General features: G+C 58.3%; 104 protein-coding genes and 1 pseudogene (1 of these 105 cut by a window edge). 40 read left to right on the forward strand and 65 right to left on the reverse strand.

Features of this window, described 5'->3' with window-relative positions; translation table 11 throughout:
- Positions 1-293, forward strand: the 3' end of a protein-coding gene (locus ACYZT1_RS00500; protein ID WP_462017173.1) for a dermonecrotic toxin domain-containing protein. The gene continues 4,252 nt to the left of window position 1, outside the view; the window shows 293 of its 4,545 coding nt (coding positions 4,253-4,545); its start codon lies beyond the left edge, outside the window; it ends in the stop codon at positions 291-293.
- A 10-nt stretch (positions 294-303) separates the two neighbouring features.
- Here ACYZT1_RS00500 and pdxR read toward each other — a convergent pair whose 3' ends face one another.
- Complete coding sequence (pdxR, locus tag ACYZT1_RS00505; RefSeq protein ID WP_462017174.1) at positions 304-1,854, reverse strand: MocR-like pyridoxine biosynthesis transcription factor PdxR; 1,551 nt, start codon at positions 1,852-1,854, stop codon at positions 304-306.
- A 90-nt stretch (positions 1,855-1,944) separates the two neighbouring features.
- Here pdxR and ACYZT1_RS00510 point away from each other — a divergent pair, with 90 nt between their 5' ends.
- From ACYZT1_RS00510 to ACYZT1_RS00520, 3 genes are read left to right on the forward strand one after another with little or no spacing between them, the layout of a single operon-like run.
- Complete coding sequence (locus tag ACYZT1_RS00510; RefSeq protein WP_462017175.1) at positions 1,945-2,574, forward strand: FMN-binding negative transcriptional regulator; 630 nt, start codon at positions 1,945-1,947, stop codon at positions 2,572-2,574.
- Between the two features lie 2 nt (positions 2,575-2,576).
- A complete protein-coding gene (locus tag ACYZT1_RS00515) occupies positions 2,577-3,023 on the forward strand; it encodes a GNAT family N-acetyltransferase (RefSeq protein WP_462017176.1) in 447 nt (148 codons plus the stop codon).
- A gap of 17 nt (positions 3,024-3,040) precedes the next feature.
- On the forward strand, positions 3,041-3,712 hold the full coding sequence (locus ACYZT1_RS00520; RefSeq protein ID WP_462017177.1) for a GNAT family N-acetyltransferase: 672 nt from the start codon (positions 3,041-3,043) through the stop codon (positions 3,710-3,712).
- A gap of 58 nt (positions 3,713-3,770) precedes the next feature.
- On the opposite strand, the gene ACYZT1_RS00525 is transcribed toward ACYZT1_RS00520, so the two are convergent.
- Together ACYZT1_RS00525 and ACYZT1_RS00530 are read right to left on the reverse strand one after the other, a co-directional pair.
- On the reverse strand, positions 3,771-4,049 hold the full coding sequence (locus ACYZT1_RS00525; RefSeq protein ID WP_462017178.1) for a helix-turn-helix domain-containing protein: 279 nt from the start codon (positions 4,047-4,049) through the stop codon (positions 3,771-3,773).
- Complete coding sequence (locus tag ACYZT1_RS00530; protein ID WP_462017180.1) at positions 4,046-4,528, reverse strand: hypothetical protein; 483 nt, start codon at positions 4,526-4,528, stop codon at positions 4,046-4,048. Before ACYZT1_RS00530 ends, ACYZT1_RS00525 begins: the two co-directional genes overlap by 4 nt.
- Positions 4,529-4,663: 135 nt before the next feature.
- On the opposite strand from ACYZT1_RS00530, the gene ACYZT1_RS00535 reads away from it, so the two are divergent.
- A complete protein-coding gene (locus tag ACYZT1_RS00535; protein ID WP_462017181.1) occupies positions 4,664-7,618 on the forward strand; it encodes an autotransporter outer membrane beta-barrel domain-containing protein in 2,955 nt (984 codons plus the stop codon).
- A gap of 201 nt (positions 7,619-7,819) precedes the next feature.
- Entirely contained in the window at positions 7,820-10,174 is a 2,355-nt protein-coding gene (locus tag ACYZT1_RS00540; protein ID WP_462017182.1) for an autotransporter outer membrane beta-barrel domain-containing protein, read from the forward strand.
- 84 nt (positions 10,175-10,258) lie between these two features.
- On the opposite strand, the gene oadA is transcribed toward ACYZT1_RS00540, so the two are convergent.
- Both oadA and ACYZT1_RS00550 read right to left on the reverse strand, forming a co-directional pair.
- Positions 10,259-12,067 (reverse strand): sodium-extruding oxaloacetate decarboxylase subunit alpha, encoded by a 1,809-nt coding sequence (oadA, locus tag ACYZT1_RS00545; RefSeq protein WP_462017183.1) that lies wholly within the window; start codon positions 12,065-12,067, stop codon positions 10,259-10,261.
- A 100-nt stretch (positions 12,068-12,167) separates the two neighbouring features.
- Positions 12,168-13,583: an acetyl-CoA carboxylase biotin carboxylase subunit gene (locus tag ACYZT1_RS00550; protein ID WP_462017184.1), complete on the reverse strand. Its 1,416-nt coding sequence runs from the start codon at positions 13,581-13,583 to the stop codon at positions 12,168-12,170.
- A gap of 205 nt (positions 13,584-13,788) precedes the next feature.
- Here ACYZT1_RS00550 and ACYZT1_RS00555 point away from each other — a divergent pair, with 205 nt between their 5' ends.
- Positions 13,789-14,736 (forward strand): LysR family transcriptional regulator, encoded by a 948-nt coding sequence (locus ACYZT1_RS00555; protein WP_462019320.1) that lies wholly within the window; start codon positions 13,789-13,791, stop codon positions 14,734-14,736.
- Here the strand turns inward: ACYZT1_RS00555 and ACYZT1_RS00560 are convergent.
- Both ACYZT1_RS00560 and hexR read right to left on the reverse strand, forming a co-directional pair.
- The gene (locus ACYZT1_RS00560; RefSeq protein ID WP_462017185.1) at positions 14,678-14,890 is read right to left on the reverse strand and encodes a PA3496 family putative envelope integrity protein; all 213 of its coding nucleotides are present in this window, start codon (positions 14,888-14,890) and stop codon (positions 14,678-14,680) included. The two genes, ACYZT1_RS00555 and ACYZT1_RS00560, sit on opposite strands and share 59 nt — an antisense overlap.
- Positions 14,891-15,143: 253 nt before the next feature.
- On the reverse strand, positions 15,144-16,010 hold the full coding sequence (gene hexR, locus ACYZT1_RS00565) for a transcriptional regulator HexR (protein ID WP_028620399.1): 867 nt from the start codon (positions 16,008-16,010) through the stop codon (positions 15,144-15,146).
- 347 nt (positions 16,011-16,357) lie between these two features.
- On the opposite strand from hexR, the gene ACYZT1_RS00570 reads away from it, so the two are divergent.
- Positions 16,358-16,672 (forward strand): hypothetical protein, encoded by a 315-nt coding sequence (locus ACYZT1_RS00570; protein WP_462017186.1) that lies wholly within the window; start codon positions 16,358-16,360, stop codon positions 16,670-16,672.
- 56 nt (positions 16,673-16,728) lie between these two features.
- On the opposite strand, the gene ACYZT1_RS00575 is transcribed toward ACYZT1_RS00570, so the two are convergent.
- Positions 16,729-19,596, reverse strand: coding sequence for an EAL domain-containing protein (locus ACYZT1_RS00575; protein WP_462017187.1), 2,868 nt, complete (start codon positions 19,594-19,596; stop codon positions 16,729-16,731).
- A 258-nt stretch (positions 19,597-19,854) separates the two neighbouring features.
- Here ACYZT1_RS00575 and uvrD point away from each other — a divergent pair, with 258 nt between their 5' ends.
- From uvrD to ACYZT1_RS00590, 3 genes are all read left to right on the forward strand, one after another.
- Positions 19,855-22,038, forward strand: a complete 2,184-nt coding sequence (gene uvrD, locus ACYZT1_RS00580) for a DNA helicase II (RefSeq protein ID WP_462017188.1) — start codon at positions 19,855-19,857, stop codon at positions 22,036-22,038.
- A gap of 221 nt (positions 22,039-22,259) precedes the next feature.
- The gene (locus ACYZT1_RS00585; protein WP_462017189.1) at positions 22,260-23,132 is read left to right on the forward strand and encodes a Tim44 domain-containing protein; all 873 of its coding nucleotides are present in this window, start codon (positions 22,260-22,262) and stop codon (positions 23,130-23,132) included.
- Positions 23,133-23,269: 137 nt separating this feature from the next.
- Positions 23,270-23,677 carry an SMI1/KNR4 family protein gene (locus ACYZT1_RS00590; RefSeq protein WP_003187120.1) on the forward strand — a complete coding sequence of 136 codons (408 nt, stop codon included), beginning with the start codon at positions 23,270-23,272 and terminating at the stop codon, positions 23,675-23,677.
- Between the two features lie 52 nt (positions 23,678-23,729).
- Here ACYZT1_RS00590 and ACYZT1_RS00595 read toward each other — a convergent pair whose 3' ends face one another.
- On the reverse strand, positions 23,730-25,493 hold the full coding sequence (locus ACYZT1_RS00595) for a cation:proton antiporter (RefSeq protein ID WP_462017190.1): 1,764 nt from the start codon (positions 25,491-25,493) through the stop codon (positions 23,730-23,732).
- Between the two features lie 282 nt (positions 25,494-25,775).
- Between ACYZT1_RS00595 and ACYZT1_RS00600 the strand changes: the two genes are divergently transcribed.
- A complete protein-coding gene (locus ACYZT1_RS00600; protein WP_028620392.1) occupies positions 25,776-26,258 on the forward strand; it encodes an acyl-CoA thioesterase in 483 nt (160 codons plus the stop codon).
- A 66-nt stretch (positions 26,259-26,324) separates the two neighbouring features.
- Here ACYZT1_RS00600 and pdxY read toward each other — a convergent pair whose 3' ends face one another.
- Positions 26,325-27,197 carry a pyridoxal kinase PdxY gene (pdxY, locus tag ACYZT1_RS00605; RefSeq protein ID WP_462017191.1) on the reverse strand — a complete coding sequence of 291 codons (873 nt, stop codon included), beginning with the start codon at positions 27,195-27,197 and terminating at the stop codon, positions 26,325-26,327.
- A 116-nt stretch (positions 27,198-27,313) separates the two neighbouring features.
- On the opposite strand from pdxY, the gene ACYZT1_RS00610 reads away from it, so the two are divergent.
- Positions 27,314-27,727, forward strand: coding sequence for a DUF3301 domain-containing protein (locus ACYZT1_RS00610; protein ID WP_462017192.1), 414 nt, complete (start codon positions 27,314-27,316; stop codon positions 27,725-27,727).
- A 6-nt stretch (positions 27,728-27,733) separates the two neighbouring features.
- Here ACYZT1_RS00610 and ACYZT1_RS00615 read toward each other — a convergent pair whose 3' ends face one another.
- On the reverse strand, positions 27,734-28,699 hold the full coding sequence (locus tag ACYZT1_RS00615) for a CobW family GTP-binding protein (protein WP_462017193.1): 966 nt from the start codon (positions 28,697-28,699) through the stop codon (positions 27,734-27,736).
- Between the two features lie 24 nt (positions 28,700-28,723).
- Here ACYZT1_RS00615 and ACYZT1_RS00620 point away from each other — a divergent pair, with 24 nt between their 5' ends.
- The gene (locus ACYZT1_RS00620; RefSeq protein ID WP_462017194.1) at positions 28,724-29,080 is read left to right on the forward strand and encodes an NADH:ubiquinone oxidoreductase; all 357 of its coding nucleotides are present in this window, start codon (positions 28,724-28,726) and stop codon (positions 29,078-29,080) included.
- Positions 29,081-29,094: 14 nt separating this feature from the next.
- On the opposite strand, the gene zigA is transcribed toward ACYZT1_RS00620, so the two are convergent.
- The gene (gene zigA / locus ACYZT1_RS00625; protein ID WP_462017195.1) at positions 29,095-30,303 is read right to left on the reverse strand and encodes a zinc metallochaperone GTPase ZigA; all 1,209 of its coding nucleotides are present in this window, start codon (positions 30,301-30,303) and stop codon (positions 29,095-29,097) included.
- Positions 30,304-30,436: 133 nt separating this feature from the next.
- Between zigA and folE2 the strand changes: the two genes are divergently transcribed.
- Positions 30,437-31,333 carry a GTP cyclohydrolase FolE2 gene (gene folE2 / locus ACYZT1_RS00630; protein ID WP_462017196.1) on the forward strand — a complete coding sequence of 299 codons (897 nt, stop codon included), beginning with the start codon at positions 30,437-30,439 and terminating at the stop codon, positions 31,331-31,333.
- Positions 31,334-31,447: 114 nt separating this feature from the next.
- On the opposite strand, the gene ACYZT1_RS00635 is transcribed toward folE2, so the two are convergent.
- Positions 31,448-31,969: a DUF3617 domain-containing protein gene (locus ACYZT1_RS00635; RefSeq protein ID WP_462017197.1), complete on the reverse strand. Its 522-nt coding sequence runs from the start codon at positions 31,967-31,969 to the stop codon at positions 31,448-31,450.
- 131 nt (positions 31,970-32,100) lie between these two features.
- Between ACYZT1_RS00635 and cls the strand changes: the two genes are divergently transcribed.
- Entirely contained in the window at positions 32,101-33,540 is a 1,440-nt protein-coding gene (gene cls / locus ACYZT1_RS00640) for a cardiolipin synthase (RefSeq protein WP_462017198.1), read from the forward strand.
- On the opposite strand, the gene cfaB is transcribed toward cls, so the two are convergent.
- Both cfaB and ACYZT1_RS00650 read right to left on the reverse strand, forming a co-directional pair.
- On the reverse strand, positions 33,537-34,724 hold the full coding sequence (cfaB, locus tag ACYZT1_RS00645; protein ID WP_462017199.1) for a C17 cyclopropane fatty acid synthase CfaB: 1,188 nt from the start codon (positions 34,722-34,724) through the stop codon (positions 33,537-33,539). The genes cls and cfaB overlap by 4 nt on opposite strands.
- 213 nt (positions 34,725-34,937) lie before the next feature.
- On the reverse strand, positions 34,938-35,408 hold the full coding sequence (locus tag ACYZT1_RS00650) for an Lrp/AsnC family transcriptional regulator (RefSeq protein ID WP_462017200.1): 471 nt from the start codon (positions 35,406-35,408) through the stop codon (positions 34,938-34,940).
- Between the two features lie 126 nt (positions 35,409-35,534).
- On the opposite strand from ACYZT1_RS00650, the gene ACYZT1_RS00655 reads away from it, so the two are divergent.
- Positions 35,535-36,182, forward strand: a complete 648-nt coding sequence (locus tag ACYZT1_RS00655) for a LysE family translocator (protein WP_462017201.1) — start codon at positions 35,535-35,537, stop codon at positions 36,180-36,182.
- On the opposite strand, the gene ACYZT1_RS00660 is transcribed toward ACYZT1_RS00655, so the two are convergent.
- The 34 genes and pseudogenes from ACYZT1_RS00660 to rpmH form a co-directional block, all read right to left on the reverse strand.
- Positions 36,183-38,303 carry a hypothetical protein gene (locus ACYZT1_RS00660; RefSeq protein ID WP_462017202.1) on the reverse strand — a complete coding sequence of 707 codons (2,121 nt, stop codon included), beginning with the start codon at positions 38,301-38,303 and terminating at the stop codon, positions 36,183-36,185.
- A complete protein-coding gene (locus ACYZT1_RS00665) occupies positions 38,290-39,483 on the reverse strand; it encodes a DUF3142 domain-containing protein (protein ID WP_462017203.1) in 1,194 nt (397 codons plus the stop codon). Before ACYZT1_RS00665 ends, ACYZT1_RS00660 begins: the two co-directional genes overlap by 14 nt.
- 42 nt (positions 39,484-39,525) lie before the next feature.
- Positions 39,526-41,556 (reverse strand): pyridoxamine 5'-phosphate oxidase family protein, encoded by a 2,031-nt coding sequence (locus ACYZT1_RS00670; RefSeq protein ID WP_462017204.1) that lies wholly within the window; start codon positions 41,554-41,556, stop codon positions 39,526-39,528.
- Positions 41,557-41,615: 59 nt separating this feature from the next.
- Positions 41,616-42,242, reverse strand: coding sequence for a glutathione S-transferase family protein (locus tag ACYZT1_RS00675; RefSeq protein WP_462017205.1), 627 nt, complete (start codon positions 42,240-42,242; stop codon positions 41,616-41,618).
- A 136-nt stretch (positions 42,243-42,378) separates the two neighbouring features.
- Positions 42,379-43,281 (reverse strand): LysR family transcriptional regulator, encoded by a 903-nt coding sequence (locus ACYZT1_RS00680; RefSeq protein WP_462017206.1) that lies wholly within the window; start codon positions 43,279-43,281, stop codon positions 42,379-42,381.
- Positions 43,282-43,338: 57 nt separating this feature from the next.
- Positions 43,339-43,740 (reverse strand): NUDIX hydrolase, encoded by a 402-nt coding sequence (locus tag ACYZT1_RS00685; RefSeq protein WP_462017207.1) that lies wholly within the window; start codon positions 43,738-43,740, stop codon positions 43,339-43,341.
- A gap of 162 nt (positions 43,741-43,902) precedes the next feature.
- Complete coding sequence (gene arsJ, locus ACYZT1_RS00690) at positions 43,903-45,123, reverse strand: organoarsenical effux MFS transporter ArsJ (protein ID WP_462017208.1); 1,221 nt, start codon at positions 45,121-45,123, stop codon at positions 43,903-43,905.
- 9 nt (positions 45,124-45,132) lie between these two features.
- A complete protein-coding gene (locus ACYZT1_RS00695; protein WP_462017209.1) occupies positions 45,133-46,137 on the reverse strand; it encodes an ArsJ-associated glyceraldehyde-3-phosphate dehydrogenase in 1,005 nt (334 codons plus the stop codon).
- Positions 46,138-46,238: 101 nt separating this feature from the next.
- Entirely contained in the window at positions 46,239-46,955 is a 717-nt protein-coding gene (gene arsH, locus ACYZT1_RS00700) for an arsenical resistance protein ArsH (protein ID WP_462017210.1), read from the reverse strand.
- Positions 46,948-48,021 carry an ACR3 family arsenite efflux transporter gene (gene arsB, locus ACYZT1_RS00705; RefSeq protein WP_462017211.1) on the reverse strand — a complete coding sequence of 358 codons (1,074 nt, stop codon included), beginning with the start codon at positions 48,019-48,021 and terminating at the stop codon, positions 46,948-46,950. The genes arsH and arsB overlap by 8 nt, the downstream gene beginning before the upstream one ends.
- A gap of 17 nt (positions 48,022-48,038) precedes the next feature.
- Positions 48,039-48,508, reverse strand: a pseudogene (locus ACYZT1_RS00710) (arsenate reductase ArsC).
- Positions 48,509-48,535: 27 nt separating this feature from the next.
- A complete protein-coding gene (locus ACYZT1_RS00715; protein ID WP_462017212.1) occupies positions 48,536-48,907 on the reverse strand; it encodes a metalloregulator ArsR/SmtB family transcription factor in 372 nt (123 codons plus the stop codon).
- An 8-nt stretch (positions 48,908-48,915) separates the two neighbouring features.
- Positions 48,916-49,329, reverse strand: a complete 414-nt coding sequence (locus ACYZT1_RS00720) for an arsenate reductase ArsC (RefSeq protein WP_462019321.1) — start codon at positions 49,327-49,329, stop codon at positions 48,916-48,918.
- A gap of 440 nt (positions 49,330-49,769) precedes the next feature.
- Positions 49,770-51,602: a glutamine--fructose-6-phosphate transaminase (isomerizing) gene (gene glmS / locus ACYZT1_RS00725; RefSeq protein ID WP_462017213.1), complete on the reverse strand. Its 1,833-nt coding sequence runs from the start codon at positions 51,600-51,602 to the stop codon at positions 49,770-49,772.
- 1 nt (position 51,603) lies between these two features.
- Entirely contained in the window at positions 51,604-52,383 is a 780-nt protein-coding gene (locus ACYZT1_RS00730) for a DeoR/GlpR family DNA-binding transcription regulator (RefSeq protein WP_462019322.1), read from the reverse strand.
- Between the two features lie 172 nt (positions 52,384-52,555).
- Positions 52,556-53,920: a bifunctional UDP-N-acetylglucosamine diphosphorylase/glucosamine-1-phosphate N-acetyltransferase GlmU gene (gene glmU, locus ACYZT1_RS00735; protein WP_462017214.1), complete on the reverse strand. Its 1,365-nt coding sequence runs from the start codon at positions 53,918-53,920 to the stop codon at positions 52,556-52,558.
- Positions 53,921-54,037: 117 nt separating this feature from the next.
- The gene (locus tag ACYZT1_RS00740; RefSeq protein ID WP_028620319.1) at positions 54,038-54,463 is read right to left on the reverse strand and encodes a F0F1 ATP synthase subunit epsilon; all 426 of its coding nucleotides are present in this window, start codon (positions 54,461-54,463) and stop codon (positions 54,038-54,040) included.
- A gap of 45 nt (positions 54,464-54,508) precedes the next feature.
- Entirely contained in the window at positions 54,509-55,888 is a 1,380-nt protein-coding gene (gene atpD / locus ACYZT1_RS00745) for a F0F1 ATP synthase subunit beta (RefSeq protein WP_462017215.1), read from the reverse strand.
- A 27-nt stretch (positions 55,889-55,915) separates the two neighbouring features.
- Entirely contained in the window at positions 55,916-56,776 is an 861-nt protein-coding gene (gene atpG, locus ACYZT1_RS00750) for a F0F1 ATP synthase subunit gamma (RefSeq protein ID WP_462017216.1), read from the reverse strand.
- Between the two features lie 50 nt (positions 56,777-56,826).
- Entirely contained in the window at positions 56,827-58,371 is a 1,545-nt protein-coding gene (gene atpA / locus ACYZT1_RS00755; RefSeq protein WP_008155713.1) for a F0F1 ATP synthase subunit alpha, read from the reverse strand.
- Positions 58,372-58,392: 21 nt separating this feature from the next.
- Positions 58,393-58,929 carry a F0F1 ATP synthase subunit delta gene (locus tag ACYZT1_RS00760; RefSeq protein WP_008155712.1) on the reverse strand — a complete coding sequence of 179 codons (537 nt, stop codon included), beginning with the start codon at positions 58,927-58,929 and terminating at the stop codon, positions 58,393-58,395.
- Positions 58,930-58,941: 12 nt separating this feature from the next.
- Complete coding sequence (locus tag ACYZT1_RS00765) at positions 58,942-59,412, reverse strand: F0F1 ATP synthase subunit B (protein ID WP_462017217.1); 471 nt, start codon at positions 59,410-59,412, stop codon at positions 58,942-58,944.
- Positions 59,413-59,468: 56 nt separating this feature from the next.
- Positions 59,469-59,726: a F0F1 ATP synthase subunit C gene (gene atpE, locus ACYZT1_RS00770; RefSeq protein WP_002555987.1), complete on the reverse strand. Its 258-nt coding sequence runs from the start codon at positions 59,724-59,726 to the stop codon at positions 59,469-59,471.
- Between the two features lie 130 nt (positions 59,727-59,856).
- The gene (atpB, locus tag ACYZT1_RS00775; RefSeq protein ID WP_462017218.1) at positions 59,857-60,726 is read right to left on the reverse strand and encodes a F0F1 ATP synthase subunit A; all 870 of its coding nucleotides are present in this window, start codon (positions 60,724-60,726) and stop codon (positions 59,857-59,859) included.
- Between the two features lie 16 nt (positions 60,727-60,742).
- The gene (locus tag ACYZT1_RS00780) at positions 60,743-61,150 is read right to left on the reverse strand and encodes a F0F1 ATP synthase subunit I (protein WP_462017219.1); all 408 of its coding nucleotides are present in this window, start codon (positions 61,148-61,150) and stop codon (positions 60,743-60,745) included.
- 148 nt (positions 61,151-61,298) lie between these two features.
- The gene (locus ACYZT1_RS00785) at positions 61,299-62,171 is read right to left on the reverse strand and encodes a ParB/RepB/Spo0J family partition protein (RefSeq protein WP_462017220.1); all 873 of its coding nucleotides are present in this window, start codon (positions 62,169-62,171) and stop codon (positions 61,299-61,301) included.
- 9 nt (positions 62,172-62,180) lie between these two features.
- A complete protein-coding gene (locus tag ACYZT1_RS00790) occupies positions 62,181-62,978 on the reverse strand; it encodes a ParA family protein (RefSeq protein ID WP_462017221.1) in 798 nt (265 codons plus the stop codon).
- 18 nt (positions 62,979-62,996) lie between these two features.
- Positions 62,997-63,641 (reverse strand): 16S rRNA (guanine(527)-N(7))-methyltransferase RsmG, encoded by a 645-nt coding sequence (rsmG, locus tag ACYZT1_RS00795; RefSeq protein WP_462017222.1) that lies wholly within the window; start codon positions 63,639-63,641, stop codon positions 62,997-62,999.
- Complete coding sequence (gene mnmG / locus ACYZT1_RS00800; protein ID WP_462017223.1) at positions 63,638-65,536, reverse strand: tRNA uridine-5-carboxymethylaminomethyl(34) synthesis enzyme MnmG; 1,899 nt, start codon at positions 65,534-65,536, stop codon at positions 63,638-63,640. Before mnmG ends, rsmG begins: the two co-directional genes overlap by 4 nt.
- Positions 65,537-66,085: 549 nt before the next feature.
- Complete coding sequence (gene mnmE, locus ACYZT1_RS00805; RefSeq protein WP_462017224.1) at positions 66,086-67,456, reverse strand: tRNA uridine-5-carboxymethylaminomethyl(34) synthesis GTPase MnmE; 1,371 nt, start codon at positions 67,454-67,456, stop codon at positions 66,086-66,088.
- 79 nt (positions 67,457-67,535) lie between these two features.
- Positions 67,536-69,224 carry a membrane protein insertase YidC gene (gene yidC, locus ACYZT1_RS00810; RefSeq protein WP_462017225.1) on the reverse strand — a complete coding sequence of 563 codons (1,689 nt, stop codon included), beginning with the start codon at positions 69,222-69,224 and terminating at the stop codon, positions 67,536-67,538.
- A gap of 2 nt (positions 69,225-69,226) precedes the next feature.
- Positions 69,227-69,472, reverse strand: a complete 246-nt coding sequence (gene yidD / locus ACYZT1_RS00815) for a membrane protein insertion efficiency factor YidD (protein WP_010207715.1) — start codon at positions 69,470-69,472, stop codon at positions 69,227-69,229.
- Positions 69,465-69,866, reverse strand: coding sequence for a ribonuclease P protein component (rnpA, locus tag ACYZT1_RS00820; protein ID WP_462019323.1), 402 nt, complete (start codon positions 69,864-69,866; stop codon positions 69,465-69,467). The genes yidD and rnpA overlap by 8 nt, the downstream gene beginning before the upstream one ends.
- A gap of 16 nt (positions 69,867-69,882) precedes the next feature.
- Positions 69,883-70,017 carry a 50S ribosomal protein L34 gene (gene rpmH, locus ACYZT1_RS00825; protein ID WP_003213577.1) on the reverse strand — a complete coding sequence of 45 codons (135 nt, stop codon included), beginning with the start codon at positions 70,015-70,017 and terminating at the stop codon, positions 69,883-69,885.
- 565 nt (positions 70,018-70,582) lie between these two features.
- Between rpmH and dnaA the strand changes: the two genes are divergently transcribed.
- From dnaA to ACYZT1_RS00850, 5 genes are all read left to right on the forward strand, one after another.
- A complete protein-coding gene (gene dnaA / locus ACYZT1_RS00830) occupies positions 70,583-72,103 on the forward strand; it encodes a chromosomal replication initiator protein DnaA (RefSeq protein WP_462017226.1) in 1,521 nt (506 codons plus the stop codon).
- A 38-nt stretch (positions 72,104-72,141) separates the two neighbouring features.
- Entirely contained in the window at positions 72,142-73,245 is a 1,104-nt protein-coding gene (gene dnaN / locus ACYZT1_RS00835) for a DNA polymerase III subunit beta (RefSeq protein WP_462017227.1), read from the forward strand.
- A 19-nt stretch (positions 73,246-73,264) separates the two neighbouring features.
- Complete coding sequence (recF, locus tag ACYZT1_RS00840; RefSeq protein WP_462017228.1) at positions 73,265-74,368, forward strand: DNA replication/repair protein RecF; 1,104 nt, start codon at positions 73,265-73,267, stop codon at positions 74,366-74,368.
- A 5-nt stretch (positions 74,369-74,373) separates the two neighbouring features.
- The gene (gene gyrB, locus ACYZT1_RS00845; RefSeq protein ID WP_462017229.1) at positions 74,374-76,791 is read left to right on the forward strand and encodes a DNA topoisomerase (ATP-hydrolyzing) subunit B; all 2,418 of its coding nucleotides are present in this window, start codon (positions 74,374-74,376) and stop codon (positions 76,789-76,791) included.
- A 246-nt stretch (positions 76,792-77,037) separates the two neighbouring features.
- A complete protein-coding gene (locus ACYZT1_RS00850) occupies positions 77,038-77,556 on the forward strand; it encodes an Hcp family type VI secretion system effector (RefSeq protein ID WP_462017230.1) in 519 nt (172 codons plus the stop codon).
- A 182-nt stretch (positions 77,557-77,738) separates the two neighbouring features.
- On the opposite strand, the gene ACYZT1_RS00855 is transcribed toward ACYZT1_RS00850, so the two are convergent.
- From ACYZT1_RS00855 to glyQ, 4 genes are all read right to left on the reverse strand, one after another.
- On the reverse strand, positions 77,739-78,518 hold the full coding sequence (locus ACYZT1_RS00855) for a lysophospholipid acyltransferase family protein (RefSeq protein ID WP_462017231.1): 780 nt from the start codon (positions 78,516-78,518) through the stop codon (positions 77,739-77,741).
- An 83-nt stretch (positions 78,519-78,601) separates the two neighbouring features.
- Positions 78,602-79,135, reverse strand: a complete 534-nt coding sequence (gmhB, locus tag ACYZT1_RS00860) for a D-glycero-beta-D-manno-heptose 1,7-bisphosphate 7-phosphatase (RefSeq protein WP_462017232.1) — start codon at positions 79,133-79,135, stop codon at positions 78,602-78,604.
- Positions 79,136-79,141: 6 nt separating this feature from the next.
- Positions 79,142-81,196 (reverse strand): glycine--tRNA ligase subunit beta, encoded by a 2,055-nt coding sequence (gene glyS / locus ACYZT1_RS00865; protein WP_462017233.1) that lies wholly within the window; start codon positions 81,194-81,196, stop codon positions 79,142-79,144.
- A complete protein-coding gene (glyQ, locus tag ACYZT1_RS00870; RefSeq protein WP_008155694.1) occupies positions 81,193-82,146 on the reverse strand; it encodes a glycine--tRNA ligase subunit alpha in 954 nt (317 codons plus the stop codon). Before glyQ ends, glyS begins: the two co-directional genes overlap by 4 nt.
- A gap of 81 nt (positions 82,147-82,227) precedes the next feature.
- Here glyQ and tag point away from each other — a divergent pair, with 81 nt between their 5' ends.
- Positions 82,228-82,785, forward strand: a complete 558-nt coding sequence (gene tag / locus ACYZT1_RS00875; protein ID WP_462017234.1) for a DNA-3-methyladenine glycosylase I — start codon at positions 82,228-82,230, stop codon at positions 82,783-82,785.
- A 38-nt stretch (positions 82,786-82,823) separates the two neighbouring features.
- Positions 82,824-83,711 (forward strand): lysophospholipid acyltransferase, encoded by an 888-nt coding sequence (locus ACYZT1_RS00880; protein WP_462017235.1) that lies wholly within the window; start codon positions 82,824-82,826, stop codon positions 83,709-83,711.
- Between the two features lie 110 nt (positions 83,712-83,821).
- Here the strand turns inward: ACYZT1_RS00880 and ACYZT1_RS00885 are convergent, their stop codons facing one another.
- From ACYZT1_RS00885 to def, 5 genes are all read right to left on the reverse strand, one after another.
- The gene (locus ACYZT1_RS00885; protein WP_462017236.1) at positions 83,822-84,133 is read right to left on the reverse strand and encodes a hypothetical protein; all 312 of its coding nucleotides are present in this window, start codon (positions 84,131-84,133) and stop codon (positions 83,822-83,824) included.
- Complete coding sequence (trkA, locus tag ACYZT1_RS00890; protein ID WP_462017237.1) at positions 84,133-85,506, reverse strand: Trk system potassium transporter TrkA; 1,374 nt, start codon at positions 85,504-85,506, stop codon at positions 84,133-84,135. The genes ACYZT1_RS00885 and trkA overlap by 1 nt, the downstream gene beginning before the upstream one ends.
- Positions 85,507-85,527: 21 nt before the next feature.
- The gene (rsmB, locus tag ACYZT1_RS00895) at positions 85,528-86,838 is read right to left on the reverse strand and encodes a 16S rRNA (cytosine(967)-C(5))-methyltransferase RsmB (protein ID WP_462017238.1); all 1,311 of its coding nucleotides are present in this window, start codon (positions 86,836-86,838) and stop codon (positions 85,528-85,530) included.
- Positions 86,835-87,809 (reverse strand): methionyl-tRNA formyltransferase, encoded by a 975-nt coding sequence (gene fmt / locus ACYZT1_RS00900; protein WP_462017239.1) that lies wholly within the window; start codon positions 87,807-87,809, stop codon positions 86,835-86,837. Before fmt ends, rsmB begins: the two co-directional genes overlap by 4 nt.
- Positions 87,810-87,880: 71 nt before the next feature.
- On the reverse strand, positions 87,881-88,387 hold the full coding sequence (def, locus tag ACYZT1_RS00905; protein ID WP_462017240.1) for a peptide deformylase: 507 nt from the start codon (positions 88,385-88,387) through the stop codon (positions 87,881-87,883).
- Between the two features lie 199 nt (positions 88,388-88,586).
- On the opposite strand from def, the gene ACYZT1_RS00910 reads away from it, so the two are divergent.
- The 3 genes from ACYZT1_RS00910 to ACYZT1_RS00920 all read left to right on the forward strand — a co-directional run bounded on the left by ACYZT1_RS00910 (position 88,587) and on the right by ACYZT1_RS00920 (position 91,404).
- Entirely contained in the window at positions 88,587-89,612 is a 1,026-nt protein-coding gene (locus tag ACYZT1_RS00910; RefSeq protein ID WP_462017241.1) for a LysM peptidoglycan-binding domain-containing protein, read from the forward strand.
- Between the two features lie 79 nt (positions 89,613-89,691).
- Positions 89,692-90,792 carry a DNA-processing protein DprA gene (gene dprA, locus ACYZT1_RS00915; RefSeq protein WP_462017242.1) on the forward strand — a complete coding sequence of 367 codons (1,101 nt, stop codon included), beginning with the start codon at positions 89,692-89,694 and terminating at the stop codon, positions 90,790-90,792.
- A gap of 54 nt (positions 90,793-90,846) precedes the next feature.
- Entirely contained in the window at positions 90,847-91,404 is a 558-nt protein-coding gene (locus ACYZT1_RS00920; protein WP_028620349.1) for an L-threonylcarbamoyladenylate synthase type 1 TsaC, read from the forward strand.
- A 134-nt stretch (positions 91,405-91,538) separates the two neighbouring features.
- Here the strand turns inward: ACYZT1_RS00920 and ACYZT1_RS00925 are convergent, their stop codons facing one another.
- Positions 91,539-92,516 (reverse strand): NADPH:quinone reductase, encoded by a 978-nt coding sequence (locus ACYZT1_RS00925; RefSeq protein ID WP_462017243.1) that lies wholly within the window; start codon positions 92,514-92,516, stop codon positions 91,539-91,541.
- Positions 92,517-92,670: 154 nt separating this feature from the next.
- Here ACYZT1_RS00925 and hemF point away from each other — a divergent pair, with 154 nt between their 5' ends.
- Positions 92,671-93,585, forward strand: coding sequence for an oxygen-dependent coproporphyrinogen oxidase (gene hemF / locus ACYZT1_RS00930; protein ID WP_462017244.1), 915 nt, complete (start codon positions 92,671-92,673; stop codon positions 93,583-93,585).
- A gap of 13 nt (positions 93,586-93,598) precedes the next feature.
- Complete coding sequence (aroE, locus tag ACYZT1_RS00935; RefSeq protein WP_462017245.1) at positions 93,599-94,420, forward strand: shikimate dehydrogenase; 822 nt, start codon at positions 93,599-93,601, stop codon at positions 94,418-94,420.
- A gap of 43 nt (positions 94,421-94,463) precedes the next feature.
- Here aroE and ACYZT1_RS00940 read toward each other — a convergent pair whose 3' ends face one another.
- The 3 genes from ACYZT1_RS00940 to betC all read right to left on the reverse strand — a co-directional run bounded on the left by ACYZT1_RS00940 (position 94,464) and on the right by betC (position 98,574).
- On the reverse strand, positions 94,464-96,032 hold the full coding sequence (locus tag ACYZT1_RS00940) for a SulP family inorganic anion transporter (RefSeq protein ID WP_462017246.1): 1,569 nt from the start codon (positions 96,030-96,032) through the stop codon (positions 94,464-94,466).
- A 90-nt stretch (positions 96,033-96,122) separates the two neighbouring features.
- Positions 96,123-97,043, reverse strand: coding sequence for a choline ABC transporter substrate-binding protein (gene choX, locus ACYZT1_RS00945; protein ID WP_462017247.1), 921 nt, complete (start codon positions 97,041-97,043; stop codon positions 96,123-96,125).
- Between the two features lie 16 nt (positions 97,044-97,059).
- Entirely contained in the window at positions 97,060-98,574 is a 1,515-nt protein-coding gene (gene betC / locus ACYZT1_RS00950; RefSeq protein WP_462017248.1) for a choline-sulfatase, read from the reverse strand.
- A 114-nt stretch (positions 98,575-98,688) separates the two neighbouring features.
- Between betC and ACYZT1_RS00955 the strand changes: the two genes are divergently transcribed.
- Entirely contained in the window at positions 98,689-99,639 is a 951-nt protein-coding gene (locus tag ACYZT1_RS00955; RefSeq protein ID WP_462017249.1) for a choline sulfate utilization transcriptional regulator, read from the forward strand.
- 4 nt (positions 99,640-99,643) lie between these two features.
- Here the strand turns inward: ACYZT1_RS00955 and ACYZT1_RS00960 are convergent, their stop codons facing one another.
- The gene (locus ACYZT1_RS00960; protein ID WP_462017250.1) at positions 99,644-100,303 is read right to left on the reverse strand and encodes an NAD(P)-dependent oxidoreductase; all 660 of its coding nucleotides are present in this window, start codon (positions 100,301-100,303) and stop codon (positions 99,644-99,646) included.
- A gap of 83 nt (positions 100,304-100,386) precedes the next feature.
- Here ACYZT1_RS00960 and ACYZT1_RS00965 point away from each other — a divergent pair, with 83 nt between their 5' ends.
- From ACYZT1_RS00965 to ACYZT1_RS01010, 10 genes are all read left to right on the forward strand, one after another.
- The gene (locus tag ACYZT1_RS00965) at positions 100,387-100,713 is read left to right on the forward strand and encodes a DOPA 4,5-dioxygenase family protein (RefSeq protein WP_462017251.1); all 327 of its coding nucleotides are present in this window, start codon (positions 100,387-100,389) and stop codon (positions 100,711-100,713) included.
- A gap of 301 nt (positions 100,714-101,014) precedes the next feature.
- Positions 101,015-102,322 (forward strand): CitMHS family transporter, encoded by a 1,308-nt coding sequence (locus ACYZT1_RS00970; protein WP_028620358.1) that lies wholly within the window; start codon positions 101,015-101,017, stop codon positions 102,320-102,322.
- Between the two features lie 85 nt (positions 102,323-102,407).
- Positions 102,408-103,175, forward strand: coding sequence for a TerC family protein (locus ACYZT1_RS00975; RefSeq protein ID WP_462017252.1), 768 nt, complete (start codon positions 102,408-102,410; stop codon positions 103,173-103,175).
- Between the two features lie 292 nt (positions 103,176-103,467).
- Positions 103,468-105,126 carry a Na/Pi cotransporter family protein gene (locus tag ACYZT1_RS00980; protein WP_462017253.1) on the forward strand — a complete coding sequence of 553 codons (1,659 nt, stop codon included), beginning with the start codon at positions 103,468-103,470 and terminating at the stop codon, positions 105,124-105,126.
- Positions 105,127-105,297: 171 nt separating this feature from the next.
- Positions 105,298-106,686 carry a M16 family metallopeptidase gene (locus ACYZT1_RS00985; protein ID WP_462017254.1) on the forward strand — a complete coding sequence of 463 codons (1,389 nt, stop codon included), beginning with the start codon at positions 105,298-105,300 and terminating at the stop codon, positions 106,684-106,686.
- A 206-nt stretch (positions 106,687-106,892) separates the two neighbouring features.
- The gene (locus ACYZT1_RS00990) at positions 106,893-107,933 is read left to right on the forward strand and encodes a DUF5924 family protein (RefSeq protein ID WP_462017255.1); all 1,041 of its coding nucleotides are present in this window, start codon (positions 106,893-106,895) and stop codon (positions 107,931-107,933) included.
- Between the two features lie 42 nt (positions 107,934-107,975).
- On the forward strand, positions 107,976-109,124 hold the full coding sequence (locus ACYZT1_RS00995) for an MlaE family ABC transporter permease (protein ID WP_462017256.1): 1,149 nt from the start codon (positions 107,976-107,978) through the stop codon (positions 109,122-109,124).
- A complete protein-coding gene (locus ACYZT1_RS01000) occupies positions 109,121-109,924 on the forward strand; it encodes an ABC transporter ATP-binding protein (RefSeq protein ID WP_462017257.1) in 804 nt (267 codons plus the stop codon). Before ACYZT1_RS00995 ends, ACYZT1_RS01000 begins: the two co-directional genes overlap by 4 nt.
- A 1-nt stretch (position 109,925) precedes the next feature.
- On the forward strand, positions 109,926-110,864 hold the full coding sequence (locus tag ACYZT1_RS01005) for an MlaD family protein (RefSeq protein ID WP_462017258.1): 939 nt from the start codon (positions 109,926-109,928) through the stop codon (positions 110,862-110,864).
- Positions 110,861-111,499: an ABC-type transport auxiliary lipoprotein family protein gene (locus ACYZT1_RS01010; protein WP_462017259.1), complete on the forward strand. Its 639-nt coding sequence runs from the start codon at positions 110,861-110,863 to the stop codon at positions 111,497-111,499. The genes ACYZT1_RS01005 and ACYZT1_RS01010 overlap by 4 nt, the downstream gene beginning before the upstream one ends.
- A gap of 34 nt (positions 111,500-111,533) precedes the next feature.
- Here ACYZT1_RS01010 and ACYZT1_RS01015 read toward each other — a convergent pair whose 3' ends face one another.
- Complete coding sequence (locus ACYZT1_RS01015; RefSeq protein WP_462017260.1) at positions 111,534-112,763, reverse strand: nucleoside recognition domain-containing protein; 1,230 nt, start codon at positions 112,761-112,763, stop codon at positions 111,534-111,536.
- A 222-nt stretch (positions 112,764-112,985) separates the two neighbouring features.
- A complete protein-coding gene (gene gltP / locus ACYZT1_RS01020) occupies positions 112,986-114,317 on the reverse strand; it encodes a glutamate/aspartate:proton symporter GltP (protein ID WP_462017261.1) in 1,332 nt (443 codons plus the stop codon).
- Between the last annotated feature and the right edge of the window lie 496 nt (positions 114,318-114,813).

The raw sequence follows: 114,813 nt of genomic DNA on the forward strand, positions 1-114,813 counted from the left end.
GAATCAGGACGAAACAGCTGGGCGACTATTTTCAGGAATACCGGATTCTGGACAAGAGCCGTGACAATGAGGAGCTCTGGGTGGCTCACTTTCATTACGAGCACCTGAAAACCCCTGCGCAAAGTCCTACTACCGCGCACTTGAAAGTGTCGGACAACTACCTGAAGACGCTACTGGAGGATCAGCGAAAAGCACTCACCGCTGTCGAGCCGGTGGACGGCGTCTTGCGCAAGATCAACGACTGGGATCTGCGAAAGCTGTTTCTGGACCTCGAGCCGCAAGAAGATATCTGACGACCCGGTGTCAGGACCGCCAAACCCGCTGCAAACGCGCCAGTGCTTCGAGGATCGCAGCGTCAGGCACCGCGGCAAAACCCAGGACCAGGCCGGCGCGCTGGTCCTGGTTCTGCGGCGAATCCGGTAACCAGTAACTGCTCAGCGCATTGATCTCGACATCGACACGGGCGGCTTTTTCGACGAGCGCCTGCTCGCGAGCGTAAGAGTCGACCGCCACCGTCAGGTGCAGCCCCGCGGCGACAGGAGGCAGGCTGCCGAGGCCGGTGACGCCCCGCGGCCAACCGGCCAGCAACGTATTGCGTCGGCTCAATGCCGCCCGGCGCATACGACGGATATGCCGCTGAAAATGCCCGGCGGCCATGAACTCGGCCATCACCGCTTGCGTGCTGACTTCCGAATGCCGCACGTCCACTGCCCGACGTTGCGAGAACGCCTGCACCAGCGCGGGCGGTAACACCAGATACCCCAGACGCAGCGCAGGAAAAGCAACTTTGCCAAAGGTCCCGACGTACAAAACCCGGCCCTGCTGATCGAGCGCCGCTAACGGTGCCAATGGCGCGCCGCTGTAACGGTATTCGCCATCGTAGTCGTCCTCGACGATCCAGCCCTGTGTCCGCGCAGCCCAGGCCAGCAATTCCAGACGTCGCGCCAGGCTCATCACCACGCCCGTCGGGTATTGATGCGAGGGTGTGACATACGCCAGGCGACACTCATCGAGTGCCGCCAATCGGGCACAGTCGATACCTTCACTGTCCACCGCGACCCCATGCAGCCGCGCGCCCGCCACCGCGAACGCATGACCCGCCGCCCGATACCCCGGATTTTCTACCGCGACACCATCGCCCGGCTCCACCAACAGCTGTGCACAAAGGCTAATCCCCTGCTGTGCGCCACTGGTGATCACTATTTGCTCAGCCGAGCACTGCAAACCCCGTGAACTGCGCAAATAAGCGGCGATCAGCTCACGCAGGCGTTCGTCGCCTGCCGGATGCCCATAACACAGCTGCTGTAAATCGGGTTTTCGCCAAAACGTCGCGTTCAGCTTGGCCCACACCTCAAACGGGAACAAATCAAATGCGGGTACACCGACGCGAAAGGCCCGTGGCGGTCCGCTTGGCGGCAGCGCCAAATGGTTATTTTCGACCCGCCCCAATGCGCTGCTGTGGATAACCTGGCTGGATGAAATGACAGGTAAATTCAGGCATTTTGTGGATAAGGTTGTGGGTAACCCTGTTGAAAACACTGTGGATGGATTTGTGGATAATTTTTTTCCGGGGAGCACGGTTTGCGCAATGCGTGCGACGTAAGTTCCGTCACCCACACGCCCTTCGATGAACCCTTCCGCGTAGAGCTGATCGTATGCTCGCACCACACTGTTGCGGGAAATCGCCAGAGACGCCGCCAGATCACGACTGGCCGGCAGTCGAGTGCCACTGGCCAGGCGCCCATCCAGCACCCGCAACCGCAGCGCCTGATACAGCTGAAGGCTCAAGCCCCGGCGCCTGTCGAGTTCGATACCCGCCGGGTTAAACGGCAACGACATTGGCGATTCGCTCATGGCAATGGACCTATGAAATGGACCGTTAATGGCTCTTACAACAGACCATTAGCCTGCCTAGGATGAAGGCATACGCCAAGGAATTTTTCCATGTACAACCCCAGCAGCTTTGCCATCAACGATTGGGATTTACTGAAAACGCACATCGCCCAATGCCGCCTCGCCATGGTGGTGAGCCACGGCGATGAAGGTCTGCAAGCCAGTCATCTACCCTTGCTGTTTCGGCCTGATGAAGGGCCCAACGGCACGCTTTACGGCCATTTCGCCCGGGCCAATCCGCAATGGAAGGTTATGCAGAACGGTGCTGAAGCGCTGGTGATATTTGCCGGCGCCGACGCCTACGTCAGCCCGGGGTTTTATCCGGGTAAAGCCGAACACGGCAAAGTGGTGCCCACCTGGAATTACGTCGCGGTGCACGCATATGGCACTGCTGAAGTGTTCACCGATGCCGAGCGGCTGCTCAACCTGGTAAGTGCGTTGACGGATCATCATGAAACCGGCCGCGCGGATCCTTGGAAAGTCGCCGACGCACCCGCTGATTACATCGACGGTATGCTCAGGGCCATCGTCGGGTTCACGCTGCCGATCCAGCGACTGGACGGCAAACGCAAGCTCAGTCAAAACCGCAGCAGCGCAGACATTGCCGGCGTGCGCGCAGGGCTTTTCGCCAGCCCCGATACGCAGGACCAGGCTCTCGCCCACTTGATGCTTCAGGAATGAACATGACTCAGATCGACATTCGCCAGGTCACCGCCGACGATCACGCCGCCTGGCTGCCGCTGTGGCAAGCCTACTTGCGTTTCTACAACAGCGAATTGCCCCAAGCCGTCACCCAGAGCACCTGGCAGCGTATGCTCGACCCGAACGAGCCAACCCACGCCGCGTTGGCCTGGGCGGACGGCAAGGCGCTGGGCATGGTGCACTTCATCTACCATCGATCGAACTGGAGCATCGAAAACTCCTGCTACCTGCAAGACCTGCTGGTAACGCCAGAAACGCGTGGCATCGGCGTGGGTCGGCATTTGATCGAATACGTCTACACCACCGCCAGAGCGGACGGTTGCTGCAAAGTCCACTGGCTGACCCACGAAACCAATGCCACCGCGATCCAGCTATACGAGCGCATCGCCGAACGCCCTGGTTTCATTCAGTTTCGTAAAAGCCTTTAAGGTTTATGGAGAACACCATGTCGACCTCCCTCGCCGACTGGAAAGGCGTTCCGGCGCCGTCGGTACAAACCCTCGAAGGGCGATTCATTCGCCTGGAAAAACTCGACCCGGCGCGTCATGGCGACGATTTGTGGAATGCCCTGCAAGGCCCGGGCGCCGATCCGAAGCTATGGGACTATCTGCCTTATGGCCCTTTTGCGGAGCGTGCCGGTTTCAACGACTGGCTGAACAATCACACGGCGAGCAGCGATCCGTACTTCTTCAGTGTGATCGACCGTGCCAGCGGTGAAGCGCAGGGCCTTCTGAGCTTGATGTCGATCGTGCCGGCCCAGGGCCGTGTCGAAATCGGCCACGTGACCTTCGGCGCTCCGATGCAACGTTCACCGAAAAGTACCGAAGCGGTTTACCTGCTGGCGAAGGAATCTTTCGCGCTGGGCAACCGGCGTCTGGAATGGAAGTGCAATAACGGCAACGCCCGCTCCAAATACGCGGCCGAGCGCCTCGGTTTCAGTTTTGAAGGCGTGTTCCGCCAGCACATGGTGGTCAAGGGACAGAACCGTGACACCGCGTGGTATTCAATGCTGGATTGGGAATGGCCGGCGATTGGCGCAGGGTTTGAACGCTGGCTGGGCGATGAGAACCAGGCGGGTTCGGGGCAGGTGAAAACGCTGGCCGAGTGCCGCGCCTGAACAACTGTTCCCACGTCTTTAGCGTGGGAACAACTGCGCTTCGGCGCCGGGTATGCCGTTAACTCAAATCGCGTCGAATACGCACCACGCCCATCTTCAAGCCAAAAGGACGAAACACCGAGTTCAACGATTTCAGCGTCTGATTGCCTTCGCCATGCTCGATGTGCACAAGGGTCCGCACCGAGATTTTGCACATTTTGGCGAACTGGCTTTGGTGCAACCCCGTGACCTCGACCCGCAATCGGCGCACGGCCTCGCCAATCTCAAGCGTGCCTTGGGCCAGCCCGTCCTGAATGCTTGCGATCACTAATGCGCGGGCGTCAATGGAGAGGGTCATTTCAGCCCCCAGCGCTGCAGGCGTTGTTCGAGGTTTCTCAAGGCAATCGCAGGATGGTTCAGGGTGACTTCGGGAAGGCCACTGGCAGAGAGAATGTCCGGCAAAGCCAGGAAGCGATTGGCGTCGTCTCGCAGACCTTCGAACAGCGCCTCCGGGTCACCGATTACCGACAATGCTTCGCATACGGCGCGCCATTTCGCGGCCCGGTTGCGGGCAAATTTCACACACCAGTGCTGAACCACCTGATCGTCATCCAGCACTGCATCGGGATACAGCAACCCGTCGCGGCCTTGCGACATGAGCAACTTCGGCGCCTTTTCCAGCGAAGCGTTATCCCAGTCCAATGGGATGCTGGCACTGACTGCTTTGCTGAATGGCAGATCGATCGATTCAAGGTTATCGGCTATGTAGCCCGTCTTGTATCCAAATCGGCAGGCGCCTTCGAAGCCCTTTTCCGGCTCGCGCTCGAATAAATGCATTAAATTGCGTAAATACCCAGGCGAATGAAGAGAAAGCGCAACAAAGTGCAGAGTCGTCGCATGACACAGACATCAATCTGTAAAAACCATCCGCTATACAGGACGGCCCGCTTATAACGAAAAGGCCGTTCGTTCATGCCCTTCTTACCGCAGCGTCTTGCCCTGACCATCGCTCTTTTGGTGAGCACATCGGTCCATGCCAAAACCGTGCAAATCGACAATGCCACGACCGCCGCGCAAACCCTTGGCGGCAGCGACCTGCTGAAGATTTCGGCACCCGGCAGCATCACCAACAGTGGCAAAACGGTGAGCCTGAAGGACAGCACCAGCGGTGCCGGCGTGATGATCGACAACGCGGGCAAGATCATTTCCACGGGCGGGCGGGCAATCGACAGCAGTGGCGACCTCACCAAAGCGCGCAATTACAGCCTCTACAACCGCGCTGACGGACAAATCCTGGGCGCTAACGATGCGCTGCGCATCGACAGCAATTTTGCCAGCGGCACGTTGTTGATCGACAACAGCGGGCTGATTCGCTCCAGCACTGGACAGGGCCTGGACCTTGATGCGCTGCGCAGCGATGGCGCAAGCACAACGATCATCAACCGCGCGGGGGGTCTGATTCGCGGCGACGCCAGCGACGGCATGAAGACCGGCGCCAACGCGGCCATTACCAACTACGGCGAGATTTCCACCGGGAACTCCAAGATTGCCGATGACAAATTCGACGGTATCGACATCGACACCGCGACCGGTGTGGCCGTGACCAACTACGGGACAATTTCCGGTGGTCGGCATGGCATCACCACCGATCTCGGCGCCACGCTCACCAATTATGGGACCATCACTGGCCGCAACGGCTCGGGCTTCGGCTCCGACGGCGACGGCACGGTAATCAACCACGGCACTATCACGGGCGCCTATTCCGGGCTGCAAGCAAACGGTGACGGCGATGGCGTGGACATCGACAGCCTCGCGCACATCGAAAACTACGGCGTCATCCAAGGCATCGGCGCGGGCGGCGTGGACAAGGGCGGTTTTGCCAATGGCAGCGAAGGCATCGCATTGGGCGGCGGTTACGTCTTGAACGCCAAAGACGCACTGATCAGCGGCGCCACCAGTGCCATCCTGGTCGACGATGGCAGCGGCGGCGCGGGCGTGGCAGCGACCACGCTGGAAAACTTCGGCACTATCCAGGGCCTCGGCGGCTTCGGCGTGAAACTGGTGGGCGAGTATGACGACCGCGTCATAAACGGCGGCACCATCAGCGGCAGTAACGGTTTGGCCCTGGATATGGGCGGTGGGAACGACGAGCTTGTGTTGCGCGACGGCAGCCGCTTTGTCGGTGTGGTCGACGGTGGCACAGGATACGATCGTGTGGTGATGAACGACCCGGCCGGCGGCCGTTTGGCGGCCAGCCGGAATTTCGAATGGCTGGAGGTCCGACAAGGCGCGTGGACACTTGCCGGGCAAGGTGATTTCAGTGACGGCGGCGCGGTGCGCAACGGTGCGACCCTGATCAATCAGGGGGCAATTGCCGGTGATCTGACTGTCGACTCGGGCGGCATGTACGCCGGTGGCGGTTCGGTGGGCAATCTGTTGGTCAACGGAACCCTGCGCACCGATACCCGGCTGGGCACGGCGACGGTCGTCGGTGACCTGACCATGGGCAGCGGCTCGACTCTGGCCTACGGCGTCAACGCCGACGGCAGCAGCGCACCGATACAGGTCGGCGGCGTCGCCCGTCTGAATGGCGCAACATTGGCGGTGAACCCGGGCAATGGAACCTGGCCTTGGCAGAGCCGCTTTACGGTGCTGCAAGCCACGAGCATCGACGGCACCTTCGGCAGCGTCACCAGCGATTATGCGTTCCTCACGCCGACCCTCGACTACTCGCCCACCGAGGTCGATCTGACCTACACACGCAACGACATCGCTTTCAACCAATTCGCCGACACCGCCAACGGCAGCAATGCGGCCAACAGTCTGGCGTCGATGGGCAAGCACAATACGCTCTACAACGCGTTGCTCAACACCACCGGCGCCACCGCCGGCCACGCTATCGAACAACTGGCCGGCGCGAGCAACGCCAACCTGACGAGCGCAACACTGGCCGCCAGCAGCCAGATCGGTGGCAGCATGCTGTCGGCGATGCAGCAAATGGGTGGCGGTTCAGGATTGCTGGCGAGCGTCGACCAGCACGACACGCCTTTGCTCGCCGCCACCGGCGTACCGTCCGCGGCGCGCAACCTCAACGACCCGAACGCTCGGGGAAGACTCTGGCTGCAAGGCATCGGCGGCTACGGCAAGCTCGACGGCGAACACGGCAGCAGCGGCCTTGAGCAGCGCACCAAAGGCAGCGTGCTCGGCGCCGATTGGGCGCTCGATCCGCAATGGCGTCTGGGCGTACTCGGCGGTTATTCGAAGACGGATCTGGACGCCACGGGTGTCGATGGCAACGTCGAAAGCTGGCATGCCGGCGTTTACGCATTGCGTCAGAGTGGCCCGTTTGCCTTGCGTCTGGGTGCCGCCTGGAGCGGCCATCAGGGTGAAAGCAAACGCACCGTTGCCTTCAACGGTTTCAGCGACCGGCCCAAGGGTGATTACGACGCCGACAGCCAGCAAGCCTTCGCCGAGCTCGGCTACGCAATGGGCAACGGCCGCCTCAGCGCAGAACCCTTTGCCAGTGTCGGCTACCAGCGTTATCACCGCGATAGCTATGAGGAAAAAGGGGGTGCCGCTGCCTTGCAGGTCGACGGGCAAACCCAGGACAACTTCAACAGCACCCTCGGCGTACGACTGGCGCACCTGAGCACTCTCGACAATGGCATGAGCCTGACACCGCGCATGACTGCCGGCTGGAAGCACACGTACGGCGATGTCAGCAACTCGACCCGCCAGGCATTTGTGGTCGGGGGCACGGCATTCAGCGTTGACGGCAGCTCGCTGGATCGAGACAGCCTGGTGGTGGAGGCCGGGGTGGATCTGGCCCTTTCGGCCCGTCATTCGGTGGGCGTCGGCTATAGCGGCGAGCTCGGCAGCAACAGTCGCAATCATGGGTTGATTGGGCAGTGGCAAATGAGTTTTTGACTGTACGAAAAGTGCTGGTGTGTTGATGGGGTGTAGGTCATTGCTGCGCTCCATCATCAGCAAAAACCATCGCCGCGCTGCAACCAGCACTTTTTCTGCAAACCGCTTCGACAAAGCCTGCGCGGCTGGCAGAACCGCCTGACATCAGCAAAATCCGCCTTCTTTTAGAGTTTGGCCTCCTGTCAACAGAGGCCAAATTCGATGCCCGTTCAACCTAAATACCGTCCACATCATCTTGCACTGGCGATTGCGCTGGGGCTGGGTTGTGCTGATTTTTCGCTGGCTCAAGAGTTGCCGAGCGATGCCGTTTCCGTTGTGAACACCCCGGACCAACTCCTGGCGCAACTGGATGCGTTTATCAAACATGCCGACACTGTTCCCGTGTCGATCAGTAAACCAACAGAGGGTGAAAACCGGACCTTCGGTGAAGAAAACAACCTGGTCATAGTGTCAGGCCGGGCGACCATCAACGGGTCCATAGACGGCGGTGGCGGTGATAATTTTCTGCAACTGGATACCACAATCGGCGGAACGCTGGAGGACACTCGACATTTCAATGGACTGGAGGTCAAACGCAACACCTGGACCGTGAAAAGCTCTGACGACTTTGGCAGCGGTGTGGTGGTGCGTCCTAAGGCGACCCTGATCAATGAGGGAAATCTTGCCGGACGTGCATTGGTTCAAGGTGCAATGCTCAACAAGGGCTCAATCGCCGGGGCCGTCAAGATTGATAAAAAAGGCTCTTACGCGGGTGACGGCGTTGCGGGCTCACTCGAGGTAAACGGCAAGGTTTATGTAGGTGGGGTGAACGGTGCTCCCAGGGTCGATGGTGATCTGAACCTCACCAAGTCTGCAGAACTGAGCTACGAGGTGGGTGCCGACGGTTCAAGTAGCACGATGCTCGTCGAGGGTACCGCCAGTCTCGGTAAAGCCACGCTGAACATTGTCGCTCCCAAGGACTACTCGCTGACCACCGGGCACAGGATTCTGGAAGCCGGAAAAGTAGAGGGTGAGTTTGGGAACGTCATCAATGATCTGGCCTTCCTGGATCACACGCTTGAGTATCCGGGCACGACAGTGGATCTGATATTTGTGCGTAACGCAGTGACCATCGCAAGTTTGGGTACCTCCGAAAACGCACGCGAACTAGGCGCGAATATCGAAGAGCCAACTCATGTAATTCAGTCCCGGGAAACGCCTGAAAACACCCTGCCCATCACCGAGTTGCCGATTCCATCTGCTGAAAATGCCACCGCCATTGTTGCCCCGCAGGAACCCATTATCGAACCGGATCAACCGGTCCTGCCTGCCGAAGTTGTTACGCAAACGGCCGCCGCCGAGGTAACTGAGGATTACCCCGCAGTCGCGCCCGCTGTCACCATGAGCGCCCCTATCGCCGCCGAATCGCCCGCTGGCGCCGTCGCTCAAGCCGCCGCTCAACCTGTCGTTGTTCAACCCGTCGCAGTTCAACCCACAGTCGCTGCAACCGCTGCCGCACCGAAAGCAGCCGCCACGCCCAAAAATGCCGCCATCGCCGCCCTGCTGCGCAGCGACAAACTCACTGCCTCCCGCGCACTTGAACAACTGGCCAGCGGCAATACCGCCAATCTGGCCAAGGCCACCCTCAATAGCGACGCCCCGATCGGCGCCACCATGCTCTCGGCCATGCGCCAGCTTGACCGCAGCTTCGACAAATCAGGCGCGCGTAATGCGCCACGTCTCGCTGCTGGCAGCGAAGCCACCGGCAGAGTCTGGCTACAAACCCTGGGTCATGGCGGAACACTCGATCGCGATATGGATGCCCTGAAACATTCCACCAAAGGTCTGGTACTGGGCGCGGACTGGAGCGTCGGTGAAGCATGGCGCCTGGGGATGATCGGCGGTAAATCCGACACGCGTCTGGACAGCCGTGGACTCGATGGCGATCTTGACAGCTGGCACTTGGGCGCTTACGCCCTGCGCCAAAGCGGGCCTGTGTCGCTGCGTCTCGGTGCCGCGTACAGCCAACACGACGCGACCAGCAAACGTCGTGTTGCCTTCAACGGTTTCAGCGACCGCCTCAAGGGCCGTTACGACGCCAACTCCCAGCAGGCTTTTGCTGAACTGGGTTACAAACTGGACGTTGCCAACACCAGCATTGAGCCGTTTGCAGGCATCGGCTATCAACGCTATCAACGCGACAGCTACACGGAAAAAGGCGGAGCGGCGGCTTTGCAAATCCACGGCCAGACGCAGGACAACATCAGCAGCACCTTCGGGCTGCGTCTGGCCAGGCTCAATACTCTGGACAACGGTCTGCAACTGATCCCGCGATTCAGTGCCGGCTGGAAGCACACCTATGGCGAAATCGACAACCAGACCCGCCAACGACTGGTGACGGGCAGCCGCGACTTCACGGTGGCGGGTGCGGCGCAGGACCGTAACAGCCTGCTGGTGGATGCCGGGCTGGATCTGGCCGTGTCGGCCAGACATTCGCTCGGCATTGGCCTCAATGGTGAAGTCGGCACGGACAGTCGAAACCATGGTGTCACGGGCCGGTGGCGAATGAGCTTCTAACTCGTCAATCGACAAAACCCGGGCGAAAAAAAAGGGGAGCACATGCCCCCCCGAGGTTTAAAGCGGTAGATCGAGGCTGCTAACTCAGCCTTCGATTTCGATCAGGATTTCGCCGGGGTTCACCCGGTCGCCTTTGGCCACGTGAATGGCGGTGACTTTGCCGGAGACAGCTGCCTGGACCTCGGTTTCCATTTTCATGGCTTCGGTGATCAGCACAGCCTGTCCGGCCTTGACCGTATCGCCTTCACTCACCAGCACGTCGACGATGTTGCCCGGCATGGTGGTGCTGACGTGGCCCGGTGCAGTGGCTTGCTTGCGCTTGCTGCTGCCGCCGCTGACAAATTCGTTGAGCGGCTCGAACACCACTTCTTCGGGCATGCCGTCGATGGACAGATAGAAATGACGCTTGCCCTCAGCCTTGACGCCGACACCGGTGATGTCGACGCGGTAGGTTTCACCGTGGACATCGATGACGAATTCGGTCGGTACGCCTTCGCCACCGGCAGAGGTCACCGCGCCCGCTTCCGGAATCGGCAGCAGCACTTCAGGTGTCAGCGTGCCGGCGGCACGTTCTTCCAGGAATTTGCGCCCGATGTCCGGGAACATCGCGTAGGTCAGCACGTCTTCTTCGGACTTGGCCAAGGCACCGATATCGTTACGCAGCCTGGTCATCTCCGGCTTCAGCAGATCCGCCGGACGGACGTCGATCACGTCTTCACTCCCAATCGCCTGACGACGCAGTTTTTCATTCACGGTGCCCGGCGCCTTGCCGTAGCCGCCTTGCAGGTAAAGCTTCACTTCGTTGGTGATGGTCTTGTAGCGCTCGCCAGCCAGCACGTTGAAGAAGGCCTGGGTGCCGACGATCTGCGAGGTCGGCGTCACCAGTGGCGGAAAACCGAGGTCTTCGCGAACGCGCGGGATTTCAGCGAGCACTTCGCTCATGCGGTTCAAGGCGCCCTGCTCTTTCAACTGGTTGGCCAGGTTGGAAATCATCCCGCCCGGCACCTGGTTGACTTGCACACGGGTATCAACGGCGGTGAATTCGCTTTCGAACTGGTGATACTTCTTGCGCACGGCGTAGAAGTACAAGCCGATCTCTTGCAACAGTTCCAGGTTGAGGCCGGTGTCGTATTCACTGCCTTTGAGGGCCGCGACCATCGACTCGGTGCCTGGGTGGCTGGTACCGGAGGCGAAACTTGAGATGGCGGTGTCGATGTGGTCGGCGCCGTTTTCGATGGCCTTGAGTTGACACATGGTGGCCAGGCCGGCGGTGTCGTGGGAGTGGATGAAGACCGGTAGCGACTGCTCGCTTTTTAGAGCCTTGACCAACTCGCCCGTGGCATACGGGGTCAGCAAACCGGCCATGTCCTTGATAGCGACCGAATCGCAGCCCATGGCTTCCATCTGTTTGGCCTGTGCCACGAACGCGTCGATGGTGTGCACCGGACTGGTGGTGTATGCGATGGTGCCTTGAGCGTGTTTGCCGGCGGCTTTCACCGCCTCGATGGCCACGCGCAGGTTACGCACGTCGTTCATCGCGTCGAAGATGCGGAACACGTCGATGCCATTGACCGCTGCCTTGGCGACGAAAGCCTTGACCACGTCGTCGCTGTAATGACGATAGCCGAGCAGGTTCTGGCCACGCAGAAGCATTTGCAGACGCGTATTAGGCAGCGCGGCGCGCAATTGGCGCAGGCGCTCCCACGGGTCTTCCTTGAGGAAACGCATACAGGCGTCAAACGTTGCACCGCCCCAGCATTCCAGCGACCAGTAGCCGACTTTGTCGAGCTTGTCGCAGATCGGCAGCATGTCTTCGGTGCGCATGCGAGTGGCGAGCAGCGATTGGTGGGCGTCGCGCAGGATTGTGTCGGTGACGAAGATCTTTTTGCTCATTGGTATCTCCTCAAGGCGGCAAGCTGCCAGCTACAAGCCGCAAGCAAAAGCCAATCTGCTCTTACTTGCCGCTTACCGCTAAAAGCTTGCAGCTGCTCATTCATAAGCCTGCGTGTGCGGCGATGGCGGTGGCGATGGCCAGGGCCAGCTCTTCGGGTTTGCGCTTGATCGAGTAGTTGGTCAGTTCCGGATGGCTTTCAACGAAGCTGGTGTTGAACTGACCACTACGAAATTCCGGGTTGCGCAGGATTTCCTGATAGTACGCTGCAGTGGTCTTGACCCCTTGCAGACGCATGTCGTCGAGGGCGCGCAAGCCACGGTCCATCGCCTCTTCCCAGGTCAGCGCCCACACCACCAGTTTCAGGCACATCGAATCGTAGAACGGAGGAATGGTGTAGCCGGTGTAGATCGCCGTGTCAGTGCGCACGCCAGGGCCACCGGGTGCGTAGTAACGTGTAATCTTGCCGAAACTGGGGAGAAAGTTGTTTTTCGGGTCTTCGGCGTTGATCCGGAATTGCAGGGCGAAACCACGGTGATGGATGTCTTCCTGCTTAACCGAAAGCGGCAGCCCGGACGCGATGCGAATCTGCTCGCGGACGATGTCGATGCCGGTGATTTCTTCAGTGATGGTGTGCTCGACCTGAACCCGGGTGTTCATCTCCATGAAGTACACCTCACCTTCAGCGAGCAGGAACTCCACGGTGCCGGCGTTCTCGTAACCGACAGCCTTGGCCGCACGCACCGACAGGTCACCGATGTAGGCGCGCTGTTCCGGAGTAAGTTGCGGGCTCGGTGCGATCTCGATCAATTTCTGATTACGGCGCTGGATCGAGCAGTCACGCTCGAACAGGTGCACCACATTGCCGAAGCTGTCGCCGAGAATCTGCGCTTCGATGTGTTTCGGATTGACGATGCATTTTTCCAGAAACACTTCGGCCGATCCGAACGCCTTGGTGGCTTCGGAAATGACGCGGGGGAACGCCTGTTCAAGTTCTTCGCGGCTGTTGCAACGACGAATGCCGCGACCGCCGCCGCCGGAGGTGGCTTTGAGCATCACCGGATAACCGATCCGATCGCCTTCAACCAGCGCCTCTTCAATACCTGCGACGTTGCCTTCAGTGCCCGGTGTGACCGGCACGCCCGCCTTGATCATGCTGCGGCGTGCTTCGGTCTTGTCGCCCATGCGGCGAATGACTTCAGCCGATGGACCAATGAATTTGATTCCGCGCTCGGCGCAGATTTCCGCCAGCTCGGCGTTTTCTGACAGAAATCCGTAGCCGGGGTGCAACGCATCGCAGCCGGTTTCTACGGCCAGGTTCACCAATTTGCGGGGGTTAAGGTAACCCGCCAACGGATCGGGTCCGATGCTGTGGGCTTCATCCGCACGCTTCACGTGCAGGGCATGGCGGTCGGCGTCAGAAAAAACCGCGACCGAGCGAATGCCCATCTCGGCGCAGGCCCGCACGATTCGTACGGCAATCTCACCACGGTTGGCGATCAGGATCTTTGTTATCACTTGGAGTTTCCCTTGAGCCGGTGGCACCCACGACCTGCTAGACCAGGTCGACGCGTGACCAAATGTTTCCATTTAGTCGCAACCCCACACTAGCCCCCGCAAGGGATTAACAAAAATGATTAATAATTGGGATAGCTATAAGCAAAGACTTATAGTTGTCGCATCAGCCGCCTGACAGAGACACTCGACTATGCGTAAGTCCTTGATGCGTATGACATTGCGTCAATTGCAGATTTTCAACGAAGTCTGTGATCTGAGGTCTTATAGTCGAGCAGCCGAAGAGATGTCGCTCACACAACCTGCCGTGAGCTTGCAGATCCGTCAACTCGAAGAGCTGATCGGTCAGCCATTGTTCGATTATGTGGGCAAAAAACTCTACATGACTGAAGCGGCGGAAGCGCTGCAGCGCGCCAGTCGCGACATTTTCGGGCGTCTTGAGAATCTCGATATGCAGCTGTCGGACATGCAGGGATCATTACAGGGTCAGTTAAAACTGGCGGTCGAATCCAGCGCCAAGTACTTCGTCCCGCACCTGTTCGCCGCGTTCAAACGGCAGCACCCGGAAGTGAACCTGCACCTGACGGTAGTCAATCGCGGGCAAGTCATTCGGCGACTCTCGGACAATCGTGATGACCTGGTGATCATGTCGATGGTCCCGCAGGACATGGGCCTGGAGTTTCTGCCGTTTCTCAACAACCCGATCATCGCCGTGGCCCCCCCGGATCATCCGCTCAGCCACATGGGCCCGTTGCGCCTGCAGGATCTGGAACCTTACACATTGCTGCTGCGCGAACCGGGCTCAGGCACGCGGCTGGCCTGCGAGGAATATTTCAAGGAAAAACGCGTGCACTTCACGCAGACCCAGGAGGTCGCGTCGGCGGAGGCGCAGCGTGAATGTGTGCTGGCGGGTCTGGGCCTGGCGCTGTTGACGCGCCACGCCCTGAACCTTGAGTTGGCGACCGGCGCGCTGATTGAGTTGCCGGTCGAAGAGCTGCCTTTGTACCGTAGCTGGTGCCTGGTGCAGGCCAAGGCGAAGCGGCTGTCACCGGTTGCTCACGCGTTCCTTGCGTTTATCCGTAGCGAGCGGGTGCAGATCAGCGCGCTGGTTGAGCGCTTCGACGGGAAGTTACCGGTGCTGTCTGCCAGTAATTGAGTTCCAGATCGTCCGGGAAATCGCCGATTTCGGCCAGCAACTGACGGCGCTCGCAACGATCCTCGATCGCGCGGCGAAATTCCATGCGGCGCTGATCTTCCTGCTGACGACGGGTTTTGACGGCGCTGTTGCGTTCTTCGTAGGGCTGGGCCATTTCGAGTCTCCCAAGGCGTTTGCGGGAGTTTCAAGATAGGCGCAGTAGATGACGGTTTGGTAGCGGGTGGGTGACAAGCAGATGAATGTTTCTGCCATGGCGATATTCATTGTGGCGAGGGGGCTTGCCCCCGTGTGGCTGCGCAGCGGCCTCCTGGACAACCAGGTACTACGCTGCTTGCGAGAGTTTTGCGACTGCTTCGCAGCCGAACGGGAAAAATCCCCTCGCCACAGGGGTCGCATGTTGCCTTGATTCAGTCGTCCAGCGCTTTCACCGACTTGGGCGACAGCCGCAAACTACGCAGACTGCGCTTGACGCTCTTGAGGTGGTTGACCAGGCTCGGCCCTCGCGCCATTGCCACGCCCATCGCCAACACGTCGATCACCACGAGGTGCGCGATTCGGGAGGTCAGCGGTGTATAGATCTCGGTATCTTCATGCACATCAATCGCCAGATTGACGGTCGACAGCTCGGCCAACGGCGTCTGGCTCGGGCACAAAGTGATCAATGAAGCGCCGCTTTCGCGCACCAGGTTCGCAGTGATCAGCAGATCCTTGGAGCGCCCGGACTGGGAAATGCAGATCGCCACGTCGGTCGGTTTCAGCGTCACCGCCGACATCGCCTGCATGTGCGGATCGGAATACGCCGCCGCAGTCAGCAACAGCCGAAAGAACTTGTGCTGGGCATCGGCCGCCACCGCGCCCGAGGCGCCAAAACCATAAAATTCCACCCGTTGCGCCTGGGACATGAGCGTCACGGCGCGCTGCAATTCCACCGGATCGAGCCTCTCGCGAACCTCCATCAGCGTGTGCAGCGTGGTGTCGAAAATCTTCAGGCTGTAGTCGGCGACCGAGTCGTCTTCATGGATCGCAAACTGGCCGAAACTCGCCCCCGCCGCCAGGCTTTGCGCCAGCTTCAGTTTCAGATCCTGAAAACCCGAGCAACCGATAGCGCGGCAAAAACGCACGATGGTTGGCTCGCTGATGCCCACGCTGTGGGCCAGATCGGCCATGGAACTGTGCATCACCGCCGCAGGATCAAGCAGCACATGGTCGGCGACCTTGAGCTCCGACTTGCGTAACAGGTGGCGTGACTGGGCGATGTGTTGCAGCAAATTCAAGGGGTGGACTCTTTGTTATTGGCAGGTGCCGGGGATGTAGCACGCTTGTAGTTATACTACATGAATTGGCTTTTTGCCTGCTCAAAACGTAACCGATCCCCAGAGCCGCCGTGCCCGGCCTTCCATGTAGCGCACAGGGTTAGCGTTGAGCGGGCATCTGACGCTAATGCGGGACAAAAGCGTCAAACAGACTAACCATATACTGGCAAGTCAGATTAAAACGCCACACCCGCAACTAACCACACACGACATTACAATTTGAACGGCAAAACGCCCACAACAAAAAAGTTGCTTCAGTTAGAGTGCACTGGCAGGAAGCAATTAACTTAACTATGGAGCTACAACCTATGAGTATTCAAACTAAAAACTGGGCTGCACAAATCAATCGCATGCCTGGTGACGCTTTTTTTCGCACGACCGGCACTGTTACCGTAGCGCACACGGGCATTACCCCGACGCTGGTTTTCTGCCCGCTTCAGGACAAATCTTTCGATCTTCGACTGGAGTTGAAACTTGTAACTTCCAGTGAAGTCGCTTTGCAAGTGGTGACCGATAAACCCGTGGAATATAAAGTCGCGGGCGACTTGACGGTCACCGGCGTGAGTATCTTCTGTGAAGGCGAACTTGTTCATCACATCGACAAAGTAGACATCACTCATTAAGCGGCATCGCCTCTCCATCTTGTAACGGTGGAGAGGCACTCATTTGCAGGGTTCTTTCAGTTCTTATATTGCTCTCTCAGCAAGTTCGCCAAATCATCTGCCTCGACCGGCCGACTCACCAGATAACCCTGAACCTCATCGCAGCGCTCGGCTTTCAAAAACGCAAGCTGTTCCGCACGCTCCACACCCTCGGCAACGACTTTCAACGACAAACCGTGAGCCATCGCAATGATCGCCCGGGTAATTGCCGCATCCTCACTGCCATCGCCCAGCCCACGGATAAACGCCTGATCGATCTTCACGTAGTCCACCGGGATCCGCTTGAGGTAACTCAACGACGAGTAACCCGTGCCGAAATCGTCAATCGCCAGCTTTACGCCCAGATTGCGCAACTGCTGAAACGTGGCAATGATGTGCTCGACGCTGTCCAGCAACTGACTTTCCGTGAGTTCCAGTTCGAGGTATTGCGGCGCCAGGCCGGTCTCTTCCAGCACCTGCCGCACCAGGCTGACCAGTTTGCCCTGGCGCAGTTGATGCACTGACAGATTGACCGACACGCGGATCGGCTGCAGACCCTGGCGCTGCCATACGCAGGCTTGCCAGCACGCCTGACGCAGGACGAATTCGCCGATTGGGCCGATCAGCCCGGCTTCCTCTGCCAGCCCGATGAATTCTCCTGGCGGCACACTGCCCATCACCGGATGATCCCAGCGCACCAGCGCCTCTGCCGCATTCAACCGACCTGTGGAGAGGCACAGCTTCGGCTGATAAAACACTTTCAGCTGATTCTCTTCGATGGCTTTGCGCAACTGGTTTTCCAGCTGCAGACGCTCGAGGGTGCTGGCTTGCAGGCTGTCGGTGTAGAACTGGAAATTGTTGCCGCCCAGATGTTTGGCGTGTTGCATGGCGATGTTCGACTGACTGACCAACGCAGATATTTCCCGTGCATTGTCCGGCAACATGCTGATACCCATGGACGCGCTCACGACCAGCTCGTGCCCTTCGACAGTCACCGGCAAACGCAACTTGGTCGACAAACGAGTCGCCACTCGGGCCAGACTGGATAAGTTGCCATAAGTGTCGAACAGTACGGCAAACTCATCGCCGGATATTCGCGCGATGGTGTCCGCCTCCGGCACCGCGTTTATCAGGCGCCGGGCCATTTTCTGCAACAGTTGATCGGCAATGTCATGACCGAGGCTGTCATTAAGCAACTTGAATCGATCCAGGTTGATATGCAGCAGCGCCAGGCTGCGACCGCCCTGACGCATGCGCTGATGGGCTTCGTGCAACCGTTCGCGAAACAGCGAGCGATTGGCCAGCCCCGTCAGTTCGTCATAGTGCGTCAGGTAGCGCATGCGTTCTTCGGACTCACGTCGTGCCGACAAATCGGCGAAAAACCCTACGATGTGGCTGACATTTCCACGGGTATCGCGTACGGCGCTCAATTGCAGCCACTGCGGGTACAGCTCGCCATTCTTGCGCGTTTCGATCAACTCACCCTGCCAGCTGCCGGTCTGCTCCAGCGCTTGATGAATGACCGCGTAATGCCGACGGGCATCGCGACTGCACGGCAACTCGACGACGTTGCGACCCAGCATGTCTTTAATGTCATAGCCGGTGACGCGGCTGAAGGCCTGATTGATGGCGATCAGCGTGTAATCCGGATCGAAAATCACGATGCCTTCACTCGCGGCTTCGAACACAGTGGCCGCCAGTTGCCGCTGTTCCTCCAGCTTTTTACTGGCGCTGACATCGCGGCGCGTGCCGACCATGCGGATGACCCGGCCATCTTCGCTGCGCTCAACCGCACGACCACGGTCCTCGATCCACACCCAGTGGCCGTCGCCATGGCGCACGCGGTACTCGATCTGGTAATCCTCGCTTCGACCCTTCAAATGCTCGACCAGCGCGCGCTTGAGAGCAGGAACGTCGTCGGGATGCAAACGCGGTTTGAGGTGACGCAACAGGGCCGTGACGAATTCCGGCGCCAGGCCGAACAGTTCTTGAATCTGGGTGTGATGGACTTCGTCGGTCTGCAGGTTCCAGTCCCAGAGGCCTAGCTCACTGGCCTTCAACGCAAGGGCAAGCCGTGCTTCACTTTTGCTCAGCGCCTGGGTTGCCGCTTCGAGCTCCAGGTTGCGCTGGGCAACGTGGCCTTCAAGGCCGACCTGAATGTCGAGCAATTCCTTTTCGGCCCGGCGCCGCTGGTCGATTTCCTTGGCCAGCGCATGGTTGAGCTGGTCGCTGCAGCCTTGTGCTTTGCGCAAGTGCTCGATCAAGGATTGATTCTGGAAGCGTCGCAGCAACTCACGATCAATCAGGCGATTGACCTGCCAGGCGACCACGCTCAGCGATCCGAGCAAAATCAGACCAAACCAGCCCCAACCCTGCCCCAGTTCGTCACCCCCCCAGAACAGATAGGCTATCGCCGGCAGCAGACAGGGCAAGGTAAAAGACAGGAAGGCAGGCAGACTGACGGCATACGCCACGCTGGCCGACAATGCCGCCGCGCCAATCAGGCCGAACACCCAGGCTTGTTGCATGAAGTTGTCGACGGGCACCAGGGCAATGCCGGCCCCGGCCAACGTCAGGCCGGTCATGGCCGAGCCCAGCATGAACATGCGTCGCCAGACCGGATGGGCCTGGCGGTTGGGAATAGCCGAATCGAAAGCCGCAACCTGGATCACTCGCAGTGCCACCAGAGACAGCAACCACACCAGCCAGACACTCACCTCGAAATAGCGCTGCGGGCTCCACAGCAGCCACGCACACACCAGACCATTGATCAGCATGAACAGCGTCGGCAACAGCGAGCCCTGGTACAGCAAGCGCGTGCGCTCGACCGCCATTTCCATGGCGTACTGTTTGCGAATAACCCGCGGCTCCACAGTGGGGCCCGACAGGTCGAAACTGACGGTCATAGGCGTAGTTCTTGTTCTTATAATGACGAGCGTGAGCCCGGAACGTGGACGGAGCATACACAAGCCAATGGCCTTACCAAACAGCTCCGAAGCATATATTCGACGAAAGCCCTGGCCGCATTTGCCTGCCTGAAACCCTGCAGGCTAGGGCTGCCAATGGCTGTAGCCGGTGACTGACCGGTCGTCCCGCATGCATCTTTCATCGGCTGAAGCAAAGCGATGTTTGCCCGGTGTGGCGCGGCCCCCTAGAATGCCCCGATGCGCGATGATCTCTCCCTTCTGCTGAACTCCCTCAACGATGCCCAACGTCAGGCCGTAGCCGCCGCCGTGGGTCGTCAGTTGGTCCTGGCCGGTGCTGGTTCCGGTAAAACCCGAGTGCTGGTGCACCGTATCGCCTGGTTGATCCAGGTCGAGAACGCCTCGCCCCATTCGATCCTGTCGGTGACGTTCACCAACAAGGCCGCCGCCGAGATGCGTCATCGCATCGAGCAACTGATGGGGATCAACCCTGCCGGCATGTGGGTCGGCACCTTCCACGGCCTGGCGCACCGCTTGCTGCGGGCGCACTGGCAGGAAGCCGGGCTGAGCCAGACTTTCCAGATTCTCGACAGCGACGATCAGCAACGGCTGGTCAAGCGGGTCATTCGCGAGCTGGGACTGGACGAACAACGCTGGCCGGTCCGTCAGGCGCAGTGGTTCATCAACGGGCAGAAAGACGAAGGTCTGCGGCCGCAGCACATTCAGGCCAGCGGCGACCTGTTCCTGTCGACCATGCGCAGCATTTATGAAGCCTATGAGGCTGCGTGCGCCCGGGCGGGTGTGATCGATTTCTCCGAGTTGCTGCTGCGCGCCCTCGACCTGTGGCGCGATAACCCTGGTCTGCTCGCGCACTATCAAAAGCGCTTCCGGCACATTCTGGTGGACGAGTTCCAGGACACCAACGCCGTGCAGTACGCCTGGTTGCGCCTGCTGGCCAAGGGTGGCGACAGCTTGATGGTGGTCGGCGATGACGATCAGTCGATCTACGGCTGGCGCGGCGCGAAAATCGAAAATATCTATCAGTACTCCGATGATTTCCCGGATGCCGAAGTGATTCGTCTGGAGCAGAACTATCGCTCCACCGCCGGCATTCTCAAGGCTGCGAACGCCCTGATCGCCAACAATACCGGGCGGATGGGCAAAGAGCTGTGGACCGACGGCGGCGAAGGCGAAGCGATCAATCTCTACGCCGCTTTCAACGAACATGACGAAGCACGCTACGTGGTGGAAACCATCGAAAGTGCGCTCAAAACAGGCCTCGCTCGCAGTGATATTGCGATTTTGTACCGCTCGAACGCCCAATCGCGCGTTTTGGAAGAAGCCTTGCTGCGCGAGCGTATCCCGTATCGCATTTATGGCGGTCAACGCTTTTTCGAACGCGCTGAAATCAAAAACGCCATGGCCTACCTGCGTTTGCTGGAAGGACGTGGCAACGACGCGGCGCTGGAACGGGTGATCAACGTGCCGGCACGTGGCATCGGCGAAAAAACTGTCGAAGCGATTCGCGAACACGCGCGCCATAGCCACGTCTCGATGTGGGAAGCCATGCGCCAGCTCGTGGCCAATAAGGGTTTGACCGGTCGCGCTGCCGGCGCGCTCGGGGCATTTGTCGAACTGATCGAAAACCTTGCCGCCAAGTGCATGGAGATGCCTTTGCACTTGATGACCCAGACCGTCATCGAACAATCAGGCTTGATCGCCTATCACCAGGCTGAAAAAGGCGAGAAAGGCCAGGCTCGGGTGGAAAACCTTGAGGAACTGGTCAGCGCCGCGCGCAACTTCGAGAATGCCGAAGAAGAGGAAGACCTCACGCCACTGGCGGCCTTTCTGGGTCATGCCTCACTGGAAGCCGGAGATACTCAAGCCGAAGAGCATGAAGACAGCATCCAGTTGATGACGCTGCACAGCGCCAAAGGCCTGGAGTTCCCCTATGTGTTCCTGGTGGGCATGGAAGAAGGCTTGTTCCCGCACAAGATGAGTCTGGAGGAACCCGGCCGTCTTGAGGAAGAACGCCGTCTTGCCTATGTCGGCATCACCCGGGCCATGCAGAACCTGGTGATGACATACGCAGAAACCCGCCGCCTGTATGGCAGCGAAACCTACAACAAGGTGTCGCGTTTCGTACGTGAAGTACCCAAAGGCCTGATTCAGGAAGTACGCTTGTCCAACAGCGTCAGCCGTCCGTTCGGGGGCGGCCAGCAGCAGAGCTCCAGCAGCCTGTTTGGCGGCAGCGAAATCCCGGACACCGGTTTCAGTCTGGGCCAGGCCGTGCGGCATTCGGTGTTTGGCGACGGTGTCATCCTCAACTTCGAAGGCGCCGGTGCTCAGGCCCGGGTGCAGGTGAATTTCAGCGAAGGCAGCAAGTGGCTGATGCTGGGTTACGCCAAGCTCGAAGCGATTTAGACGACGGATAATCCAGTGTGGGAGTAAGCTGGGCTTCCACTGGATTAATTCCTACAGAACTTATTCGTCCGTCCTACAGACCAACGTTAACAGGGCTTACAGCGCTGACTGGAGCTGAACTACACCTGTCAGGCAAAAGCCCGAAACACTCTGCCGCTAGCCAGCAACACTTCACCTGTGCAACATGGCGCGCGTGCCTTCCACAAATGGGAATTCCCTCTATGAAACGTTTTCTTAGCATCGCCATGGCGTTGTGCATCGGCCTGACGATGAGCCTCGACGCCAACGCCAAGCGCTTTGGTGGCGGCAAGAGCTCTGGCGCTGCGCCGACTCACCAGACCAGCCAAATGGCTCCTTCTTCTGCCGCCGGTGGCGCTGCTGCCACTGCCGGTGCGGCCGGTGCCGCTGGCGCTGCCGCCAAAGCGGGCGGTGCTTCGCGCTGGCTCGGCCCTCTCGCCGGTATCGCTGCCGGTGGTCTTCTCGCTTCCATGTTCATGGGTGGCGGCTTCGAGGGCATGCAGATCTTCGATATCCTGATCATGGCGGTCATCGCCTTCCTGGTCTTCCGTTTCATCGCCGCTCGTCGTCGCAAGCAGCAGTCGCATCTGGCTCCAGCCGGCGCTCCGATGCAGCGTGAAGTGTTCGAGCAGAAGCCAGCAGGCATGGGTTCAATCTTCGGCGGTTCGGCCGCACCTGTAGCCGCTCGCCCGGTGATCAACGCGCCAGCCTGGTTCAATGAAAACAACTTCATTGAAGCGGCCCGCAACCACTTCCAGTCGCTTCAGCAGCACTGGGATGCCAACGAAATGGACAAGATCTCCGAGTTCGTGACCCCGCAACTGCTTGAGTTCCTCAAGCGTGAACGTGCGGATCTGGGTGATGGTTTCCAGTCCACCTACATTGATAACCTCAGCGTTCAGCTGGACGGCGTCGATGATCGTGCGGACAAGACCATCGCTACCCTGACCTTCAGCGGTCTGTCGAAGACTTCCCGTTTCGACCAGGGCGAAGCGTTCAGCGAAAGCTGGAACATGGAACGCCCACAAGGCGAGAACCAGCCTTGGCTGGTAGCCGGTATCCGCCAGAACGGCTGAACATACCTGCAGTAAACGTGTCGCAATAAAAAGCCCCGGCCGTTGGCCGGGGTTTTCTATTTCACGGTTGCATCTATTGCGAGCTACCGTATAAACCGCCCCAACCAAACCGCGCCACCAGCCAGAGGATCCCGGACGTGGAAGAAATCATCGAACAACTACGTGAAGCCAACGAACCTGTACCGGTCCCCTTGGAGTTGCCCGACGAAGACCTTCTGGTTGAAATCGAAGAACAGCTGTTCATCGACATTCCGTTTGTCTTCAGAGAGTTTTTGCTGACGGTCAGCGACGTGGTCTACGGCAGCCTGGAGCCGGTAACCGTCACCGATCCGCAGTCGCATACCTATCTGCCGGACGTAGCCGCCAATGCCTGGGATGCCGGAGTAGATCGCAGCCTCATCCCGATCTGTCAGGACGGCGACGACTACTACTGTGTCGAAGAAGACGGGACCGTGGTGCTGTGGCAGGCCGAGGAAGAGTTGATCGCTGAAGAAACCTGGGAATCGGTTTGGCACTGGGCGCGGGACGTGTGGCTGGAAAGCTGAGCAATCGTAAACCTGTAGCGGCTGACGCAGCCTTTGGCAGCGGCTACAGGGATTAGTGGGTTGAGGAATCCTTGTGGTTGTCCAGCGTTTCAAGCAGCGCCACTTGCATCCGCGTATGCACGCGGATGAACCACCGCCACAGCAGTGCCGCGACAGCAGCCGCGACCACGGCGATCAACATCAGTAACTTGTTGGTCGGCAAGATACTCGCCGACAGGGCTGCCAACAGCAGGAAAATCACCAGCAGCGAGAGGATCGGAATGACCTCGGCGATCACTCGACGCACTCGCTCCGTATGGCGCCCCGCCATTTCCGGCTTCACGCCCATCTCCGCCAGCAACATCGACAGCGCCTTGAGCTTGCGGTAAGCCGCAATCAGGAATGGCAGCGACAGCAGTAGCGCCCCACCCCAGATCAACGCCTTCTGCCAGCTCGGATCGCTGATCCAGTCCTGAAGATAGGCCGACATGCGCTCGGCAAAAAAAGCACCGGAAAAGAAAATCGCTATCACCAGTGCCAGATTGACCCCCACCTGCAACAGAATCCGCCGGATCATTGATGCCAGCAGCGCACCCTCGCCCTGCGGCTGAATGCTGCGCAGCCATTCCCCGTACATGCTCAACACGCGGCCCAGCCGTTGTGGCATGACGGCGGCCAGTTTGATCGATAATGGATCGGCCGCGCGAATCAGGTACGGCGTCAGCAGTGTGGTCAGCACGGAAACCGCTACCGCCACCGGATAAAGAAAGTTGCTGGTGACCTGCAGGGTGATCCCCAGCGACGCGATGATGAAGGAGAATTCACCAATCTGTGAAAGCCCCATCCCCACGCGCAGTGAGGTGCGTCCGTCATTGCCGGCGATGAAGGCGCCCAAGCCGCAGGACAACATCTTGCCGAGCACCACGGCCAAGGTAATCACGGCGATTGGCCAGGCATATTCCAGCAGGATCATCGGATCGAGCATCAGCCCGATCGCCACGAAAAAGATGGCGCTGAAGAGGTCGCGAACCGGTTCGACCAACCTTTCGATCTTCAACAACTGCCGGGATTCGGCCATGATCGCGCCAATCAGAAACGCGCCGAGCACCATGCTGTACTCGAGTTTGACCACCAGCAGACAGAAACCAAAACACAGCCCCAACACCGTGATCAGCAGCATCTCGTTGCTTTCGAACCTGGCGACATAGGCCAGCAGGCGCGGCACCAGCAGAATGCCGATGACCAAGGCGACGATCATGAACAGCGACAGTTTGCCAACCGTGGAGAACACTTCACCGGAACTCACCGTACCGCTGACCGCGATGCTCGAGAGCAAAGCGATGATGCCGATGCCAAGGATGTCCTCGACGATCAACACACCAAAGATCAACTGGGCGAAACGTTCGTTTTTCATCTTCAAGTCGTTGAGCGCTTTGACGATGATGGTGGTCGAGGAGATCGCCAGGATCGCGCCAAGGAACAGCGAGTCCATCGTGTTCCAGTCAAACCAGCGGCCAATCTCATAGCCAATCCAGATCATCAGCACGATTTCAAGGAACGCGGCGATAAACGCCGTGGCGCCGACCTTGAACAACTTGCGCAGGCTGAACTCGAGACCCAGACAGAACATCAGGAAAATCACCCCCAGCTCGGCGAGTGTCTTGATGGTTTCTTCATCGTGGATCAGGCCGAACGGCGGTGTATGCGGGCCGATGATGAAGCCCGCGACGATGTAACCCAGGACCACTGGCTGTTTGAAGCGATGAAAGAGCACTGTCACCACACCCGCGACCAACATGATCACTGCCAGATCCTGAATAAAACTGACGGCATGCATGGTGTGGGCTCCTTGGGGACAAAGCTCAGTCGTCAGACGCGGGAAATGTCTGACGGAGCAGAGTAAAAATCCGGTTTACGCGTAGGAATCGCCCTTGAAACGAGCATTCGCAGGGTAACACCGCGACTTCCGGCAGAAAGGCGGTGCAATATATGGAAACAGATCGATTTGGCGTGACGGCGACGTCATGCCTGGCGTCCCGATATCTGTGGTTTGCAAAAACCCGTCAGGCACCCGTAGAGGTGCACTTTCTCCGAACCTGCCCTGAACCTTGAGAACGCTATGGAACCCGGAAACGCCCAGCTGTCGATGACGGTATTGATGACCCCCGACATGGCCAACTTCTCTGGCAATGTTCACGGCGGCACCCTGCTCAAGTACCTGGACGAAGTCGCCTACGCCTGCGCCAGCCGTTACGCCGGTCGCTATGTGGTGACACTGTCGGTGGATCAGGTGATTTTCCGCGAACCTATTCACGTGGGTGAACTGGTGACCTTTCTGGCGTCGGTCAACTACACCGGCAACACGTCCATGGAAGTCGGCATCAAGGTAGTGACCGAAAACATCCGCGAGCGCTCGGTGCGGCACACCAACAGCTGCTTTTTCACGATGGTCGCGGTGGACGACCAACGCAAACCGGCCGTCGTCCCGCCGCTGCAACCGCAGAACAGCGAAGACAAACGCCGCTTTATCCAGGCTCAGCAGCGTCGGCAGATCCGGCAGGAGCTGGAAAAGCGATATCAGGAAATCAAAGGCGACGTGTGAAGCACAGATCTTGAGCGGCGCCCCTCAGGATCTGCCGAAGGCTGCGATCTTTTCGTCGCAGCCCGCTTACAAAGTGATCGCCGTCGCCTCGAACCGTACCCGCGGATGGGCAATTCGGTCTTGCGCTCGCACCAGCTGCAGTTCGTAACTGGCGCAGGCCTGGGTTTCCAGCAGCACCTCATGCACCGCCGCCGCCGCAAACTCAAAGGCCTCCACCAGGCTATCGCCCAACAGCACACGCGCTAGAAACAACCCTGAAGTCAGATCGCCCACACCCACCGGTTGACGCGGGAATGCCAACAGCGGACGGCGCAGATGCCAATTTCCCTCGCCGGTCACTAGCAACATCTCAAAAACATCCGCTGGTTTACCGGGGTAGTCCAGATGTTTGACCAGCACCGCTTGCGGGCCGCGCGCCAACAAGGCGCGCGCCATGGCCAGGCAGTCGAACAGCGAGTGCGGCTTGCGCCCTGAAAAGCTGTCCAGCTCCAGCTGATTGGGGCACATGAAGTCGGCCATGGCAGCGGCTTCTTCCAGCAGGAAATCGCTGACTTCGGCCGGCACGCTGCAGCCTTTTTCCGGGTGCCCCATCACCGGGTCGCACAGGTACAACGCTTTCGGATTCGTTGACTTGATGCGCGCCACCCCAGTGAGGATAGCCCGCCCCTGGGCCGCGCTGCCAAGGTAACCGGACAGCACGGCGTCGCAGTTGCCCAGCTCGCCGATGGCGGCGATGCCTTCGATCAACGCAGGGATCTGCTGCGGCGCCAAGACCTCGCCGCTCCACTGACCATATTGTGTGTGATTGGAGAACTGCACGGTGTTGAGCGGCCAGACATTGACCCCGAGTCGCTGCATCGGGAAAACCGCCGCGCTGTTACCGGCGTGGCCAAACACCACGTGGGACTGGATGGCGAGCAGATGAGGCGTACGTTTCATGCGTCAGTTCCGTAAAACGGTTAAATTCAAGACGCGCAGTATGCGACGAAACGCAGCCTGTACGACACACCGGCGGGGCAGTTAAGCTGACGCTATCTTGTTGGAGCACCCTGCTGATGCTGACCCTCGGAAATATCTTCGTGCTGATGCTGCTCGCCGCTGGCGGCGCGTGGCTGTGGCACAACCATGGCTTGCGCGAACGGGCGTTGGAGCGGGTCAAGCAACATTGCGACAAACTCGGTATCGAGCTGCTGGACGGCAACGTTGCGTTGAAGAAAATCGCGTTCATCAAGGACGCCAATGGCCGCAGACGCCTGGCCCGCGTGTACAACTTTGAATTCACGGTGACCGGCGAGACGCGCCATGTCGGCACCATTACCCAATTCGGCGCGCACAGTGCGCAGATCGAACTGGCGCCCTACCCGATGCCTTTTGACGACACGCCGGTTGTTGACGATGTGGTGAAGCCCCGTGCCGAGGTCATCGAATTGAATCAGTGGCGGCAGGAACACACCAAGTGGCGTCCTTGAGTCAAGTCAACTCGAACGGCAATTGAGCAGCGCTGCGTGCAGTGCATCCACATCTTGCGGCTCGCTGAAGATCAACTCGATTCGCGAATCCTGCCGCCACTCACTGGGCTTCCACTCCAGATCCGAATTATCCAGCGCATTGGCCGACACCCAACCCTGACGGCTGTGGATAACCACCTTCGCCCGCCGCCACTGCAAGCCCTGAAGCCATTCAAAGATCCGCGCAGACTCGAGAAGCTGCGCAGGATGCCAGCGCCAGCCAATGCTCCAGCTGCCCTCCTGCGCGTTGTTCAGACAAATGGGCAGCGAAGGATCGGACCAAACGGCCGCCATCTGGGCCAAACCCTGTGGGACCACCAAGTTATCCAGACCCGCCAGCGCTTTCGTACCGAATCCTGGCAGGTTTTCCAAAGGCAGGACGGCGTGACGGGTCCAGAAAAGGGGAAGCGGGGGCAACAGTGAAACGATACGCTCGCGGGTGGCTTCATCGAGTGTTTCACACTTGTTGAGCAACAATAATCCGGCGCTGCTCAACGCGCCCTGCTGCGCCGTTTGCAAGCGTTTGCCGGCGGCGAGCGCCTGAGCGTCCAGCACCAACACGCACGGTTGCACGTTCAGTACGCCAAGCCAGGGCGCCTCGCTCAACTGCGCGAGCAATTGCGCCGGGTGGCCCAGCCCGGACGGCTCGATAAACAAGCGGTCCGGCCGCGCCTTGCGCAACAATCGTCCAAGACCGATCTGAAACGGCGCTCCGTTGACGCAACACAAACACCCGCCGGCCACTTCCCCCAATGCGATACCCTCGTCATCCTGGGTGAGCAACGCAGCGTCGAGTCCGATCTGGCCGAACTCGTTGATCAGCACCGCCCAGCGTTCATTCGGCGGACGCTGCGTCAACAGATGTTGGATCAGGCTGGTTTTGCCCGCGCCCAGTGGCCCGGCAATCACGTGTGTGGGAATGTTCTGGAGCATGATGAGGTTATCTGAGGAGGCACAATGTGGTTGAGGGGATTGTCCTTGTTATTGGCTTTTATGTCAGGGGAAGTGTTGGCTCAGGCATGTGTGGTACATAGTACAGCTGAACGTCTCGACGTGAAGGTCTGCCAGCAAAACCGCAGCATCCCGCAGAAGCTCTTCGCTGATGGCTTCTGCCAGCCCAACCTGCCGGGGCAGAAAGTCGAGGTGGAGTACGTCGATGAGTGCCCTGCCGGCGCCTTTGGCGTGTGCAGCAACGCGCAAGTTGCCAACATGCCTTACCGGCAGGACATTCACTATTACGGCGTGGCCACGGATGCGGCTTATTTGAAGCCTTTTTGCCAGGATCAGAGCCAGGGTTCCTGGCTTAAGCCTTGAGGGCGACGCGGACCCTACGCCGCTTCGTCATCCTGCCATGGACCAAACGGGTCAGGTAGCAGCTGCCAGGCTGTCACACCTGAAGCCATTTCAGCATCGGTTAACAGGCAGTGATCCAGCGCAGCGGTGAGCAGTGCAAAGTCGATGTTTTGGCCGATGAAAACCAGCTCCTGCCGGCAATCACCGGTGGTTTCATTCCAGTGTTTCATGATTGAAGCCGTGCTTTGCGCATCCTCGGGCCATTGGTCTTTCGAGACGAAACGCCACCAGCGACCGGCAAATCCGTAGCGCATCAGGCCACCTGCCTGGGACCAGCTGCCCGCATCCATGTGCTTGCTCGCCAACCAGAAAAAACCTTTCGAGCGCAGCAGTTTGCCATTGGTCCAGTGCCCTTCGATAAAGTCAAAAAAGCGTTGCGGATGGAAGGGTCTGCGCGCCCGGTAGGCCATACTGGCAATGCCATATTCAACGGTTTCCGGCACATGTTCACCTCGCATTTCACGCAACCAGCCCGGCGCCTGTGCGGCTTTATCGAAGTCGAAACGACCGGTGTTGAGGATCTTGCGCAGCGCAATTTCACCCATGACCATCGGGATAATCTCTGCCTGTGAGTTGAGTCGCTGAAGTATCGCAATCAGCTCCTGGCGCTCGTGGCCGCCGATCAAATCAATCTTGCTGATCAGAATGACGTCGGCGAATTCGATTTGCTCGATCAGCAGGTCAGTAATGGAACGTTCATCCGCATCACCCAGCGTTTCTCCACGTGACGCAAGGCTCTCGGCGGCCTGGTAATCCAGAAGGAAATTCATCCCGTCGACGACGGTGACCATGGTATCGAGCCGGGCAATATCGGCCAGACTCTGGCCGCTGTCATCGCGAAAGGTGAAGGTTTCTGCCACAGGCAGAGGCTCGGAAATCCCGGTGGACTCGATCAACAAGTAATCAAAACGCCCTTCTTTGGCGAGCTTGCTCACCTCTTCCAGCAGGTCCTCGCGCAACGTACAGCAGATGCAGCCGTTGCTCATCTCTACAAGTTTTTCCTCAGCACGGTTCAGGCTGACGTCGCGCTGGACCTCGCTGGCGTCGATATTGATCTCGCTCATGTCGTTGACGATGACAGCGACCCGGAGATTTTCACGGTTACGCAGCACGTAGTTGAGCAGCGTGCTTTTGCCAGCGCCGAGAAAGCCTGAAAGGACCGTGACAGGGAGTCGATTGGGCATCGTGTTTTCCTCATGGGGAGTATGAGCAGGCGCCCTCAAAGGCCAGCAAAAATGATCGCTCGGCAAAAAGGCGTGGTCGATTTAGATGTAATAACATAACATATACTAATCGATTTCCACGACGGAATTGCTCATGAATGCGCTAACGCTCCCGGATATCGCCGCCCAGGCCTCGCACACCCCGGTGCCGCTCGACTGGGTGGGCATGCACGGCATCGCCCTGCCGGTCATGTTTGACGGACAACGAATGAGTGCGAAAGCTGACGTCGGCGTGAGTCTTGATCAAGGTGAGACTCGCGGCATTCACATGTCGCGGCTCTATCTCGCACTTGGAATACTTGAGGACGAGGACCTCACGCCGACACTGCTACGGCGTTTGCTGGAACGCTTTCTCGACTCCCAGGAAGGCCTTTCAAGCAACGCTCACCTGAAAATACGCACAGAGTTGCTGTTGAGCAGGCCTGCGCTAATCAGCCCCTTATCGGGATGGAAAAGCTATCCCGTCACCGTGGCCGCCTCGCTTCAAAACGAGATGTTCCACGTGGAACTTGATATGGAAATTCCCTACTCCTCGACGTGCCCTTGCTCCGCCGCGCTGGCAAGGCAACTGGTCCAACAGCAATTCATCGATGATTTCGCCAACCGGTCACTGCGGCATGCTGACGTATTGGCATGGTTAGGTTCGCCGAACGGCATCGTCGCAACGCCCCATAGCCAGCGCAGTTGTGCGTACGTACACGTTCGCCTTGACGATTATCTGGACAATCTGCCGCTGGTGGCCGTTATCAATGACGCAGAAGCAGCGTTGGGAACAGCCGTGCAAACCGCCGTAAAACGTTCCGACGAGCAGGCATTCGCGTTGGCCAATGGACAGAATCTGATGTTTTGCGAAGATGCGGCGCGACGGTTGAACGTAGCGCTCAAGCGGTCTCCGGGAATCAAGGGCTTCCACCTCCGCGTGATCCACAGCGAAAGCCTGCACGCTCATGATGCCGTAGCAGTAAGCCGGTGGAACTGGGAGGCCGCATGATTGGCAACAACCCTTCAGGTGATCTGCCAAGGGCGTAGCGCGCACCCATGTGGATTGGGTGCGCGCCTGCAACGCATTGCAGAATGAATGCTGATCTGAAGTGCAGTCACCACTTCAAGCGCGCGGTTTGACTGTTCCGCATTCCTTGCCCAACCAGACAGCGCGAGTATCAAGACTACCCTTTTGCTGAATACCGGTCGCGTTAAAGGTGCCATTCACCTTGGTGGTGAATTCACGATCGCTAAGGAACGTTGCGACACCCGCGCCTTGCGCTTTCGGGCAGCTGAAGCGGAATTTCCACTGGTTACCCGTGCGCTCGGTGATCTGTTGCGTGCAACCCGACTGCGGGTCGGTCAACGGGATGTTGTCAGACTTCACTTGTTCTGGCGTCAGGCAAGCACGGATGCCTTTACCGCCCATGGTGATGCCCTGTTTCTCCAGCTGCGCGCGCTGCTCGGGGGTCATCTGGCTCTGAATCTGGCCGAGAATTAGTTGCAGGTCAGGCAAATTCTGGTCATCGACTTTCATGTTGCTTGAGGTCAGTTCCCACAACCCGGGTTGTAACATTTGCGCTTGGGCAGCGACGGGAAGTGTCAGACCAAAAGCCACGGCCAAACCCAGCAGACGTACGTTCATCGTGTAACTCCTGATCAGTAGTGGCCGTTAGACGTCAACCGCCAGCATCGGTTCATGGGCCAATTAAATAGCGACATTCTGCACGGAACATGGTCTGTTAAGCATTGAATCTTCAGGAGCAAGGCTGCCCCATGGATTATTTCGGCCCGCATGTTTTCGGTTACCTGATCGCATTGATTCACACCTTGGGCATGATCGCTGCGATCCATGCCGTATTGACCGTCCGTACAGCGCAAGGCGCCATCGCCTGGGCATTGTCACTTTTTTTCATGCCTTACCTCACGCTCATTCCGTATCTGGTATTCGGCAGCAGTACCTTCGATGGCTATATTCACGCGCGGCGCCAAGCCAACGAGGAAATGCGCACAGCCATCTCCGAGCTGAACTGGCGACCCTGGGTTGAGGAAGCATTGACCGCGCGCGCTTCCAGCGCGTATGCATCGCTGAGAGCCATGCCGAAGCTGGGACGCATGCCATGCCTGGCAAACAACGAAGTGCAACTGCTGATCAATGGGCATGCGACGTTCGAATCGATATTCGAAGCCATCCGAGGCGCCAAAGAAGCCGTGCTGATTCAATTCTTCATCATCCACGATGATCGGCTCGGCCGGCGTTTGCAGACATTGTTGCTGGAAAAAGCTGCCGAAGGCGTGGCTGTCTTCCTGCTGTACGACCGCATCGGCAGCCACTCCTTGCCCCACAGCTTTGTGCAGCCGCTGCGGGATGCCGGAGTGGAAGTCAAAGCGTTCGCCACGCGTAGCGGCTGGCTCAATCGCTTCCAGGTCAACTTCCGTAATCACCGCAAGATTGTCGTGGTCGATGGCGTTGTAGGCTTCGTTGGCGGTCATAACGTAGGCGACGAATACATGGGCGAGCAGCCCCCGCTGGCGCCCTGGCGCGATACCCACGTGCGGGTGAGCGGACCTGTAGTGGCGTGTATGCAGGAATCGTTCGCCGAAGACTGGTTCTGGGCCGCGCGCTCACTGCCACCGCTGATCCTGCCCGACACGTATCCGGAAGATGGCGTGCTCTGCCAATTACTCGCCAGCGGCCCGGCCGATTCCTATGAGACCTGCTCACTGTTCTTCGTTGAAGCTATCCACGCAGCGACCGAACGCGTGTGGATCACCAGTCCATATTTCATTCCTGATGAAGCGGTATTCGCCGCTTTGCGGCTTGCAGTATTGCGCGGGGTCGACGTGCGAATACTCTTGCCGTCGAGGCCCGATCACCGGATCGTTTACGCAGCTTCCAGCCTCTACGCCTTCGAAGCCGTGCGTGCCGGTGTGCGCGTGTTTCGCTACGAGCCAGGTTTCCTGCATCAAAAGGTCGTGTTGATCGACAGCGAAATCAGCGCAATCGGCAGTGCCAACATGGATAACCGTTCGTTCCGGCTCAATTTTGAAGTGATGTTGCTCACGGTCGACCGCGCATTCGCGGCCAAAGTGGAGCAGATGCTCAACGATGATTTTGCATACGCGCTGGAAATCGCCGCCCAAGATCGTCGGGAGACGCGCCGCTTGCAGCAGCTTGGCATGCGAGTCGCCCGATTAATCTCACCGATTCTCTAGGGTGTGTAGATGTCGTCGCGGGTCCAGGGCAGTTCATGACTGCCATCGGTGTGTGCCTTCACGGCAAGGATCTGGTGCAGGTTGATCCAGCCTCGAGCAAACGCATAAGCGCATCCGGCCAGGTACAGCCGCCAGATTCGCAAAACCTGCTCTGGCACCAGCTTTGAGGCGGTTTCCAGATTGTCTTCAAGCCGTTCGCTCCAATGGTCGAGCGTACGAGCGTAATGCAGACGCAAGCTTTCAACGTCGACAATCTCCAGACCGACTTCACTAATTTCGGCTGAGATCATCGACAGGTGCGGTAGCTCGCCATTGGGAAACACGTACTTCTCAATGAACTCCCCGGCACCACGTCCGACCGGACGCCCGTCCGTGTGCTTGGCCGTGATGCCATGATTCATTACCAGCCCGCCGTCCTTTACTGCGCCGAACAAGGTTTTGCAGTACTCGTGAAGATTCGCGTGGCCGACGTGTTCGAACATGCCGACGCTGACGACTTTATCGAAGCGACCGTCCTGCGGAAGATCGCGATAGTCGAGCAGTTGCAGTTCAATCAGATCCTCAAGACCTTCGGCCATTACCCGCTCACGAGCGAGGTCGAGTTGTTCTTTGCTAAGCGTGATACCGAAGACTTTTACGCCGAATTCCCTGGCGGCGTACCGAGCGAGCCCACCCCAACCGCAGCCTACGTCAAGAAGGTATTCGCCCGGCTGCAGCCGCAACTTGCGACACAAATGGCGAAATTTTGCTTGCTGCGCTTGTTCAAGGGATTCACTGCCCGTCTCGAAATAGGCACAGGAATAGGCCATGTCGCTGTCGAGCCAGAGCTGATAAAAGGCATTGGAAAGGTCGTAATGGTACGAAATAGCTTTGGCGTCCGTTTCCTTGTCATGCACGGTACGCACTGGTTGATTGTCATCGCCCTCATTCAGCAATGCCTGGCTCCACTCATCACACACCCGGATCACGTCGCTGATCGAGCCCTCAAGCTCGAGCTTGCCCTCCACGAACGCGGCCCCGAGAGCGTCCAGGCTCGGGTGCGTAAACTGGGTAACCATTTGTGGGTCCTTTACCACAATCGTGACGCTGGGCGTTGGCCCCAGATTGAATTCGTGGCCATCCCAGAGTCGCAGGCGAAGCGGTAGCTGCAGATTCTGTAAGGCCGGTGGAAGTTGCGAGAGCATGGAAAATCCCCCTTGTTTCAGACGTCTAACTTGAGGGTAGACCATCGGTGGAAAATAGCGGGCTATCGATCAAATAGCGTTTTCCATAAGCCAGCCTTCAGATACTGATATTTGTTCCACGTGGAACCTCTTTTTGCAAACAAAGGCGACTGGATTAGAGGCAAGTTTTCGACGGCCAGCGAAAGACGCGCAATGGCGAAGCAGCCATCAGCTTTACGGCAGATGTGCCAGCGGTAATGCCCCAGGCGCTTTCACTGTATTGATCGCGAAGTTGCTGCGGATATCACTGATGCCTGGCAGCTTCAATAATCTCTCCGAGAGAAAGCGGTCATAACTGCGCAAATCCGGCACGACTATCTGTAGCAGAAAGTCGGATTCTCCTGACACCAGGAACGCCGAAATCACTTCAGGCAATGCCGTGACTGCCAGGCGAAAGGCTTCTGCGCGTTCGTCGTTATGGCGTTCCACTTTGACCCCCACGAAAATGGTCAGGCCGAGCCCCACTTCGTCTCGATCCAGAATCGCCTGATAGCCTCGAATCACGCCCGCTTCTTCGAGCATCCTCACCCTGCGCAAACACGGCGAGGCCGACAGGCCAATCTCGTCGGCCAGTTGCACGTTGCTAAGCCGGCCATCGCGTTGCAAAGCGGCCAGAATCTTGCGGTCAAAAGCATCCAGTTTCAAATTGGCAGATCCTGATAGTCCGAACCGCCGAAGGCGGTCCGCTGTGCCAATACTAGCCCGATTACCGCCTGACTACGCAACCACCTGCCCTGCCAATGCGCCATACACTCTGGCATCGAACTGACGATGCACAAGGAGCTGAACGTGAGCGAACTCTGGCCGTTTTTGATGGCGTTGGCGGTGGTTTTTTTACTTCCGGGCCCGGACATGATTTTGCTGCTACAGACTGGCGCCCGTCACGGCAAAGGCTCGGCCTTGGCTACCGCGATCGGTTTAGGTGTCGCCCGTGCCTGCCACGTGGCATTGGCCGCGCTGGGTCTGGCGGCACTGTTCAAAGCGGCACCCTGGACGTTCGACGTGGTGCGTTACGCCGGCGCCGCTTACCTGCTATGGATCGGCATTCAATGCCTGAGAACCACGCTGCTCCCGCCTGCTGAAAGCGCGGCATCAAATCCTGGACCGACTCAGTGGCGTGCAGCCATCCAGCGCGGACTACTGACCAATCTGCTCAACCCGAAGGCGCTGCTGTTCTGCTCGGTGCTACTGCCGCAGTTTATCGAACCGCACGCCGGATCGGTGCTTGGCCAGTTCGCCATCCTTGGCGTGGCGCTGGTGGTGGTCGGTTTAGTCTTCGACAGCACTTATGCATTCGCCGGCGTAGCACTTGGCCGCTGGCTGCAGCGCAACCCTGGGGCGCAGCGATTGCAACAATGGCTGTTTGGCAGCCTGCTGATTGGATTTGCCATGCGCCTGACCTTCGTGCAGCAGGCGTGATCAGGCCCGCTGCACTCGCTTGCGACGGATGATCAGCCACAATGCCGCAGCCGTGAACGCGATCACGCTACCGTATTGCAGCGGCTTTTTATAAGGTCTCAGTGCAGCGTGGATCGGGCTCAATGCCTGGGTCACGTAACGTTTGTCGGCGTTCTGGAAGTCCGGGTGTTGGCATTGCTCGCCAAAGAACAGCGCCCATTGCACGTACGGACCTTCCTTCACGTAGCGTCGATAGAACAGCGCTTTTTCTTGCTCATCGGTATTCCATCCCGTCGCCGCGCACAGCACAGCCGCGAACGCCTGGCTGGAGCGCGGCAGATTATCCGCGGCGCGATTGGCCAGGGCGTTCGCGACAAACCGGTAGTGATAGCGTTGATCAGGCTGCGCGGCATTCTCCTGCTGACGCTGGACTTCATCCTCAGACACCAGCGACCCTACACGCAGCGGGGTCGTCTGGAAACTGTAATTGCCGCCGAACGTGGCGTAATCCGGAGCCATCTCATAACTGATGATGTCCATGCCCCAATCGCGCGCCATCCACGCCGAATTGTACAATGCCGCCGCACGCGTCGTCGGCCACCAGGCTGCTTGTGCTTCCTTGCGCTGCTGACCATAAGCCCTGGCCTTGTGTTGCAGATCGACATCGCCAAAGTATCCCGGTGCCTCCTCATAGCGCTCTTCTCGAAGCAGGCGTCGCCCGAGCAGATCACGCAATCTTGCAGCCACCGCCACAGGTACGTAGTTGTCCCGGTCCTGCTGACTCAGCGCAGGCGGCGCCGGTACGTGGTTGTCCACGTATTGCTTGAGCTCATCCACGCTCAGCACACGTTCGGCAACGGTGGCGGCGTCAAACCAGTAAATGCCATTACTGCGATACAGTTGATCAAACGCCTGAAGGTAATCCCCGCGCTGCAACGCAAGAATTGCACTTTCGCCTTCGACCCTGCATCTGGGTTGCAGCGATTCGATATTCCAGTCCAGTGTGCGTCGCTCGCCCCAGGACTCGTCTTGCGGGAAGGCTTTAGCTGCCCTCGCGTAGGCCGCGGCCGCAGCCAATTTGTCGCCGTCTCGCACGGCCAGTTTTGCCCGCAGCCACCACGCCAGTCCGCCATCCCCTGCGTGCTCAAGGAGCGCTTTGGCATTGCCGTAATCACCTTGTTGGTAACTGACCGCTGCCAGACGATCAGCATTCTCGAAGGTGCCACGGGTGCTGCTTTGCAGGAGTTTGATTAGCTTCTTTTCGTTGGGCGGTTGCTCACCGAATGACCAGCCGAGTCGGCTGATCAACGATGCCGTGATCAATTGTTGCACCGGCTTGTGCTGCAGCAACGAGGACAATTGATCGTCCGGCATCGAGCTCAGCTGGGCCACCAGCAACTTCAGCGAGGTGTAACCCACCGCCGAACCCTGGGCATTTTGTGTGGCGTAAAGATCGATGGCCCTGCTCCAGTCACCGGAACCGAGCGCTACACGCGCTTGCTCACCGAGGCTGGCCACACCCAGTTCCAGTGGGTCGCTGAAACCATCGATGCTCAGTTGTCGCGTCAGCTCGAAGGCCTTCTGCGAGTGATCGAACAAATCTGGCGAGGCGTCCGCTTCAGCGCTCATCGCAAACAGCGCACGGCCCAACGAGTAAGCTGCCCAGGTGCTGCGTAAAGCGCGCTGCTGCGGCGCAAGCGTGAGCACACGCTGAAAATAATCGACGGCCAGGGGATAATCGCCAGCGTTGAAAGCAACAGCGCCCGCCAGATAAAGCCTGACCTCACTGGACAGACTCGCGCCTTGAATCTCGACATCGTGAGCATCGGTCAAGGTGCGCAGGTGCCTGATCAGAGCTTGCTGTTGAGCGGACAGCCCAGCCGATTCCGCTAGATTGCGCTGTTCTGCGAGGTCCAGCGCAGCACTCTCGCCGACGGGCACAGCGATTTTTTTCAAACCGTTGACAGCTTGCCCGAGACGACTGACTTCGAACCGGAAATTGCCTTCCGGCAACTCCGCCAGCGACTGCCCACGATTGTCGAGCAGGCGCATCGGGAAATCCGGGCCGCACGCCACGGCCGTTCCCAACGGGAAGCCCAGACCAAGACACAGCAGATGGCGGGGCCAGTTACGGGTCAACATTCGAATTTCCTTGGTCAATCGATGCGCAGCGCGCCCAGCCGATGGCGCGCTGTCCGCCGGCCAGTATCCGGCCTTCACGCAGGCGGGTGAAGGTAAGCAGTTCCGGACTCTGTTGCAACGCGTAACCGGCCAACGCGTCCGCGCCTTCGCAACCTTGCACGGCGAGCGTCAGACGTTCGGGCCAGGCACTGTCAAGGTTGCCCTGATTGCTCAGACTGATGTCATACAGGCCTTGATGACTGGACAGCTTCACCGTCAAGCGGTTGTCGAGCGCCACACCCTGCGCCACTGCGCGCAGCGTCGTCAGGCTCCACGCCCTGCGATCAGTGCTCAACGGCAGGCGGAACCAGATCAAGCCCGCCAAATGTGTCGGCGGGTTGTCGCGCAAGTCTGCCGCGAGTCGACTCAACTGCTGCGGATCAGCCAGCAACTCCCGCCGCTCTCCCCCTTGCTCAAGTGCAACTTCGCTTTCCACGAGCGGGACACCGTCGCCGGGCAATAGCGCGACACCGTAGGCCGGCAGCGCCAGATAAAAGGGTTTGGCCGTTACGCTGCTCCACCGGATCGCCCACTTCCTTGCCTTGAACGGATCGAACAGACCGCTTCGTGGATCGCTCACCGCGTGCACTTGCAGAACGCTACTGTCGACCGAGTCCAACAGCGCTGGCAATTCATGACTGTCGAGCCAGGAAGGTAAAGCGGTGATGCTCAGCGGTAGCGAGGCCGGCAGCACGCCGCGCACGTTCACCAGCAGTTTCCGATATTCCCTTAGCCGGGCCGTACCGGCGTCGTGATCGATTTCTACACCCGAGATGATCAATCCCTGCGCCGCCCAAGCACTGAGCAGCTGTCGGATCTGCGCTGTGATTTCTTCCTGATCGAGTGCGTGCAATTGGCCATCGAGTCGGACCACCGCAATCAGTGGCCGACCATCGGCTTTGAGCAACGCCGGGTTTATGCGTGCCCGCACCCAGCCTTCCCGGGGAAATGCCTGCAGAGCTAATACCCGCAAAGTGGAAAAGTCGGATCGGCTTTCGCGCAGTGCCGTTTCGTGAGCCGGCGTCCATTGCCGCTGCCAGACGTAGACGTGCTGATCGAGCGGCGGCGTTTCACCTGGCTTGCAGCCACACAGCGGCGCCAACACCACTAGCAAAATCGACAGACGAGCAAGAAAAACCATAAAGCATCCTTGGAGACTGCCCCAAGCAGCGTCTGCCAGATGCTACAGGTCCAGCACCAGAGGCTGCGAGCCTTGCGCCGGAATCGCACAGCAAATCAGCACCTGCCCTTCATCCGGAACCCCGGCTGGCGGCTGTGGATAACTGACCAGCCCACTGATCAGACGGGTTTTGCACGTACCGCACGAGCCGCCGCGACAACTGAACTCGGGTTGCAAACCCCGGCTTTCCGCCAACTCCAGCAAACTACCGCCGTTCGGATGCCAGCGCGCTTCTTTCGCCGAACGCTGGAAAACGACCGACATTGAGGTTGTGGCTGCCGGTGGCTGTTGGATCACGACGGCATCGGGGTCCGGTTGCCGACGTAGAGTCGAAGGCCCGAATGTTTCGGCGTGTATTCTTGCATCGCGAACAGCCATCTCTCGCAGACTGTCATAAAGACCTTGGGTAAAACTGCCTGGCCCGCACAGCACAAAATCCACCTGATCGTAGTCTCCGCCCTCCAGGACACTGTTCAATAGTGCGGTGTCGATGCGCCCGATCCGATCGAAGCCTTCACCCTCCCGCGCGTCGGTTTCCGGCTGACTGAGCAGGCGCAGCATCCGCACCGCGCCCCCGGCGCTTTCCAGTAAACGATCCACTTCCACGCGAAACGGCTGATCGGCCAAAGTGCGTGAACTCTGCAAAATCCACGTAGGACGAATGTGCCGTGTGCGCAGGCCTTGATAAACCACTTCCCGCAACATCGATAACAACGGCGTAATACCTACCCCTGCAGCGAGTAAAACCAAGGGTCTGCGCTCGTGCGCCGAAACGGTGAAATGCCCTTGCGGTGCTCGCGCCTCCAGAAGATCACCCACCTCCAGCTGATCGTGCAAATGCATGGATACCACGCCTTCGCGTTTGACACTGATGCGGAAAAAGTCATCGGATGGCGCGCTCGACAGGCTGTAGGTGCGAATGTGCACCGCTCCGTCGATGTTGAATCGCACGGGCAAATGTTGCCCTGCCTGGAATACAGGCAACCCGGCATGATCGGTTGGCTCCAGATAGATCGATCGAATGCTGTGGCTTTCCTGCTCAATCCGAGCAACACGCAGCAGCCGCCAACGATCGCCCAAAGCCTGTGCCTGCAGCCGGGCATTCGCCTGATCCCATGTGCCGGTCATCAGACTATTGGGTGACACGCCGTCGAATCGCCACCGCAAGGCCAATGCAGCAGGCCGACGAATCACGCGTTCCACGTGGAACATCCAGAACCGTTCTGCACCCTGGAAGGCATCAATTTCAGGCCCAGCAAGGACAAGCTCGGTTCGGCCATACAAATGCAGCAGATCACCGGTTTCAAAATCGATGAACAACAAACCGGCACGGGGATTCAGTAGCAGATTACCCAAGGTATTGAAGTGCAGGTTGCCGGCGAAATCCGGAATGGTCAGCCGATTATCTTCCACCCGGACAAAACCGGCCTGACCGCCTCGATGGGACACGTCCACGGATCGCTCATCGGAAATATCCACATAACTGGCGACGAAAAAAGTATCGGAGGCATTGATCATGGCGACTGCCGCTTCGTCCAGACTGTCGAGGTGTGAAACAAGCCGTGTGGACGGAGTCGCCAAAGGCACCGAGTGAAACTGGCGCAGCTGAATGTACTGCGGGCAGTTGCCGAAAGATTGCTCGACCGACACATCGAACCCATATGAAGACAGCGTATTGATGCGACCATTGATGCGGTTGCGGCGGCGGGTGTGCAACTCAATTCCGAGCAATCCGATTGCCGCGCCATCGCTCAATTGCGCCGGGTCATCGGCGGCTGGCAAGCTGCTGAAACGCAGTGTGCCCGGTGCCGGGGAATGAGCGAAGCCAGGCTCCCCTTCAAGAATGCTGGCCCAAGGATTGCCTTGCGGATCGACCGCGCCGTACACCATGAACGGCAACTGCTGGTAGAAATTGCGATGCTGATCAGGCATTTCGCTGCGAATGACTCTTCGGCCGAATGCTTCCATGCGCTCGGCGACACCCACGCGTTCCTGCAACTGCTTCTCGCCTGCATGCCACGGTGAACGATCCATAACGACTTCTCCCCTGCGATGGCGCAGCGTTTCGGCCCGAACATGTCGGGCCGACAGCTTCAGGCAGTTGCTTGCAGGCCGACCGCCGTGCGCGGCATACCGACAAAACCGGGCAAGGCTTCGACCCGCGCCAGCCACGCATGAATATTCGCGTAGTCATCCAGGGAGACATTGCCTTCAGGTGCATGAGCGATATAACTGTACGCAGCGACATCGGCGATGGTGGGTTCGTCGCCGACCAGGAATGCAGCTCCAGCTAGCTCCTGATCAATCATCTGCAGCCAGGTGTGGGCGTAAGCGATGACTTCCTCAGCGTTATATGAGGCGCCGAACACCGTTATCAGCCGCGCTCTGGCAGGACCGAAGGCAATCGGCCCGGCAGCGATCGACAGCCAGCGCTGCACTTTCGCCGCGCCAACCGGATCAGCAGGCAACCAATGACCTTGACCGTATTTCTGCGCCAGGTACACCAGAATCGCATTGGAATCGGCGAGCACCACACCTTGGTCATCAATGGCTGGCACCTGACCCAGCGGGTTGATCGCCAGATAGTCAGGTTGTTTATGCGCGCCTTTCGCCAGGTCGACAAATATCAGCTCGGTCGGCAATTGCATCAGCGATAGCATCAGTTCCACACGGTGAGCGTGGCCGGAACGCGGGAAGTTGTAGAGTTTGATGGCTTGCATGGTCGACTCCGCTGGGGGGTGGCGCTATTCAGGAAGATCAACGCCAATGGCTGCCCATCTTCCTCTCGCCATCTCGCCAACAGAATCACCACGCGGTGCAATCCGTTATTTCAGCCCATGCAATAACACGCCAGACTCAGCTATGCAGCGCGGGATGATTGCGCAGCGTTTGCACGACAAGATCGACGAAGCTGCGCACTCGCGCGGGTGCATTGCGCCCACCCTGATAGATCACATGAACAGGTAGCGGAGGCAGTTCGAAATCGGCCAGTACAATTTCCAGATCCCCGGCCGCCACTTGCCTGGCAACCTGATAAGACAGCACCCGGGTGAAGCCTGCGCCCAGGCAGGCGGCGGTGATCGCTGCCTGATTTGAGGTCACCACCAGTCGCGCCTCGGGGCGCACAGTCAGCGGCGTACCGGCGTGCAGAAAAGGCCAACTCCGCTGCTGACCAATCGCCGAGGTTGCAACGATCGGCAGATGAGCAAGCTCTTGAGGGTGCTGTGGCCGGCCGTGAACCGCCAGACAATTCGGTGAGGCGCAAATCACCCGACGAATCTCCCCCACACGGATCGCATGCTGATTGCTGTCGGGCAACTCGGCGATACGCACGGCGACATCAATGCCCTCCTCCACCATGCTCACCACACGATCAACGATCAAAGCGTTGATCGTGACGTCGGGAAACCGGCTCAGGTAATCCACCATCACCGGTGTTATGAACAGTTCCCCGAACAACACCGATGCAGTAATCGAAAGCTGCCCACGCGGCTGGGTATGGCTTCCCGCTGCCGAATCCTCCGCCTCCTGCACCTCGCTGAGAATTCTCCGACAATCTTCGAGGTAGCGTTGACCAGCCTCACTCAAAAACACAGTGCGCGTGGTCCGCGTGAGCAACGGCGTGCCAATACGATTCTCCAGCGCTGCGACGGCGCGGGTGACACTCGCAGCCGACATGCCCAGGCGTCGAGCCGCCGCAGAAAAGCCCTGGTCCTGAGCGACAGCCACGAAAACCTGCATTTCCTGAAAGCGGTCCAATGGACATGTCCTCGGTTTACCATTGCGTCATGCAGCGGCTGAATGTTCAGGTCAAATTTAACCGAGGTTTAAGTAAATCGGCATCACGTGATCGAGCGTCAATGGTGCCAACTGTAATTGCGCGTAGCTATGACGGTCGACCCAAATCGCCTCCTCTATCTCGGCAGCGATGTTGACCGGGCCGCTGACTGCGATCTGAAACAACTCGCAGTGCACTTCGAAACCGGGTTCGTTGGCTGCCGGGGCGCTGAATGCGCCTAAAAACTGCGCGCGGGTAGTATCGAGCTCAATTCCGAGTTCTTCGTCAAGTTCGCGGACCAAAGCCTGTACCGCCCGTTCACCCGGTTCAATCTTGCCCCCCGGTTGCATGAAAAAAACAGTGTTGCGCTTGCGCACCAACAGAGTCTTGCCATCGTCGCCGATCAATAGAGCAGCAGCGATGTGGATTGTTTGCGTCATGAATCAGCCTATATGGGGCGTAAAGGAATGTGGATACACCACAGCGTTTCTTTTTTCCAGAAATACTATCGTCCATCGGTACTTGGCAGCTGCGGCAACTACGAAAACATCGCGTCGGCGTCGGACTATAACGCCGCGTATCGTCGCCAGGATCGAACGGCTTCATATCGCTTGGGCATGCCGAGGTAGGGCGATAGAAATCAGGGCGGCCAGCAACACGAAGGCGCTCGATATCCACAAACACGCCCCCAGCCCATACACTTGATAAACCCAGCCGGACAGCACCGTACCGATCAGCCGCCCCATGGCATTCGACATGTAATAGAAACCCACATCCAGCGATACGCCATCTTCCTTGGCATAGGAGACGATCAGGTAACTGTGCAGCGAGGAGTTCACCGCGAACAGTGCGCCGAAAACCATCAGTCCGCCGAGCAAGACGACCTGTTGGGACATTCCTGTACTGAGGCCGAGAGCTATCGCTGCCGGCAATCCCGCGAGAGCGAGTGCCCACCACAAGGCCGCTCGACCATCCGGCACGCGGCCCTGTTTTTTGCCGGTGATGTTGGGCGCCAAAGACTGCACGATGCCGTAGCCAATCACCCAGGCTGCAAGGAAACCGCCGACTTTCCAGAAGTCCCAGCCAAACACTCTGCTCAGGTACACCGGCAGGGCCACCACAAACCAGACATCGCGGGCACCGAACAGAAACATCCGCGCCGCCGAGAGGATATTGATCGCCCGACTCTTGGACAGGATGTCGCGAAACCTGGGTTTAGCTTTTGCCTTGCCCAAATCTTTCTTCAACAGAATCACACTACCGATCCAGATCAGCGCCAAGACACCCGCCATGACCAGTAACGCGCCTTTGAATCCAATCAAGGCCAACAAGGCTCCGCCGAGAAAGAAGCCAACCCCTTTAAGTGCGTTTTTCGAACCGGTGAGGATTGCCACCCACTTGTACAGCTGCCCCTGCTGCCCATCCGGAACCAGCAGCTTGATGGAGCTTTTGGCACTCATCTTGTTCAGGTCTTTGGCAATCCCCGACAGCGCCTGAGCAACCATAACCCACGGGATGGTTAGCCAGGCAGCCGGAACCGTCAGCATCAGCAGCGCTGCGACCTGGATGCCCAGTCCGATGTTCATGGTCCGGTTCAGCCCTAGCCGGGCGCCGAGGTAGCCACCCACCAGGTTGGTGATTACCCCAAAGATTTCGTAGAACAGAAACAACGCCGCGATTTGCAGCGGGCTGTAGCCCAGCGCGTGAAAGTGCAGGACCACCAACATGCGCAGGGCGCCGTCGGTGAGGGTGAAGGCCCAGTAGTTGCCCGTAACGAGCAGGTACTGCCGCACTTGCGGAGCGAGGGCTGACAACGCTTTCATAACCGCTCCTTAAACTGCCAGACCAACCATTTTAGCCAGCTCGACGGTACGGTTGGCGTAGCCCCACTCGTTGTCGTACCACGCATAGATTTTGACCTGAGTGCCGTTGATAACCATGGTCGACAGCGCATCGATAATCGACGAACGCGGATCGGTGCGGTAGTCGATGGACACCAGTGGACGCTCCTCGAAACCGAGGATGTCTTTCAGCTCGTTCTCGGAAGCTTCTTTGAGAAGTTGATTCACCTCCTCGACCGTGGTCGCACGCTCGACTTCAAAGACGCAGTCAGTCAACGAAGCGTTGGCCAGCGGCACCCGTACGGCGTGACCATTGAGGCGTCCGCGCAGCTCCGGGAAGATTTCCGCAATGGCGGTGGCCGAACCGGTACTGGTAGGAATGAGGCTCATGCCCGATGCGCGTGCCCGACGCAGATCCTTGTGGGGCTGATCCAGGATGCTTTGGGTGTTGGTCAGGTCGTGGATGGTCGTGATCGAACCGTGACGAATACCCAGCTTCTCGTGGATGACCTTGACCACTGGCGCCAGACAGTTGGTGGTGCACGAAGCAGCGGTGACGATGCGATGTTCCGCCGCATTGAACAGCTGATGATTGACGCCCATGACGACGTTCAGCGCGCTTTTTTCCTTCACGGGGGCGCAGACCACCACGCGCTTCACGCCTTGGTCGAGGTAAGCCTGAAGCACAGCGACGCTCTTCATCTTGCCGCTGGCTTCAATCACCAGATCGCAGTCCGACCAGTCGGTATCGGCAATAGCCTTGTGGGCCGTCACCTTGATCCGCTTGCCGTCGATGACGATGCTGTTGCCCTCGGACTCGGCCTGGTCATTCCAACGGCCATGTATCGAGTCGAAGTTCAACAGATGCGCATGGGTCGCCGCATCGCCTGCCGGATCATTGATATGCACGAACTCGAACTCCGGCCAGCTCCAGGCTGCTCGCAGCGCGAGGCGACCGATCCGGCCAAAACCATTGATGCCAACTTTGATAGTCATGTTGTTGTGCTCCGAATCTGGGAGTCAGTGGGAGTTCGTCTGGTGTCGAACTGGCCGATGTATTCAATGTGGGCAGGATATTGAATGGCGCGTGAAAATCCTCAGATGGAGCGCTGATTGACACGTTGCATGAGTTCTTCCGCTGATTCCTTGCGCTCGGAATAACGGTCGACCAGATAGTCCTGACGGTCGCGAAGCAACAGCGTGAATTTCACCAACTCTTCCATCACATCCACGACGCGGTCGTAGAACGGTGAAGGTTTCATCCGGCCGTTATCGTCGAACTCCATGTAGGCCTTCGGCACGGAGGATTGGTTGGGGATGGTGAACATGCGCATCCAGCGTCCCAGCACCCGCAGTTGATTGACCACGTTGAACGACTGCGAGCCACCGCACACTTGCATGACAGCAAGGGTTTTGCCCTGGGTTGGACGCACCGCGCCCATAGCCAGTGGCACCCAGTCGATTTGAGCCTTGAAGACCGCGCTCATGGAGCCGTGACGTTCTGGAGAACACCAGACCTGCCCCTCGGACCACAACATCAGCTCGCGCAATTCCCTCACACGGGGATGATCGTTGGGTGCGTCATCGGGCAGCGGCAAACCCGACGGATTAAAAACCCGCGCCTCGGCGCCGAAGTGCTCCAGCAACCGGGCGGCCTCTTCGACCATCAGGCGACTGAAAGAGCGTTCACGGGTCGATCCGTACAGCAGCAAAATGCGCGGCTTGTGGGTGGAGATTTTTTCGATACCGAGCTTGTCCGCCGATGGGAGATCGGCCAATTCGGTATCGAGCTGGGGGATGTGGTTATCAAACATAGTCTTTGTCCTGCGCAATGGCGCTCTTGGATTCATCGAACCAGCGGCGTTTCAACCAGAGAGCCACACTGACCAGAGCAATCAGTACCGGCACCTCCACCAACGGGCCAATCACCGTGGCGAAAGCGACCGGGGACGCAAGGCCGAAGGTGGCAATGGCCACGGCAATCGCCAATTCGAAATTGTTGCTCGCGGCGGTGAACGCCAGTGCCGTGGTGCGTGGGTAATCAGCCTTGAGCCATTTGCCCATCCAGAAGCTGATGAAAAACATGACGACAAAGTAGATAGTCAGAGGAATCGCGATGCGCAGTACATCAAGCGGCAATTGCAGCACCACATCACCCTTGAGGCTGAACATGGCCACGATGGTCAACAGCAATGCGACCAGCGTGAGCGGACTGATTTTTGGAATGAAGCGCTCCTGAAACCAGGCCTCACCTTTACGGGCGATAAGGATCTTGCGAGTCAGGAAGCCCACCAGGAACGGCACCCCCAGGTAAATCAGAACCGACTCGGCGATGGTGACAAAGTTGATCTCGATCACACTGCCTTGCAGTCCGAACAGCGGCGGCAGCAGTCCAAGGAAGACCCAGGCGTATACGCTGAAAAACAGGATCTGGAAGATGCTGTTGAACGCCACCAGCCCGGCGACGTACTGATTGTTGCCGCCCGCTATCTGATTCCAGACCAGCACCATCGCGATGCAACGAGCCAGGCCGATCAGAATAAGGCCCGTCATATATTCCGGCTGGTCCCGCAGGAAAATGATCGCCAATGCGAACATCAAGACCGGGCCGATCACCCAGTTTTGCACCAAAGACAAAACGAGGATGCGCTTGTCCTTGAAGACTTCCGGCAGTTCCTCATAACGCACTTTGGCCAAAGGCGGATACATCATCACAATCAAGCCGATAGCGATGGGGACGTTGGTTGTGCCCACAGAAAGACTGTTGAGCCACTGCGGCCAGCCTTCGAACACGCTCCCCAAAGAGATGCCCAGGGCCATGGCGATAAATATCCATAGCGTCAGGTAACGGTCCAGGAATGAAAGACGGCTTTTGCTCAAGATCATTGCTCCGGTGGTTAAAGCGTGCCAATCATAGCCAGCTCTGCCTTAAGCTGTTCGGCACTCAGTTGGGAAAGCGCAAGAGCAAGGAAAGCCGTGAGGCGTGTCCTGTTTGTTCCAGCGTTGCATCGAATGCGGCCTGAACCTGCTCTGGTGTTCCTTGCAGATCCGATGGGTCAGCCAGCCCCCAGTGACCTTTTACAGCGGGGCCAAAGAATACCGGGCACGCTTCACCGGCGGCTTTGTCACACACAGTAATGACAAAGTCCGGTGCCAGTTTTGCATGCTCATCACTGGACTTGCTGAACAGGCCTTGCGTGGAAATGCCCGCTTTCTCCAGGGTTTTGAGACTGATCGGATGAACTTCACCTTTAGGCTTGCTGCCAGCGCTGTAGGCTTTCAGGCCTTGGGGTGCCAAGTGATTGAAGACCGCTTCACAGAGGATGCTGCGGCAGCTATTGGCAGTGCAGAGAAAGAGGATTTTCATCGAGCGGTCTCGTAGGTTCAGGCGCCATCAGGCGATTTTGCTTTCACAGCAAGCGACGGCTCGTGCGGGACGGTCCCCCATTTCATCGAGGCGTTTGGCATCGGGGCTCAACCAGTGCTTGCTGCTATCCAGCACTGTCGTCAGCACGTGATGAACCCAATCAGGAAGATTCGGGTGCAGGCGGTAATAAACCCATTGGCCTTGCCGACGATCTGATAACAGGCCACACGTGCGCAATTGCGCCAGGTGCCTGGAGATCTTTGGCTGGCTCTCGTCCAGCGCGCAGGTCAGCTCGCAGACACAAAGCTCACCTTCACGGGTGATGAGCAGCATGGTGCGGACACGGGTGTCGTCAGCCAGGCATTTGAAAACAGTGGTCGGTGTCAGATGGTCAGCCATATTGATTCTCAGCGTTTGGTTTTGACCAAGACGAACATCTTGATGCGCTCATGAATTTCGTGAAGCGTGTGACGGAATGCGTCGGGCTTGGTGCTGGCGACCGGATCCTCAAAACTCCAAGCCAATACCTCCCCAGCACCCGGTAACGGTTGGCACTCCGCTGCTGCTTTATCGCACAACGTGATGACGTAATCGAAACGCTCACCCCGGAACTCGTCCACGGCCTTGCTGCGCAAACCTTCGGTACTCACCCCGAGATGGATGAGGGCATCCAAGGTGCGCTGATCGACCTGAGTTGGAATGGTGCCGGCGCTGAACGCTTCGAAATGCTCCGAATCGGTATGCCTCAGCAGCGCTTGGGCCAGCTGCGAGCGGGCAGCGTTGGCAGTACAAACGAACAGAACACGGACTTTACCGGTCATCGTGAAATCTCGGCACATATACGATTTAGCGAATATATGTTTTTTCAGATACGAGGTAAAGCCCATGCGCCAGATAATTCTGAAAGGTCCGGCCACTGCCGAACAGAATCATCTAAAGCCAGCTTGTTACGGGGCTCGAAGGATATCACTCAGCAGAATTTTCCAGAGACACTGGAAAAGCGTATATGCGAATAATGTAATAAGTCTGTCAATTTGGGGATGGCCTCGCTCCGACCCAACCCCACGGGAGTACAAGGAATTGGCGATCAGGTCAGAGGGAATGACGACATCGAGGTATGGAAGAAGGGACGGACAACCTATATCGGCAGGCGACGTAGAGAATAGGGAAGCCTGTGGCAGAGGAAGGAGACTGCTCGGCCTCCAATCTTCTGCGACAGTTTTTATTGTCTAAAACCAACGACCCTCACGCTGTAGATAACTTATTCCACAGTCACCGATTTCGCCAGGTTGCGCGGCTGATCAACGTCCGTACCTTTAAGCACCGCGACGTAGTAGGAAAGCAACTGCAACGGGATGGTGTAAAGGATTGGCGAGAGGATGTCGTGAATGTGCGGCATGTGGACAACGTGCGTGCCTTCACCATTGGTCATGCCAGCCTGCTCGTCGGCGAAGACGATCAGCTCGCCGCCCCGGGCGCGGACTTCCTGGAGGTTGGATTTCAGTTTTTCCAGGAGCTCGTTGTTCGGTGCAACGGTCACCACCGGCATGTCGTTATCCACAAGCGCCAATGGCCCGTGTTTCAGTTCACCGGCTGGATAAGCTTCGGCATGGATGTAGGAGATTTCCTTGAGCTTGAGAGCCCCCTCCATGGCCACTGGAAATTGCGCACCGCGACCGAGGAACAGGGTGTGATTTTTCTCGGCGAACAGCTCGGCGATTTTCTCGACAGTGCTATCCATCGCCAATGCTTCACCAAGTCGAGTCGGCAGACGACGCAACTCTTCAACCAGAGTGGCTTCGACGCCCTCGCCCAAGTTGCCGCGCACCTGACCCAGCGACAGGGTCAGCAACAACAGACCAACCAGTTGCGTGGTGAACGCTTTGGTGGAAGCTACACCGATTTCGCGACCTGCCTGAGTCAACAGCGTCAGGTCGGATTCGCGTACCAGCGAGCTGATGCCGACGTTGCAGATGGCCAGGCTCGCAAGGAAACCTAGCTCCTTGGCGTTGCGCAGGGCAGCCAGTGTGTCAGCGGTTTCGCCCGACTGAGAAATGGTCACGAACAACGTGTCGGCTTGCACCACAACCTTGCGGTAGCGGAATTCACTGGCAACTTCCACCTGGCACGGGATGCCGGCCAGTTCTTCCAGCCAGTAACGCGCAACCATACCCGCGTGATAACTGGTGCCGCAGGCAACGATCTGCACGTTGCGCACTTTGGCGAACAGCTCGGCAGCCTGTGGACCGAATGCCTGCACCAATACGCCGTTCGGGCTCAAGCGACCCTCGAGGGTGCGCTGCACAACGGCCGGTTGCTCGTGGATTTCCTTGAGCATGAAGTGGCGGAATTCGCCCTTGTCGGCAGCTTCCGCACCGTCGCGGTACTGCACGGTTTCACGCTCGACGGCCTGGCCTTTGACGTCCCAGATTTGCACGTTGTCGCGACGGATCTCGGCGATATCGCCTTCTTCCAGGTACATGAAACGGTCGGTGACCTGACGCAGGGCCAATTGGTCGGAGGCGAGGAAGTTTTCGCCCATGCCCAAACCGATGACCAGCGGGCTGCCGCTGCGGGCAGCGACCAGACGATCCGGCTGCCTGGCGCTGATCACGGCCAAACCGTAAGCACCGTGCAATTCTTTGACAGTCGCCTTGAGGGCAATGGTCAGATCCTGCAGATCCTTGAGCTTGTGGTTCAGCAGGTGAGCGATCACCTCGGTGTCGGTGTCCGACGTAAACACGTAACCCAGGGCTTTGAGCTGTTCACGCAGGGCTTCGTGGTTTTCGATGATGCCGTTATGCACCACCGCCAGATCACCGGAGAAGTGTGGATGAGCATTGCGTTCGCACGGCGCGCCATGAGTGGCCCAGCGAGTGTGCGCGATACCGAGGCGGCCGATCAGCGGCTCGGCTTGGAGTGCAATTTCCAGCTCGCTGACTTTGCCCGGGCGGCGGGTGCGTTCGATTTTTTCGTCGTTGGTGTAGACCGCGACGCCGGCGCTGTCATAACCACGGTATTCCAGGCGCTTGAGGCCTTCGAGCAGGATGGCGGTGATGTTACGTTCTGCGACTGCGCCAACAATTCCACACATGCTATTTCTCCTGACTGACAGACGCGCAAATCAAATTAATGCCGCGGGCCTGGATCTGATCGCGTGCCTCGAGTGGAAGCCGATCATCTGTAATAAGGGTATGGACGCTGCCCCAAGGCAGTTCCAGGTTGGGAATCTTGCGGCCGATCTTGTCGGCCTCGACCATCACCACCACTTCCCGGGCGACTTCAGCCATGACACGGCTCAGCCCGAGCAATTCGTTGAAGGTCGTGGTACCGCGCAACAGATCGATGCCATCGGCACCGATGAACAATTGGTCGAAGTCGTAGGAGCGTAGTACTTGCTCGGCGACCTGGCCCTGGAAAGACTCGGAGTGCGGGTCCCAGGTGCCGCCGGTCATCAACAGCACCGGCTCGTGTTCCAGTTCGCTCAAAGATTTGGCGACGTGCAGAGAGTTGGTCATGACCACCAGACCGGGCTGTTGGCCAAGCTCGGGAATCATTGCCGCGGTGGTGCTGCCGCTGTCGATGATGATTCGGGCGTGTTCGCGAATCCGCGATACTGCGGCACGGGCAATCGCCTGTTTGTGTTTTGAAACGGGCTGCCCGACATCAGCCACGAGCTCTTGAGGCATGGTGATTGCACCGCCGTAACGACGCATCAGCAAGCCATGGGTTTCCAGTGCTGCGAGATCCTTTCGAATCGTAACTTCCGAAGTTTCAAAACGCTTGGCCAACTCGTCCACACTCACCTCGCCCTGCTCGGTGAGCAAGGCAATGATGTTATGGCGACGTTGGGGCGTATTGCGTTTCGACATGATCAGTAAATTTCGATTCGAAAGATAACGTAAGCAATCAAAACCTATTAGCGAAACTTCGTCAAGCGGGAGGCGATAAAAACTATAGGAGCCGTCTCGCTGGCGATTCGGTGATTGCGATACATCGCATCGCTCCGATCGCCAGCAAGCCGGCTCCTAAAGGGGTGTGGATAACCTACTTTTTGATTTTTTCCGGCCGTTTCCAGCCGTCGATGTTGCGTTGGCGCGCGCGCGCAACAGCCAGTTGGGAGTTATCCACATTCTGGGTGATGGTAGAGCCGGCTGCGGTGGTCGCACCGCTCGAGATATCCACAGGCGCCACCAGCGAGTTGTTGGAGCCGATAAACACGTCCTCGCCCAATACGGTTTTCCACTTGTTGGCACCGTCATAGTTGCAAGTGATCGTGCCGGCGCCGACGTTGGTACGCGCGCCTACCTCGGCATCGCCCAGATAAGTCAGATGGCCTGCTTTGGCATCTTCGCCCAGGTGAGCGTTTTTCAACTCGACGAAGTTACCCACATGCGCACGTGCATCCAGCACCGTACCCGGACGCAGACGAGCGAATGGTCCGGCATCGCTGCCTTCGCCGAGAATCGCGCCGTCAATATGACTGTTGGCTTTGATCACTGCGCCTTTGCGCAGCGTGCTGTCCTTGATCACACAATTGGGGCCGATGACAACATCGTCCTCAATGACAACCTTGCCTTCGAGTATCACGTTGATGTCAATCAGCACGTCACGCCCGACGCTGACTTCACCGCGAACATCAAAACGCGCCGGGTCGCGCAAGGTGACACCTTGGGCCATCAGCCGGCGGCCGGCGCGCAGCTGATAGTGACGCTCAAGTTCGGACAGCTGCTTACGGTCGTTGGCGCCCTGCACTTCCATCGCATCGTGAGGTTGTTCGGTAGCAACCACCAAGCCATCGCTGACCGCCATCGCAATCACGTCGGTCAGGTAATACTCGCCTTGAGCGTTGTTGTTGGACAGACGACTCATCCAGCCACCCAGTTGCGCGAAAGGCAGCGCCAGAATTCCGGTGTTGCCTTCCGTGATCGCGCACTGAGCTTCGTTGGCATCTTTCTGCTCAACGATGGCTGTTACTTTGCCATCGGCGTCGCGCACGATACGGCCGTAGCCTGTCGGGTCGTCCAGCTCAACCGTCAGCAACCCAAGCTGCCGGGGCGCAACTTGCTTGAGCAAGCGCTGCAAGGTCTCGACTTCGATCAATGGCACGTCACCGTAAAGAATCAACACGGTATCGGCTTCAATGAACGGAACGGCCTGAGCCACGGCGTGGCCGGTACCCAGCTGTTTGTCCTGCAGGACGAAATTCAGATCATCGGCAGCCAGACGATCACGCACGGCATCGGCACCGTGGCCGATCACCACGTGGATGCGCTGCGGATCAAGTTGCCGGGCGCTGTGGATAACATGACCGAGCATCGAGTTGCCGGCAATCGGATGCAGGACTTTCGGCAACGCTGAACGCATGCGAGTGCCCTGGCCAGCAGCGAGAATAACGATTTCGAGAGACATGACTGGCTACCAATCCTGGGTGGTCAGCGGCTGTGACCGGGTTTATGAAAAACGGAAAAGAAAAAAGGGTAGCCGAGGCTACCCTTTTTTATCAATCGCGCAACAAGTGATGGCCTGTTAGTGGCCAAACTTCTTGCGGATCTGCTGGACGGTGCGCAGCTGAGCTGTTGCCTCGGCCAGACGTGCGGCAGCAGAACCGTAATCGAATTCCGCGCCCCGCTCATGCAAGGCCTTCTCGGCAGCCTTAACGGCTTCCTGAGCGGAGGCTTCGTCCAGGTCGGCAGCACGCTGCACGGTGTCGGCAAGAACCTTGACCATGTTCGGCTGAACCTCGAGGAAACCACCGGAGATGTAATACACCTCCTCTTCCCCGCCCTGCTTGACCAGGCGGATCGGACCCGGCTTGAGATTAGTGATCAGCGGCGCGTGGCCCAGGGCGATACCAAGATCACCGAGTGCACCGTGCGCAATCACCATCTCGACCAGGCCGGAGAAGATTTCCCCTTCCGCACTGACGATATCGCAATGGACTGTCATAGCCATCTGATTGCCTCAAACTAAATTAGCGCCCGTTACCGGGCGCCGGGATTACAGTTTCTTGGCTTTCTCGATCGCTTCTTCGATGCCGCCTACCATGTAGAACGCTTGTTCTGGCAGGTGGTCGTAGTCACCGTTGAGGATGCCTTTGAAGCCAGCAATGGTATCTTTCAGGGAAACGTATTTACCCGAAGCACCGGTGAAGACTTCAGCCACGAAGAACGGCTGCGACAAGAAACGCTGGATCTTACGAGCGCGGTTTACCAACTGCTTGTCGGCTTCCGACAGCTCGTCCATACCCAGGATCGCAATGATGTCCTTCAGTTCTTTGTAACGCTGCAGAACATACTGGACGCCGCGAGCGGTGTCGTAGTGGTCCTGGCCGATCACGTTCGGGTCCAGCTGACGCGAAGTCGAGTCGAGTGGATCGACCGCCGGGTAGATACCCAGGGAGGCGATGTCACGGGACAGAACGACGGTAGCGTCCAAGTGGGCGAAGGTGGTCGCTGGCGACGGGTCAGTCAAGTCATCCGCCGGTACGTATACCGCCTGGATCGAGGTGATCGAACCGTTTTTGGTCGAAGTGATACGCTCTTGCAGTGTACCCATCTCTTCGGCCAGGGTCGGCTGGTAACCTACTGCGGAAGGCATACGGCCCAGCAGTGCGGATACTTCAGTACCGGCTAGGGTGTAACGATAGATGTTGTCGACGAACAGCAGAACGTCGTTACCTTCGTCACGGAACTTCTCGGCCATGGTCAGGCCGGTCAGGGCTACGCGCAGACGGTTACCCGGCGGCTCGTTCATCTGACCGTAAACCAGTGCCACTTTGTCCAGAACGTTGGAATCCTTCATCTCGTGGTAGAAATCGTTACCCTCACGAGTACGCTCACCCACACCGGCGAACACGGAATAACCGCTGTGCTCGATGGCGATGTTACGGATCAGTTCCATCATGTTTACGGTTTTGCCTACACCGGCACCACCGAACAGACCGACTTTACCGCCCTTGGCGAACGGGCAAACCAGGTCGATTACCTTGATGCCGGTTTCCAGCAGGTCGTTGCCGCCCGCTTGTTCAGCGAAGGTTGGCGCAGGACGGTGAATGCCCCAGCGCTCTTCGGTGTCGATTGGACCCGCTTCGTCGATCGGGTTACCCAGAACGTCCATGATCCGGCCCAGCGTCGCTTTACCGACCGGTACGGAAATGGCTGCGCCGGAGTCGGTGACTTCCAGACCGCGCTTCAAGCCCTCGGTGGAACCCATCGCAATGGTACGAACCACGCCGTCGCCCAGCTGCTGCTGAACTTCCAGGGTGGTTTCGGCCGCGCTCAGTACTTTCAGCGCGTTGTAGATGCTCGGTACGCTGTCGCGTGGAAATTCCACGTCGATAACGGCGCCGATGATTTGAACGATACGTCCGCTACTCATAGCTGGATCCTCTGAATATTTGAACCGTTAAACCGCGGCAGCGCCGCCGACGATTTCCGAGATCTCTTGGGTGATCGCAGCCTGACGCGCCTTGTTGTAGACCAGCTGCAAATCGCTGATCAAATCACCGGCGTTGTCGGTAGCGTTCTTCATCGCGATCATCCGCGCAGCCTGTTCAGCCGCGTTGTTCTCGACCACCGCCTGGTAGACCTGCGACTCCACGTAGCGGACCATCAAGCCATCAAGCAGCTCTTTGGCGTCCGGTTCGTACAGATAATCCCAGTGGTGCTTGAGTTCCTGTTCCGTGGTTGCCACCAATGGAATCAACTGCTCCACCGTAGGCTGTTGCGTCATGGTGTTGATGAACTTGTTGGACACCACGGACAGGCGATCAATACGGCCATCCAGGTAGGCATCCAGCATCACCTTGACGCTGCCGATCAGGTCATTGATCGACGGCTCTTCGCCCAGGTGGCTGATAGCTGCTACGACGTTACCGCCGAAGTTGCGGAAGAAAGCCGCACCCTTGCTACCAACTACACACAGATCGATCTCGACGCCGTTTTCGCGGTTTACCGCCATGTCCTTGACCAAAGCCTTGAACAGGTTGGTGTTCAAGCCACCACACAGACCACGGTCGCTGCTCACCACGACATAGCCGACGCGCTTTACTTCACGGTCGATCATGAACGGGTGGCGATATTCCGGGTTGGCGTTGGCCAGATGACCAATAACCTGGCGGATGCGCTCCGCGTAAGGACGGCTAGCAGCCATGCGCATTTGTGCCTTGCGCATTTTACTGACCGCCACTTTTTCCATGGCGCTGGTAATCTTTTGCGTGCTTTTGATGCTCGCAATCTTACTGCGAATCTCTTTTGCGCCTGCCATGTAACACCTATCAGGTTAGCAAGCGGGAGCCTTGCGGCTCCCGCTGCGGCTTACCAGGTTTGGGTGGCCTTGAACTTCTCGATACCGGCTTTCATGCCAGCGTCGATTTCGTCATTGAAGTCACCCTTCACGTTGATCTTCGCCATCAAGTCGGCGTGATCGCGGTTGAAGAAAGCAATCAGCGCTTGTTCGAAGCTGCCGATCTTGGCGATTTCAACGTCAGTCAGGAACCCACGCTCAGCGGCATATAGCGACAGCGCCATGTCAGCGATCGACATTGGTGCGTATTGCTTCTGCTTCATCAGCTCGGTAACGCGCTGACCATGCTCAAGTTGCTTACGGGTCGCTTCGTCCAGATCAGAAGCGAACTGGGCGAATGCCGCCAGTTCACGGTACTGAGCCAGAGCGGTACGGATACCACCGGAGAGCTTCTTGATGATCTTGGTCTGAGCGGCACCACCCACACGGGATACCGAAACACCGGCGTTCACAGCAGGACGGATCCCGGAGTTGAACATGGCCGATTCCAGGAAGATCTGACCGTCGGTGATGGAAATCACGTTGGTCGGAACGAACGCGGAAACGTCGCCAGCCTGGGTTTCGATGATCGGCAGTGCGGTCAGGGAACCGGTTTTGCCGGTCACTGCGCCGTTGGTGAACTTCTCTACGTATTCTTCCGAAACGCGAGATGCGCGCTCCAGCAGACGGGAGTGGAGATAGAACACGTCGCCTGGGTAAGCTTCACGGCCTGGCGGACGGCGCAGCAGCAGGGAAATCTGGCGGTAAGCCACTGCTTGCTTGGACAGATCGTCATAAACGATCAGCGCGTCTTCACCGCGGTCGCGGAAGAATTCACCCATGGTGCAACCGGAGTACGGAGCCAGGAACTGCAGTGCTGCAGATTCCGAAGCGCTCGCCGCGACAACGATGGTGTTAGCCAGCGCGCCGTTTTCTTCCAGCTTGCGAACCACGTTGGCGATAGTCGATTGCTTCTGACCGATCGCTACGTAGACGCAGAAAATGCCGCTGTTTTTCTGGTTGATGATCGCGTCGATCGCCAGAGCGGTTTTACCGATCTGACGGTCACCGATGATCAGCTCACGCTGGCCACGGCCGACAGGAATCATGGCATCGACAGCTTTGTAGCCAGTCTGTACAGGCTGGTCTACCGACTTACGCCAGATCACGCCAGGAGCAACTTTCTCGACCGCATCGGTCTCGGTGTTGTTCAGCGGACCTTTGCCGTCAACAGGGTTACCCAGTGCGTCGACTACGCGACCCAGCAGTTCCTTACCAACCGGAACTTCGAGGATGCGGCCGGTGCACTTGGCGCTCATGCCTTCAGCCAGAGACTGGTAGGAGCCCAATACGACGGCACCTACAGAGTCTTGCTCGAGGTTGAGAGCCATACCGAAGACGCCGCCCGGAAACTCGATCATCTCGCCGTACATGACGTCGGCCAGACCGTGAATCCGCACGATACCGTCAGATACGCTGACGACAGTGCCTTCGTTACGGGCTTGGGAGGTCACATCGAGCTTGTCGATGCGGCCCTTGATAATTTCACTTATTTCGGAAGGATTGAGTTGCTGCATTGCTCTGCTGCCCCTTCAAACTCAAGATTTCAATGCTTCGGCAAGGTTTGCGAGTTTCCCGCGAACCGAGCCATCGATAACCAGGTCGCCGGCGCGGATGACAATGCCCCCGATAAGGGACTTGTCTTCCTCGACTTGCAGGCGCACTTCCCGGTTGAGTCGTGCACTGAGAACCTTGGCGAGTTTGTCTTGCTGTTCTTGGTTCAATGCAAAAGCACTGGTCACTTCAACGTCTACCGATTTCTCTTGTTCGGCCTTGTACAGGTCAAACAGAGCGGCGATCTCCGGCAAAAGCGGGAGACGGTCGTTTTCGGCAACGACGTTGATGAAGTTCTGTGCCTTCACATCAAACTTGTCGCCGCACACGTCAATAAACGTGGCGGCCTTGTCTGCGCTCGTCAGTCGCGGGGCCTTGAGCACGCGCTGCATGGTGTCGTCTTGCGACACTGCTGCAGCCAGGCCGAGCATGGCTGACCAAGAGGCCAGTTGCTGGTGGGCCTGGGCGTGCTCGAAGGCTGCCTTAGCGTAAGGTCGGGCCAACGTGGTCAATTCTGCCATGATCGCCCTCGCTTAAATTTCAGCAGCCAGTTTGTTTACCAGCTCCGCGTGCGCGTTTTGATCGATTGTGGCACCCAGGATCTTCTCGGCGCCGCCGACGGCCAGAGCACCCAGTTGGGTACGCAGCGCATCTTTGACACTGTTCAGTTCCTGCTCGATCTCGGCCTGAGCCTGAACCTTCACACGGTCAGCGTCGATACGGGCTTTTTCAACAGCCTCTTCAACGATCTGGTTACCGCGTTTCTTGGCCTGCTCAATGATTTCAGCTGCTTGAGCCTTAGCTTCGCGCAGTTGTTGACCCGCTTTATCTTGGGCCAACTCCAGGTCGCGAGCTGCTCGGGCGGCAGCGTCCAGTCCATCCGCGATCTTCTTCTGACGTTCGTGCAAAGCCGCGATGACCGGAGGCCACACGAACTTCATGCAAAACAGTACAAAAATGAAGAACGCAACGGACTGGCCAATCAGGGTTGCATTAATGTTCACGCCAACACCTCGCTCGTTCGTTGCACATCAAACCAATCACTCGAAGGTTCGAGTGATTAGCCAGCGAGTTGACCAACGAATGGGTTCGCGAAGGTGAAGAACAGAGCGATACCAACACCGATCATGGTTACGGCGTCGAGCAGACCGGCAACGATGAACATTTTGACTTGCAGCATTGGAACCATCTCTGGCTGACGCGCTGCGCCTTCCAGGAACTTGCCACCCAACAGGCCGAAACCAATTGCGGTACCCAGTGCGCCCAGGCCGATCAACAGTGCAACAGCGATAGCGGTTAGACCAACTACAGTTTCCATCTTTCCTCCCGACTTTTACGTCGTATGGTTTAGGTTTTTTAGATTTTAAAGCGGTAAAACAAATCGTTTCATGCCCGGTGGGCACCCACCCGTTTCATCGGGTGGGACATCAGACCAGTCGAGACGGGTCTTAATGGTTCTCTTCGTGCGCCATCGACAGATAAACGATGGTGAGCATCATGAAGATAAACGCCTGCAGGGTAATGATCAGGATGTGGAACACAGCCCACGCCCACTGCAGAACTACGCCCAGGCCGCTAAGCCAGAGCAGACCGCTGCCGAACATCACAGCAATCAGAATGAAGACCAGTTCGCCGGCGTACATGTTGCCGAACAGACGCAATGCCAGCGAAATTGGCTTGGCGATCAGCGTCACGAACTCCAGCAGGAAGTTGACCGGAATCAGCAGCGCTTGCAGGAAAATGTTCTTGCTGCCAAACGGGTGCAGGGTCAGTTCGCCGATGAAGCCGCCGATGCCCTTGACCTTGATGCTGTAGAAAATGATCAACGCGAACACCGACAGGGCCATGCCCAGGGTGGCGTTCGGGTCAGTGGTCGATACCGCACGGAATGGAATGTGCGCATCGCCACTGATCAGGATGGCCAGCTGAGGAATCCAGTCGACCGGGATCAGGTCGACAGCGTTCATCAGGAAGACCCAGACGAAGATGGTCAGTGCCAACGGTGCAATCACCGGGCTACGGCCATGGAAGCTGTCTTTCACGCTGCCATCGACGAATTCGACCAATACTTCAACGAAGTTCTGCAAAGCACCAGGCTGACCGGAAGTCGCCTTCTTCGCCGCCATGCGGAAAAGAAGAACGAAGATCAGACCCAACGCGACCGACCAGCCGAGGGTATCGACGTGGAAAGCCCAGAAGCCCATTTCTTTGGCTTCTGCTGCGGTGTGGGCAAAACCCCACCCGCCAGTTGGGTGCTGACCGAAGGTCAGGTTCTGCAAGTGGTGCTGGATATAGCCCGAAGCGGTTGTCTCTGCCATGGTTGCCTCAAACGCCCTAAGGTCTCGAAAGTCTTGTTCTCATCAGCAGGGGCGCGAACCAGCTGACCAGTTGGGTCAACACGAAGACACCGAATACAGCTATCGGCGCCAATGGCTTCACACCTGCGAACGTCAATGCAAAGAGCACTGCCGTCAAAATCAGTTTGCCCGCCTCGCCGGCGTAAAAAGACCGGACGATGGCTTGGGCTGCTCGGGCGCCGGAAAACCGAAATGCCCTGTGAGCGAAATAAACATTGGGCAGCAAGGCTATCAGGCCTCCGCAAAGTCCCGAGTACCCGGCAACGACTCCGTGCCATTGCCAGAGCGCCAAAGCGGCAATGAGCAACACCACGAATTGAGCCATCAACACCGGAAATACTGCCAGGCGATGGAACGGCAAGCGGTTTGGCGTGCGGCTTTCCATCACATTTGCTCCCCAATGGTCGGCTGCCACAATTCAATAACTTGGCATAATTTGTGCCGACAAAATGCGCGCAGAGTATAGGGGCGCTTCTGCCCCTATTCAACTGTCAGGTAGTGATTTCCGACTGCACGCTACATGAGTAAATGTTTCAGCGGATGTGTGCGAGCACACCTTGAAGTTCATCCAGGGAGTTATAACCGATCACCAGCTGCCCTTTGCCTTTCTTTCCGTGGCGAATCTGCACCGCAGAGCCTAGGCGCTCGGCCAGGCGCTGCTCGAGTCGTGCGATATCCGGGTCCGGTTTGGACGGTTCCAGCGGCTCCGGTTTTCCATTGAGCCACTGGCGAACCAGTGCCTCGGTTTGGCGCACCGTCAGGCCCCGTGCGACAACGTGTCGCGCCCCTTCAACCTGTTGATTTTCCGGTAAACCGAGCAAAGCACGTGCATGACCCATTTCCAAATCACCGTGCGACAGCATGGTTTTGATGACTTCCGGCAACGCAATCAAGCGCAGCAGGTTGGCAACCGTGACCCGCGACTTGCCCACCGCCTCGGCCACTTGTTGTTGAGTCAGCTGGAATTCCTGCTGCAAGCGCTGCAAAGCCACGGCTTCTTCGATCGGGTTGAGGTCTTCGCGCTGTATGTTTTCGATCAGCGCCATGGCGATGGCGGTTTCATCCGGAACATCGCGCACCATCGCCGGGATGGTTTCCTGGCCTGCCTGCTGGCTGGCGCGCCAGCGACGTTCGCCGGCGATGATCTCGAAGCGACCACTGCCGATCGGGCGCACCACGATAGGCTGCATCACGCCTTGGGCCTTGATCGAATTCGCCAGCTCTTCCAGTGCCTGCGGGTCCATGTCCCGGCGTGGCTGGTATTTGCCGCGCTGGATCAGGTCCAGCGGCAAATGCTGCAGTTCACGCTGATCGGCTTGCACCGCCTGTTCTTCCAGCGAGCTGACAGTCGGACCGCTCAGCAGCGCATCCAGTCCACGTCCGAGACCTCGTTTCTTGACGGCCATGGGGATTCCTTAAGTTGGCTGGGCGGCGACGGTGCGTGAGTTTTTGCGCTGACGGCGAACCATCTCGCCCGCCAATGCAAGATAGGCAATAGCGCCCCGCGACGACTTGTCGTACGCCAACGCCGGCATGCCATAACTGGGGGCTTCGGCAAGGCGGATGTTGCGCGGGATCACGGTGTCGTAGAGCTGATCGCCGAAATGTTCCTTGAGCTGTGCCGAGACGTCATTCATCAGGCTCAGGCGCGGGTCGTACATGGTCCGCAGCAGGCCCTCGACTTTCAGGTTCGGGTTAAGCAGTTCAGCGATTCGCTTGATGTTATCCACAAGGTCGCTCAAGCCTTCCAGTGCAAAGTACTCGCACTGCATGGGGATGATGACCCCATCGGCGGCCACGAGTGCGTTGAGGGTGAGCATCGACAGCGAAGGCGGGCAGTCGATCAGAATGTAGTCGTAGTTTTCACGAATCGGTGCCAAAGCGCTGCGCAGACGGCTTTCCTTCATCTGCATTTCCAGCAGCACGACTTCCGCGGCGGTCAGGTCGCGGTTGGCTGGCAACAGCTGATAACCACCGTGCTCGGAATAGTGCATGGCCTGAGCCAGGTCGCATTCGCCGATCAACACGTCGTATATCGAGTTTTCCAGCCCGTGTTTATCCACACCGCTACCCATGGTGGCGTTGCCCTGTGGATCGAGATCGATCAACAGCACCCGTCGCTTGGTAGCGACCAGTGAAGCTGCGAGGTTGATACAGGTGGTGGTTTTACCCACACCACCCTTTTGGTTCGCTATCGCGAATACCTTAGCCATTCTTGCGTGTGTTCCCAATCATGCCGTGCGGCGCAGTATCAGCAGATGGCGTTGGCCTTGGCAACCAGGTACCGCCAAGGCGTGTTCGCTATCGAGGTAAAAATCTGCCGGCAATGCTACCAGCTCATCGGCCGGATGAACGCCCTTCATTGCCAGCCAGCGTGTATCGGCATCGCCGAGGTGGCGGGTCCAGTTGCTGAAGTTTTCCATGCTGCTGAACGCCCGGGAGATGATCCCGTTAAATGGCTGCGCAGGCTGGAATGCTTCCACGCGACTGTGGATAACTTGCAGGTTATCCAGTTTCAGTTCGAGTTTGACCTGGGTCAGGAAGCGGGTTTTCTTGCCGTTGCTGTCCAGACAGGTCACTTGAGAGTCCGGGAACAGAATTGCCAACGGAATGCCCGGCATGCCACCGCCACTGCCGACGTCCAGCCAGCGACCGTTTTCGATGAACGACATCACACTCAAACTATCGAGCAGGTGACGCGAGACCATTTCATCGGGATCGCGAACGGCAGTCAGGTTGTACGCCTTGTTCCATTTGATCAACAGGGCCAAATAACCCAGCAACTGCGCGTGCCGGATCTCAGTCAACGTGACGCCAAGTTGGCGGGCACCTGTGGATAACTCTTCGGCGTGTTGCGAGGTGACCAACGAACTCAAGCGCTTTGCTCCAACTGACGGCCCGCGCCGCGTTTTTTCAAATGAATCATCAACAGCGAAATCGCTGCCGGAGTGACGCCGGGGATGCGCGACGCCTGGCCCAATGTCTCAGGACGGGTCGCGCCGAGCTTGCTCTGTATCTCTTTGGATAGACCGGAAATATTCGTGTAATCGATATCCACAGGCAGTTTGGTGTTTTCACTGGCCCGTAGTCGAGCGATTTCATCCTGCTGGCGGTCGATGTAACCGGCGTATTTGGTCTTGATCTCGACCTGCTCGGCAACTTGCGGATCTTGCGCCCCCCCGCCAGTCACAGAAATCAGGCCTGCATAGTCGATTTCCGGACGGCTGAGCAGATTGAGCAAGTTGTACTCGTGCGTCAGTGGTGTTCCAAACTTTTCGGAAATCGCATCACCTTGCTCGGTGCCCGGACGAACCCAGGTGCTTTTCAGACGCTGTTCTTCCAGCGCAATGCTTTCGCGCTTGGTGCAGAACGCGGCCCAACGGGCATCATCGACCAGACCCAGTTCGCGGCCTTTTTCAGTCAAGCGCAGGTCAGCGTTGTCCTCGCGCAGGATCAAACGGTATTCCGCCCGGGACGTAAACATCCGGTAAGGCTCTTGGGTTCCGAGCGTAATCAGGTCATCCACCAGCACGCCGATGTACGCCTCGTCGCGACGCGGACACCAGGCTTCTTTGCCCTGGGCACGCAGCGCAGCGTTGGCACCGGCGAGCAAACCTTGTGCGCCAGCTTCTTCGTAACCGGTGGTGCCGTTGATTTGCCCGGCGAAAAAAAGGCCACCAATCACCTTGGTTTCAAGGCTGTACTTCAGGTCACGCGGATCAAAATAATCGTACTCGATGGCGTAACCAGGGCGAACGATGTGCGCGTTTTCCATGCCACGGATTGATTGCACGATCTGCAGTTGCACGTCGAACGGCAAGGACGTGGATATCCCGTTCGGGTACAGCTCGTGAGTGGTCAGACCTTCCGGTTCGATAAAGACCTGATGGCTTTCCTTGTCGGCAAAGCGATGAATCTTGTCTTCGATCGACGGGCAATAACGCGGGCCGATGCCTTCGATCAAACCTGCATCGGAATACATCGGCGAACGGTCGAGGTTGGCCGCGATGATTTCGTGAGTCCGGGCGTTGGTGTGAGTGATCCAGCAGCTGACCTGTTTCGGGTGCTCTTCCCTGGAGCCCATGAACGACATGACGGGGATCGGCGTATCGCCTGCCTGCTCGGTCATCACCGAGAAATCGACAGTACGGCCGTCAATACGTGGCGGCGTCCCCGTTTTCAGACGGCCTACTCGCAGTGGCAGTTCGCGCAGACGGTGAGCAAGGGCGATTGAGGGCGGATCCCCCGCGCGGCCACCAGAATAATTCTGCATGCCGATGTGGATAAGTCCGCCGAGGAACGTACCGGTGGTCAATACCACCGAGTCGGCGAAGAAACGCAGACCCATTTGGGTAATGACGCCGCGAACCTGGTCCTGCTCGACGATCAGGTCATCAGCGGCTTGTTGAAATATCCACAGGTTCGTCTGATTTTCCAATGTTTCGCGGACAGCGGCCTTGTACAGGATGCGGTCGGCCTGAGCACGAGTAGCCCGAACTGCCGGGCCTTTGCGGCTGTTCAACACGCGAAACTGGATACCACCCTTGTCGGTGGCCATGGCCATCGCGCCGCCAAGGGCGTCGATTTCCTTGACCAGATGGCTTTTGCCGATTCCGCCAATGGCCGGGTTGCAACTCATTGCACCGAGGGTTTCCACGTTATGCGTCAGCAACAGGGTTTTTGCCCCCATGCGTGCAGACGCCAGTGCTGCCTCGGTACCGGCATGACCGCCACCGATGACGATCACTTCAAAACGGGAAGGGAAATCCACCACGCACCTCGTGCCTGCTTCAGTCAGGTAATCAGAAATAGTTTGAGCTCAGGTTTTTCACCTGGTCGGCAAGTATAGGGAATTCACCCTTCCTAAAGAACCCTCTGAACAAAATTTAACCAGCTGTGGAAAAGTCTCGATTATAGAAATTAAAAAGAAAGAAATTTATTAAATCTTTGTTTTTATGTTTATTTCTATTGAACACCTTTTCTGTGGATAGAACGCTGCAAGCCTTCATTATCAAGATGTACAGCGATTCAAAACCCTGTGGCCATGTAGCAAGGAGGCCGTTGGATAACGGGCCTAAGCCTGTGGATTAAAGGCAGTGTTATCCACAGACAGGTTTATATCCAGTTTTCAAGGCCTGTTATCAACTGGCCTTAGTGGCAGTTACTCACAGGGCTTAATCGAGATAAAATCATCAGCCACACGCTTTTCGCGCAGGCGAAATTCGCCAAAGCAGAGGATCTGCTCAGGACTGGATGAGAAATTCTGGATAAAAGGGGGAGCAGACAGGCGCGAATGGCCTGTCTGTGGACTACGAAGGGGCTATTTGCCGATGCAGAAGCTGGAAAAAATCCGCCCCAATAAATCATCGGAGCTGAATGCGCCGGTAATTTCACCCAAAGAATGCTGTGCCTGGCGCAAGTCTTCGGCCAGAAGTTCGCCGGCACCCGCCAGGGTCAGCTGCGCTCGGCCATGCTCCAGCGAAGCACTTGCGTTGCGCAGCGCCTCAAGGTGACGCCTGCGTGCACTGAAGCTGCTCTCAGAGGTCTGCTCGTAGCCCATGCAGGCCTTGAGATGTTCGCGCAACAATTCCAGCCCTTCACCGGCTGCCCTGGCGCTCAGGCTCAGGGTCACGTGGCCATCGTCACTGACCTGCATTGCAATGGCTTCGCCGGTCAGATCGGCCTTGTTACGGATCAGAGTGACCTTCGCCGGATCCGGACGTATTTCAAGAAATTCAGGCCACAAAGCGAACGGATCCAGCGCTTCAGGTGCTGTGGCATCGACGACCAACAACACGCGATCGGCTTCACCAATGGCTTTCAGCGCCCGTTCAACGCCTATCTTCTCCACATGATCGTCGGTATCGCGCAAGCCCGCCGTGTCGACCACGTGCAGTGGCATACCGTCGATGTGGATATGTTCGCGGAGAATGTCCCGGGTAGTGCCCGCGATTTCCGTAACGATCGCGGCTTCACGCCCGGCCAGTGCATTCAACAGGCTGGATTTGCCTGCGTTTGGCCGTCCGGCAATCACCACTGTCATGCCATCACGAAGCAGTGCGCCCTGCCCGGCTTCGCGCAATACGGTGGATAACTCGTCGCGCACTTTATCGAGCATGGCAAGGACGTGGCCATCAGCGAGAAAATCGATTTCTTCTTCGGGGAAGTCGATTGCGGCCTCGACATAGATCCGCAGTCCGATCAGTTGCTCGGTGAGGTTATGCACACGCTCCGAAAAGGCGCCCTGCAATGAACGCAATGCATTGCGCGCTGCCTGCGCAGAACTGGCCTCAATCAAATCAGCAATGGCTTCAGCTTGCGCCAGGTCGAGTTTGTCATTGAGAAAGGCGCGTTCGCTGAACTCCCCCGGGCGCGCCAGCCGACAACCTAGTTCGAGGCAATGCTTGAGCAGCATATCCAGCACAACCGGGCCGCCGTGCCCCTGCAGTTCCAGCACATCTTCGCCGGTAAATGAGTTTGGTCCGGGGAAATACAATGCGATGCCCTGATCCAGAACTTCATCATTACCATCAAAAAAAGGACCGTAATGGGCAAACCGCGGCTTGAGTTCGCGGCCACTGAAAGCCTTGGCCGCCAGACTCGCCAACGGCCCGGAAATACGGACAATGCCTACGCCGCCGCGACCTTGAGCGGTAGCGACGGCAGCGATGGTTTCACGAGGAATGCTCATACAACAGTATCCCGATAAAAGTGACAGATAGCAAAACGCCCCACTAGGGGGCGTTTTGAGTGGTTATCCACAGAGCAAGTTACGCCTCGGCTTTCTTGGTAGCCGCTTCGACTTTACGCGTGATGTACCACTGCTGCGCGATGGACAGTACGTTGTTCACAACCCAGTACAGCACCAGACCCGCAGGGAACCACAGGAAGAAGAAGGTGAAGATAATCGGCATCATCTTCATGACCTTCGCCTGCATCGGGTCCGGAGGGGTCGGGTTCAACTGCTGCTGAATAAACATGGTTGCGCCCATGATGATCGGCAGAATGAAGAACGGATCCTTGATCGACAGGTCGGTAATCCACAGCATGAACGGCGCCTGCCGCATTTCAACGCTTTCCAGCAGAACCCAGTACAGCGAAAGGAAAACCGGCATCTGCACCAGGATTGGCAAGCAACCCCCCAGCGGATTGATCTTCTCTTTCTTGTACAGCTCCATCATGGCTTGCGACATTTTCTGCCGGTCATCGCCATGTTGTTCTTTGAGCGCGGCCAGTTTAGGCGCCACTGCACGCATGCGCGCCATGGATTTATAGCTGGCGGCCGACAACGGGAAGAAGATCCCTTTGATCAGCATGGTCAGGAAAATGATCGACCAGCCCCAGTTGCCGACGAGCGCGTGGATATGTTGCAGCAGCCAGAAAATGGGCTGGGCAATGAACCACAGGATGCCGTAATCGACAGTCAGCTCCAGACCTGGGGATAACTCTTTGAGTACCGCCTGGCTTTTCGGACCGGCGTAAAGAACGGCACTGGTTTCGGCTTTGGCACCTGGCGCGACGGAGATTGCCGGGCCGGTGTAACCGATGATGTAGTTGCCTTTGCTGTCTTTGCGGGTCTGGACGACGTTGTTTTCGCCCTTGGCGGGAATCCACGCCGTCACGAAGTAGTGCTGCAACCAGGCAACCCAACCACCGCTCACGGTTTCCTTCAACTGCGCCTTGTCCATATCCTTCATGGACACTTTTTTGTACGGCTCGCCACTTGTCCACAGGGCTGCGCCCAGATAAGTCGCGGTGCCGGTGGCCGTTGTCGATGACGGATCGGCGCTGGCGTCACGCTTCAGCTGCGCGAACATTGCACCCGACCAGGGCTGCGTGCTCTGGTTATCGATCAAGTAGGAAACGGTAACGTCATACAGGCCGCGTTTGAGGGTGAAACGCTTGATGTAATTGACGCCGTCCTTGCTGAACTTCAGGTCCACGACCAGTTGGTCCTGACCATCAGCCAGTTGATAAACTTTCTTCTCCGAAGAGTAAACCGGACGACCGGCCGGGCTTGCGTCCGGGCCATGGGTGCCGATCAGGCCGCTTTGCGCCAGATAAGTCAGTTCGCCGCCGTTATCAAACAGCTGAAACGGAATTTCCGGATGGTCCTGGCGACGTGGATACAGCGGCAATTTCAGCTGGGCAACATCGCCACCTTGTGGATCGACTGCCAGATCGAGCACATCCGTTTTGATCTGGATGAGGTCTTTGCTCGCAGCGACCGGAGATTCGGCAGGTGCAGTAGCGCCGGTATCGCTTGCGGCGCGGGGAATGTCGTCACTGACGGAAGCATTATTGCCAGTCGCCGTGTCCGGTAGACCCGGTGCGGTAGTACTGGAAGCAACATTCTGAGTCGGCAGGGCAGTCTGGCCATAGTCCTGGTTCCATTTAAGAACCATAACGTAGGACACGATTGCCAGGGCGACGATCAGGATCGTGCGTTTGATATCCATGATTACTCGGCCATCGAAGAAGAACGGGAGGTAGGGATAGGTGGAACCGGGTCATAACCACCGGGATTCCACGGATGACAGCGACCTAAACGACGAAAGGTCAGCCAGCCACCGCGCAGAAGACCATGATTTTCTATGGCTTCCAGCGCGTAGCAGGAACAGCTGGGGTAGAAACGACAGTGACTGGCCATCAAAGGACTGATGGCATAGCGATAAAACTGGATCGGAACGAGTGCCAGTTTACGCATCGGGACTGTCTACCCCTGCAGTTTCGGTTTTGACTGCTGGTACTGGCGTGCTGCGTGCCAGACGCTTCCAGAGTTTGCCGAAATGCTGAATCAATTCGGGGTTTTCTACGTCCCCCAAACCTTTGCGCGCGACGATAACAATGTCCCATCCGACCAGTGAATCCTGGTTCAGACGAAACGATTCGCGCATCAGACGTTTGAGGCGATTGCGCTCGACGGAGAGCTTGACGCTCTTTTTCCCGATAACCAGCCCGAGACGGGGGTGATCAAGATCGTTATTGCGCGCAAGGAGCAGGAGATTTTTCCCCGGAACCTTGCCGGTAGGGGAGTCAAAGACTGCCTTGAAATGCCGGGGAGTAAGCAGACGCTTTTCCCGACTGAAGTCCTGACTCACCTCCAGTGCCGGATTATCAAACTGCCAGACGCGCACGACCTTTGGCGCGACGACGCGACAGGACGGCACGACCGTTCTTGGTTGCCATGCGAGCACGGAAGCCGTGAGTACGAGCGCGTTTGATAGTGCTTGGTTGGAAAGTACGTTTCATTGTCGTGTTACCTGGTTCGTCCACAACGGGCCGGAATGGCCCCCGTTTTAAGAGACCGGGGATTCTAGAGAAAGCAAGGGCTCAGGTCAATTTCCAACCAGCGTTTCCGTATAAATAGATACGTGAAGGATTTTCCGCCCTCATCCATCACTCAATATAAAAATTAAGAAAGAAAGTATTTAAAGCTTTTCTGTAAAGCTTATAAAAGCTAGGCGGACGATCTTCTGTGGATAACCTATTCCAAGCCTTAAAACACGTGCTGTACAGAGAATGACAACTACCGTGGAAAACGGTTGTCATGCTGTGCTGTGCTATCGGATAACCTGTGTGTGAAAGGCAGGCTTATCCACAGGCCGGTTATCCACCGGGTTTCGCCTCCACTTGTGCAACGAGCTCAAGCGGGGTTATCCACAGGGCTTATTCACAGACCATTGGTCGTCTTTTTTACCTGCGCATCGGTCAATCTTCGTGGTTTCAAGGCAACCTTCGTGTGGATAAGTCGGCGTCTCATCGCTACAATGGCCGCTTGTTTTTGCCTCACCGGCTTTCGACTTAGGGGATATCCGTGTCAGTGGAACTTTGGCAGCAGTGCGTAGAGCTTTTGCGCGACGAGCTGCCTGCCCAACAATTCAACACTTGGATCCGTCCACTACAGGTCGAAGCCGAAGGCGACGAACTGCGTGTCTACGCGCCGAACCGTTTTGTTCTCGACTGGGTTAACGAGAAGTATCTGGGCCGTGTCATGGAACTGCTGGACGAACATGGCAATGGCCTTGCGCCTGTGCTCTCCTTGTTAATAGGGAGCAAACGCAGTTCCGTTCCGCGTGCTGCACCCAATGCGCCACTGGCTGCTGCGGCGTCCAAGGCTCAAACTGCTCACGCACCGGCAAGCGCGCCGCAAGTCGCTCCATCGGCGGCACCGGCCAAGCGTTCGACGCAGAAAGTTGCCGACATGAGCGAAGAGCCGTCTCGCGACAGTTTCGACCCGATGGCCGGCGCCAGCTCACAGCAAGCCCCAATTCGCTCCGAGCAGCGCACGGTTCAGGTTGAGGGTGCGCTCAAGCACACCAGTTACCTGAACCGCACCTTCACCTTCGAAAATTTCGTCGAGGGTAAGTCCAACCAATTGGCCCGCGCAGCTGCCTGGCAGGTTGCGGATAACCCCAAGCACGGTTACAACCCGCTTTTCCTGTACGGCGGCGTCGGTCTGGGTAAGACTCACTTGATGCACGCGGTAGGTAACCACCTATTAAAGAAGAATCCGAATGCCAAGGTCGTGTACCTGCATTCGGAGCGTTTCGTGGCTGACATGGTCAAGGCGCTGCAACTGAATGCAATCAACGAGTTCAAGCGCTTCTACCGTTCGGTGGATGCACTGCTGATCGATGACATTCAGTTTTTTGCCCGCAAGGAGCGCTCTCAGGAAGAGTTCTTCCATACCTTCAACGCCCTGCTTGAGGGTGGCCAGCAGGTCATTCTCACGAGTGACCGCTATCCGAAAGAGATCGAAGGACTGGAAGAGCGCTTGAAATCGCGCTTTGGCTGGGGCCTCACGGTTGCCGTCGAGCCGCCGGAGCTGGAGACAAGGGTCGCGATCCTGATGAAAAAGGCCGATCAGGCGAAAGTCGATCTGCCGCACGACGCCGCCTTCTTCATTGCCCAGCGCATACGTTCCAACGTTCGCGAGCTGGAAGGTGCACTCAAGCGTGTCATCGCACACTCGCACTTCATGGGGCGCGACATCACCATCGAGCTTATTCGCGAATCCCTCAAGGATCTGCTGGCACTGCAAGACAAGCTGGTTTCTGTGGATAACATTCAGCGCACGGTCGCCGAGTACTACAAAATCAAGATTTCCGACTTGCTGTCCAAGCGTCGTTCACGTTCGGTCGCTCGTCCGCGTCAGGTTGCCATGGCGTTGTCCAAGGAGTTGACTAACCACAGCCTGCCGGAAATTGGCGATGTGTTTGGCGGCCGCGACCATACGACTGTTTTGCACGCCTGCCGCAAGATCAATGAACTCAAGGAATCCGACGCGGACATTCGCGAGGACTACAAGAACCTGCTGCGTACACTGACTACCTGATGACACCAGCGCAGCTTATTAAGGCAAGGGACTAGACCATGCATTTCACCATTCAACGCGAAGCCCTGTTGAAACCCCTGCAACTGGTCGCAGGCGTTGTCGAACGCCGACAGACCTTGCCGGTGCTCTCAAACGTGCTGCTGGTTGTCGACGGCCAGCAGTTGTCACTGACTGGTACCGACCTGGAAGTCGAGCTGGTCGGCCGCGTACAGCTCGAAGAGCCTGCCGATCCAGGTTCGATCACAGTGCCCGCGCGCAAGCTGATGGACATCTGTAAAAGCTTGCCAAACGATGCACTGATCGACATCAAGGTCGATGAGCAGAAACTGGTGGTCAAAGCCGGGCGCAGCCGTTTCACCCTGTCGACCTTGCCGGCCGATGATTTCCCTACCGTGGAAGAAGGTCCGGGCTCGCTGACCTGCAGCCTGGAGCAAAGCAAGCTGCGCCGTTTGATCGAACGCACCAGCTTCGCCATGGCCCAGCAAGACGTTCGTTATTATTTGAACGGCATGCTGCTGGAAGTCTCTGCCGGGATCATTCGAGCCGTGGCTACCGATGGTCACCGTCTGGCCATGTGCTCGATGCAGGCCGACATCGGTCAGCCTGATCGTCACCAGGTCATCGTGCCGCGCAAGGGCATCCTTGAGCTTGCACGTTTGCTGACGGAACCGGACGGCATTGTCAGCATTGTCCTCGGTCAACACCACATTCGTGCAACCACGGGCGAGTTCACCTTCACCTCGAAGCTGGTCGATGGCAAATTCCCGGACTACGAGCGCGTCTTGCCCAAGGGTGGCGACAAACTTGTACTGGGCGACCGTCAGGCCCTGCGAGAAGCGTTCAGCCGCACGGCGATTCTTTCCAACGAAAAGTACCGCGGTATCCGTCTGCAGCTGGCTAACGGCCAGCTGAAGATCCAGGCGAACAACCCGGAGCAGGAAGAAGCGGAAGAAGAAGTGGGCGTTGAGTACAACGGTGGCAACCTGGAAATCGGCTTTAACGTCAGCTATTTGCTCGACGTGCTGGGCGTAATGACCACTGAACAGGTCCGCCTGATTCTCTCTGACTCCAACAGCAGCGCATTGGTGCAAGAGTCCGACAACGACGACTCGGCGTACGTTGTCATGCCGATGCGTCTGTAATCATTCCAGCAGAAGCTAGATGTCCTTAAGTCGCGTTTCGGTCACCGCGGTGCGCAATCTGCACCCGGTGACCTTCTCCCCCTCCCCCCGAATCAATATTCTTTACGGCGCCAACGGCAGCGGCAAAACCAGCGTGCTGGAAGCCATACACTTGCTGGGGCTCGCCCGATCGTTCCGTAGTACCCGATTGCTTCCCGTTATTCAGTACGAGCAGTTGGCGTGTACGGTTTTTGGTCAGGTTGAATTGGCGGAGGGTGGTCACAGTGCTTTGGGAATTTCGCGCGACCGTCAGGGCGACTTCCAGATTCGCATTGATGGCCAGAACGCGCGAAGTGCAGCGCAATTGGCGGAAATTCTGCCGCTGCAGTTGATTAACCCGGACAGCTTCCGCCTGCTGGAGGGTGCGCCAAAGATTCGCCGTCAGTTTCTGGACTGGGGCGTGTTCCACGTGGAACCACGTTTCATGTCCACGTGGCAACGCTTGCAGAAGGCTCTGCGCCAGAGAAACTCTTGGCTGCGGCATGGTACACTTGACGCCGTTTCGCAAGCGGTTTGGGACAGAGAACTGTGCCAGGCCAGCGTTGAGATCGATGAATACCGCCGCGCTTATATCAAAGCCTTGAAACCAGTCTTTGAGCAGACCTTGAGCGAGCTGGTGGAGCTTGAAGGTTTGACGCTCAGCTATTACCGGGGTTGGGACAAGGACCGTGAGCTGAGTGCGGTGCTTGCCGGATCTCTGCAACGGGATCAGCAAATGGGTCATACACAGGCTGGACCGCAACGAGCTGATTTGCGCCTTCGTCTGGGTGCACATAACGCAGCGGACATACTGTCCCGCGGTCAGCAGAAGTTGGTGGTCTGTGCATTGCGGATTGCCCAAGGCCATCTGGTCAGTCAAGCCCGTCGAGGGCAGTGTATTTATCTGGTGGATGACTTGCCTTCCGAACTGGACGAGCACCACCGTCGCGCACTTTGCCGCTTGCTGGAAGACTTACGCTGCCAGGTGTTTATCACCTGCGTAGATCACGAATTATTGAGGGAAGGCTGGCGGACGGAAACGCCGGTCGCTCTGTTCCACGTGGAACAGGGCCGTATCACCCAGACCCACGACCATCGGGAGTGAAGGCATTGAGCGAAGAAAATACGTACGACTCAACGAGCATTAAAGTGCTGAAAGGCCTGGATGCCGTACGCAAACGTCCCGGTATGTACATTGGTGACACCGACGATGGCAGCGGTCTCCACCACATGGTGTTCGAGGTGGTTGATAACTCGATCGACGAAGCATTGGCTGGCCATTGCGACGACATCAGCATCACCATCCACCCGGACGAATCCATCACCGTTCGCGACAACGGTCGTGGCATTCCGGTAGACGTGCACAAAGAAGAAGGCGTCTCGGCTGCAGAAGTCATCATGACCGTGCTGCACGCCGGCGGTAAGTTCGACGACAACTCCTACAAAGTATCCGGCGGTCTGCACGGAGTAGGTGTCTCGGTCGTTAACGCCTTGTCTGAAGAGCTCATCCTCACGGTTCGTCGCAGCGGCAAGATCTGGGAGCAGACTTACGTCCACGGTGTTCCGCAAGAGCCAATGAAGATCGTTGGCGAGAGCGAGACCACCGGTACCCAGATCCACTTCAAGCCGTCCGACCAGACCTTCAAAAACATCCACTTCAGCTGGGACATTCTGGCCAAACGGATTCGTGAACTGTCCTTCCTGAACTCCGGTGTCGGTATCGTCCTCAAGGACGAGCGCAGCGGCAAGGAAGAGCTGTTCAAATACGAAGGCGGCCTGCGTGCGTTTGTTGAGTACCTGAACACCAACAAGACCCCGGTCAACCAGGTGTTTCATTTCAACATTCAACGTGAAGACGGCATCGGCGTGGAAATCGCCCTGCAATGGAACGACAGCTTCAACGAGAATCTGTTGTGCTTCACCAACAATATTCCACAGCGCGACGGCGGCACCCACCTGGTGGGCTTCCGTTCCGCGTTGACACGTAACCTCAACACCTACATCGAAGCCGAAGGTCTGGCGAAGAAGCACAAGGTTGCGACTACCGGTGACGATGCGCGTGAAGGGCTGACCGCGATCATTTCGGTGAAAGTTCCGGATCCCAAGTTCAGTTCCCAGACCAAGGACAAGCTGGTGTCTTCCGAAGTGAAGACCGCTGTCGAACAGGAGATGGGCAAGTACTTCTCCGACTTCCTGCTGGAAAATCCGAACGAAGCCAAACTGGTCGTCGGCAAGATGATCGACGCAGCGCGTGCACGTGAAGCCGCGCGCAAGGCTCGTGAGATGACCCGCCGCAAAGGTGCGCTGGACATCGCCGGGCTGCCGGGCAAGTTAGCGGACTGCCAGGAAAAAGACCCTGCCCTCTCCGAACTGTACCTCGTGGAAGGTGACTCTGCTGGCGGCTCCGCCAAGCAGGGACGTAACCGTCGCACCCAGGCCATCCTGCCGCTAAAGGGCAAGATCCTCAACGTCGAGAAGGCGCGTTTCGACAAGATGATCTCTTCGCAGGAAGTGGGCACCTTGATCACCGCGTTGGGCTGCGGCATCGGCCGCGACGAATACAACATCGACAAGTTGCGTTATCACAACATCATCATCATGACCGATGCTGACGTCGACGGTTCGCACATCCGCACCTTGTTGCTGACGTTCTTCTTCCGTCAGCTGCCAGAGTTGATCGAGCGTGGTTACATCTACATTGCTCAACCGCCGCTGTACAAGGTCAAGAAAGGCAAGCAAGAGCAATACATCAAAGACGACGACGCCATGGAAGAGTACATGACGCAGTCGGCCCTGGAAGATGCGAGCCTGCACCTGAACGAAGACGCGCCTGGCATTTCTGGCGAAGCGCTCGAGCGGCTGGTAAATGATTTCCGTCTGGTGATGAAGACTCTCAAGCGTCTGTCGCGCCTGTACCCACAGGAGCTGACCGAGCACTTCATCTACCTGCCGGCGGTCAGCATGGAACAACTGTCCGATCACGCAGCGATGCAGGATTGGCTAGCCAAGTACGAAGTGCGTCTGCGCACAGTCGAGAAGTCCGGCCTGGTGTACAAAGCCAGTCTGCGTGAAGACCGTGAACGTAACGTCTGGCTGCCGGAGGTTGAGCTGATCTCCCATGGCTTGTCGAACTACGTCACCTTCAACCGCGACTTCTTCGGCAGCAACGATTACAAGACTGTGGTTTCGCTGGGCGCTCAACTGAGCACTTTGCTGGACGACGGCGCTTACATCCAGCGTGGCGAGCGCAAGAAGCCGGTGACCGAGTTCAAGGAAGCCCTTGAATGGTTGATGGCTGAAAGCACCAAGCGTCACACCATCCAGCGCTACAAAGGTCTGGGCGAGATGAACCCGGACCAGCTGTGGGAAACCACTATGGACCCTAGCCAGCGCCGGATGCTTAAAGTCACCATCGAAGACGCCATTGGCGCGGACCAGATCTTCAACACCCTGATGGGTGATGCGGTCGAGCCTCGTCGTGACTTCATCGAGAGCAATGCTCTGGCGGTGTCTAACCTGGATTTCTGATCTGGCGGACCTGCAAAACAAAAAACGCCAGCGCATTAGCGCTGGTTTTTTTTTGTTGAGATTCTGTGCTGGGAGTCCGCCGGGTAAGCCTCCCGAGCTTTATCGCATGGCACGCGGTCGCAATGCCTCTGCGCTTCACAGAACCGTCCTACATACGGCATTCCGTGACCTACTTATCCTACGGCCTCCTCGTACGCATTGCCTACGAGGGCATCAATTTTGGGATATCGAAAAGGGAATGCAGCTATGCCAACACCTGCGTATTTAGTCATAAATGGAAATAGTCAGGGCTTGATCACTGCCGGGGCATTCACACAGGAATCGGTGGGCAACGTGTACCAGGAAGGGCACGAAGACCAGATTCTGGTCCAGGCATTCAGTCATCAGATAATCATTCCACGGGATCCCCAATCAGGCCAACCAACCGGCCAGAGGGTCCATAAGCCTTTGATGATTTCGAAAGTATTTGATAAGTCCTCACCCCTGATTTTAAACGCACTGACAAGTGGCGAAGTCCTGGACAACTGTCACATTGCCTGGTATCGGACATCCTCAGCGGGCACTCAAGAGCACTACTTCAGCATTGAGCTCAACGACGCAGTAATTGTCGATGTACAGACGAGAATGCCGAGTTGCCAGGATCCTAACATGGCACATTTCACGCATCTGGAAGACGTGTACTTCACCTACCGAAAAATAACCTGGACGCACGAGGTATGCGGTACTTCTGGTTCCGATGACTGGCGCGCGCCAATCGGTAGCTGACTCTTCTGCTCAAAACGCTAGCGCAAAAAAACCGGCTATATGAGCCGGTTTTTTATGTCTCTAAAAAACTTATGCACGGTTTTTGGTATTTTATGAGCTTAAGAAATATGTATGTAAATCATAGGTTTATAGCTTAAAGGTTCAGGTTTACGGGAAAACGGTACACAGGTTATCCACAAATTTCAGACAGCGATTTGATCAGCACAAACAGGTGCCTGTGGTGCCGGAGGTAACGAACCCATCTCTCGCTGCATCTGTTCATTCCAGGCTTGAACCCTGTCGTTGAGCGCGGCAATTGCACGGGGCCCACTGCCCTCTGCATACATTGGTTCGCCAATAATTACAGTGATCACGCCCCGCTTCTTCGCCCAACCGCTTTTCGGCCAAAATTTGCCAGCATTGTGTGCAATGGGCAGCACTGGAAGTGCGGCGTTGACCGCCAACGCCGTTCCACCGCGAGAGAATTTGCCAATGGTGCCGTAGGGGACGCGCGTGCCTTCAGGGAAGATCAACACCCAGACACCGTCCTTGAGCAATTCATCGCCTTTTTTGGCCACATGCTTCAGAGCCGCTTTCGGGTTATCGCGATCAATAGCAATCGGCCGCAGCATCGCCATTGCCCAGCCAAAAAACGGCACAAACAGCAACGACCGCTTGAGCACCTGGCTCAACGGTTCAAAGTACGCAGATAGAAAAAACGTTTCCCAAGTGCTCTGGTGATTGGCCTGAATCACGCAAGGCTGATCAGGCACGTTCTCAGCGCCCTTGATCTCATAGCTGATCCCCAGAAAGACCTTGCTCAGCCATAACGCACAACGACACCAGTAAACATTGATGAAGCGATACCGCGCCTTGAATGGCAAAAAAGGCGCGATAAAAAAGCTCAGGGTGCACCAGAGCAACGAGCTGGTGCCCAGCAGCAGGTAAAAGAGGAATGTTCTGATGGCCTGCAGTATCGACATGGTGACGTTTACCGTTGCGGGCTCTGCCCGTCTTTATAAAGCGCAATCCCGATCAATCCTTGGTCAGGAGTCTCGAAAACGCTCTAATTGTGGATAAGTTCTGCGGCAATCGCCGCCAGATCGTCAAAAATCAGGGTGCCTGCCGGAAGGGTCTTGCCCAAGGTCTTTTTGCCTTTTCCGGTCTTTACTAAAACTGGCTGTGAATCGACGGCTTTGGCAGCCTCCAGGTCACCAAGGCTGTCGCCAACGAACCAGAGACCGCTGAGCGCCACCTCATAGTGAGCGGCGATGGTTTTCAGCATTCCGGGTTTTGGTTTGCGACAATCGCAGCCATCGTCCGGCCCATGCGGGCAATAGACGATGAGCCCGACTTCACCGCCCTGCTCTGCCACCAGCGCACGCAAACGCTCGTGCATGCCATCCAGGGTGGCAATGTCGTAATAGCCGCGGGCAATGCCGGACTGGTTGGTAGCTACTGCCACGGTCCAGCCGGCCTTGCTCAATTGCGCGATGGCCTCGATCGAGCCGGGGAGCGGATTCCACTCATCAACCGACTTGATGTAAGCGTCGGAGTCGTAGTTGATCACCCCGTCCCGATCGAGAATCAGCAGTTTCAAACGGTCTTACCCCAGCAAGGAAATATCGGCGACGCCGAGGAACAAGCCACGTAGACGCGCCAGCAACGCATAGCGGTTGGCGCGGACGTTGGCATCTTCGGCGTTGACCATCACCGCTTCGAAGAACGCATCCACCGGCTCGCGCAATGCAGCCAGACGCGCCAACGATTCACTGTACTGACGCGCAGCCGCCATGGGTTGCACGGCCTGGTCCGCCTGCTGGATCGCCGAATACAGGGAGAACTCGTTGGCGTTGTCGAAGTACTTGGCTTCCACGACCGATGGAACGTTGCCCTCAACCTTGCTCAACAAGTTCGAAACGCGCTTGTTGACGGCGGCCAGCGCAGCGGCTTCCGGCAATTTGCGGAACGCTTCCACCGCTTGCACACGCTGATCGAAGTCCAGCGCAGATCCAGGCTTCAACGCACGCACCGACAGGTAAGTGCCGACGTCCACGCCTTCATCTTCGTAACGCGCGCGCAGACGGTCGAAGATGAATTCCAGCACTGCCTCGTTGAGGCCGGCCGACTTCACTTTGCTGCCGAATGCGTTCACCGCGAATGCCACGGCGTCGTTCAGGTCAAGGTCGAGCTTCTTGTCGATCAGGATGCGCAGCACGCCCAGCGCTGCACGACGCAGGGCATAGGGGTCTTTGCTACCGGTGGGCAGCATGCCGATACCGAAAATGCCCACCAACGTGTCGAGCTTGTCGGCGATGGCCACGGCCGCACCGGTCAAGGTAGTCGGCAGTTCAGCGCCAGCACCCCGTGGCATGTATTGCTCGTTCAGCGCCAGCGCGACTTCTTGTGGCTCGCCGTCATTGACGGCGTAGTAGTAACCGGCGACACCTTGCATCTCCGGGAACTCGCCGACCATTTCAGTGGCCAGGTCGCACTTGGAAAGCAAGCCTGCACGGGTGGCCCAGGCTGCGTTGCCGCCGATGCGCTGCGCGATGAACGCGGCCAGTTTGGAGACACGCTCGGCCTTGTCGTAAACGCTGCCGAGTTTTTCCTGGAACACCACATTCTGCAGGCGCAGGTTGAAGTCTTCGAGTTTCTGCTTCTTGTCTTGCTTGAAGAAGAACTCGGCGTCGGTCAGGCGTGGGCGAACCACTTTCTCGTTACCGGCGATGATCTGCTGCGGGTCTTTGCTTTCGATGTTGGCCACGGTAATGAAACGTGGCAGCAACTTGCCGTCAGCGTCCAGCAGGCAGAAATACTTCTGGTTGTCCTGCATCGTGGTGATCAGCGCTTCCTGCGGCACATCCAGGAAACGTTCTTCGAACGAGCACACCAGCGGCACCGGCCATTCGACCAGCGCAGTGACCTCATCGAGCAACGCTGGCGGAACGATCGCAGTACCTTCCTGCAGGGTCGCCAGTTCTTCGGTGCGCTTGCCGATCAGTGCGCGACGCTCATTGGCATCGGCCAGCACGTAAGCGGCACGCAGGTCGCCCAGGTAGTTGGCAGGCGAGGTGATGCGCACGCTTTGCGGATGATGAAAACGATGACCGCGAGAGTCGCGACCGGACTTCTGCGCAAGGATTGTGCAATCGATGACCTGGTCACCGAGCAGCATGACCAGCCACTGAGTCGGGCGTACGAACTCTTCCTTGCGCGCACCCCAGCGCATGCGCTTCGGGATCGGCAGGTCGTTCAGCGAGTCTTCGACAATGGTCGGCAGCAGGCTGGCGGTCGGCTTGCCGGCGATGCTTTGGCTGTAACGCAGTTTCGGGCCGCTCTGATCGATTTCGCTCAGATCGACGCCGCACTTCTTGGCAAAACCAAGAGCCGCTTGCGTGGGATTGCCGTCTGCATCGAACGCAGCCTGACGTGGCGGGCCATCAAGATTGATGCTTCGATCCGGTTGCTGGGTGGCCAGCGCCGTGATCAGTACAGCCAGCCGACGAGGCGCGGCGTAGACGGTTTTGGTTTCGTAGTTCAGACCGGCAGCGTGCAGGCCCTTGTCGATACCGGCAAGGAACGCGTCAGCCAGAGTGTTGAGGGCTTTGGGTGGCAGTTCTTCGGTGCCCAGTTCAACCAGAAAATCTTGAGCACTCATTGTGCAGCCTCCAGCTTGGCCAGTACTTCGTCACGCAGGTCCGGGGTCGCCATCGGGAAGCCCAGCTTGGCGCGCGCCAGCAGATAGGCTTGCGCAACGGAACGCGCCAGGGTGCGCACACGCAGGATGTATTGCTGACGCGCAGTCACGGAAATTGCCCGGCGCGCATCCAGCAGGTTGAAGGTATGGGACGCCTTCAGGACCATTTCGTAGCTCGGCAGCGGCAGTGGCTGATCGAGTTCGATCAGGCGCTTGGCTTCGCTTTCGTAGAAGTCGAACAGTTCGAACAGCTTCTCGACGTTGGCGTGCTCGAAGTTGTACGTCGACTGCTCCACTTCGTTCTGGTGGAACACGTCGCCGTAGGTGACTTTGCCCATCGGGCCGTCAGCCCAGACCAGGTCGTAGACCGAATCCACGCCCTGCAGGTACATGGCCAGACGCTCCAGACCGTAAGTGATCTCGCCGGTCACCGGGTAGCATTCGATGCCGCCCGCTTGCTGGAAGTAGGTGAACTGCGTCACTTCCATGCCGTTGAGCCAGACTTCCCAGCCCAGACCCCAGGCGCCCAGTGTCGGCGATTCCCAGTTGTCTTCGACGAAGCGGATGTCGTGGACCAAGGGGTCCAGACCGACGTGCTTGAGGGAGCCCAGGTACAACTCCTGGAAGTTGTCCGGGTTCGGCTTCAGTACCACCTGGAACTGGTAGTAGTGCTGCAGACGGTTCGGGTTTTCGCCGTAGCGGCCGTCAGTCGGACGGCGACTGGGCTGCACATAAGCGGCGTTCCAGGTTTCCGGGCCGATGGCGCGCAGAAACGTGGCAGTGTGGAAAGTGCCGGCGCCTACTTCCATATCGTAGGGCTGAAGTACCACGCAACCTTGCTCGGCCCAGTATTGCTGGAGGGCGAGGATCAAGTCTTGGAAGGTACGCACGGCTGGCGTAGGCTGGCTCACGAAATTCACCTGTTTCTTGGGCTGCGATTTAAAGAGCGGGAGTATACCCGATTCGTTCCTGCGCACGCCCCCTGGAGCCTTATGCCACGCTGCTTTTGGTGCACCGAAGATCCGTTATACATGGCTTATCACGATCAGGAGTGGGGCACGCCGCTACGCGATGCGCAGGGTTTGTTCGAGTTGCTTTTGCTCGAAGGGTTCCAGGCCGGCCTTTCCTGGATCACCGTGCTGCGCAAGCGTGAGCGTTATCGCCAGGTGCTGTTCGGCTTTGACGTACAACGCGTGGCGCAGATGAGCGATGCGCAAATAGATGAATTGATGCTCGATCCCGGGATCATCCGTAATCGGCTCAAACTCAATGCCGCCCGACGCAATGCGCAGGCCTGGCTGGCGCTGGAAGACCCGGTGAAATTCCTCTGGTCGTTTGTCGGCGGCCAGACAGTGACCAATCATTTCAAGGATCGCAGCGAAGTGCCGGCTGTTACGCCGGTTGCCGTGGAAATGAGCAAAGGCCTGAAAAAGGCCGGTTTCACGTTTGTCGGTCCGACCATTTGTTACGCGTTGATGCAGGCTTCGGGCATGGTCATGGACCACACTCAGGACTGCGATCGTTACGCGGTCCTGGCGAACGGTGGTTAGAATAGCCGCCCCGCACAGCACAAGATCAGGAGTGACCTGTGGAAAAGTTCAAAGGCGCCTTGCTGGTAGGCGCTCTTCGGCTGTTTGCGCTGCTGCCTTGGCGAGCGGTGCAAGCGGTGGGCTCGGCAATAGGCTGGGTCATGTGGAAAACCCCCAATCGCTCCCGCGAAGTGGTGCGGATCAATCTTTCCAAATGCTTCCCCGACATGGACCCGGCAGAGCGTGAGCGTCTGGTCGGCCAGAGCCTGAAAGACATCGGCAAGTCCCTGACCGAAAGCGCTTGTGCATGGATCTGGCCGGCCCAGCGCTCCATCGATCTGGTTCGCGAAGTCGAGGGGCTCGAAGTCTTGAAGGATGCCCTCGCCTCCGGCAAAGGCGTGGTCGGCATCACCAGTCATCTGGGTAACTGGGAAGTGTTGAATCACTTCTACTGCAGCCAGTGCAAGCCGATCATTTTCTACCGTCCGCCGAAACTCAAGGCAGTGGATGATTTGCTGCGCAAGCAGCGCGTGCAGTTAGGCAACAAAGTTGCGGCGTCCACCAAGGAAGGCATTCTCAGTGTCATCAAGGAAGTGCGCAAAGGGGGGGCGGTGGGCATTCCCGCTGACCCGGAACCGTCCGAATCCGCCGGAATCTTCGTGCCTTTCTTCGCCACTCAGGCGCTGACCAGCAAATTTGTTCCGAACATGCTGGCGGGCGGAAAAGCCGTTGGTGTGTTCCTGCATGCGCTGCGGCTGCCGGATGGCTCGGGCTACAAAGTGATCCTTGAAGCAGCACCGGAAGCGATGTACAGCACTGACACCGAAACATCCTGCGCGGCCATGAGCAAGGTGGTTGAGCGCTATGTGCGGGCTTATCCGAGCCAGTACATGTGGAGCATGAAGCGTTTCAAAAAGCGTCCGCCGGGTGAGGAGCGCTGGTACTGACGGCTACCCGCTCACTGTACAAGGAGCGAACTTGCTCGCGAAAATCGATAACGATAACGCGTACACGCTGAATGTATGCGGTGCTGTTGAGTGCTTCGCGAGCAAGCTCGCTACCGGTGTTTGTCCAGCTTCTTGAGAAATGTGTTCATCTCTTTTTCCGCTTGCTTGTCGCCATGGGCCTGGGCTGCTTCGATGCCCTTCTCCCACGCCAGCCGCGCCGCAGCGGCATCGCCCAACCCTTGATGCGCCTTGCCCAACAACTTCCACGCCGCCGAATATTTCGGATCGAACTCGACGCACTTGCGCAAATGCTCCGCCGCCTTGGTGTTCTCCTTCAAGTCCAGATAACCCTTGCCCAGGCCGAAGCGCAGCAACGAGTTATCCACACCCTTGGCGAGCATTTTTTCCAGGGATTCGATCATCAGAAAAAGCTCAACCCGACGTGGAACAACTTCTCCACATCGCGAATATGCTTTTTATCCACAAGGAACAGAATCACGTGATCACCCGTCTCGATGACCGTATCGTCGTGGGCAATGATCACCTCTTCATCACGAATGATGGCGCCAATCGTGGTGCCCGGTGGCAGGCCGATGTTTTCGATCGCCTTGCCAATCACCTTGCTCGACTTCTCGTCACCATGGGCGATGGCCTCTATGGCCTCCGCCGCACCCCGACGCAGTGAATGCACGCTGACGATGTCACCGCGCCGAACATGCGCCAGCAAAGTGCCGATGGTCGCCAGTTGCGGGCTGATGGCGATATCGATATCGCCGCCCTGAATCAGGTCGACATACGCCGGGTTGTTGATGATGGTCATCACTTTCTTCGCGCCCAGGCGCTTGGCCAGCAGCGACGACATGATGTTGGCTTCGTCATCGTTGGTTAGCGCGAGGAAGATATCGGCGTCGGCGATGTTTTCTTCCATCAGCAAATCACGGTCAGAGGCGCTGCCCTGTAACACCACGGTACTGTCGAGGGTGTCCGAGAGATGACGGCAGCGAGCCGGGTTCATCTCGATGATCTTCACCTGGTAACGGCTTTCGATAGCTTCGGCCAGGCGCTCGCCAATCTGCCCGCCGCCAGCGATGACGATGCGTTTGTAGGTTTCATCGAGGCGGCGCATTTCACTCATCACCGCACGGATGTTCGCCTTGGCGGCGATGAAGAACACTTCGTCGTCCGCTTCGATCACCGTATCGCCCTGAGGCAGGATCGGCCGGTCACGGCGAAAAATTGCGGCCACGCGGGTTTCGACATTTGGCATGTGCTCGCGCAACTGACGCAACTGCTGACCCACCAGCAGGCCGCCATAATATGCCTTCACCGCCACCAGCTGCGCTTTGCCTTCGGCGAAGTCGATCACCTGCAGTGCGCCCGGGTGCTGGATCAGGCGCTTGATGTAATTGGTAACCACCTGTTCCGGGCTGATCAACACATCGACGGGAATCGCCTCGTTGTCGAACAGTTCGGAGCGCGTGAGATAGGCGGCTTCACGAACCCGGGCGATCTTGGTCGGCGTGTGAAACAGGGTATGGGCGACCTGACAGGCGACCATGTTGGTTTCGTCACTGTTGGTCACGGCCACGAGCATGTCGGCATCATCCGCGCCCGCCTGACGCAGCACTGTCGGCAATGAGCCGCGTCCTTGCACGGTGCGGATGTCGAGACGATCACCGAGGTCGCGCAGGCGTTCGCCGTCGGTGTCGACCACGGTGATGTCGTTGGCTTCGCTGGCCAAGTGTTCTGCCAGCGAACCGCCGACCTGCCCTGCGCCAAGGATGATGATTTTCATCCGTTCACTCCTTTAAAGCGGTTAACCGCGCGCGGCGGCGATCTTGATCAGCTTGGCGTAATAAAATCCGTCGTGTCCGCCTTCCTGGGCCAGCAGTTGGCGACCGTGCGGCTGTTTGATGCCGGCGGTCGTCGCGAGGTCCAGTTCCCGCGCACCCGGTGTGCGGGCGAGGAAGGCTTCGATGACTTCAGTGTTTTCAGTTGGCAGCGTGGAGCATGTTGCGTAGAGCAGGATGCCGCCGACTTCCAGTGTTATCCACAGGGCGTCGAGCAATTCGCCTTGCAACACCGCCAGTGCGGCGATGTCATCCGGTTGGCGGGTCAGCTTGATGTCCGGATGGCGGCGAATCACGCCGGTCGCCGAGCACGGTGCGTCGAGCAGAATGCGTTGAAAGGGCTTGCCGTCCCACCAGGTGGCGGTATCGCGACCGTCTGCTGCAATGAGTTCGGCGCTCAGCCGCAAGCGGGCAAGGTTTTCCCGTACGCGCACCAGACGCTTGGCTTCCAGGTCCACGGCGACGACGCCGGCCAGCGCAGGCTCGGCTTCAAGAATGTGGCAGGTTTTGCCGCCCGGTGCGCAGCAGGCGTCGAGCACGCGTTGGCCGGGCGCCAGATCGAGCAGATCGGCGGCGAGTTGCGCCGCTTCGTCCTGCACACTGATCCAGCCTTCGGCAAAACCAGGCAGGCTGCGCACGTCGGCAGCGGCGTCGAGAATGATGCCGTCCGGGCTGTAGATGCATGGCGAAGCGGCAATGCTGGCGTCGCTGAGCAAGCCGAGATAGGCATCGCGACTGTGATGACGGCGATTGACCCGCAGAATCATCGGCGGGTGCGCATTGTTTGCCGCGCAAATGGCTTCCCACTGCTCCGGCCAGAACGCCTTCAAGGATTTCTGCAGCCAGCGCGGATGGGCGGTACGCACCACCGGATCGTGCTCCAGTTCGGCGAGCAGCGTTTCGCTTTCCCGTTGGGCGCGGCGCAGCACGGCGTTGAGCAGTGCCTTGGCCCATGGCTTTTTCAACTTGTCGGCGCAACCGACAGTTTCACCGATAGCGGCGTGGGCTGGCACGCGGGTGTAGAGCAACTGGTAGAGGCCGACGAGCAGCAGCGCCTCGACATCGGCGTCCGCCGCCTTGAAAGGTTTCTGCAGCAACTTCGCCGCCAGCGCCGACAAACGCGGCTGCCAACGGGCCGTGCCGAATGCCAGATCCTGGGTGAAACCGCGATCACGGTCTTCAACCTTGTCCATTTGCGTCGGCAGCGAACTGTTGAGTGAGGCTTTTCCGTTTATAACTGCGGCAAGTGCCTTGGCGGCGGCCAGACGTGGGTTCATTGAGCGCCCGCCGTTTGACCGGATACCGCTTGCCCGAGAACAGTGCCGACCGCGAATTTCTCACGACGGCTGTTGAACAGATCGCTGAAATTAAGCGCCTTGCCACCCGGCAATTGCACGCGCGTCAGGCGCAACGCTTGCTCGCCGCAGGCGACGATCAGGCCGTCCTTGCTGGCGCTGAGGATTGCCCCCGGCGTGCCCTGTCCTTCAGCGAGGCTCGCGGCCAGCACTTTCAGAGCTTCGCCATTGAGCGTGCTATGCGTGATCGGCCATGGATTGAAGGCGCGGACCAGGCGCTCCAGCTCAATTGCCGGGCGACTCCAGTCGATGCGCGCTTCGTCCTTGTTCAACTTATGCGCGTACGTGGCGAGGCTGTCATCCTGCACTTCGCCGGCAAGACTCGCGCAAGCGAGGCCGGCGATGGCTTCAAGCACCGCCGGTGGACCGATTTCAGCCAGACGGTCGTGCAGGCTTCCACCGGTATCATCGGCGCTGATCGGCGTGGTGACTTTGAGCAGCATCGGCCCGGTGTCGAGGCCCAGCTCCATGCGCATCACGGTCACGCCACTTTCAGCGTCGCCCGCTTCGACCGCACGCTGGATCGGCGCTGCACCCCGCCAGCGCGGCAGCAGCGACGCGTGACTGTTGATGCAGCCCAGGCGCGGGATATCCAGCACCACCTGCGGCAAGATCAGACCGTAGGCGACCACCACCAGCAAATCCGGTTTAAGCGCGGCCAGCTCCGTTTGCGCATCTTCGTTACGCAATGTGGGTGGTTGCAGCACCGGCAGGTTGTTTTCCAGTGCGAGCTGTTTGACAGGGCTTGGCATCAGCTTTTGCCCACGGCCCGCCGGGCGATCCGGCTGGGTGTAAACCGCGACGATCTCGTAAGGGCTGGCGAGCAGGGCCTTGAGGTGTTCGGCGGCGAACTCCGGGGTGCCGGCGAAAACGATGCGCAGTGGCTCAGTCATGGAAACTCTCTATTACAAAGCAGTCGCAAAAGAAAAAGGCTTGCCGCAGCAAGCCTTTGCAAAGGAGGGCATCAAGCGTTCTGGCGATGCAGCTTTTCCAGTTTTTTCTTGATTCGGTCGCGTTTGAGGCTGGACAGGTAATCGACGAACAGTTTGCCGTTGAGGTGGTCGCATTCGTGCTGAATGCACACGGCGAGCAGGCCTTCGGCGATCAGTTCGTAAGGCTTGCCGTCGCGGTCCAGCGCCTTGATTTTGACCTTTTGCGGGCGATCGACGTTTTCGTAGAAGCCCGGCACCGAGAGGCAGCCTTCCTGATATTGCTCCATCTCGTCGGTCAGGGTTTCGAATTCCGGGTTGATGAACACCCGCGGTTCGCTGCGATCTTCGGAGAGGTCCATCACGACGATACGTTTATGCACGTTGACCTGGGTCGCGGCGAGGCCGATGCCTGGCGCTTCATACATTGTTTCAAACATATCATCGACCAACTGACGCACTTCGTCGTCCACTACGGCCACAGGTTTGGCGATAGTGCGCAGACGCGAGTCGGGAAATTCGAGGATGTCTAAAATGGCCATAAGCGTATTTGCTGCACGTGTGAGGTAAAGTCGGGTCGATGGCCTGGCGAGTCCGAAGCTGCCGGCTACCGTTGTGAAACGTAGCTCCCCCTTTATTTCATGAAGCCTTTTGAGCAAAGTCTTCCCTGAAAAAAGCCAGGAGCGAGCCACGAAGGCTCTGGCGTTTCACGCGAACGCACATAATAAAGGGATTCACCGCATGAGGAAATCACTACTCGCCCTGCTCCTTCTGGCTTCGGCCGGTTTCGCGCACGGGCAAGTGCAGCTCAGGGAAGGTTTTCCACAGCAATACACGGTGGTCACCGGGGACACACTCTGGGACATATCGGGAAAATTTCTCCGTGAGCCGTGGAAATGGCCGGAACTGTGGCAGGTCAATCCACAGATCGAAAACCCCAACCTGATCTATCCCGGAGATTTGCTCACGCTGGTCTACGTCAACGGTCAGCCGCGTCTGACGCTGGGTCGCGGCGCTTCCAGGGGCACGATCAAGCTATCGCCGAAGGTGCGCAGCTCGCCGGTGGCCGATGCCATACCGAGCATCCCCTTGAAGTCGATCAACAGCTTCCTGCTGAGCAATCGCATCGTCGACAAGGCCGAAGACTTCGACCAGGCGCCGTACATCGTCGCGGGCGATGCCGAACGTGTGCTCAGTGGTACCGGTGATCGTATTTTCGCGCGCGGCCAGTTTGATACGACTCAACCGGTCTATGGAATCTTCCGTCAGGGCAAGGTTTATACCGACCCGCAAACCAAGGAATTCCTGGGCATCAACGCTGACGATATCGGTAGCGGTGAAATAGTTGCCACCGAGGGTGACGTCGCAACGTTGGCGCTGCAGCGCACCACGCAGGAAGTTCGTCTCGGCGACCGTTTGTTCAGCAGTGAAGAACGCTCGATCAATTCGACATTCATGCCCAGCGCCCCCCTCACCGATATCGAGGGCCTGATTATCGATGTGCCACGTGGCGTGACGCAGATCGGTGCAATGGACGTGGTCACGTTGAACAAGGGGCAGCGCGACGGGCTCGCCGAGGGCAATGTGCTGGTCGTGATGAAAACCGGCGAAACGGTGCGAGACCGAATCACCGGTCAGCCCCTGAAAATCCCCGATGAACGTGCCGGCCTGCTGATGGTTTTTCGCACCTACGACAAGCTCAGTTACGGTCTGGTGTTGAATGCATCACGCTCTTTGGCGGTGCTGGACAAAGTTCGAAATCCTTAGCCTGCTCCACAAGTTACCAACAGAGTTATCCACAGCTTATTCCCGTTTGAACGGGGCTCCTAACGATCAAGGATGATCCATGTCGCCGTCTTGTTTTGTACCCGTTTCCCCTGCGGAGCTGGAAGCTCGTTTACGTCTGCATCGTTTGCCTGAGTTGGGGCCGGCGCGTTTCAGGAAACTGCTGGAGGCGTTCGGCTCCGCGTCCAGCGCACTCGCGGCACCTGCCAGCGCCTGGCGTGCTTTGGGTCTTCCGTTGGCCTGTTCAGAGGCCAGACGATCAAGTGACGTTCGCGATGGCGCCAGCCATGCGTTGGCCTGGTTGGAGCGTCCGGGCCAGCATTTGCTGATGTGGGACCAGCCTGACTACCCCGCCTTGCTGGCGGAAATCAGTGGCGCGCCACCGCTGTTATTCGTGGCCGGTGACCCCGGTATTCTGGAAAAACCGCAGCTGGCGATGGTGGGCAGTCGCAGTGCATCGCGTCCCGGCATGGACACGGCGGCCGCGTTTTCGCGCAGCCTTGCCAGCGCCGGTTTCGTGATCACCAGCGGCCTTGCCCTGGGTATCGATGCCGCTGCACACCAGGCTGCGTTGAACGTTGGCGGGCAAACGGTCGGTGTACTTGGCACGGGACTTGAAAAGTTTTATCCACAGCGCAACCGGCGATTGGCCGATGCCATGATTGCGTCCGGCAGTGCGGTGCTTTCCGAGTTCCCGCTGGACGCCGGGCCCACCGCCAGCAACTTCCCCCGGCGCAACCGGATCATCAGCGGTTTGTCCCTTGGCGTGCTGGTGGTTGAAGCCAGTGTGGCCAGCGGCTCCTTGATCACTGCAAGGCTGGCGGCGGAGCAAGGACGCGAGGTGTATGCGATTCCGGGTTCGATTCATCACCCGGGTGCCCGCGGTTGTCATCAGTTGATTCGCGACGGTGCCGTGTTGGTTGAAACCATCGAGCATATCCTCGAGGCTTTGCGCGGCTGGCAACAGTTGCCGTTGTCTCTGGATGCGCCGTCGTTGTCTCATCCGCTACTGATGCTTCTGCATGCCGCCCCTCACACCAGTGAAGCGCTGGCAGACAGCAGCGGCTGGTCGTTACCCAAAGTGCTGGCGGCGTTGACCGAGCTGGAGCTCGATGGTCGCGCAGTCTGTGAAAGCGGACGCTGGTTTGCGCGGGTGAGCTAGGTTTTACACGGAAGATCGGTAAACTGCGCAGAGCTTAATTCCGGAGAGTTTTTCATGGTCAACAGTTGGCGTGTGCAACAAGCCGCGCAAGCCATTCGCGCAGGGGCGGTCATTGCCTATCCAACCGAAGCGGTCTGGGGCCTGGGGTGCGACCCGTGGGACGAGGAAGCAGTGGAACGTCTGTTGCTGATCAAGGGGCGGGCGGTGGATAAAGGCCTGATTCTGGTGGCCGACAACATCCGCCAGTTTGACTTCCTGTTCGACGACTTCCCTGAATTGTGGATGGACCGCATGGCCAGCACCTGGCCGGGCCCGAATACCTGGCTGGTGCCGCACCAGAATATGTTGCCGCAGTGGATCACCGGGGTGCACGAAACGGTGGCGCTACGGGTCAGCGATCATCCGCTGGTGCGTGATTTGTGCGCGGTGGTCGGCCCGCTGGTATCGACGTCGGCAAACCCGCAAGGCCGGCCGGCGGCGCGCACGCGAATTCGCGTCGAGCAGTATTTCCGTGGGCAGATCGATCTGGTGCTGGGGGGAAATCTGGGCGGGCGCAAGAATCCGAGCGTGATTCGCGATCTGGCGACCGGCAACGTCATTCGCCCGGATTGAGACCGAGGCGGCCCCATTCGCGAGCGAGCCCGCTGCCACTTTCGATCAATGTGGAACACAGAATCTGTGCTCACTGCAGATCTACTGTGGCAGCGGGCTTGCTCGCGAAGAGGCCCTTGTAGACACCCTAAATCTTATGGCAACAAAATGGTCGAGCCAGTCGTACGCCGTGCCGACAACTCGGTCTGCGCTTTCGCCGCTTCTGCCAGTGGATATTGCTGGCTAATGTCCACTTTCAGCTTGCCGCTGCTGATCATCTCGAACAGCTCGTCGGCCATGTGTTGCAGGTTTTCGGCGTTGTTGGCGTAAGTTGCCAGGGTCGGCCGCGTGACGTACAGCGAGCCTTTCGCTGCCAGAATCCCCAGGTTCACACCATCCACGGCGCCCGACGCATTGCCGAAACTCACCACCAGACCACGCGGCGCAACACTGTCGAGCGACGTCAGCCAGGTATCTTTGCCGACTCCGTCATACACCACCGGGACTTTTTTGCCGTCAGTCAATTCCAGAACCCGTTGTGCGACATTTTCATGGCTGTAATCGATGGTCGCCCAAGCGCCATTGGCTTTTGCCAGTGCAGCTTTTTCCGCCGAGCTGACCGTGCCGATCAACTTCACGCCCAGGGATTTGGCCCATTGGCATGCCAATGAACCGACACCCCCAGCGGCGGCGTGGAACAGAATGGTTTCGCCACCCTTGAGTTCATAGGTCTGACGCAGCAAGTACTGCACGGTCAGCCCCTTGAGCATCACCCCGGCGGCCTGTTCGAAGCTGATCGCGTCCGGCAGATGCACCAGATTGGCTTCCGGCAGAACGTGAATGTCGCTATAAGCGCCCAATGGACCGCTGCCGTAAGCCACGCGATCACCCACATTAAAACGGGTCACTTCGCTGCCCACCGCTTCGACCACGCCCGCGCCTTCCGCGCCGAGTCCCGATGGCAGCGCCGGCGGCGGGTAGAGGCCGCTGCGGTAGTACGTGTCGATGAAGTTCAGGCCGACCGCTTTGTTGCTCACGCGGACTTGCTGCGGACCGGGCTCGGCGGGTTGGTAATCGACATACTCGAGCACTTCGGGGCCGCCGTGTGCGCGGAACTGGATACGCTTTGCCATCAACACTCTCCCTGGGTCGTTTTGCGAAGTGCTCTATCGGACTCCTAAGCTTGATCTTCGTCAACTGCGGTGACACATGCGGCGGTGTTATCCTCTGCAGCAATTTGCCGCCGGCCTCAGTGCCGCGCTGCTTTGCCCGATTCAAGGTGATGACATGACGACCCGCACCGAGGCCGTGAAAGCCTACCTGCTCGACCTGCAAGACCGCATCTGCACTGCGCTGGAGGCCGAAGACGGCGGCACGCAGTTCGTTGAAGACGCCTGGACCCGACCGGCTGGCGGTGGCGGTCGCACCCGCGTGCTGGAAAACGGCGCGCTGATCGAAAAGGGCGGCGTCAACTTTTCCCACGTGTTTGGCAGCGGTCTCCCACCGTCCGCCAGCGCTCATCGACCAGAACTGGCCGGGCGCGGCTTTGAAGCGCTGGGCGTGTCGCTGGTGATTCATCCGCACAATCCGCATGTGCCGACGTCCCACGCCAACGTACGCTTCTTCATCGCCGAAAAAGAGGGAGAAGAACCGGTCTGGTGGTTCGGCGGCGGCTTTGACCTGACGCCTTACTACGGCGTTGAAGAAGACTGCGTGCATTGGCACCGAGTCGCCGAGCAGGCCTGCGCGTCCTTCGGCCCGGATGTGTATGCACGCTATAAAGCCTGGTGCGACAGCTATTTCCACATCAGGCATCGCCACGAGCCGCGCGGCATCGGCGGTCTGTTTTTCGATGACCTGAACGAATGGGACTTCGACACCAGTTTCGCTTTCATGCGCGCCATCGGCGACGCCTACATCGACGCGTATCTGCCGATCGTGCAGCGTCGCAAGAACGATGCGTTCACCGCCAGACAGCGCGAGTTTCAAGAGTTTCGCCGCGGCCGCTATGTCGAATTCAACCTGGTTTATGACCGTGGCACGCTGTTCGGCCTGCAATCGGGCGGGCGTACCGAGTCGATCCTGATGTCGCTGCCGCCGCAGGTTCGCTGGGGCTACGACTGGAAAGCCGAGCCCGGCAGCGAAGAAGCACGGCTCACCGACTATTTCCTGCAAGACCGCGATTGGTTGGCCGAAGCCTGAACGAGGAATCCCGATGGACCGTTACGTTGTGTTCGGCAACCCGATTGGCCACAGCAAATCACCCATGATTCACCGTTTGTTCGCCGAGCAAACCGGGGAGAAACTGGACTACACGACTTCCCTTGCGCCTCTTGAAGACTTTTCCGATTTCGCTTTGGCATTTTTCCGCGAAGGTCGCGGTGCGAACGTAACGGTGCCGTTCAAGGAAGAAGCGTTTCGTCTGGCGCACAGCCTGACCGCACGGGCACAGCGTGCCGGCGCCGTGAATACCCTAAGCAAACTGGCCGATGGCTCGTTACTGGGTGACAACACCGATGGCGCCGGACTGGTGCGCGACCTGACGGTCAATGCCGGTTTCAGTCTCACCGGCAAACGCATTTTATTGCTCGGAGCCGGGGGCGCGGTGCGCGGTGCATTGGAACCTTTGCTGGCCAAGCGGCCTGCCTCGGTGATTATCGCTAATCGCACGGTGGAAAAAGCCGAGTTGCTGGCCGAGTTGTTCGCCGACCTTGGGCCGGTGTCGGCCAGCGGTTTCGATTGGTTACAGGAGCCGGTCGATCTGATCATCAACGCAACGTCCGCGAGCCTGACCGGTGACGTGCCGCCCATTGCCAGCAGCCTGATCCAGGCGGGCGAGACGGTGTGTTACGACATGATGTACGGCAAAGAGCCGACTTCGTTCTGCCGATGGGCTACGGAGCATGGTGCGGCGGTGACGATGGATGGCCTGGGAATGCTGGCCGAGCAAGCGGCAGAAGCGTTCTTCCTCTGGCGCGGCGTGCGCCCGGACACGGCGCCGGTACTGGCCCAGCTGCGCCGCCAGCTAGCCGAATAGACTTTTGGAGCGAGCGGTTCTGCGCTCCTAAAAGTGGGTTCATTCAATCCTCAAACCGGATGGGGCACTTCTGCGCGCCTTCGAGTTTTCTCAGCTCTTCGATCACCGGCGCTCTCGCCCCGCGCAACGTCAGGCTGCGGTCCTGCTTGAGTAACCGCCGCGCTTCCTGATGCAGCATTTCCACCCCCGAGTAGTCGATGAAATTGATCTGCTGCGCCTCGATCACCACGCGCGCGGCGTGCATCCGCTGCAGGCGCACCTGCAGATAATGGCTGGCGCCGAAGAAGATCGAACCCCCGACACGCAGCACATCTTCATCGCCATTGCGCCAGTGCTGAACGCGAGGCTGAGAGGTGCGTTTCAGATAGAAAAACAGCGACGCCAGCACGCCCGCGTAAATTGCCGTCTGCAGTTCCAGCAGTAAGGTGGCGATACAGGTCAGGGCCATGACCACGAACTCGGCGCGACTGACCCGCAACAAGGCGCGGATACCACGATGATCAATCAACCCCCAGGCGATCAACAGAATACTGCCCGCCATGGCCGGGATCGGAATGTGCGCGATCAGGCCCGCCCCGAAAAGGGCGAACAAGGCGACCCACATGGCCGAAAAAACCCCTGCCAAAGGTGAGCAGGCGCCCGCTTCGTAGCCAAGCCCCGAACGGGTGAAGGAACCGGCGGACAACGACCCTGAAAACACCGCGCCGACAATGTTCGATAATCCCTGAGCGCGGACTTCCTGATTCGCATCGAGCATTTGTTGCGAACGCGCGGACAGCGAGCGGGCAATTGACAGGCTTGTCACCAGCCCGAGCATGCCGACGGCCACGGCACTGGGCAGCAGGCGCAGGATCAGGTCAAGGTCCAGCGGCAGCGGACTGAACGGCGGCAAACGCCCGACAAAAGCGCTCACCAGGTGCACATGGCCGAACATCGAGGGCCACAGCCACACCAACAGTGCGCTTAACACCAGAGTGATCAACAATGTCGGCCAGCGCGGCAGCAGCATTTTCAACGTCATACCGACCACCACAGTTGCCAGGCCCAGCGCCAGCGAAGGGTTGTCTGCCTCACCCAGGTGCTTGAAAAGCATCAAAAAACTGTCCAGCGCCGTGGCCTGGTTAGGCACGTCCAGCCCCAGCAGGTTGGGCATTTGCCCGACGGCAATGACTACCGCTGCACCGAGGGTGAAACCGAGCACCACCGAATGCGAAACAAAATTCACCAGAGCGCCGAAACGCAATAGGCCCAGCAGCCACTGGAAAATGCCCGCGAGGAATGTCAGAAGCAGTATCAAGGTGACGTAGTCCTGTGACGCGGGTACGGCCAGAGGGCTGACGCTGGCGTACAGGACAATTGAAATGGCCGCAGTGGGGCCGCAGATCAAATGCCACGAGGAACCCCACAGGCAGGCAATCAGTACCGGAATGATCGCTGCGTACAAGCCGTATTCAGGTGGGAGACCGGCAATCAGGGCGTAGGCAATGGATTGCGGCAACGCAAGAATTGCGCCGCTGAGGCCGACGATCAGGTCGCGACCGACGCTGGCGCGAGTCTGCCGGGGCATCCAGCTGAGGAATGGAAACAGTGAATGGCGGCTCGGTAATGCCATGGATCCTCTCGGGCTGGAGTTTGCGCAAAGGTAACAGGCCCCCGTGCTGATCGTTACTGCGCAAAGCGCAGGAACGATCAATAGGAGGCATCAGAGTTTGGCTTTCACTGCCGCCAAAGCCTCTTTACCGTCAACGGTCTTCACGCCATCCAGCCACTTGTCCAGCACCGCCGGATTCGCCTTGATCCATGCCTTGGCCGCTTGAGCATTGCTGACTTTCTTGTTCACCACTTCAGCCATGATGCTGTTCTCCATCTCCTGGGTAAAACTCAGGTTGGTTAACAGCTTGCCGACGTTGGGACAGGCCTGTGCATAACCTTTGCGCGTCAATGTATGAACGCTGCCGGTGTCACCGAAGTACTTTTCCCCGCCCTTCAGATAATGCATTTTCAACTGCACGTTCATCGGGTGGGGCGTCCAGCCCAGGAAGGTCACGAACTTCTGTTTTTTCACCGCTCGCGACACTTCAGCCAGCATCGCCTGCTCGCTGGACTCGACCAGTTTCCACTGACCCATGTTGAAGTCGTTCTTTTTGATGATCTCTTGCAGCGAAATGTTTGCCGGCGCGCCCGAGCCTATCCCGTAGATCTTCTTGTCGAACTTGTCAGCGAATTTGTTCAGGTCGGCAAAGTTATGCACACCTGCGTCCCAGACATAATCTGGCACGGCCAATGTGAATTGCGTGCCGTCCAGATTTTTCGCCAACTGCTTGACATCGCCCGTGGCGACAAACTTGTCGTAGAAGCCCTGCTGCGCCGGCATCCAGTTGCCCAGGAATACATCCACCTGACCATCCTTGAGCCCGCCAAAAGTAATCGGCACGGCCAGGGTGTCGACTTTGGCCTTGTAGCCCATGCCGTCCAGCAGAAACCCGGTGATGGCGTTCGTTGCCGCAATATCGCTCCAGCCAGGATCGGCCATCTTCACCGTTTCGCAGCTCTGCTCGGCATAAACCGATGCGCTGCCGAGCGCCAGCAGGCTTATCGTCAGCGCTGTGGATAACTTTTGCATGGACTTCCCCTTAACATTATTGGTTTTGGCAGGGTTGTGGATAACGTGCTTTGCGCTCCAGATCGTCCAGATCAATGTGGTTGCGCATGTACTGCTGACTGGCGTCGACCATTGGCTGGTGGTCCCAGCTCTTCAGCTTGCCGACCGTCAGTGCCTCGGCGACGAAGCGCCGGCGGCGCTGGCTGGCCAGCACCTGCTGGTGGATCGCCGGGATGTTCCACTTGGCCCGGGCCTGGGCAAGAAATTCTTCGAACAGTGGCCGATGTTGCGGCGACTGACTCAGTTCTTCCTGTTCGCGCGGGTCGTTGTGCACGTCAAAGAGTAGGCAAGGGTCGTCTTCGCTGTAGATGAATTTGTAAGCGCCACGGCGAATCATCATCAGCGGGCTGATAGTGCCTTCGGCCATGTACTCGCCAAACACTTCATCGTGGCCGCCCTGCCCTTGCAGATGCGAGACCAGCGAACGCCCATCCAGCGGCAAGCCAGGTTCCAGTGAGCCACCGGCCAGTTCGACAAATGTCGGCAACAAGTCCGCCGTCGAAACTGCGGCGCTGACACGACCGGCGCCAAATTGTCCCGGCGCACTGATCAGCAGCGGCACGCGGGCGGCCATCTCGAACCAGTGCATTTTGTACCAGAGGCCACGCTCGCCGAGCATATCGCCGTGGTCGCCGGAAAAGACAATGATGGTGTCGTTGATCAGCCCGGTATCTTCGAGTGTTTGCAGAAGTTTGCCGACGTTACTGTCGATATAACTGCATGCACCAAAGTAGGCGCGTCGTGCGTCGCGAATCTTGTCCACAGGCAGCGGCTTGTCCCACAAGTCGTAAACCTTGAGCAGACGCTGCGAGTGCGGATCGAGGTCGGCCTGGTCCGGCGTAGCAGGCATCGGGATATCAGCATCGTTGTACATGTCCCAAAAAGGCTTGGGAATGGTGTACGGATCGTGTGGGTGAGTCATCGATACCGTCAGGCAAAACGGCTGCTCACCGTCTTCGCGAATGTGATCAAACAGATATTGCCGGGCCTTGAACACCACTTCTTCATCGAAATCCAGCTGATTGGTGCGCACGCATGGCCCGGCCTGCAGCACCGACGACATATTGTGGAACCAGGTCGGGCGCACGTCGGGCTCGTCCCAGTTCACCGACCAGCCATAGTCGGCCGGGTAGATATCACTGGTCAGACGTTCTTCATAACCGTGCAACTGATCCGGGCCGCAGAAGTGCATCTTGCCCGAGAGCGCGGTGCGGTAACCGAGGCGACGCAGGTAATGTGCATACGTTGGCACGTCGGCGGGGAAGTCGGCAGCGTTGTCGTAGGCGCCGATCTTGCTCGGCAACTGACCGCTGACCAGGGTGAATCGCGACGGCGCACACAGCGGGCTGTTGCAGTAAGCGGCGTCGAACACCACGCCTTCGGCGGCGAGGCGGCTGAGATTAGGCAGTTTGACAGGCGAAGGGCCGTAAAACGGCAACATTGGCGCGGCCATTTGATCGGCCATGATGAAAAGAATATTTTTGCGCTTCATGTGATCGCGACATTCCATAGTGAATATTTATGCGACAGTGCTGCAATCGAGCATGGATTCCACGCATGTTGTGGTAAAGCCCATGTCAGGCAATGACTAGGATAAGCACAGCTTATGTATGAAGCGTTGGGTGATTTGTCGCTGGATCTGCTTCGAGCTTTTGAAGCTGCGGCGAGGCAGCGAAGTTTCACCGCTGCGGCGAGGGAGCTCGGGACCACGCAACCGGCCATCAGCCAGCAAATCAAGCGGCTTGAAGAACAGCTCGGTACGCGATTGTTCGATCGCATCTATCGCGGCATCGAGCTGACTGAGGCCGGGACGATTCTGTTCGCGCAGGTGCAGTCTGGTTTGCAGAGTATTGACGCCGGGCTCCATGCGATCAGTGCGCAGCACCAACATGAAGTGCTGCAAGTCGCTACCGATTTTGCATTTGCCGCTTATTGGTTGATGCCCCGCCTGCACCGTTTTCACGCAGCCCATCCTCAGGTAGACGTCAGCCTGGTGACCAGTGAGCGCAGCCATAACATGCTGCGCACCGATATCGACGTGGCCATATTGTTTGGTAATGGGCGTTTTAAACAGGGCGTCAGTCACTGGCTGTTCAGTGAGGAAGTATTCCCGGTGTGCAGCCCCCTGTTATTGAAGGACCGTCCGTTGCCTTTGCCCGCGCAAGCCTTGCTGGATTTGCCTCTTCTGCACCTGCGCGGGGAGAACAGCAGCGACTGGTTCGATTGGAGTGGCGTGTTTCGCGAGCTGGGCATTACTTCGGCGCCAGCGCCCGGGCAATTGCGTTTCGACAATTACACGTTGTTGATTCAGGCAGCCATTGGCGGTCAAGGTGTGGCGATCGGTTGGCGGCACCTTGTGGATAACTTGCTGGCGCAAGGTCTGTTGTGCCGACCGGTTGCGGACACGGTCATCTCACGGTTGGGCTATTACGTGGTCCTGCCGCAGCGCAAGCGCCGCGCAGAACTGGTCCAGACGTTCGTCGACTGGCTGATGACCGAGCAGGCCAGCAGTGCGCAATCGTTGAACGGCCTGCCGCTGCCTTCGATCGCGGTTTGACTCTTCAAGGCGAGGCCGCAACAAAATTCACATGCTCACCCACGTGCAGATTGAGGTGGAGCTCGTCGGCAATCCCCACCGCTACGCGGTTCAAGCGCTCGAGCTGTTCCTTGAGCCCTGGTTCCAGACTGGTGCTCACGTGGCTGAAATGCTCAATCGTCAGCCCCGCAACGCTGCGCGGCGCGTTCACCAGCGTCCACTGCAGACCGCTGCTTTCCAGCGCTTCTCGAATTTCTTCGGCGGCGTGACGCTGCAGCCGGTCCTCGATCTCAGGGTCATCCAGCAGTTCGAAGTCCCCCACTACAAACAATCTGGCGATGCCGGCAGCCTGCATGCCGTCGATGAGTGCATCCACGGCCAACACCTGTTCCACCGGTCCCGGAACGACTTTCTCCACATGCTCGCTATTGAACGGCAGCCCGGGAGCGTCCAGCAGACAAACGACTGCGGAACAACCCGCGACGCTCTGCTTGACCCGCTCGGCGTCAAACAGATCACCGCTTTTGGCGCGCAAGCCGGGCCGCGGCGCAAGTGCCGTCAGGTCATCGAGTATCGCGATCACTTCATGCTGACGGCGCAGCATTTCAGCCATCAGCGCACTGCCCAGGCTACTCATGGCACCATAGAGCACCACTTTCACGACTTGGGTTTCTGCATTTTTCATGGCCGAGGTCCCCTGTTGGTATGCGTATATGGCGTGTGACCTGTGCGTATCGTTGAGGGTTCGAAGATTTGGAGGGTTACCCGATGCAAGCGATCAAGGGCTATCACGCTCACGTCTATTTCGATGCCGGCACCATCGATCAGGCGCGCACCTTGTGCGAGCAGGCGGCGCAGTTGTTCCCGGTTAAAATGGGACGGGTGCATGAGCAGCCGGTGGGACCGCATCCCGACTGGAGCTGCCAACTGGCTTTCGAGCCGCAGCAGATCGGTGACGTGTTGCCGTGGCTGGCGCTCAACCGCAAAGGCCTGGTGATTTTCCTGCACCCGGATACCGGCAACGATTTGCTCGACCACACCGATCATGCGATCTGGATGGGGGCCGTGCGGCCGTTGAATCTGTCGATGTTTTGATCAAATAGCACCACACAACCCGTCCGACGACCGGTTGTACTTCCGGTCATTGCTTTCATCGGCGAAAGGTCGGTGAAAGCTTGCGCGATTAGGATCGCCCTCACTGCCGGCAACAGACCGGTGGCCAATGCCAGTTTTTTATCGCTCGCACGGCCCTTTTAACAACAACAATGGTGATCCTGATGTCCTTCGCAACCCGCCGCTTCGCTGTCACTCCGTCCGTACGTTTCGTGCTTCCCGTTCTGCGCTGACCTCACCCGGTTCGCCCATTCCCTAGCCGCGCTACGCCTGGAGTATTCCCATGCTGACTTTCCTTGGCTTCGCCATGGTCATCACGTTCATGTTCCTGATCATGACCAAGCGCCTGTCCGCGCTGATCGCTCTGATCATCATCCCGATTGTGTTTGCGCTGTTCGGCGGTTTTGCGCCGAAAATCGGTCCGATGATGCTCGAAGGCATCACCAAACTTGCGCCGACCGGCGTGATGCTGATGTTCGCCATCCTCTACTTCGCCTTGATGATCGACTCCGGTCTGTTCGACCCGGCGGTGCGCAAGATCCTCAAACTGGTCAAGGGCGACCCGCTGAAAGTGTCGATCGGCACTGCCGTGCTGGCGCTGGTCGTCTCCCTCGACGGTGACGGCGCCACCACCTACATGATCTGCGTCGCCGCCATGTTGCCGCTGTACAGCCGCATCGGCATGAGCCCGCGGATCATGGCCGGCCTGATCATCCTCGCCGGTGGCGTAATGAACATGACACCGTGGGGCGGCCCGACTGCGCGTGCCGCCAGTGCGCTGCACGTCGACCCTTCGGATATTTTCGTGCCGATGGTGCCGGCCATGCTGGCGGGTGTGGTCGCCATTCTGGCGATCGCTTACTTCTACGGCATGCGCGAACGTGCGCGTCTTGGCGAGCTGCACCTGGTGGGCGATGAGATCGATCACAGCGAAATCAGCGTCTCGCAATTTCCGGATGCCCGCCGTCCGAAACTGATCTGGTTCAACGCCGCCCTTACGCTGGTGTTGATGTGCACCCTGGTTGCCGGTCTGTTGCCGCTGCCGGTGCTGTTCATGGTGGCGTTCAGCATCGCGATGATCGTCAACTACCCTTGCCTGCAAATGCAGAAGGATCGCATCGCTGCCCACTCCGGCAGCGTCCTGGCGGTGGTCGGCCTGATCTTCGCGGCGGGGATTTTCACCGGCATCCTCTCCGGCACCGGCATGGTCGACGCGATGTCGAAGAGCTTGCTGGCAGTGATCCCGGACTTCCTCGGTCCGTATCTGGCGGTCATCACCGCATTGGTGAGCATGCCGTTTACATTTTTCATGTCGAACGATGCATTTTATTACGGCGTGTTACCGGTACTTGCCGAAGCCGCCAGTCATTACGGTATAACCGCGGTGGAAATGGCACGTGCCTCGATCGTCGGTCAGCCCGTCCACTTGTTGAGCCCGCTGGTACCATCGACTTACCTGTTGGTGGCGCTGGCCGGGATCGATTTCGGCGATCACCAGCGTTTCACGCTGAAGTGGGCAGTGCTGGTTTGCCTGTGCATACTGGTCGCCGCATTGCTGATGGGGATTTTTCCACTGTTCAGCACTCTATAAGCCCAAGACTCATGACGACGGGTCCAGGCTTTGTGGTTTGAAGTCGGGACCCTTCGTTGTTTAATAATTGCTCAAAGGAATACACATGGAATGGCTGACCAACCCTGAGATCTGGGTTGCCTTCTTGACACTGACCGCCCTGGAAATCGTCCTGGGTATCGATAACATCATCATGATTTCGATCCTGGTCAGCCGCATGCCCAAGCACATGCAGCAGCGCACCCGAATTTTCGGCCTGGCGCTGGCCATGGTCACGCGAATCCTGTTGCTGCTGTCGATCACCTGGGTCATGCGTCTTACCGCCGACCTGTTCGAACTGTTCGGCCAGGGGATTTCCGGGCGTGACCTGATCCTGTTCTTCGGTGGTCTATTCCTGTTGTGGAAGAGCTCGCAAGAGATGTATCACGCACTGGAAGGCGAAGATGAAACGCACGACGAGCCGAGCGTCAAGGGCGGCAACTTCCTCTACACCATCATCCAGATTGCGATCATCGACATCGTCTTCTCGCTGGACTCGGTGATCACCGCGGTCGGCATGGTCTCCCATGTACCGGTCATGGTCGCTGCAATCGTTGTCGCGGTACTGGTAATGATGCTCGCGGCTGGCACCATCAGCGCGTTCATCGACAAGCACCCGTCGCTGAAAATGCTGGCGTTGTCGTTCCTGCTCCTGGTGGGTACCGTGTTGATCGCCGAATCCTTCGAAGTGCACCTGCCAAAAGGCTATGTGTATTTCGCGATGGCATTCTCGCTGGCGGTGGAAGCAATCAACATCAAGATGCGCACCGCGATGGCGAAAAAACGCAAACAGCAGGATCCGGTCAAACTGCGCAAGGATGTTCCTGGGCAGTAACCGCGATGTTTGCCGGTTAGGCAAAACCTGTGGGAGCGAGCCTGCTCGCGATAGCGGTTCTTCAGTCAGCATATGCTGTATCTGATGGCCCTATCGCGAGCAGGCTCGCTCCCACTTTGTTTTGTGCCGCTGCAAAGCTCTGGCTCCATGACACTTTTGTTTCAATCACTTCTTTAGCTATGCGATGCTGGCGCCCGGACCGTTAGCCAACTACAGCTTAAGTAAACCAACGTAGATCGTCGCGGCACCTTCAACTTGTCCCGTTGGGACGCTACCACCCCAGGGGGCCCGTATGCTCACCCTGCTCAATCTCCTGTCTGCCGTGGCCCTGCTGATCTGGGGCACGCACATCGTCCGAACCGGCATCCTGCGGGTTTACGGTTCCAATCTGCGCCATGTGATCGGCCAGAACATGTCCAAACGCGGCTGGGCGTTTATTGCCGGCATCATCGTGACCGCGATGGTCCAGAGCAGCAACGCAACCGCCATGCTCGTCACCTCGTTTGTCGGTCAGGGCCTGATGGCGCTGACTCCGGCGCTGGCGACCATGCTAGGTGCCGACGTCGGTACCGCGTTGATGGCGCGGGTGCTGACGCTCGACCTTTCCTGGTTATCGCCGCTGCTGATCTTCCTCGGGGTGATTTTCTTTCTGTCGCGCAAACAGACCCGCCTCGGGCAAATGGGCCGCGTCAGTATCGGTCTGGGGCTGATCATTCTGGCGCTACAACTGATTGTCGAAGCGGCGGCGCCGATCACTCAGGCCCAAGGCGTGAAAGTGATTTTCGCCTCGCTGACCGGTGACATTTTGCTCGACGCCCTGGTCGGCGCGCTCTTCGCGATGATTTCCTACTCCAGTCTCGCCGCCGTCCTGTTGACCGCAACGCTGGCCGGTGCAGCCGTGATCAGTTTGCCGGTGGCGATCGGCCTGGTGATCGGAGCCAACATCGGCAGCGGCATTCTCGCGTTCATGAGCACCAGCATGCAGAACGCCGCCGGGCGCCAGGTTGCGCTGGGCAGTCTGTTGTACAAGCTGATAGGCCTGTTGTTGATCATCCCGGTACTCGACCCGCTGGCGCACTGGATCGACAGCCTGGACTTCAGTCCACAGGAAATGGTCATCGGTTTTCACCTGCTCTACAACACTGCGCGTTGCCTGATCCTGCTGCCCAGCGTCGGGCCGATGGCCAGGCTTTGCGCCTGGTTGCTGCCGCAGCGGCCGGAAACCAACGGCACCGCCAAGCCCCGTCATCTCGACCCGACGGCGCTTGTCACGCCAAGCCTGGCGCTGGCTAACGCGGCCCGGGAAACGTTACGCATCGGTGACCTGATCGACAACATGCTCCAAGCCATGCTCGATGTGTTAAGCGGCAAGCAGACTGCCGTGACCCAGGAAATTCGACGTCTGACCGATGACGTCGAATCGCTCTACAGCGCCATCAAGCTGTATTTGGCGCAAATGCCCCGCGAAGACCTCAGCGATCACGACAGCCGTCGCTGGGCGGAAACCATCGAACTGGCGATCAACCTTAAACTGGCCAGTGACCTGATCGACCGCATGCTGCGTAAAGTGCAGCAGCAAAAAACCTCGCAGCGACGGTCGTTTTCCGAAGTCGGTCTGGAAGAGTTGGCGGGACTGCACAGTCAGTTAATTGCCAACCTGCGCTTGGGATTGTCAGTGTTTCTCAGCGCGGACAAGGAAAGCGCGCGCCAGTTGTTGCGCGAGAAACGCCGTTTTCGCGCGCAGGAACGCCGCCTCGCCCACGCACATGTCAGCCGTCTGCAACGCAAGGTGGTGCAAAGCATCGAGACCAGTTCGCTGCACCTGGAATTGATAGCCGACATGAAGCGCCTGAATTCGCTATTTTGCAGCAGCGCCTATGTGGTGCTGGAAACGTCCGACACCGGCGCGCTGGTGGTGGACGATTTGGCCGACATCACGCATTCGCCTTGAACGACTGGCGGCGGGGTTAGTCAGTAACTTTGGTTCCGGTTCAAGACATTGCCAGCAGGCTGGCTCCCTCAGGGATCTACGGTGTAACGCACGCCTGGGGGGGTGAACCTGCTCGCGATGGCTGCGCGCAAAGCGGCACGGACCTCCAATCAGTCGTAATGGAAGCTCGTTATGCGTTGTCTGTTGCTCGCCTGTCTGTTGCTTGGCTCAATCCCCGCGTTCGCCCTGGATCGTTTTCAGGTCGAAGGCTACACGCTGCCCAATGGCCTGCAATTGCTGCTCAAACCCGGCACGGAACGCGGGCACGTAGCGATCCGCCTGGTGGTCGGGGTTGGCATCGATGATTTCGGTTGCAACGACAAAGAGCTGCCGCACCTGCTTGAGCACCTGCTGTTCAGCGGCATCGACGCCACCGGCGAAGGCGGTCTGGAAGAACGCATGCAGGCGCTGGGCGGTGAATGGAACGCCTTCACCAGCAACGCCGACACCACTTTCGTCATCGAAGCGCCGGCGAAGAACCAGCGCAAAGTCCTCGACCTTCTCCTCGCTTTACTGACCCAGACACGCATCGATGACAACGCCATCAACGCCGCCAAACAAGTGGTCGAGCGCGAAGACGGTGGTCACTACACGCACCTGCAACGCTGGCTCGATCGCCAGGACCTCGGCCACACGGCCAGCAATCAACTGGCGGTGGAGCTCGGCCTGAAATGCCCCGAGCGCGCCGAAGTCGACCACCTGACCCGCGAGCAACTCGAAACTGCGCGCGCGGCCTGGTATGCACCCAACAATATGACCCTGATTATCGTCGGCGATCTTGAGCGTTTGCTTCCGGCGTATCTGGAGCGGGCCTGGGGCGCACTTGAACCGGTGGACCCGACCGATCACCCGCCTCTTCCGCAAATCAACGCCAGCGCAGCGCATGAACGCACCTTGAGCCAGGGTCTGGTCGGCGACAGCGCCAAGCTGCATTGGCTGGTGCCCGAACCGATGCTGGAAAATCAGCACGATCAAACCTTCGATTTGCTCAAGGACTATCTGGACTGGGCGCTTTATCGCCAGCTGCGCCTGGCTCATGGCTTGTCCTACGGCCCGTCGGCCGAGCGCGAAGTGTTTGGCGGGGTTGGCTTCATGAGCCTCAACGCTGATCTGGAACGCGATAGCGTGCCCGAAGCGGAGCAAGTGCTGGAACAGTTGAAAGCCGATTTGCTCAAGGACGGCTTGAATGCCGAGACGTTCGAACGACTTAAACAGGCGGCCATCGCCCGTCAAGCCTGGGCGGTTCAAGGCAACAGCGCACTGGCCGATTACTACTGGAGTGCCTTGGGTAATTATCAGGACGGCCGTTTTGCCGACCCTGCCAGGGAACTCAAAAGCGTGACGCTGGCCGAGTCCAACAAGGCGATGCGCGAATTGCTCATGCAGCCGGGTTATCTGCGCATCGAGAAGCCGCTGATGAGCGATGATCAGTTTGTTTTGGCGATTGCGGGGGTGTTGGGGCTGGTCGTGCTGGTGTTGTTGAGTTGGCGTGTGCACCGAAGAGCGCGGCCTTCCCCGTAGCAGCTGCCGAAGGCTGCGACCGACGGCGAAGCTGTCGTAAACCCTGACACCTGGTATGTCAGGCAAATCATATGGGTCTTGTTGGCGAGGACTTCGTCCCCGGACGCAGCCTTCGGCAGCTGCTACATAAACGCGTTCCTCGCCACGCCGCCTCGCCGGGCGGTACTCTGGCGAGGGTTTTCCCCACGACTATTGTGAATCGCCGAATGCAGAAAATGACCGTGTACCTACAACGCATTCTGGAGTTGATGAAGCGCTATCCAGGCGTGATTGCGCTCGGCGGATTCATTTCCGGGGTCGGCAGTTTCATGCTGGTCGATCGCCAGCAAAGCCTGGCGTCCTGGATCGCCATCATCATGCTGATCAGCTGGATCTGGTTGATGCTGGAAAACAGCATGACCCGGCTTTTCGCAAAAATTTTCAAACGCGAAATTCCTCAGCCTTTACTGCGTTACGGCACGCAAATGATCCACCAGGAAAGCCTGTTTTTCGTTTTGCCGTTCTTCTTCATCACCACCACCTGGAACAGCGGCCAGTTTTTCTTCACCGGCATGCTCTGCCTCGCGGCTATGATTTCCATCATCGACCCGATCTACTACAAATGGCTCGCGCCGAGGCGCTGGGCGTTTCTGGCCTTGCACACCCTGACGCTATTTGCCGCCCTGCTCACCGCCCTGCCCGTCATCCTGCACCTGACCACTTCACAAAGCTTCAAACTGGCACTGGGGATCTCCGTGCTGCTGTCGTTTCCCAGCCTGGCGTCGATCTTCCCGATCCGCACGCTGCGCAACGCCCTGGCGATTCTCTGCATCACCGTGGGCATTGGCGGCGTCGGTTGGGTGCTGCGTTCGTGGGTACCGCCGGCCACGTTGTGGATGACCGACGTGGCGATCAGCACCCAAATGCAGGATCGCACGCCCGGCAAGAGTCTGGACCGAGTCAGCGCTGAGCAGATAAGCGGCGACGGCTTGTACGCCTATACGGCGATCAACGCCCCGCGCGGCCTCGACGAGCGGATTTATCACGTCTGGCAGTTCAACGGCAAAGAGGTCGACCGCATTGCGCTGGATATTCACGGCGGACGCAAGGAAGGCTATCGCGCCTGGACCCATAAACGGAATTTCCCCGGCAACCCGGCGGGCAAGTGGCAGGTGCGCGTGCTGACCGAAGATGGCCAACTGATCGGCGTGTTGCGCTTCGAGATCACGGACAGCACACCGGTCAAAGAAAAGTCGGGCGGTTCGTGATATTACGTAATGCTGCGCAATAGCCACGCAAGCACGGAGCTTATGATCAGCAGCCCATTGGCCGGCGATGCCCGACTGGACACCACGTACACCCCTGCGCAATTGCGCATCACGGGTGACTGGACGCTCGCCCATTACGCGGCGCTGAAAAACCTGAGCGACAAACTTCGCGGCCAATACACCGACAACACCCACGTCGACCTCAACGACCTTGGCGCGCTCGACACCGCGGGCGCGTCGTTGTTGGTGGAGTTGCTCGGCTCCGAGCGCCTCGGCAAATCCGCCGAGCACCCGGACTGCACGTTGTCGGCCGCCGACCGTGCGTTGTTGCAGACGGTGTATTGCTCGATGACCGACTTCTGCGTGCCGATCAGGGAGCCGGAAATCAACGTCGGCATTCAGCTGCTGACGCGCATTGGCCGCGCAGTCGATGCGGTCTGGCAGGACACCCTGCAACTGCTGGGGTTTGTCGGACTGATCCTGGAGACCATCGCGCGTGGCCTGTTGCGCCCCAAGCGCTGGCGCCTGACGCCCATGGTCGCCCACATCGAGCAGACCGGCCTGGACGCCGCGCCCATCGTCGCCCTCCTCACCTTTCTGGTGGGCGCCGTCGTGGCATTTCTCGGCGCTACGGTGTTGGCCAGTTTCGGGGCGACCATCTTCACCGTGGACCTGGTGGCCTTTTCCTTCCTGCGCGAATTCGCCGTGTTGCTGACCGCCATCCTGATGGCCGGGCGTACCGCCAGCGCGTTCACTGCGCAAATCGGCTCGATGAAGGCCAACGAAGAAATCGACGCAATCCGCACGTTGGGCCTCGATCCGATGGAGTTGCTGGTGGTGCCCAGAGTGCTGGCGCTGCTGGTGGCGCTGCCAATGCTGACCTTTGTTGCGATGCTCTCGGGGATCATCGGCGGTGGCGTAGTGTGTGCGGTGTCACTGGATATTTCGCCGGCGATGTTCCTCTCGCTGCTGCAGGCCGACATCGGCGTTCAGCACTTTCTGGTGGGCATGGTCAAAGCACCGGTTTTCGCCTTTCTGATTGCGGCGATCGGTTGCCTTGAGGGTTTCAAGGTCAGCGGCAGCGCCGAGTCCGTCGGCGCGCACACCACGTCGAGCGTGGTGCAGTCGATTTTCGTGGTGATCGTCCTGGACGCCATCGCCGCGCTGTTCTTCATGGAGATGGGCTGGTGAGTCGTCAATCCCGAGCGCCCTCTGAGGTGGTGATCGAAGTGCGCGGGCTGTGCAATCGTTTCGGCAGCCAGAGCGTGCACGAGAACCTGGATCTGGACTTGTACAAAGGCGAGATCCTGGCCGTGGTGGGCGGGTCCGGCAGCGGCAAATCGGTGTTGCTGCGCAGCATTGTCGGCTTGCGTCAGCCCAGCGAAGGGGTGGTCAGGGTGTTTGGCAAAAACCTGCCGACGCTGTCCGAACATGAGCGCTCGCTGGTTGAACGGCGTTTTGGCGTGCTGTTCCAGAAAGGCGCGCTGTTTTCTTCGTTGACCGTCACCGAGAACGTCGCCCTGCCACTGATCGAACACGCGGGCCTTAGCCGCGACGATGCCGAACATCTGGCGGCGGTGAAACTGGCATTGGCGGGTTTGCCGCTGTCGGCGGCCGACAAGTACCCCGCGTCGCTGTCCGGCGGCATGATCAAGCGTGCGGCGCTGGCCCGCGCACTGGCGCTCGATCCGGATATCCTGTTTCTTGATGAACCCACTGCTGGCCTTGATCCGATTGGTGCCGCGGCATTCGATCAGTTGATCCTGACCTTGCGTGATGCGTTGGGCCTGAGTGTCTTTCTGATCACTCACGACCTCGATACGCTTTACACCATTACCGACCGTGTGGCGGTGCTGGCGCAGAAAAAAGTGCTGGTGGCGGACGCCATCGATGTGGTCTCGGAAACCGACGATCCGTGGATTCACGAATACTTCCATGGCCCTCGCGGCCGCGCGGCGCTGACCGCCGCCCAACAGCTCAACGAGGTCTGACATGGAAACCCGAGCCCATCATGTTTTGATTGGTCTGTTCACCGTGATCGTGGTGGCGGGCGCCCTGCTCTTCGGCCTTTGGCTGGCCAAGTCCAGCGTCGATACCCAGTTCAAGGATTACGAGGTTGTCTTCAATGAGGCGGTCAGCGGCTTGTCGCCTGGCAGCGCCGTGCAGTACAGCGGGATCAAGGTTGGCGATGTGGTGACTCTGCGCCTGGACCCTAAAGATCCGCGTCGGGTCCTGGCGCGGATCCGCCTCGGCGGCGACACGCCGATCAAGCAGGATACGCAGGCCAAACTGGCACTGACCGGTATCACCGGCACCTCGATCATCCAGCTCAGCGGCGGCACTCCGCAAAGCCCGACTCTGGAAGGCAAGGACGGCAACCTTCCAACCATCATTGCATCGCCCTCGCCTATCGCCCGTTTGCTCAACGAGAGCAATGATTTGATGTCTGGCGTGAGCACCCTCATGCACAACGCCAACCAGATGTTCTCCGAGCAGAACGTCGAGCGCATCAGCAAGACCCTCGAGCATCTGGAACAAACCACCGGGACCATCGCCGATCAACGCGGCGACATCCGCCAGGCCATGCAGCAACTGGGCGCCGTCGGCAAGCAGGCATCGGCGACGCTGGAGCAGACGGCGGCGCTGATGCGCAACGCCAACGGCTTGCTCAATGATCAGGGCAAAGAAATGTTCGGCAGTGCCGAGCAGGCGATGAAGTCGCTGGAGCACAGCAGCGCGACGATCAACACGCTGCTGACCACCAACGAGCATTCACTCAACAGCGGCATGCAAGGTCTGAACGGCCTGGGCCCGGCCATTCGCGAGCTGCGCGAGACGCTGTCGTCGTTGCGGGCGATTTCCCGGCGACTGGAAGCCAACCCCGGCGGTTACCTGCTGGGCAACGACAAGAACAAGGAATTCACGCCATGAAGCTGCGCCTCTTTGCCCTCCTCGCTGCTGTTGCGCTGACCGGTGCGTGCTCTATCCTGCCCGAGTCCACGCCATCGGATGTCTATCGCTTGCCGTCGGCGCAAAGTCCTGCACTGAACAACGGCATGGCGCAGCGCTGGTCGTTGCGTTTGAACAAACTGCAGTCCAGCGAAATATTGAACAGCCCGAAAATCGCTGTGATTGCGCAAGGCGATCTGATCAGCACCTACGCCGCCTCGCGCTGGAGCGATCCGGCGCCGGTGCTGTTGCGCAATCGTCTGCTCGATGGTTTTCAGCGCGATGGTCGGGTGTCGTTGTTGAGTACCGACGACAGCAACTTTCAGGCGGACCTGGAGCTGGGCGGGAATTTGCAGGCATTCCAGACCGAATATCAGGGCAGCACCGCGAGTGTCGTGGTGCGTCTGGACGCCTTGCTGGTGCGTGGTTACGACCAGCGCATTCTGGCGAGTCGCCGCTTTGAAGTGAGGCAATCGCTGAGCGACGTGCAAGTGCCGGCGGTGGTGGCCGGGTTCGGTCAGGCCAGCGACCGCTTGACCGCGCAGGTAGTGAACTGGGCGGTTGAGCAAGGCCAGACAATCGCCCCGCCCGTCAGGAATACCACGCAGCCCCTGTAGCCGCAGGCTCCGCCAGCGGCTACAAGGTTTTGGGTTAACCAAAGAACCAGTAGCAAACCCCGATAGCGCCCAGTACCCCGGCCAATTCCGCCAGCAATGCACACCCCACGGCGTGGCGTGCCCGCTGAATGCCTACCGCGCCGAAATACACCGCCAACACATAGAACGTCGTTTCGGTACTGCCCTGCACTGTCGCCGCCACCAGTGCCGGGAAGCTGTCCACGCCGGACGTCTGCATGGTTTCGATCAGCATCGCCCGCGCCGCGCTGCCGGAGAACGGTTTGACCATGGCTGTCGGCAGCGCATCGACGAATCGGGTGTCCCAGCCGGCCCATTCCACTAAATGCCGGATCCCATCGAGGCCGAAGTCCAGAGCGCCGGATGCGCGCAGCACGCCAACCGCACACAGCATCGCGACCAGATACGGCAGCAGATTTTTCGCTACGTCGAAACCTTCTTTCGCGCCTTCGACGAACGCTTCGTAGACCTTGACCTTGCGCAGTGCACCGACGATCAGGAACATCATGATCAGCCCGAACAGCGTCAGGTTGCCGAGGATCGAAGACAAGCCCGCCAGCGCGGTCGCCGAGAGCGTCGCCAGCAAGGCCATGAACGCACCGAGTGCGAGAGCACCGGGTATCAAGTAGGCAAGCACCACCGGGTCCCACAGCCGCAGGCGTTGCATGAACGCCACCGACAACAGGCCGACCAGCGTCGAGCAACTGGTAGCGAGCAGGATTGGCAGGAACACCAGCGTCGGGTCCGGCGCGCCTTGCTGGGCGCGATACATGAAGATCGTCACCGGCAGAAGCGTCAGGGAGGACGCGTTGAGCACCAGAAACAGGATCTGCGCGTTGCTGGCGATGGTGGCGCTGGGGTTGAGTTCCTGCAGCGCTTTCATGGCCTTGAGGCCGATCGGCGTGGCGGCGTTGTCCAGGCCAAGCCCGTTCGCGGCGAAGTTGAGGGTGATCAGGCCGATGGCCGGGTGACCGGCTGGCACTTCCGGCATCAACCGCAGAAACAGTGGGCCCAGCGCCTTGGCCAGCCACTCGACGATTCCGGCTTTCTCGGCAATTCGCAGAAACCCCAGCCACAGTGTGAGGGTGCCGAATAGCAGGACCATGACCTCGACCGACAACTTGGCCATGGCGAAGATGCTTTCTACCATCGCCGCAAAGATTCCGGCGTTACCGCCGATCAGCCACTGCGCCAGCGCCGACACGGCTGCCACGATGAAGAAGCCAAGCCACAGGCCATTGAGCATCAGTTGTATCCCCCAAAGAATGCGGCGAATGATAGCGGGGTCGCCAGAAACGACAAACCCCGGATTTTCTCCGGGGTTTGTTTGGAACTGCTTATGTGGATCCCTGTGGGAGCGAGCTTGCTCGCGATGACTGACTCACAGGCATCATTAATGTCGACTGATCCAGCGCTATCGCGAGCAAGCCGGCTCCCACGCAAAAGCCAGGTCCGCACAGGTTTTGCATTAGCTGCGGGAAGTTTCACCCACTGGCATTGGGTCTTTGCTGCGCCAGTGCGGCAGGGAATTCCAGTAGCGTTCGCCCTTCGCGTCGTCGTACATGCCTTCCCAGCGGGAGATGACCAGCACGGCCAGTGCGTTGCCGATCACGTTCAATGCGGTCCGCGCCATGTCCATGATGCGGTCGACACCGGCGATGAATGCCAGGCCCTCCAGCGGAATACCGACGCTGCCCAGCGTTGCCAGCAACACCACAAAGGACACGCCCGGTACACCGGCAATGCCTTTGGAGGTGACCATCAGGGTCAGCACCAACAGCAATTGCTGACTGATCGACAAATCGATGCCGTACAGCTGGGCAATGAAGATCGCGGCAATGCTCTGGTACAGGGTAGAACCGTCGAGGTTGAACGAGTAACCGGTTGGCACCACAAAGCTGCAGATCGCTTTCGGTGCGCCGTACGCTTCCATCTTTTCGATAACGCGCGGCAGCACGGTTTCAGAACTGGCGGTGGAGTAAGCCAGCACCAGCTCATCCTTGAAGATGCGCATCAGCTTGAGCACCGAAAACCCGAACAGACGCGCGATCAGCCCCAGCACCACGAAAGCGAAGAAGATGATGGCGACGTAAACCAGGATCACCAGTTTGGCCAGCGGCAGCAGCGAAGCGAAACCGAAGTTGGCCACGGTCACAGCGATCAGTGCGAAAACGCCAATCGGGGCGTAGTTCATGATCATGTGGGTGACTTTGAACATGCTTTCCGACACGCCCTGGAACATCGTCACCAGCGGGTCGCGCAGTTCTGGTTTGAGGCTCGACAGGCCAAGACCGAATAGCACAGAGAAGAAAATGATCGGCAGCATCTCGCCACGGGCGACGGCGGCGAAGATGTTCGAAGGGATCAGGTTGAGGATGGTTTCGATGAACGCGTGTTCATGTTGAACCTCGGCAGCTGTCGCCTGGTACTTGGAAATATCCACCGTACCGAGGGTGCTCATGTCGATGCCGGCACCGGGATGGAACACGTTGGCCAGCACCAGGCCGACAACGATGGCGATCGTGGTGACAACCTCGAAGTAAAGAATGGTCTTCAGACCGATGCTGCCAAGCTTCTTTGCATCGCCGACACCGGCGATACCAACGATCAGCGACGAGATCACGATTGGAATCACGATCATCTTGATCAGACGGATAAAGATATCGCCTGCCGGTTGCAGGACGTTGCTGATCCACCAGGCTTTCTCGGCACTGAAGTGGTTGAGCAACGCACCAATTGCAATCCCCAACACCAGACCGATCAGGATCTGCCAGGCGAGGCTGATTTTTGCCTTCTTCATATCTTTACCCTTACTTGCGTTTGACTCAGACAGATGCAGGAACTGGAACGCCCGTGGCGAAAAATTCTGCGCATCTGCCCCCGTATAAGGTGCCTGCGGATCGCGTTTTCACGGTTCTCTGGCAGGTGAAAAAAGGCGCAACTATTCCGATGCAAGGAAGCGACGTCTAATGCCGTAAACGACTACCCTATGCCGAATCGGCATGAGTTTTTTTGTTACATAGTCGCGTCCCAACCGGTTCGAATACGACATTTTGGCAAACATAAGTGCCGTGAACCGGCCACATCAGGGGCCGTAGAGTCCATTTTTAGTGGTATCAGAGAGGTCAACTTTCAGAGATTTTCAAAGTTTCGTCGCGAAAATTTCCATATAAAACAAGCGTTTTTTCTCGATATACGGTCGTAATCGATCATCGACATAAATCGAAATTCAAATTTTTGGATGGATTACAAAAAGGTGTCGGCGAATCCGAATGGTTCACCCTGGCTGTAGCGCA

It is taken from the genome of Pseudomonas sp. PB3P13, assembly GCF_054897735.1.

What these genes read in the sequence shown, in the direction of transcription:
- ACYZT1_RS00850 (WP_462017230.1), top strand. Translation starts at nt 77,038, where the DNA reads ATGCCAACACCTGCGTATTTAGTCATAAATGGAAATAGTCAGGGCTTG.
- ACYZT1_RS00515 (WP_462017176.1), top strand. Translation starts at nt 2,577, where the DNA reads ATGACTCAGATCGACATTCGCCAGGTCACCGCCGACGATCACGCCGCC.
- mnmE (WP_462017224.1), bottom strand. Translation starts at nt 67,456, where the DNA reads ATGAGCATTCCTCGTGAAACCATCGCTGCCGTCGCTACCGCTCAAGGT.
- ACYZT1_RS00980 (WP_462017253.1), top strand. Translation starts at nt 103,468, where the DNA reads ATGCTCACCCTGCTCAATCTCCTGTCTGCCGTGGCCCTGCTGATCTGG.
- arsJ (WP_462017208.1), bottom strand. Translation starts at nt 45,123, where the DNA reads ATGAAAGCGTTGTCAGCCCTCGCTCCGCAAGTGCGGCAGTACCTGCTC.
- gltP (WP_462017261.1), bottom strand. Translation starts at nt 114,317, where the DNA reads ATGAAGAAGGCAAAAATCAGCCTCGCCTGGCAGATCCTGATCGGTCTG.
- ACYZT1_RS00910 (WP_462017241.1), top strand. Translation starts at nt 88,587, where the DNA reads ATGAGGAAATCACTACTCGCCCTGCTCCTTCTGGCTTCGGCCGGTTTC.
- ACYZT1_RS00740 (WP_028620319.1), bottom strand. Translation starts at nt 54,463, where the DNA reads ATGGCTATGACAGTCCATTGCGATATCGTCAGTGCGGAAGGGGAAATC.
- ACYZT1_RS00925 (WP_462017243.1), bottom strand. Translation starts at nt 92,516, where the DNA reads ATGGCAAAGCGTATCCAGTTCCGCGCACACGGCGGCCCCGAAGTGCTC.
- ACYZT1_RS00555 (WP_462019320.1), top strand. Translation starts at nt 13,789, where the DNA reads ATGCGTATGACATTGCGTCAATTGCAGATTTTCAACGAAGTCTGTGAT.
- ACYZT1_RS00720 (WP_462019321.1), bottom strand. Translation starts at nt 49,329, where the DNA reads ATGACCGGTAAAGTCCGTGTTCTGTTCGTTTGTACTGCCAACGCTGCC.
- ACYZT1_RS00655 (WP_462017201.1), top strand. Translation starts at nt 35,535, where the DNA reads ATGCACAAGGAGCTGAACGTGAGCGAACTCTGGCCGTTTTTGATGGCG.
- ACYZT1_RS00970 (WP_028620358.1), top strand. Translation starts at nt 101,015, where the DNA reads ATGCTGACTTTCCTTGGCTTCGCCATGGTCATCACGTTCATGTTCCTG.
- ACYZT1_RS00985 (WP_462017254.1), top strand. Translation starts at nt 105,298, where the DNA reads ATGCGTTGTCTGTTGCTCGCCTGTCTGTTGCTTGGCTCAATCCCCGCG.
- ACYZT1_RS00965 (WP_462017251.1), top strand. Translation starts at nt 100,387, where the DNA reads ATGCAAGCGATCAAGGGCTATCACGCTCACGTCTATTTCGATGCCGGC.
- betC (WP_462017248.1), bottom strand. Translation starts at nt 98,574, where the DNA reads ATGAAGCGCAAAAATATTCTTTTCATCATGGCCGATCAAATGGCCGCG.
- ACYZT1_RS00760 (WP_008155712.1), bottom strand. Translation starts at nt 58,929, where the DNA reads ATGGCAGAATTGACCACGTTGGCCCGACCTTACGCTAAGGCAGCCTTC.
- ACYZT1_RS00665 (WP_462017203.1), bottom strand. Translation starts at nt 39,483, where the DNA reads ATGGTTTTTCTTGCTCGTCTGTCGATTTTGCTAGTGGTGTTGGCGCCG.
- dprA (WP_462017242.1), top strand. Translation starts at nt 89,692, where the DNA reads ATGTCGCCGTCTTGTTTTGTACCCGTTTCCCCTGCGGAGCTGGAAGCT.
- ACYZT1_RS00855 (WP_462017231.1), bottom strand. Translation starts at nt 78,518, where the DNA reads ATGTCGATACTGCAGGCCATCAGAACATTCCTCTTTTACCTGCTGCTG.
- rpmH (WP_003213577.1), bottom strand. Translation starts at nt 70,017, where the DNA reads ATGAAACGTACTTTCCAACCAAGCACTATCAAACGCGCTCGTACTCAC.
- yidD (WP_010207715.1), bottom strand. Translation starts at nt 69,472, where the DNA reads ATGCGTAAACTGGCACTCGTTCCGATCCAGTTTTATCGCTATGCCATC.
- cfaB (WP_462017199.1), bottom strand. Translation starts at nt 34,724, where the DNA reads ATGCTCTCGCAACTTCCACCGGCCTTACAGAATCTGCAGCTACCGCTT.
- hemF (WP_462017244.1), top strand. Translation starts at nt 92,671, where the DNA reads ATGACGACCCGCACCGAGGCCGTGAAAGCCTACCTGCTCGACCTGCAA.
- ACYZT1_RS00960 (WP_462017250.1), bottom strand. Translation starts at nt 100,303, where the DNA reads ATGAAAAATGCAGAAACCCAAGTCGTGAAAGTGGTGCTCTATGGTGCC.
- ACYZT1_RS00520 (WP_462017177.1), top strand. Translation starts at nt 3,041, where the DNA reads ATGTCGACCTCCCTCGCCGACTGGAAAGGCGTTCCGGCGCCGTCGGTA.
- ACYZT1_RS00670 (WP_462017204.1), bottom strand. Translation starts at nt 41,556, where the DNA reads ATGGATCGTTCACCGTGGCATGCAGGCGAGAAGCAGTTGCAGGAACGC.
- atpA (WP_008155713.1), bottom strand. Translation starts at nt 58,371, where the DNA reads ATGCAGCAACTCAATCCTTCCGAAATAAGTGAAATTATCAAGGGCCGC.
- def (WP_462017240.1), bottom strand. Translation starts at nt 88,387, where the DNA reads ATGGCCATTTTAGACATCCTCGAATTTCCCGACTCGCGTCTGCGCACT.
- ACYZT1_RS00920 (WP_028620349.1), top strand. Translation starts at nt 90,847, where the DNA reads ATGGTCAACAGTTGGCGTGTGCAACAAGCCGCGCAAGCCATTCGCGCA.
- ACYZT1_RS00535 (WP_462017181.1), top strand. Translation starts at nt 4,664, where the DNA reads ATGCCCTTCTTACCGCAGCGTCTTGCCCTGACCATCGCTCTTTTGGTG.
- ACYZT1_RS00885 (WP_462017236.1), bottom strand. Translation starts at nt 84,133, where the DNA reads ATGATCGAATCCCTGGAAAAAATGCTCGCCAAGGGTGTGGATAACTCG.
- ACYZT1_RS00615 (WP_462017193.1), bottom strand. Translation starts at nt 28,699, where the DNA reads ATGCTCCAGAACATTCCCACACACGTGATTGCCGGGCCACTGGGCGCG.
- pdxR (WP_462017174.1), bottom strand. Translation starts at nt 1,854, where the DNA reads ATGAGCGAATCGCCAATGTCGTTGCCGTTTAACCCGGCGGGTATCGAA.
- glmS (WP_462017213.1), bottom strand. Translation starts at nt 51,602, where the DNA reads ATGTGTGGAATTGTTGGCGCAGTCGCAGAACGTAACATCACCGCCATC.
- zigA (WP_462017195.1), bottom strand. Translation starts at nt 30,303, where the DNA reads ATGCCCAATCGACTCCCTGTCACGGTCCTTTCAGGCTTTCTCGGCGCT.
- yidC (WP_462017225.1), bottom strand. Translation starts at nt 69,224, where the DNA reads ATGGATATCAAACGCACGATCCTGATCGTCGCCCTGGCAATCGTGTCC.
- ACYZT1_RS01015 (WP_462017260.1), bottom strand. Translation starts at nt 112,763, where the DNA reads ATGCTCAATGGCCTGTGGCTTGGCTTCTTCATCGTGGCAGCCGTGTCG.
- ACYZT1_RS00530 (WP_462017180.1), bottom strand. Translation starts at nt 4,528, where the DNA reads ATGCATTTATTCGAGCGCGAGCCGGAAAAGGGCTTCGAAGGCGCCTGC.
- ACYZT1_RS00995 (WP_462017256.1), top strand. Translation starts at nt 107,976, where the DNA reads ATGATCAGCAGCCCATTGGCCGGCGATGCCCGACTGGACACCACGTAC.
- ACYZT1_RS00975 (WP_462017252.1), top strand. Translation starts at nt 102,408, where the DNA reads ATGGAATGGCTGACCAACCCTGAGATCTGGGTTGCCTTCTTGACACTG.
- atpG (WP_462017216.1), bottom strand. Translation starts at nt 56,776, where the DNA reads ATGGCAGGCGCAAAAGAGATTCGCAGTAAGATTGCGAGCATCAAAAGC.
- ACYZT1_RS00575 (WP_462017187.1), bottom strand. Translation starts at nt 19,596, where the DNA reads ATGACCGTCAGTTTCGACCTGTCGGGCCCCACTGTGGAGCCGCGGGTT.
- ACYZT1_RS00695 (WP_462017209.1), bottom strand. Translation starts at nt 46,137, where the DNA reads ATGACTATCAAAGTTGGCATCAATGGTTTTGGCCGGATCGGTCGCCTC.
- pdxY (WP_462017191.1), bottom strand. Translation starts at nt 27,197, where the DNA reads ATGAAACGTACGCCTCATCTGCTCGCCATCCAGTCCCACGTGGTGTTT.
- ACYZT1_RS00780 (WP_462017219.1), bottom strand. Translation starts at nt 61,150, where the DNA reads ATGGAAAGCCGCACGCCAAACCGCTTGCCGTTCCATCGCCTGGCAGTA.
- ACYZT1_RS00540 (WP_462017182.1), top strand. Translation starts at nt 7,820, where the DNA reads ATGCCCGTTCAACCTAAATACCGTCCACATCATCTTGCACTGGCGATT.
- ACYZT1_RS01010 (WP_462017259.1), top strand. Translation starts at nt 110,861, where the DNA reads ATGAAGCTGCGCCTCTTTGCCCTCCTCGCTGCTGTTGCGCTGACCGGT.
- oadA (WP_462017183.1), bottom strand. Translation starts at nt 12,067, where the DNA reads ATGAGCAAAAAGATCTTCGTCACCGACACAATCCTGCGCGACGCCCAC.
- folE2 (WP_462017196.1), top strand. Translation starts at nt 30,437, where the DNA reads ATGAATGCGCTAACGCTCCCGGATATCGCCGCCCAGGCCTCGCACACC.
- ACYZT1_RS00600 (WP_028620392.1), top strand. Translation starts at nt 25,776, where the DNA reads ATGGAACCCGGAAACGCCCAGCTGTCGATGACGGTATTGATGACCCCC.
- rsmB (WP_462017238.1), bottom strand. Translation starts at nt 86,838, where the DNA reads ATGAACCCACGTCTGGCCGCCGCCAAGGCACTTGCCGCAGTTATAAAC.
- ACYZT1_RS00660 (WP_462017202.1), bottom strand. Translation starts at nt 38,303, where the DNA reads ATGTTGACCCGTAACTGGCCCCGCCATCTGCTGTGTCTTGGTCTGGGC.
- ACYZT1_RS00790 (WP_462017221.1), bottom strand. Translation starts at nt 62,978, where the DNA reads ATGGCTAAGGTATTCGCGATAGCGAACCAAAAGGGTGGTGTGGGTAAA.
- ACYZT1_RS00635 (WP_462017197.1), bottom strand. Translation starts at nt 31,969, where the DNA reads ATGAACGTACGTCTGCTGGGTTTGGCCGTGGCTTTTGGTCTGACACTT.
- ACYZT1_RS00990 (WP_462017255.1), top strand. Translation starts at nt 106,893, where the DNA reads ATGCAGAAAATGACCGTGTACCTACAACGCATTCTGGAGTTGATGAAG.
- ACYZT1_RS00955 (WP_462017249.1), top strand. Translation starts at nt 98,689, where the DNA reads ATGTATGAAGCGTTGGGTGATTTGTCGCTGGATCTGCTTCGAGCTTTT.
- ACYZT1_RS00610 (WP_462017192.1), top strand. Translation starts at nt 27,314, where the DNA reads ATGCTGACCCTCGGAAATATCTTCGTGCTGATGCTGCTCGCCGCTGGC.
- atpD (WP_462017215.1), bottom strand. Translation starts at nt 55,888, where the DNA reads ATGAGTAGCGGACGTATCGTTCAAATCATCGGCGCCGTTATCGACGTG.
- ACYZT1_RS00675 (WP_462017205.1), bottom strand. Translation starts at nt 42,242, where the DNA reads ATGCAAGCCATCAAACTCTACAACTTCCCGCGTTCCGGCCACGCTCAC.
- uvrD (WP_462017188.1), top strand. Translation starts at nt 19,855, where the DNA reads ATGCGCGATGATCTCTCCCTTCTGCTGAACTCCCTCAACGATGCCCAA.
- ACYZT1_RS00525 (WP_462017178.1), bottom strand. Translation starts at nt 4,049, where the DNA reads ATGACCCTCTCCATTGACGCCCGCGCATTAGTGATCGCAAGCATTCAG.
- choX (WP_462017247.1), bottom strand. Translation starts at nt 97,043, where the DNA reads ATGCAAAAGTTATCCACAGCGCTGACGATAAGCCTGCTGGCGCTCGGC.
- atpE (WP_002555987.1), bottom strand. Translation starts at nt 59,726, where the DNA reads ATGGAAACTGTAGTTGGTCTAACCGCTATCGCTGTTGCACTGTTGATC.
- fmt (WP_462017239.1), bottom strand. Translation starts at nt 87,809, where the DNA reads ATGACTGAGCCACTGCGCATCGTTTTCGCCGGCACCCCGGAGTTCGCC.
- ACYZT1_RS00570 (WP_462017186.1), top strand. Translation starts at nt 16,358, where the DNA reads ATGAGTATTCAAACTAAAAACTGGGCTGCACAAATCAATCGCATGCCT.
- ACYZT1_RS00510 (WP_462017175.1), top strand. Translation starts at nt 1,945, where the DNA reads ATGTACAACCCCAGCAGCTTTGCCATCAACGATTGGGATTTACTGAAA.
- arsH (WP_462017210.1), bottom strand. Translation starts at nt 46,955, where the DNA reads ATGTTTGATAACCACATCCCCCAGCTCGATACCGAATTGGCCGATCTC.
- ACYZT1_RS00785 (WP_462017220.1), bottom strand. Translation starts at nt 62,171, where the DNA reads ATGGCCGTCAAGAAACGAGGTCTCGGACGTGGACTGGATGCGCTGCTG.
- trkA (WP_462017237.1), bottom strand. Translation starts at nt 85,506, where the DNA reads ATGAAAATCATCATCCTTGGCGCAGGGCAGGTCGGCGGTTCGCTGGCA.
- ACYZT1_RS00595 (WP_462017190.1), bottom strand. Translation starts at nt 25,493, where the DNA reads ATGCATGCCGTCAGTTTTATTCAGGATCTGGCAGTGATCATGTTGGTC.
- ACYZT1_RS00620 (WP_462017194.1), top strand. Translation starts at nt 28,724, where the DNA reads ATGTGGTTGAGGGGATTGTCCTTGTTATTGGCTTTTATGTCAGGGGAA.
- recF (WP_462017228.1), top strand. Translation starts at nt 73,265, where the DNA reads ATGTCCTTAAGTCGCGTTTCGGTCACCGCGGTGCGCAATCTGCACCCG.
- glmU (WP_462017214.1), bottom strand. Translation starts at nt 53,920, where the DNA reads ATGTCTCTCGAAATCGTTATTCTCGCTGCTGGCCAGGGCACTCGCATG.
- ACYZT1_RS00940 (WP_462017246.1), bottom strand. Translation starts at nt 96,032, where the DNA reads ATGGCATTACCGAGCCGCCATTCACTGTTTCCATTCCTCAGCTGGATG.
- tag (WP_462017234.1), top strand. Translation starts at nt 82,228, where the DNA reads ATGCCACGCTGCTTTTGGTGCACCGAAGATCCGTTATACATGGCTTAT.
- ACYZT1_RS00715 (WP_462017212.1), bottom strand. Translation starts at nt 48,907, where the DNA reads ATGGCTGACCATCTGACACCGACCACTGTTTTCAAATGCCTGGCTGAC.
- dnaN (WP_462017227.1), top strand. Translation starts at nt 72,142, where the DNA reads ATGCATTTCACCATTCAACGCGAAGCCCTGTTGAAACCCCTGCAACTG.
- ACYZT1_RS00560 (WP_462017185.1), bottom strand. Translation starts at nt 14,890, where the DNA reads ATGGCCCAGCCCTACGAAGAACGCAACAGCGCCGTCAAAACCCGTCGT.
- cls (WP_462017198.1), top strand. Translation starts at nt 32,101, where the DNA reads ATGGATTATTTCGGCCCGCATGTTTTCGGTTACCTGATCGCATTGATT.
- ACYZT1_RS01005 (WP_462017258.1), top strand. Translation starts at nt 109,926, where the DNA reads ATGGAAACCCGAGCCCATCATGTTTTGATTGGTCTGTTCACCGTGATC.
- aroE (WP_462017245.1), top strand. Translation starts at nt 93,599, where the DNA reads ATGGACCGTTACGTTGTGTTCGGCAACCCGATTGGCCACAGCAAATCA.
- ACYZT1_RS00585 (WP_462017189.1), top strand. Translation starts at nt 22,260, where the DNA reads ATGAAACGTTTTCTTAGCATCGCCATGGCGTTGTGCATCGGCCTGACG.
- glyS (WP_462017233.1), bottom strand. Translation starts at nt 81,196, where the DNA reads ATGAGTGCTCAAGATTTTCTGGTTGAACTGGGCACCGAAGAACTGCCA.
- ACYZT1_RS00685 (WP_462017207.1), bottom strand. Translation starts at nt 43,740, where the DNA reads ATGACGCAAACAATCCACATCGCTGCTGCTCTATTGATCGGCGACGAT.
- atpB (WP_462017218.1), bottom strand. Translation starts at nt 60,726, where the DNA reads ATGGCAGAGACAACCGCTTCGGGCTATATCCAGCACCACTTGCAGAAC.